The organism is Nocardia sp. NPDC004260, from assembly GCF_053603155.1.
This window is the reverse complement of record NZ_JBSGEZ010000006.1, coordinates 1-82,006: the sequence shown is the minus strand read 5'-3', so window position 1 is coordinate 82,006 and position 82,006 is coordinate 1. Positions and strand designations below refer to the sequence as shown.

The 82,006-nt window shown below is 69.2% G+C and carries 77 protein-coding genes, 1 pseudogene and 1 riboswitch; of the genes and pseudogenes, 44 read left to right on the top strand and 34 right to left on the bottom strand.

Features of this window, described 5'->3' with window-relative positions; all coding sequences use genetic code 11:
• The 4 genes and pseudogenes from ACWEO7_RS06000 to ACWEO7_RS05985 all read left to right on the top strand — a co-directional run.
• Window positions 1-670 (top strand): annotated as a pseudogene (locus ACWEO7_RS06000) (hypothetical protein); the annotation flags it as partial.
• 37 nt (window positions 671-707) lie between these two features.
• The gene (locus ACWEO7_RS05995) at window positions 708-2,570 is read left to right on the top strand and encodes a dynamin family protein (RefSeq protein ID WP_452421170.1); all 1,863 of its coding nucleotides are present in this window, start codon (window positions 708-710) and stop codon (window positions 2,568-2,570) included.
• On the top strand, window positions 2,567-4,120 hold the full coding sequence (locus ACWEO7_RS05990) for a dynamin family protein (RefSeq protein WP_452421169.1): 1,554 nt from the start codon (window positions 2,567-2,569) through the stop codon (window positions 4,118-4,120). The genes ACWEO7_RS05995 and ACWEO7_RS05990 overlap by 4 nt, the downstream gene beginning before the upstream one ends.
• Window positions 4,121-4,228: 108 nt before the next feature.
• The gene (locus tag ACWEO7_RS05985; protein WP_452421167.1) at window positions 4,229-4,873 is read left to right on the top strand and encodes an endonuclease; all 645 of its coding nucleotides are present in this window, start codon (window positions 4,229-4,231) and stop codon (window positions 4,871-4,873) included.
• 10 nt (window positions 4,874-4,883) lie between these two features.
• Here ACWEO7_RS05985 and ACWEO7_RS05980 read toward each other — a convergent pair whose 3' ends face one another.
• The 3 genes from ACWEO7_RS05980 to ACWEO7_RS05970 all read right to left on the bottom strand — a co-directional run bounded on the left by ACWEO7_RS05980 (window position 4,884) and on the right by ACWEO7_RS05970 (window position 8,190).
• A complete protein-coding gene (locus ACWEO7_RS05980) occupies window positions 4,884-6,047 on the bottom strand; it encodes a zinc-binding dehydrogenase (RefSeq protein ID WP_452421165.1) in 1,164 nt (387 codons plus the stop codon).
• A gap of 137 nt (window positions 6,048-6,184) precedes the next feature.
• Entirely contained in the window at window positions 6,185-6,481 is a 297-nt protein-coding gene (locus ACWEO7_RS05975) for a hypothetical protein (protein WP_452421163.1), read from the bottom strand.
• A 5-nt stretch (window positions 6,482-6,486) separates the two neighbouring features.
• Window positions 6,487-8,190, bottom strand: a complete 1,704-nt coding sequence (locus tag ACWEO7_RS05970) for an MFS transporter (protein ID WP_452421161.1) — start codon at window positions 8,188-8,190, stop codon at window positions 6,487-6,489.
• A 111-nt stretch (window positions 8,191-8,301) separates the two neighbouring features.
• Here ACWEO7_RS05970 and ACWEO7_RS05965 point away from each other — a divergent pair, with 111 nt between their 5' ends.
• The 6 genes from ACWEO7_RS05965 to ACWEO7_RS05940 all read left to right on the top strand — a co-directional run bounded on the left by ACWEO7_RS05965 (window position 8,302) and on the right by ACWEO7_RS05940 (window position 14,879).
• Window positions 8,302-8,772, top strand: a complete 471-nt coding sequence (locus ACWEO7_RS05965; protein ID WP_452421159.1) for a MarR family winged helix-turn-helix transcriptional regulator — start codon at window positions 8,302-8,304, stop codon at window positions 8,770-8,772.
• 309 nt (window positions 8,773-9,081) lie between these two features.
• Window positions 9,082-10,929 carry a molecular chaperone DnaK gene (gene dnaK, locus ACWEO7_RS05960; protein WP_355071493.1) on the top strand — a complete coding sequence of 616 codons (1,848 nt, stop codon included), beginning with the start codon at window positions 9,082-9,084 and terminating at the stop codon, window positions 10,927-10,929.
• Entirely contained in the window at window positions 10,926-11,576 is a 651-nt protein-coding gene (gene grpE / locus ACWEO7_RS05955) for a nucleotide exchange factor GrpE (protein ID WP_450015282.1), read from the top strand. Before dnaK ends, grpE begins: the two co-directional genes overlap by 4 nt.
• 24 nt (window positions 11,577-11,600) lie before the next feature.
• Window positions 11,601-12,761, top strand: a complete 1,161-nt coding sequence (dnaJ, locus tag ACWEO7_RS05950) for a molecular chaperone DnaJ (protein WP_450015284.1) — start codon at window positions 11,601-11,603, stop codon at window positions 12,759-12,761.
• On the top strand, window positions 12,761-13,180 hold the full coding sequence (locus ACWEO7_RS05945) for a heat shock protein transcriptional repressor HspR (RefSeq protein WP_355071498.1): 420 nt from the start codon (window positions 12,761-12,763) through the stop codon (window positions 13,178-13,180). Before dnaJ ends, ACWEO7_RS05945 begins: the two co-directional genes overlap by 1 nt.
• A gap of 529 nt (window positions 13,181-13,709) precedes the next feature.
• Window positions 13,710-14,879 (top strand): FAD-binding oxidoreductase, encoded by a 1,170-nt coding sequence (locus ACWEO7_RS05940; protein WP_452421157.1) that lies wholly within the window; start codon window positions 13,710-13,712, stop codon window positions 14,877-14,879.
• Between the two features lie 95 nt (window positions 14,880-14,974).
• On the opposite strand, the gene ACWEO7_RS05935 is transcribed toward ACWEO7_RS05940, so the two are convergent.
• The 4 genes from ACWEO7_RS05935 to ACWEO7_RS05920 all read right to left on the bottom strand — a co-directional run bounded on the left by ACWEO7_RS05935 (window position 14,975) and on the right by ACWEO7_RS05920 (window position 19,107).
• A complete protein-coding gene (locus ACWEO7_RS05935; protein WP_355072103.1) occupies window positions 14,975-15,736 on the bottom strand; it encodes an FAD-binding oxidoreductase in 762 nt (253 codons plus the stop codon).
• A gap of 28 nt (window positions 15,737-15,764) precedes the next feature.
• Window positions 15,765-16,922 carry an FAD-binding oxidoreductase gene (locus ACWEO7_RS05930; RefSeq protein ID WP_039802769.1) on the bottom strand — a complete coding sequence of 386 codons (1,158 nt, stop codon included), beginning with the start codon at window positions 16,920-16,922 and terminating at the stop codon, window positions 15,765-15,767.
• Between the two features lie 308 nt (window positions 16,923-17,230).
• Window positions 17,231-18,118, bottom strand: a complete 888-nt coding sequence (locus tag ACWEO7_RS05925; RefSeq protein WP_452421155.1) for an LLM class flavin-dependent oxidoreductase — start codon at window positions 18,116-18,118, stop codon at window positions 17,231-17,233.
• A 53-nt stretch (window positions 18,119-18,171) separates the two neighbouring features.
• A complete protein-coding gene (locus ACWEO7_RS05920) occupies window positions 18,172-19,107 on the bottom strand; it encodes an NADP-dependent oxidoreductase (RefSeq protein ID WP_452421153.1) in 936 nt (311 codons plus the stop codon).
• Window positions 19,108-19,445: 338 nt separating this feature from the next.
• Here ACWEO7_RS05920 and clpB point away from each other — a divergent pair, with 338 nt between their 5' ends.
• The 7 genes from clpB to ACWEO7_RS05885 all read left to right on the top strand — a co-directional run bounded on the left by clpB (window position 19,446) and on the right by ACWEO7_RS05885 (window position 27,151).
• A complete protein-coding gene (gene clpB, locus ACWEO7_RS05915; RefSeq protein WP_452421151.1) occupies window positions 19,446-22,001 on the top strand; it encodes an ATP-dependent chaperone ClpB in 2,556 nt (851 codons plus the stop codon).
• A 49-nt stretch (window positions 22,002-22,050) separates the two neighbouring features.
• Entirely contained in the window at window positions 22,051-22,851 is an 801-nt protein-coding gene (locus ACWEO7_RS05910; protein WP_452421150.1) for a DUF5666 domain-containing protein, read from the top strand.
• A gap of 80 nt (window positions 22,852-22,931) precedes the next feature.
• Window positions 22,932-23,924: a hypothetical protein gene (locus ACWEO7_RS05905; RefSeq protein ID WP_452421148.1), complete on the top strand. Its 993-nt coding sequence runs from the start codon at window positions 22,932-22,934 to the stop codon at window positions 23,922-23,924.
• Window positions 23,925-23,979: 55 nt separating this feature from the next.
• Window positions 23,980-24,783 (top strand): SDR family NAD(P)-dependent oxidoreductase, encoded by an 804-nt coding sequence (locus ACWEO7_RS05900; RefSeq protein ID WP_452421146.1) that lies wholly within the window; start codon window positions 23,980-23,982, stop codon window positions 24,781-24,783.
• Between the two features lies 1 nt (window position 24,784).
• Complete coding sequence (gene pyrE / locus ACWEO7_RS05895) at window positions 24,785-25,333, top strand: orotate phosphoribosyltransferase (protein WP_355071509.1); 549 nt, start codon at window positions 24,785-24,787, stop codon at window positions 25,331-25,333.
• Window positions 25,334-25,382: 49 nt separating this feature from the next.
• A complete protein-coding gene (locus ACWEO7_RS05890; protein WP_452421144.1) occupies window positions 25,383-26,441 on the top strand; it encodes a beta-ketoacyl-ACP synthase 3 in 1,059 nt (352 codons plus the stop codon).
• 2 nt (window positions 26,442-26,443) lie between these two features.
• Window positions 26,444-27,151, top strand: coding sequence for a lysoplasmalogenase family protein (locus ACWEO7_RS05885; protein WP_452421142.1), 708 nt, complete (start codon window positions 26,444-26,446; stop codon window positions 27,149-27,151).
• Here ACWEO7_RS05885 and ACWEO7_RS05880 read toward each other — a convergent pair.
• The 4 genes from ACWEO7_RS05880 to ACWEO7_RS05865 form a co-directional block, all read right to left on the bottom strand.
• Window positions 27,135-27,581: a hypothetical protein gene (locus ACWEO7_RS05880; protein WP_452421140.1), complete on the bottom strand. Its 447-nt coding sequence runs from the start codon at window positions 27,579-27,581 to the stop codon at window positions 27,135-27,137. The two genes, ACWEO7_RS05885 and ACWEO7_RS05880, sit on opposite strands and share 17 nt — an antisense overlap.
• A gap of 61 nt (window positions 27,582-27,642) precedes the next feature.
• On the bottom strand, window positions 27,643-28,221 hold the full coding sequence (locus tag ACWEO7_RS05875) for a Uma2 family endonuclease (protein WP_452421138.1): 579 nt from the start codon (window positions 28,219-28,221) through the stop codon (window positions 27,643-27,645).
• A gap of 74 nt (window positions 28,222-28,295) precedes the next feature.
• Window positions 28,296-28,949: a response regulator transcription factor gene (locus tag ACWEO7_RS05870; protein WP_355071518.1), complete on the bottom strand. Its 654-nt coding sequence runs from the start codon at window positions 28,947-28,949 to the stop codon at window positions 28,296-28,298.
• Complete coding sequence (locus tag ACWEO7_RS05865) at window positions 28,946-30,316, bottom strand: sensor histidine kinase (protein ID WP_452421136.1); 1,371 nt, start codon at window positions 30,314-30,316, stop codon at window positions 28,946-28,948. The genes ACWEO7_RS05870 and ACWEO7_RS05865 overlap by 4 nt, the downstream gene beginning before the upstream one ends.
• Before the next feature lie 91 nt (window positions 30,317-30,407).
• Between ACWEO7_RS05865 and ACWEO7_RS05860 the strand changes: the two genes are divergently transcribed.
• The 3 genes from ACWEO7_RS05860 (at window position 30,408) to ACWEO7_RS05850 (ending at window position 32,830) form a co-directional block, all read left to right on the top strand.
• Entirely contained in the window at window positions 30,408-30,743 is a 336-nt protein-coding gene (locus ACWEO7_RS05860) for a DUF4190 domain-containing protein (RefSeq protein WP_356962841.1), read from the top strand.
• 43 nt (window positions 30,744-30,786) lie between these two features.
• A complete protein-coding gene (locus tag ACWEO7_RS05855; RefSeq protein WP_450015308.1) occupies window positions 30,787-31,473 on the top strand; it encodes a TrmH family RNA methyltransferase in 687 nt (228 codons plus the stop codon).
• A gap of 271 nt (window positions 31,474-31,744) precedes the next feature.
• The gene (locus ACWEO7_RS05850; RefSeq protein WP_452421261.1) at window positions 31,745-32,830 is read left to right on the top strand and encodes a glycoside hydrolase family 76 protein; all 1,086 of its coding nucleotides are present in this window, start codon (window positions 31,745-31,747) and stop codon (window positions 32,828-32,830) included.
• 7 nt (window positions 32,831-32,837) lie between these two features.
• On the opposite strand, the gene ACWEO7_RS05845 is transcribed toward ACWEO7_RS05850, so the two are convergent.
• Window positions 32,838-33,536 carry a DedA family protein gene (locus ACWEO7_RS05845; protein WP_452421135.1) on the bottom strand — a complete coding sequence of 233 codons (699 nt, stop codon included), beginning with the start codon at window positions 33,534-33,536 and terminating at the stop codon, window positions 32,838-32,840.
• Between the two features lie 5 nt (window positions 33,537-33,541).
• Complete coding sequence (locus tag ACWEO7_RS05840; RefSeq protein WP_452421259.1) at window positions 33,542-34,198, bottom strand: DedA family protein; 657 nt, start codon at window positions 34,196-34,198, stop codon at window positions 33,542-33,544.
• A gap of 298 nt (window positions 34,199-34,496) precedes the next feature.
• On the opposite strand from ACWEO7_RS05840, the gene fbaA reads away from it, so the two are divergent.
• Together fbaA and ACWEO7_RS05830 are read left to right on the top strand one after the other, a co-directional pair.
• Window positions 34,497-35,531: a class II fructose-bisphosphate aldolase gene (gene fbaA / locus ACWEO7_RS05835; protein ID WP_450015312.1), complete on the top strand. Its 1,035-nt coding sequence runs from the start codon at window positions 34,497-34,499 to the stop codon at window positions 35,529-35,531.
• A gap of 31 nt (window positions 35,532-35,562) precedes the next feature.
• Window positions 35,563-36,681 carry a BTAD domain-containing putative transcriptional regulator gene (locus ACWEO7_RS05830; RefSeq protein WP_452421133.1) on the top strand — a complete coding sequence of 373 codons (1,119 nt, stop codon included), beginning with the start codon at window positions 35,563-35,565 and terminating at the stop codon, window positions 36,679-36,681.
• Here the strand turns inward: ACWEO7_RS05830 and ACWEO7_RS05825 are convergent.
• A complete protein-coding gene (locus ACWEO7_RS05825; protein WP_452421131.1) occupies window positions 36,678-37,004 on the bottom strand; it encodes an excalibur calcium-binding domain-containing protein in 327 nt (108 codons plus the stop codon). The genes ACWEO7_RS05830 and ACWEO7_RS05825 overlap by 4 nt on opposite strands.
• Window positions 37,005-37,038: 34 nt before the next feature.
• Window positions 37,039-37,179, bottom strand: a complete 141-nt coding sequence (locus ACWEO7_RS05820; protein WP_452421257.1) for an excalibur calcium-binding domain-containing protein — start codon at window positions 37,177-37,179, stop codon at window positions 37,039-37,041.
• A 174-nt stretch (window positions 37,180-37,353) separates the two neighbouring features.
• On the opposite strand from ACWEO7_RS05820, the gene ACWEO7_RS05815 reads away from it, so the two are divergent.
• Complete coding sequence (locus ACWEO7_RS05815; protein ID WP_452421129.1) at window positions 37,354-38,820, top strand: DUF4185 domain-containing protein; 1,467 nt, start codon at window positions 37,354-37,356, stop codon at window positions 38,818-38,820.
• Between the two features lie 10 nt (window positions 38,821-38,830).
• Here ACWEO7_RS05815 and ACWEO7_RS05810 read toward each other — a convergent pair whose 3' ends face one another.
• A complete protein-coding gene (locus ACWEO7_RS05810; RefSeq protein ID WP_452421128.1) occupies window positions 38,831-39,892 on the bottom strand; it encodes a fused (3R)-hydroxyacyl-ACP dehydratase subunits HadA/HadB in 1,062 nt (353 codons plus the stop codon).
• Window positions 39,893-39,990: 98 nt separating this feature from the next.
• Complete coding sequence (locus tag ACWEO7_RS05805; protein ID WP_452421126.1) at window positions 39,991-41,247, bottom strand: Rv0361 family membrane protein; 1,257 nt, start codon at window positions 41,245-41,247, stop codon at window positions 39,991-39,993.
• Between the two features lie 490 nt (window positions 41,248-41,737).
• Here ACWEO7_RS05805 and ACWEO7_RS05800 point away from each other — a divergent pair, with 490 nt between their 5' ends.
• The 3 genes from ACWEO7_RS05800 to ACWEO7_RS05790 all read left to right on the top strand — a co-directional run bounded on the left by ACWEO7_RS05800 (window position 41,738) and on the right by ACWEO7_RS05790 (window position 44,358).
• A complete protein-coding gene (locus tag ACWEO7_RS05800; protein ID WP_452421124.1) occupies window positions 41,738-42,520 on the top strand; it encodes a hypothetical protein in 783 nt (260 codons plus the stop codon).
• Between the two features lie 185 nt (window positions 42,521-42,705).
• Window positions 42,706-43,149, top strand: a complete 444-nt coding sequence (locus ACWEO7_RS05795) for a DUF3151 domain-containing protein (protein ID WP_450015326.1) — start codon at window positions 42,706-42,708, stop codon at window positions 43,147-43,149.
• Between the two features lie 72 nt (window positions 43,150-43,221).
• Window positions 43,222-44,358 carry an FUSC family protein gene (locus ACWEO7_RS05790; protein WP_452421255.1) on the top strand — a complete coding sequence of 379 codons (1,137 nt, stop codon included), beginning with the start codon at window positions 43,222-43,224 and terminating at the stop codon, window positions 44,356-44,358.
• A gap of 311 nt (window positions 44,359-44,669) precedes the next feature.
• On the opposite strand, the gene ACWEO7_RS05785 is transcribed toward ACWEO7_RS05790, so the two are convergent.
• Entirely contained in the window at window positions 44,670-45,446 is a 777-nt protein-coding gene (locus tag ACWEO7_RS05785; RefSeq protein ID WP_452421122.1) for a site-2 protease family protein, read from the bottom strand.
• On the bottom strand, window positions 45,443-46,102 hold the full coding sequence (locus ACWEO7_RS05780) for a hypothetical protein (RefSeq protein ID WP_452421121.1): 660 nt from the start codon (window positions 46,100-46,102) through the stop codon (window positions 45,443-45,445). Before ACWEO7_RS05780 ends, ACWEO7_RS05785 begins: the two co-directional genes overlap by 4 nt.
• A gap of 283 nt (window positions 46,103-46,385) precedes the next feature.
• On the opposite strand from ACWEO7_RS05780, the gene ACWEO7_RS05775 reads away from it, so the two are divergent.
• The 3 genes from ACWEO7_RS05775 (at window position 46,386) to ACWEO7_RS05765 (ending at window position 50,679) form a co-directional block, all read left to right on the top strand.
• Complete coding sequence (locus ACWEO7_RS05775; protein WP_450015332.1) at window positions 46,386-47,675, top strand: adenylosuccinate synthase; 1,290 nt, start codon at window positions 46,386-46,388, stop codon at window positions 47,673-47,675.
• Between the two features lie 116 nt (window positions 47,676-47,791).
• On the top strand, window positions 47,792-50,398 hold the full coding sequence (locus ACWEO7_RS05770; RefSeq protein ID WP_452421119.1) for a LuxR C-terminal-related transcriptional regulator: 2,607 nt from the start codon (window positions 47,792-47,794) through the stop codon (window positions 50,396-50,398).
• The gene (locus ACWEO7_RS05765) at window positions 50,395-50,679 is read left to right on the top strand and encodes a hypothetical protein (protein WP_452421117.1); all 285 of its coding nucleotides are present in this window, start codon (window positions 50,395-50,397) and stop codon (window positions 50,677-50,679) included. Before ACWEO7_RS05770 ends, ACWEO7_RS05765 begins: the two co-directional genes overlap by 4 nt.
• A gap of 290 nt (window positions 50,680-50,969) precedes the next feature.
• Here ACWEO7_RS05765 and ACWEO7_RS05760 read toward each other — a convergent pair whose 3' ends face one another.
• A complete protein-coding gene (locus ACWEO7_RS05760) occupies window positions 50,970-51,596 on the bottom strand; it encodes a methylated-DNA--[protein]-cysteine S-methyltransferase (RefSeq protein WP_452421115.1) in 627 nt (208 codons plus the stop codon).
• Between the two features lie 50 nt (window positions 51,597-51,646).
• Window positions 51,647-51,865 (bottom strand): hypothetical protein, encoded by a 219-nt coding sequence (locus ACWEO7_RS05755; RefSeq protein WP_452421113.1) that lies wholly within the window; start codon window positions 51,863-51,865, stop codon window positions 51,647-51,649.
• A 63-nt stretch (window positions 51,866-51,928) separates the two neighbouring features.
• Here ACWEO7_RS05755 and yczR point away from each other — a divergent pair, with 63 nt between their 5' ends.
• Window positions 51,929-53,434: a MocR-like transcription factor YczR gene (yczR, locus tag ACWEO7_RS05750; protein WP_452421111.1), complete on the top strand. Its 1,506-nt coding sequence runs from the start codon at window positions 51,929-51,931 to the stop codon at window positions 53,432-53,434.
• A 314-nt stretch (window positions 53,435-53,748) separates the two neighbouring features.
• On the opposite strand, the gene ACWEO7_RS05745 is transcribed toward yczR, so the two are convergent.
• Window positions 53,749-54,846, bottom strand: a complete 1,098-nt coding sequence (locus ACWEO7_RS05745) for a CaiB/BaiF CoA transferase family protein (RefSeq protein ID WP_452421110.1) — start codon at window positions 54,844-54,846, stop codon at window positions 53,749-53,751.
• 201 nt (window positions 54,847-55,047) lie between these two features.
• Here ACWEO7_RS05745 and ACWEO7_RS05740 point away from each other — a divergent pair, with 201 nt between their 5' ends.
• On the top strand, window positions 55,048-55,545 hold the full coding sequence (locus tag ACWEO7_RS05740; protein ID WP_452421108.1) for a DUF456 domain-containing protein: 498 nt from the start codon (window positions 55,048-55,050) through the stop codon (window positions 55,543-55,545).
• Between the two features lie 3 nt (window positions 55,546-55,548).
• On the opposite strand, the gene ACWEO7_RS05735 is transcribed toward ACWEO7_RS05740, so the two are convergent.
• Both ACWEO7_RS05735 and ACWEO7_RS05730 read right to left on the bottom strand, forming a co-directional pair.
• Window positions 55,549-56,424: an amidohydrolase family protein gene (locus ACWEO7_RS05735; RefSeq protein WP_452421106.1), complete on the bottom strand. Its 876-nt coding sequence runs from the start codon at window positions 56,422-56,424 to the stop codon at window positions 55,549-55,551.
• A gap of 84 nt (window positions 56,425-56,508) precedes the next feature.
• Window positions 56,509-57,972: an FAD-dependent oxidoreductase gene (locus ACWEO7_RS05730; protein ID WP_356962821.1), complete on the bottom strand. Its 1,464-nt coding sequence runs from the start codon at window positions 57,970-57,972 to the stop codon at window positions 56,509-56,511.
• Window positions 57,973-58,351: 379 nt separating this feature from the next.
• On the opposite strand from ACWEO7_RS05730, the gene ACWEO7_RS05725 reads away from it, so the two are divergent.
• The 3 genes from ACWEO7_RS05725 to ACWEO7_RS05715 all read left to right on the top strand — a co-directional run bounded on the left by ACWEO7_RS05725 (window position 58,352) and on the right by ACWEO7_RS05715 (window position 60,623).
• On the top strand, window positions 58,352-58,801 hold the full coding sequence (locus ACWEO7_RS05725) for an Rv0361 family membrane protein (RefSeq protein ID WP_452421104.1): 450 nt from the start codon (window positions 58,352-58,354) through the stop codon (window positions 58,799-58,801).
• Between the two features lie 63 nt (window positions 58,802-58,864).
• Window positions 58,865-58,981, top strand: a riboswitch (SAM riboswitch).
• Window positions 58,982-58,995: 14 nt separating this feature from the next.
• Window positions 58,996-59,412 carry a rhodanese-like domain-containing protein gene (locus tag ACWEO7_RS05720; protein WP_452421102.1) on the top strand — a complete coding sequence of 139 codons (417 nt, stop codon included), beginning with the start codon at window positions 58,996-58,998 and terminating at the stop codon, window positions 59,410-59,412.
• Window positions 59,409-60,623: an O-succinylhomoserine sulfhydrylase gene (locus ACWEO7_RS05715; RefSeq protein ID WP_452421100.1), complete on the top strand. Its 1,215-nt coding sequence runs from the start codon at window positions 59,409-59,411 to the stop codon at window positions 60,621-60,623. The genes ACWEO7_RS05720 and ACWEO7_RS05715 overlap by 4 nt, the downstream gene beginning before the upstream one ends.
• Before the next feature lie 11 nt (window positions 60,624-60,634).
• Here the strand turns inward: ACWEO7_RS05715 and ACWEO7_RS05710 are convergent, their stop codons facing one another.
• Together ACWEO7_RS05710 and ACWEO7_RS05705 are read right to left on the bottom strand one after the other, a co-directional pair.
• Window positions 60,635-62,137: a serine/threonine-protein kinase gene (locus ACWEO7_RS05710; RefSeq protein WP_452421098.1), complete on the bottom strand. Its 1,503-nt coding sequence runs from the start codon at window positions 62,135-62,137 to the stop codon at window positions 60,635-60,637.
• A 95-nt stretch (window positions 62,138-62,232) separates the two neighbouring features.
• Window positions 62,233-62,685: an RpiB/LacA/LacB family sugar-phosphate isomerase gene (locus ACWEO7_RS05705; protein ID WP_450015359.1), complete on the bottom strand. Its 453-nt coding sequence runs from the start codon at window positions 62,683-62,685 to the stop codon at window positions 62,233-62,235.
• 85 nt (window positions 62,686-62,770) lie between these two features.
• On the opposite strand from ACWEO7_RS05705, the gene ACWEO7_RS05700 reads away from it, so the two are divergent.
• Window positions 62,771-63,397, top strand: a complete 627-nt coding sequence (locus tag ACWEO7_RS05700) for a type 1 glutamine amidotransferase family protein (protein ID WP_452421096.1) — start codon at window positions 62,771-62,773, stop codon at window positions 63,395-63,397.
• Between the two features lie 51 nt (window positions 63,398-63,448).
• A complete protein-coding gene (locus ACWEO7_RS05695) occupies window positions 63,449-63,916 on the top strand; it encodes a MarR family winged helix-turn-helix transcriptional regulator (RefSeq protein WP_452421094.1) in 468 nt (155 codons plus the stop codon).
• Window positions 63,917-64,056: 140 nt separating this feature from the next.
• Here ACWEO7_RS05695 and ACWEO7_RS05690 read toward each other — a convergent pair whose 3' ends face one another.
• Window positions 64,057-64,815 (bottom strand): HAD-IIA family hydrolase, encoded by a 759-nt coding sequence (locus tag ACWEO7_RS05690; protein ID WP_450015565.1) that lies wholly within the window; start codon window positions 64,813-64,815, stop codon window positions 64,057-64,059.
• Window positions 64,816-65,034: 219 nt separating this feature from the next.
• Between ACWEO7_RS05690 and fgd the strand changes: the two genes are divergently transcribed.
• Window positions 65,035-66,045 carry a glucose-6-phosphate dehydrogenase (coenzyme-F420) gene (fgd, locus tag ACWEO7_RS05685; protein ID WP_452421092.1) on the top strand — a complete coding sequence of 337 codons (1,011 nt, stop codon included), beginning with the start codon at window positions 65,035-65,037 and terminating at the stop codon, window positions 66,043-66,045.
• Between the two features lie 70 nt (window positions 66,046-66,115).
• On the opposite strand, the gene ACWEO7_RS05680 is transcribed toward fgd, so the two are convergent.
• On the bottom strand, window positions 66,116-66,622 hold the full coding sequence (locus ACWEO7_RS05680; RefSeq protein ID WP_452421090.1) for a nitroreductase/quinone reductase family protein: 507 nt from the start codon (window positions 66,620-66,622) through the stop codon (window positions 66,116-66,118).
• A gap of 215 nt (window positions 66,623-66,837) precedes the next feature.
• On the opposite strand from ACWEO7_RS05680, the gene pta reads away from it, so the two are divergent.
• Window positions 66,838-68,910 (top strand): phosphate acetyltransferase, encoded by a 2,073-nt coding sequence (gene pta, locus ACWEO7_RS05675; protein WP_452421088.1) that lies wholly within the window; start codon window positions 66,838-66,840, stop codon window positions 68,908-68,910.
• Window positions 68,911-69,012: 102 nt separating this feature from the next.
• Window positions 69,013-70,218, top strand: coding sequence for an acetate kinase (locus tag ACWEO7_RS05670; protein WP_452421086.1), 1,206 nt, complete (start codon window positions 69,013-69,015; stop codon window positions 70,216-70,218).
• On the opposite strand, the gene ACWEO7_RS05665 is transcribed toward ACWEO7_RS05670, so the two are convergent.
• From ACWEO7_RS05665 to ACWEO7_RS05655, 3 genes are read right to left on the bottom strand one after another with little or no spacing between them, the layout of a single operon-like run.
• Window positions 70,215-73,049 (bottom strand): tetratricopeptide repeat protein, encoded by a 2,835-nt coding sequence (locus ACWEO7_RS05665; protein ID WP_452421084.1) that lies wholly within the window; start codon window positions 73,047-73,049, stop codon window positions 70,215-70,217. The genes ACWEO7_RS05670 and ACWEO7_RS05665 overlap by 4 nt on opposite strands.
• A gap of 7 nt (window positions 73,050-73,056) precedes the next feature.
• The gene (locus ACWEO7_RS05660) at window positions 73,057-74,040 is read right to left on the bottom strand and encodes a glutamate ABC transporter substrate-binding protein (RefSeq protein WP_452421083.1); all 984 of its coding nucleotides are present in this window, start codon (window positions 74,038-74,040) and stop codon (window positions 73,057-73,059) included.
• Window positions 74,037-75,401 (bottom strand): hypothetical protein, encoded by a 1,365-nt coding sequence (locus ACWEO7_RS05655; RefSeq protein WP_450015377.1) that lies wholly within the window; start codon window positions 75,399-75,401, stop codon window positions 74,037-74,039. The genes ACWEO7_RS05660 and ACWEO7_RS05655 overlap by 4 nt, the downstream gene beginning before the upstream one ends.
• A gap of 186 nt (window positions 75,402-75,587) precedes the next feature.
• Here ACWEO7_RS05655 and ACWEO7_RS05650 point away from each other — a divergent pair, with 186 nt between their 5' ends.
• A complete protein-coding gene (locus ACWEO7_RS05650) occupies window positions 75,588-76,280 on the top strand; it encodes an NUDIX hydrolase (RefSeq protein WP_452421253.1) in 693 nt (230 codons plus the stop codon).
• A gap of 9 nt (window positions 76,281-76,289) precedes the next feature.
• Here ACWEO7_RS05650 and thiE read toward each other — a convergent pair whose 3' ends face one another.
• Complete coding sequence (thiE, locus tag ACWEO7_RS05645) at window positions 76,290-76,988, bottom strand: thiamine phosphate synthase (protein ID WP_452421081.1); 699 nt, start codon at window positions 76,986-76,988, stop codon at window positions 76,290-76,292.
• A gap of 57 nt (window positions 76,989-77,045) precedes the next feature.
• On the opposite strand from thiE, the gene thiO reads away from it, so the two are divergent.
• From thiO to thiG, 3 genes are read left to right on the top strand one after another with little or no spacing between them, the layout of a single operon-like run.
• Entirely contained in the window at window positions 77,046-78,119 is a 1,074-nt protein-coding gene (gene thiO / locus ACWEO7_RS05640; protein ID WP_452421079.1) for a glycine oxidase ThiO, read from the top strand.
• Complete coding sequence (thiS, locus tag ACWEO7_RS05635) at window positions 78,116-78,334, top strand: sulfur carrier protein ThiS (protein WP_355071584.1); 219 nt, start codon at window positions 78,116-78,118, stop codon at window positions 78,332-78,334. The genes thiO and thiS overlap by 4 nt, the downstream gene beginning before the upstream one ends.
• Window positions 78,327-79,106 carry a thiazole synthase gene (thiG, locus tag ACWEO7_RS05630; protein ID WP_452421077.1) on the top strand — a complete coding sequence of 260 codons (780 nt, stop codon included), beginning with the start codon at window positions 78,327-78,329 and terminating at the stop codon, window positions 79,104-79,106. Before thiS ends, thiG begins: the two co-directional genes overlap by 8 nt.
• Window positions 79,107-79,498: 392 nt before the next feature.
• Here thiG and ACWEO7_RS05625 read toward each other — a convergent pair whose 3' ends face one another.
• Together ACWEO7_RS05625 and ACWEO7_RS05620 are read right to left on the bottom strand one after the other, a co-directional pair.
• The gene (locus ACWEO7_RS05625) at window positions 79,499-80,485 is read right to left on the bottom strand and encodes an aldo/keto reductase (RefSeq protein ID WP_452421076.1); all 987 of its coding nucleotides are present in this window, start codon (window positions 80,483-80,485) and stop codon (window positions 79,499-79,501) included.
• Between the two features lie 138 nt (window positions 80,486-80,623).
• A complete protein-coding gene (locus tag ACWEO7_RS05620; RefSeq protein ID WP_452421074.1) occupies window positions 80,624-81,076 on the bottom strand; it encodes a DUF6194 family protein in 453 nt (150 codons plus the stop codon).
• Window positions 81,077-81,160: 84 nt separating this feature from the next.
• Here ACWEO7_RS05620 and ACWEO7_RS05615 point away from each other — a divergent pair, with 84 nt between their 5' ends.
• Window positions 81,161-81,856 carry a MerR family transcriptional regulator gene (locus ACWEO7_RS05615; RefSeq protein WP_452421072.1) on the top strand — a complete coding sequence of 232 codons (696 nt, stop codon included), beginning with the start codon at window positions 81,161-81,163 and terminating at the stop codon, window positions 81,854-81,856.
• Window positions 81,857-82,006: the final 150 nt, after the last annotated feature.

Below are 82,006 nucleotides of genomic sequence, written 5' to 3'. Positions count from 1 at the left end.
TTCGGGTTTGGAGACCGGCTTGTCGACCGGTCTCGGCGCTGCGGGCAGCGCGGGCGCGGGTCTGTCGAGTGGTCTGGAAGGCGCGTCCAGCGCGGGAGCGCATCTCGGTTCGAGTCTGGACAGCGGCATCGGCGTCGGTTCGCACGCGGCCTCCGGTCTCTCCACGGGGATCGAGGGTGCGGCTGGTTCGGGTTTGGAGACCGGCTTGTCGACCGGTCTCGGCGCTGCGGGCAGCGCGGGCGCGGGTCTGTCGAGTGGTCTGGAAGGCGCGTCCAGCGCGGGAGCGCATCTCGGTTCGAGTCTGGACAGCGGTATCGGCGTCGGTTCGCACGCGGCCTCCGGCCTGTCCTCGGGTCTCGACGCAACGGGCGGCCTCAGCGGTGCGGCGCACTCGACCGTGGGCGGCGCGGCGGACGCGGGCGCCGGACTGGCGGGCTCGGCAGGCGGCGCGGCGCACGGTGCCGTCGACACGGGCGCCGGTCTCGGCGGCAGCGTCGGCTCGACCGCGCACACCTGGTCCTCGCTGGACGTGTCGAGCGCCTTCGGTTCGGGCTTGGACAGCACCGCGGGCGGCCATACCGACGCGGGCCTGTTCGGAGACACCCACACGGGCACGGAGTTGAGCGGTTCGGCGGGCGGCGAGCTGGGTGGCGATACATTCCTGCACTGACAGTTGCCCGGTAATACGGAAAGAGGTCCATGCCGCGATGGGGACACCCGTGCCGAACGCCACTCCACCGGCGGTACCGCTGCTGTCGGTACTCGGTGAAACCATCGCGGCGGCCCGTGCCGCGGGCCGCAACGATCTGGTCGGCCGCCTCGAAGTGGCGGCCGACCGGGTCCGCGACCCGCGGCGGCGCATCATCGTCGCAGGGCAGCTGGACCAGGGCAAGAGCCGTTTCGTCAACGCGCTGCTGAACCTGGACATCTGCCCGGTGGGCGACGACGCCACCACCGCGGTGCCGATGCTGCTCGCGCACGGTCCCGAGCCGCGCGCGGAGCTGGTCCTCGCTGCGCACGGCGACTCCAGCGGCGCGGAGACCAGGGTGGCGGTGCCGATCGCCGAGATCGGTGCGATCGATCAGCGCGCCCCGCTCGCGCAAGGACGTCGGATCGTGCGGCTCGAGGTCCAGATCCCCAACGCGTTGCTGGCCGACGGCATCGTGCTGATCGATACTCCCGGCGTCGGCGGGCACGGCAACGCCCACGCGGCGGGCGTGCTCGGAATGGTGCCCGCCGCGGACGCGGTCCTGGTGTTGTCGGACGCGTCGACCGAACTCACCGAGCCCGAGCTGGCGTTCCTGCGGCAGGTGCGGGAACTGTGCCCGACGGTGGCGCTGCTGCTCACCAAGACCGACCTGTACCCGCACTGGCGCCAGGTGCACGAGGCCGATCTGGGCCATCTCGCGCGGGCCCGCCTCGACGTGCCGATGATCCCGGTGTCGTCGCTGCTGCGCAGCCACGCGATGCGGTTGCAGGACGCGCAGCTGGGCGTCGAATCCGGCTTCGGCGTGCTGTACACCTTCCTGCGCGACCAGGTGGTGGCGCGCGATCAGCTCGCCACCCGCACCGCCGTGGCCCGCGACATCCGCTCCGCGGCAGAGCATCTCGCGCTGGCTCTGGGCAGTGAGCTGGTCGCGGTCCGCGATCCCGCCCAGGGCGCGGCGGCGGTGCGCGAGCTGCAATCCGCCCGTTCCGCGGCGGAGGAACTGCACCGCAGGACCGCCGCCTGGCAGCAGACGCTGGCCGACGGCATCACCGACCTGGCCGGTGACGTCGACCATGACCTGCGCGACCGTCTGCGCAATCTCGCGCGCACCACCGAGGAATGGATCGACGAGCACGATCCGGGCAGGCACTGGGACCGTATCGCCGAACACCTCACGGGCACCGTCGATACCGCGCTCGGCGACAATCTGCTGTGGACCCACGCGCGAGCGATTCAACTCGCCGAGCGCGTCGCGGACCACTTCTCCGAACTCGGCGCCGTCGATCTGCCGGACGTGCGCCCCGGCGCGGGCGCCGACACCGGCCGCGCCATCACCGGCACGCTCGCCGATCTGGAACCCGACATCGGTCTCGGCAGCAAACTGCTCGTCGGCATGCGCGGCTCCTACGGCGGCGTGCTCATGGTCGGGCTGGCCACCACCTTCGCCGGGCTCGCCATGCTCAACCCGATCTCGATCGGCGCCGGTTTGATCGTGGGCGGCAAGGCTTTCCGGGACGACAAGCAGGCCAGGCTGGCCAAGCGGCGCAACGAGGCGAAGGCGGCGGTGCGCCGGTTCGTCGACGATGTGGCGTTCCAGGCGGGCAAGGAGTCGAAGGATCGACTGCACCGCATCCACCGCGCGTTGCGCGACCACTACGCGGGCGTCGCCGAACGCAGCCTGCGCTCGATCGACGAGTCGCTGCGGGCCGCGCAGGAAGCGGCGTCCATGGTCGCCACCCGCCGCGCCGAACGCGGTGCGCAACTGGAACAGCAGCTGCGCGTGGTCGCCGAACTGCGCCGATACGCCGATGCCATGCAGAACGCACTACCGATGGGACCCGCCGGTACGGTAACCCCGTGAGACGTGATGGTGGCCCGGTGCCGGGAATCGTCGCCGAGGCGCATCGGCTGGTCGGGGCGGCGCAAGCGGCGCTCGCGGGCGAGCCGCGGCCTCGTGCCCTGCTGGCCGACTGCGCCCGCCGATTGGATCAGCCGCTGCGGGTAGCGCTCGCCGGTTCGATCAAGGCGGGCAAGTCCACACTGCTGAATTCGCTTGTCGGACAGGACATCGCCCCGACCGACGCGACCGAGTGCACCAGGGTGGTCACCTGGTATCGGTACGGCTCCACACCCAGCGTGACGGCGTACGCCCCCGACGGGGCCCGCGCGCATGTCGTGGTCCGCCGCGGCAGCGGGACGCACGGGCTGACCTTCGACTTGGACCGGCTCAACTGGAACGCCCCTGCTCCACGCGAGGTCGATCATCTCGAAGTCGAGTGGCCTGCCGCGACGCTCGCGCACACCACGATCATCGACACCCCCGGCACGTCGTCGCTGTCGCGCGAGGTGTCGCGGCGCACCGCGCGTCTGCTGACGCCCGGCGCGGACGACGAGCGGTCCGAGCAGAGCGTCGCCATCCCGGGCGCCGACGCGGTGGTCTACCTGCTGCGTCGGCTGGACGCGACGGACGTGCAGTTTCTCGAACGCGTGGGCGCCGGAACCGCCGTGGCCAATGGTGGACCGGGGGCGCCCGGCCCGCTCGGCATCGTCGGCGTGGTCTCGCGGGCCGATGAGATCGGGGCGGGCCGGATCGATGCGCTGCACTCGGCGCGTGACGTCGCCACGCGTTTCGCCGGGGAATTGGAACGGACGGGTCTGTGCCAGGCGGTGATCCCCGTCGCCGGCCTGCTCGCGTTCGCCGCGGCGACGCTGCGTCAGCAGGAGTTCGCGGCTTTCGAGGCGCTGGCGCGGGTCCCGGTCGACGAACTGAGCGCCGCGTTGCTCTCGGCGGACCGTTTCGCGCGCGCCGACGTGCCGCTGCCGGTGCCGCCGGAGCTGCGCGCGCAGCTGGCCGAGCGGTTCGGGTTGTTCGGCATCCGGATGGCGGTCACGCTGATCCGGCTCGGCGTGCGCGATTCGGCCACGCTGGCCGCCGAATTGACCAGCCGCAGCGGCGTGGACGAACTGCGCTCGGTGCTCGACGTGCAGTTCGGTCAGCGCGCCGATCAGCTCAAAGCGCATTCCGCGCTGACCGCGCTGGCCAGGGTGCTGACCGCCTATCGAGGCACCCCGGCCGATCGCCTGCTGCCCAGGGTGCGCACCCTGCTGGCGGATGTGCACGGTTTCGCCGAGCTGCGCCTGCTCGGCCGCCTGCGCACCGACGAACTGGCGCTGCCTGCGGACGATCTCGCCGAACTGCACCGCCTCATCGGCGGCTCCGGGATCGCGCCCCATCTGCGCCTGGGCCTCCCGTTCGACGCACCGCTCCCCGCGCAGCGGGCCCAAGCGATGGCCGCGGTCCGGAAATGGCGCGCGCGGGCACGTCACCCGCTCGCCGACCAGTTCACCGCCACGGCCTGCCTGACCGCCGCTCGCAGCGCGGAGGGCACCCTGAGCGTGCTGCCGGAATGATCCGCCCCGGCGGCGCGGTGACCTGCGGGGATGTCGTACCCACGCCGTGTAGGGCGGTGTAGTCGACGTGGGCCCGGGTATGCGCCCTGGTAGCGAGAGGAGGTAGCGATGAGCCAAGAGGACGTCGTACACGAACTGCTCGTCCGGGCGGGCACGGGATATGCCGAGGAAGCGGGTATCACGCTCGACGACAAACCGGCCGCACTGTTCCAGCTGCTCATGCTTTCCCAGCTGCTCAGTGCCCGCATCTCCGCCGAGATCGCGATCGGGGCCACCCGGGAGCTGCTCGGCAGCGGCTATCGGACGCCGCACCGGGTGGCGGACGCCGACTGGCAGGACCTGGTCGACGCGTTGGGGCGGGGAAACTATCGCCGCTACGACGAGAGCACCGCGACGAGGCTGGGCCACAACGCCACGCGGGTGCTCGACCGGTACCACGGCGATCTGCGCGAGCTGGCGAAGAAGGCGGACGACGACCCGCGGCGCGCGGCCGAACTGCTCCAGGAGTTCGACGGCATCGGCCCCACCGGCGCCGACATCTTCCTGCGCGAGGTCCAGGACACCTGGCCCTGGGTCCAGCCTCATTTCGACGAGCGAGCCCTGCGCGGCGCCAAGCGCGTCCGGTTGCCGGAGGATCCCGACCGGCTGGCCCGTCTTGCGCCGAACCACCACACCGCGGATCTCGCCGCGGCCTTGGTGCGGGTGACGCTGGACGAGAAGATCGCCGACGAGGTTCTCGCCGCCGCGCCCTGACCGAGCGCGCTCAGATCAGCGCGGTGCCCGCACCGCGCGGGTCGATCAGGATCTTCGCGTGCCGCTCCGGGTTGCCGAGGGCGGTGAAGGCGGCCGCGACGCCGTCCAGTCCGACGGTCCCGGTGATCAAGGGGCCCGGGTCGACCTTTCCCTCGGCGAGCATGTGCAAGGTGTCGCGGAACTCGCCGGGGTCGTAGCCGAGGACGAACCGCAGTTCGATCTCCTTGTTGATCGCCATGGCGGGATGGAAGCGGTCGGTCTCCATACAGACCCCGACCACCACCACACGCGAGAGGGGCGGCGCGGCCGTGAGGATCTGGTCGATGATTCCCGGTACGCCGACACATTCGAAGATGACCGGACCGGCCGGTCCCGCGTTCAATGTGTGAGCCAGCCGGAAGACGTACCACCACGGCAGGTTCGGTACCCGCCGCAGGCGATCCATGGCGTCGAATCCGAGTCCGAGGATGTCGGTGACGCCGTTGATCCGTCCCTTCTTCGGGGCGGCCGTCCAGGGCGATTCGGTCGCCGGATCGACCACGACGTCGGCGCCGCACGCCGTCGCCAGTTCCCGTCGGCGCGGCGAGAAGTCGCTGGCCACCACGGTGCGCACGCCCGCGGCTTTCAGCATGCTGATCACCGCGAGCCCGATCGGCCCGCAGCCGATGACGAACGCGGTCTGTCCTTTGCCCACCCGGCCCCGGCGCACGGCGTGCCAGGCCACGGCCATGGGCTCGGTCAACGCCGCGTGTTCGGCGGACAAGCCGTTGGGCACCGGCATGGTCATCGATTCCTGGACCACCACCTGTTCGGCGTAGCCGCCGGGCGCCGCGGTCGACAGTCCCACCAAGTGCGGTTGCCTGCCGTGCCGGACGATCGGCAGGGATACCACCGGCGTTCCCGTCTTCCACCTCTTCCGGCAGTCCGGCCCGTAATCGACCACCGTGCCGCTGAATTCGTGGCCGAGCACCACGCTCTGATCCGAACGCATGAAGTGCTCGTAGCCCGTGGCCACGGCCAGGTCGGCCAGTTCGTCGGCGTGGGTGCGGGCATGCAGATCCGAGCCGCAGATACCGCAGCGTGACACGTCGATCAGCAGTTGACCCGCACCGGGCCGGGGCGTGGGCAGTTCCGTGACCTCGAATTCGGCGGCGGTGACGACGGCGGCCCTCATGGCGACTCCTCGGATCGACGGCGCACGGTGGGCGCCTCGGCCGGGACGCCCCGCCGCCACCCTACTGCGGCAGGGCGCCCCTGTGGCTGCCTCGGACGTAGGGTCAACGGGCCGAGGCGCTTTCGGTTGCGCTTTCGTCAAGCGCCGCGCAGCCGCGGGTACACCTCCTGCTCGAGGTAGTCGGCGACGTCGCGGCCGTGGCGCCGGGCTTCGTGCACAGCGACACTGTGCCGTCCGGCAACCTCCTTCAGCGCGGGCCGCGACCTCTTCTCCACCCCGCCGCCGATCAGCAGATGGGCGAACTCTCCGGTGTCGAGCGCCGCGAGCGCCTCGTCGTCGGTGGTGACACCGCGCGCGGAGAACCCGGCGGCGCGGACCCGCTGGACGGCGGCGTCCACGGTGTTCCTGCTGCGGCCGATGATCAGAAGGTCCATTTCGCTCACACACCTACCGGTTCCGGGTCCGTCACATCGATTTCGATGTCGTGGTGTTCGAGCTTGGCACTGCGCGGCAGCGCGAGGAAGCCCAGGCAGACCAGCGCCAGGACGCCGATGCCGTACCAGAGGGTGCGCTCGAAAGTGTTCGCGAAGTTCACCGCGTTCGCCCGCATGCCCGCCGTCGTGAGCACCTGACCGACGCCGCTGGAGCCCGGCTCCGCGCTGGTCCGGCAGCTGTCCGGCACCACGGTCGGATCGACCTGCGCGGACCGATCCAGCACGCAGGCGCGGAAGTTCGCGAGGATCTCCTCCCGCGCCTGCTCGGGCACGCCTACCGCGGCGAGTTCGGCGCGAACCTCCGGCGCGACCGTGTCGACCCCGCGTGCCGAATCGTGGTCGAGCTGGGTGAAGAACACCACGCCCACGAGCGCGACGCCCAGAGCCGTGCCGAGTTGCTGCCCGGTATTGAGCAGACCGGACGCCGAGCCCGCTTCCCGCGCGGGCACCTGGCCGAGCAGCAAGTCGATGGTCGGCGCGACCACCATGCCGAATCCGGCACCGGTGACGATCAGCGGGAAGACCATCTGCCACGAAGCGATCTCCGCGCCGTAGTGGGTGGCCAGCCAGCCGTAGAGGCCGAAGCCCGCGGCGTTGACCAGGCCGCCGACGATCAGCACCCGCCTACCGAACCGCGGCGCGAGCACGCTCACCGAGACTCCGGCGCCGATCCCCGCGCCGACTGCGAAGAACACGGCGGTCAGCCCGGCTCGCATCGGCGTCCAGCCCAGTCCTGCCTGCATGAACAGCGTCCACACCAGGAAGAACCCGCCGAGTCCGATCCAGAACAGCAGCCAGCTGCCCAGCCCGATCGCGAACGGCCGCGACCGGAACAGCGTCAAGTCGACCAGGGGTGAGCCGACCGTCCGCGCCCGGTACCGCTCATAGGCGACGAACACCGCGCAGGTCGCGGCGGAGGCGGCCATCATGACGAATGTCCAAGCGGGCCAGTCGAGTCTGCGCCCCTCGGCCAGCGGGTAGACGAGCAGGAGCACCGCGCCGATGGCCAGGATCATGCCGACCACGTCCAGGCGCGGCGCGGCGGGCGAGCGGGACTCCTTCATCACCGCCGCGGCCGCGCCGAACGCGAGAATGCCCACCGGGACGTTGACCAGGAAGATCGGCCGCCACACCAGGTCGAACAGGTCCCACTGCACCAGCAGGCCGCCGAGCGAGAGACCGACCGCGGAGGCGGACCCGCCGACGCCGCTGTAGAGCGCGATGGCCCGCCCGCGCTCGTGCTCGGCGAAGGTGACCCGGATGATCGCCAGGATCTGCGGCACCATGAGCCCGGCCATCGCGCCCTGCACGAAGCGTGCGGCGATCAGCATGGCCGGATCCGTGCTCAGGCCGCAGGCCGCCGAGGCGAGCGTGAAGCCGGCCATGCCGATCAGGAAGATCCGTTTGCGGCCGAAGATGTCGCCGAGCCTGCCGCCGGTGATCAGCACGGCGGCGAAGGCGAGCACGTAGGCCGCGACGATCCATTCGATCTGCGAGTACGCGGCGTGCAGATCGGCCTGGATACTCGGCACAGCGACATTGACGATCGTGACGTCGAGCAAGTCCATGAATCCCGCGGCGAGTACGACCGCGAACGCGATCCAGCGGCGGGAATCGGTAGGGGGACGGGTAGTGCGGTCGGGTTCCATGAGGGGCCTCTTTCGAATGGAAGGGAAGTACCGACTCCCAAACTATGCACCTCAAGTGATTATCAATCAATATGGCAATCATAAAAGGTGCGTTAATGCTACGATCGGGGCGTGACCGAAGCCGATCCGACGCCGCTTTCCGACCATGTCGCCTTTCTCCTCGGCCAGCTCGGGTTCCACGCCGCGTACCGCTTCAGCGACGGGTTGGCCCCACTCGGTATCGGTCCCAGGCATTTCGGCACGCTGCGCGTGCTGCGCGAGCACGATGGCCAGTCGCAGCAGCAGCTGTGCGAGACCCTGGGCATCCACCGCAACGTGATGGTCGGGTTGGTCGACGAGCTGGAGAAGCGCGGCCTGGTCGAGCGCCGCAAGCATCCGGCTGACCGCCGGGCGCACGCCGTCTATCTGCTGCCCGCCGCGCATGATCTGCTGGCCCGGGCTCAACGTGTCGTCGATGGACTCGAGTCCGACCTGCTGCGCGAATTCGACGCGGCCGACCGCGCCACCTTGTTGCGGCTGTTGCAGCGGCTCGCGGCGGCGAACGGGCTGGAACCGGGCATTCATCCCGGACTCTCCCGCTGAACTCCTGCCCTTCGGGGCTTCCCTCGCCGCGCCGGAAGTGTGTGGCAGGCACGCATGTGCGTCACCGTCCGGGAATTAAACGCGCGAGTCGCCCGTTGAGCCTTTCGACAATATTGAGTGTCTACGACTCAAGTTTCGGTTGACTCCGAGGCTCCTGCGAGGCAGGATTGAGCCGACCACGCTCAGTGTTGCTGGGGCCGTGCTCCGTGAGGTGCTAGGGGCGAGGTCTCGCGGCGTCCCGTAGCGGGCGCCAAGGGCGGTTTCGCTCGGCACCTACACACATCGGTACGTCAATTAGGAGGAACCACTATGGCTCGTGCGGTCGGAATCGACCTCGGGACCACGAACTCGGTCGTCGCCGTTCTCGAAGGCGGTGAACCGGTTGTCGTCGCCAACTCGGAAGGATCGCGCACCACCCCGTCGATCGTCGCGTTCGCGAAGAACGGCGAGGTACTGGTCGGCCAGCCGGCGAAGAACCAGGCCGTCACCAACGTCGACCGCACCATTCGCTCGGTCAAGCGGCACATCGGCACCGACTGGTCGGTGGACATCGACGACAAGAAGTACACGCCGCAGGAGATCAGCGCGCGTGTGCTGATGAAGCTCAAGCGCGACGCGGAGTCCTACCTCGGTGAGGAGATCACCGACGCGGTCATCACCGTGCCCGCCTACTTCGAGGACGCCCAGCGGCAGGCCACGAAGGAAGCAGGCCAGATCGCGGGCCTGAACGTCCTGCGCATCGTCAACGAGCCCACCGCCGCGGCGCTCGCCTACGGCTTGGACAAGGGCGACAAGGAACAGACCATCCTGGTCTTCGACCTCGGTGGCGGCACCTTCGACGTCTCGCTGCTGGAAATCGGCGAGGGCGTCGTCGAGGTCCGTGCCACCTCCGGCGACAACCACCTCGGTGGTGACGACTGGGACGAGCGGGTCGTGCAGTGGCTGGTCGACAAGTTCAAGGCCAGCTCGGGCATCGACCTGACCAAGGACAAGATGGCCATGCAGCGGCTGCGTGAGGCCGCCGAGAAGGCCAAGATCGAGCTGAGCTCCTCGCAGAGCACCTCGATCAACCTGCCCTACATCACCGTCGACGCGGAGAAGAACCCGCTGTTCCTCGACGAGCAGCTGACTCGCGCCGAGTTCCAGAAGATCACCTCGGACCTGCTCGACCGCACCCGCGCGCCGTTCCAGTCCGTGATCAAGGACGCGGGCATCAAGGTGTCCGACATCGACCACGTGGTGCTCGTCGGCGGTTCCACCCGTATGCCCGCCGTCACCGACCTGGTGCGCGAGCTGACCGGTGGCAAGGAGCCCAACAAGGGCGTGAACCCGGACGAGGTCGTCGCCGTCGGCGCCGCCCTGCAGGCCGGTGTGCTCAAGGGTGAGGTCAAGGACGTCCTGCTGCTCGACGTGACCCCGCTGTCGCTGGGCATCGAGACCAAGGGCGGCGTGATGACCAAGCTCATCGAGCGCAACACCACCATCCCGACCAAGCGCTCGGAGACCTTCACCACGGCCGACGACAACCAGCCGTCGGTGCAGATCCAGGTGTTCCAGGGTGAGCGCGAGATCGCCTCGCACAACAAGCTGCTCGGCTCCTTCGAGCTGACCGGCATCCCGCCCGCCCCGCGCGGCGTGCCGCAGATCGAGGTCACCTTCGACATCGACGCCAACGGCATCGTGCACGTCACCGCGAAGGACAAGGGCACCGGCAAGGAGAACACGATCAAGATCCAGGACGGCTCCGGCCTGTCCAAGGAGGAGATCGATCGGATGGTCAAGGACGCCGAGGCGCACGCGGCCGAGGACAAGGCGCGTCGCGAGGAGGCGGAGACCCGCAACCAGGCCGAGTCGCTGGTCCACCAGACCGAGAAGTTCATCAAGGAGAACGAGGACAAGGTCCCCGCGGACGTCAAGACCAAGGTCGAGGCGGCCATCGCCGAGGCGAACGAGGCTCTGAAGGGCACCGACATCGCCGCGGTCAAGGCGGCCGTCGAGAAGCTGGCGACCGAGTCGCAGGCGCTCGGCCAGGCCATCTACGAGGCCTCCGCCGCGGACGCCGCCGCACAGGGCGACGGCGCGACCAGCGCCGCGTCGGATGACCAGGTCGTGGACGCCGAGGTCGTGGACGAGCCGGTCGACACGGAGAAGAAGTGACCGAGGGCAACTCCGAGAAGGAGCCGATCACCTTCGTCGACAACCGGAAGATCGATCCTGAGACCGGTGAAGTCAGGCAGCAGGCCGCGGACAACGGCGCCGCGGCCCCGCAGGTGAGCGAGGGCGTGGACATCGACAACGACGACGTCCTCGCCGACACCATCAGCGGCGAGCTCGCCGAGCGCACCGCCGACCTGCAGCGACTGACCGCCGAGTACGCCAACTACCGGCGCCGGGTCGAGCGCGACCGCAAGGCCGTCATCGACAACGCCAAGGCGTCGGTGGTCACCGAGTTGCTCGGCGTGCTCGACGATCTCGACCGCGCGCGGGCGCACGGTGACCTGGAATCGGGCCCGCTGCGGTCGGTGGCCGACAAGCTGTCGGCCGCGCTGCTCAAGCAGGGCCTCGAGGAGTTCGGTTCGGAGGGCGAGCCTTTCGACCCGACCCTGCACGAGGCCGTGCAGCACGAGGGCTCCGGCCACGACCCGGTGATCGGCATTGTGATGCGCAAAGGCTATCGCTTCGGCGATAGGGTGCTTCGGCACGCGCTCGTCGGGGTAACCGACGGCGTAGCCGATCTGACGGAAAACGCTGTTCAACCTACTGAAGAGGCATCGGATGTTGATGCCGGCGCGAACGATCAATAAGGACGCGAGAGGAGGAGATGCTCGGTGAGCCAACGGGAGTGGATCGAAAAGGACTTCTACAAGGAGCTGGGTATTTCCTCCGGCGCCTCGCAGGACGAGATCAAGAAGGCCTATCGCAAGCTCGCCAGGGACTTGCATCCGGACGCCAACCACGGTGACACCAAAGCCGAGGAGCGGTTCAAGGCCGTCAGCGAGGCGCACGCCGTGCTGTCGGATCCGGCCAAGCGCAAGGAGTACGACGACACCCGCAAGCTCTTCGCGGGTGGCGGCTACGGTCGCGGTGGCTTCGGCGGCGGCACCGGTGGTGGCTTCTCGCAGGAGTTCAACCTCGGGGACATCTTCGGCGGCGCCGCCGGTGCCGCCGACGGTGGCCTCGGCGACCTGCTCGGCGGTCTGTTCAACCGGGGCGGCACGCGGTCGGCGAGCCGCCCCAGGCGCGGGGCCGACGTGGAGACCGAGACGACGCTCGGTTTCCGGGAAGCGGCCCAGGGCGTCACGGTCCCGCTGCGGATGACCAGCCCCTCGCCGTGCACGACGTGTCACGGCAGCGGCGCCAAACCGGGCACGAGTCCGCGAGTCTGCCCGATCTGCAACGGGACCGGCATCGTCAGCCGCAACCAGGGCGCGTTCGGCTTCAGCGAGCCGTGCGACGAGTGCCGGGGCAGCGGGTCGATCATCGACGACCCGTGCCTCGACTGCCAGGGCAGCGGCATCCAGAACCGCACGCGCACCATCACGGTGCGGATTCCTCCCGGAGTCGGTGACGGTCAACGGATCCGGCTGGCCGGTCAGGGCGAGGCGGGACTGCGCGGGGCGCCCTCGGGCGACCTGTATGTCACCGTCCACGTCAGCCAGGACAAGGTCTTCGGCCGCAACGGCGACGACCTGACCCTGGTACTGCCGGTCAGTTACAGCGAATTGGTCCTCGGTACAACGGTTTCGGTACCCACTCTGGATGGCCGGGTCGGCGTCAAGGTGCCTCCGGGTACCGCCGACGGCCGCACCTTGCGGGTACGCGGCCGTGGCGTGCCCAAGCGCGGCGGCGGCGCGGGCGACCTACTGGTGACGGTGAAGGTCGCGATTCCGCAGAAGCTGGACAACGACGCCGTCGAGGCGCTGAAGCGCTACCAGGAGGCGGAACGGGCCGGCGGATTCGACCCACGTGCGGGATGGGCAGGTGCGTGATGTCCTCCGAACCGAAGAACGCGTCCGGCGGGTCGCGGGCCGAGTTCTTCATGATCTCGGTCGCGGCCCAGCTGGCCGGCATGCACGCGCAGACGCTGCGCACGTATGACCGTCTGGGACTGGTCACGCCGCAACGTACTTCGGGCGGTGGTCGGCGCTACTCGGCCCGGGACGTGGAGCTGCTGCGCGAGGTGCAGCGGCTTTCCCAGGACGAGGGCGTCAACCTGGCGGGCATCAAGCGCATCATCGAACTGACCAATCAGGTGGAGGAACTGCGCCAGCAGGTCGCGGAACTGTCGGCCGAGCTGGAGCGGACGCGGGCGGCGTACCGCCCGGATCTCGCTCCGCAGCAGCGCAGTACCGCGCTGGTCGTCTGGCAGCCGCGGCACCGTCGTGAGGACGGTCAGCGCAGACGATAACCGGCACGACGACGGCCCCGGCCTCGGTCGCACATCGCGATCCGGCGCCGGGGCCGTCGTCGTGCGCGGGCATTGTCACAAAGATTTGCTGAAGATAAACCAGAACATGTTCAGCGGAAGCGGTGCGGCATCGTATATTTCGTTGTCGCATCGACTGGACATTTCACCATAGATCAGTTTACGTAACTGGTTCGGCCTACCCGATTCGATCTACCTCGAGTGGGCGCCATGTTGCCCTGAAGTCGCTAGAACAGACCAATCGGGACGTAATTCCGCAAGAGGGCCTTACCAATTCGGTGTGCACGCGACTGATTTTGTGCCGAATCCCTGGTCTTACAGTCGGTTTCTCTGGCGTGTCGCCCTGGGGATCCTCGTTTAGACGAAATTGAGCGCGGTATGTTCCTTCGAAAGATTCCGTTGCTGGCAAACCTCGCCTACACTCCTTGCCATCGGCTGCTGTCGAGTGGCCCGCAGCACCTCACTCGTCGGCATGGTTCGTGAACGAGTGCGAAATGGGGTTGTGAGACCAATGGATTCACGCACTGTCGCTTTGATCAGAACTACGTTCAAGGCGGTTGCTGCGGAGGATGGGGGGCCGGAGAAACTGGCGAGATCGTTCTACGCGATCTTGTTCACCGACTACCCGCACGTCCGCGATTTCTTTCCCGCCGCGATGGACTCCCAGCGCGACCGCCTGGTCAAGGCGATCTCCTATGCGCTGGACCGGTTGGAGGAGCCCGACAAGCTGCTGCCCTTCCTGGCCCAGCTCGGCAGGGATCACCGCAAGTACGGCGTGCAGCCCGCGCACTACGCCGCCGTCGCCACCGCGCTGAAGAACGCCGTGAAGGTGTTCGCCGGCACCGAGATGTGGACCGACGAGGTGGACCGCGCCTGGGACGAGGGCCTGCAGATCATCTCCGACACCATGATCGGCGCGGCGGAGAAGGAGACCACGCCGTCGGTGTGGACCGGCACGGTGATCGAGCGCCGCGAGGTGCTGCGCAACCTGGTCGTCGTCCGGCTGCAACTGGATCAGCCGATGCGCTACGCCGCGGGCCAGTACTTGAGCGTGCAGGTTCCGTCGCGGCCGCGCATGTGGCGCTATCTCTCGCCCGCCGTACCGGCGAATGCCAACGGTGAGATCGAGTTCCACGTCCGCAGCGTGCTCGGCGGCTGGGTCAGCTCGGCCATCGTCGGCCAGACCGTCGTCGGCGACCAATGGCTGCTCGGCTCGCCACTCGGCGGCCTGGGTGTTCCGCGCAACGCCAAACGCAAGATGCTGATGGTCGGCTGCGGCACCGGGATCGCGCCGCTGCGCGCGCAGCTGATGTCGATGGCGATGCGGCGGTCCAATCCGAAGGTGCATCTGTTCGTCGGCGGCCACCATCCCTGCGACCTCTACGACCTGGAGACCCTGAGCAAGCTGGCGATGGCCAACCGCTGGCTCACGGTCACGCCGGTGAGCGAGCACGACGAAAACCCCTGGTGGTACGCGGAACCGGAGGAGCCGCGCACCACCTGGCCCGGCCTGGAACCCCGCGTCACCGGCCAGATCGGCAAGGTCGTCGCCAGTTTCGGCGCATGGTCCGACCGCGACCTGCAGATCGTCGGTTCACCCTCGATGGTGCAGACCACCAAGTTCCGCCTCATGGCAGCCGGAACCCTGGCCAAGAACATCCGTCACGACCCGTTGTATTAGTCCGGCGCCTGCGGCGCCGGGTGTTCGCGGCCCGGCTCCAAGGGTGTGCCATTGACCTGGCCGAGTAGTTCACTCGGCTCAGGTTCACGGTTCGGTCAGAGCCCCTCGAATTGGATTCGCTCCGGCGGAGTTCCGGTTTCGAGGAGGCGGTCGACCGTGGTTTGGACCATGGCCGGGGAGCCGCAGACGAGTACTTGGTGTTCGAGGAAGGCGCCGTGGGAGCCGAGGACTTCGGCGAGGGTGCCGTAGAGCAGGTCGTCGGGTGCGAAGCCGATGTCGACGCGGGACTGCTCGTACCAGTCGTCGACCCAGCTCGGATCCTCCGGGTTCTCCACCACCGGAATCACCGTGAGCCATGGCAATTCGGCGGCCAGCAGGTAGAGCATGTCCGAGGCGTACAGGTCGCGGGGGGAACGCCCCCCTACGAAGAGGTAGGTGGGCGGCGGCGACGGCTTGCGCGCCAGCTCGAGGATCTGAGCGCGCATGGGCGCCAATCCCGTACCGCCCGCGATCATCACCACCTCGTCGCCGTCGGGGTCGACCCAGAACCCGCCTGCCGGAGCGCCGATCCGCCACTCGTCGCCCGGCTGGGTGTCGGCGACGATCGCGGCGCTGCACCAGCCGCCAGGCACCGTGCGCACGTGGAACTCCAGTTTGCCGTCCAGGGACGGCGGCAGCGCGGGGGACAGCCTGCGGCGCACGCCGGGATGCTGCGGCACCCGCACTTCGACCGACTGTCCGGCGGCGAACGGCACGAACTCCCCGATCAGGCGGATCACCGCGAGATCGTGTCGCAGGCGATGATGGCCGACCACGGTCGAAGTCCACTCCGGCGCCTGATGACCATTGCCGAGCATGCTCGGATCCCCCAACGGGGCCTCCTTCTTACACAGGGTCGCAGCTGATGTTCTGCTCCGGCGTGCCGACCGCGATGAGCGCGCGCCGGGTGTCCGCGATCATCCGGGCCGAGCCGGCGATCTGGATCTGCCGGTCTTCCCACGCGCCGAAGCTCGCGACCACGGCGCCAAGGTTACCGATCAGGCGCCGGTGCATCCCGTACGGTGCGTCCTGCGGCGGATGCGGGTACCACCACGGGTTGGTCTTCTGCTCGCACACCGGAACGATGGTCAGCCACGGGTTGCTCTGCGAGAGCTGCCACATGTTCTCCACGTCGTACAGGTCGCACGGATAGCGGCCGCCGATGAAGAAGTGCACTCGCGGGTTGATGCCGCGCTGACCCATTTCGATCAGCTGGGCGCGCAGCGGGGCGATGCCGGTGCCCGCGCCGATCATGAGCACGTCGCGGCCGCTGTCCCGGTCGACGTGCAGTCCGCCGAGCGGGCCCGCGATCCGCCATCGGTCGCCCACCCTGGTCTCGTTGACGATCGCGGGGCTCACCCAGCCGCCGCGGATCTTGCGCACGTGGAACTCGATCTCGCCGTACGGGTTGGACGGGATGGCGGGGGAGAAATAGCGCCACATCTTCGGCCGCTGCGGAATGGTGACCGGCACGTACTGCCCGGCCTGGTAGGGCACCGGCCCATCGGATTGCAGCCGCACGATGGCCAGGTCCTCCAGCACGCGGCGATGGCCGACCACGGTGGCCTCCCACACCGGCTGCGACTTGTCGGAGTTGGCGCCGATGGCCATGGACGCGGAGATCAGGATGGTGATGTCGCGCCAGCCCTCCTCCAGGCTCCGATTCCACGCCGCGCCGTTGTAGACGCGGAACGCCGCCAGCAGCGCACGGCCCGCTATGTCGTAGTGCGCGGCCTCCACGCCGTACTTGCGATGGTCGCGAGCGAGTTGCTCCAGGAACTTCTGCGCGCGGTCCCAGTCCTCCAGGTGATCGAGGACGTACTGGATGGCCGTGGCGATCCGTTTGGCCTGCATCTCCATGGCGGGTGGGAACAATTCGCGCAACCGTGGGTTCTCGGCGAACAAATGTCCGTAGAACGCACTGACCAACCGCTCGGGTCCATTCGGCGACTCGATCACCGAACGAAAATTGGCGCGGACCAGCGCAGCCGAACGCGCATCCACGACGTGGAGCTTCCTTTCCCTCAGTTCTGCCCGGGGACATACCCGTTACCGGCGGTCTCCCGCCGACAAGTATCCCCGAAAATGCCGTGGTCGTGTGGGTATAAAGCGAACCTTCGCCTTCGCTGCGGCCATGCCCGGGCTGGAGACGGACTGCGTCCGGCCGCGCCCGTGAGTGCCGTGCGACCCGGGCAAACGGTAATCGGTGGGCAAACGGCGGATGCCGCTGACCCGTCGGGTACCGCCGCCGTGGGCCGGCCGGTCCGGATTTCCGCGTCGATGCGGGACCGGAGGATGCCGTTTCCGGCCGGTCAGGTTCCGGCGCCGGTACGCACCGCAGGCACGACCTGCTCGGTATAACGACGGATCTGCTCGACCGGTTCCCCCTCGGTCGGCCAGAAGACGAAACCGTCGATCCGCTGGTCACGGTGCAGGGCGAGCAGGTCGTCGACCCAGCGCTGGGGCGGGCCCTCCAGGAAGCCGCGATCGGACCCGTCCGCGGTGATGGTCCCCGATACGTTCAGCACCCGCCGCACCGTCAGCGGGTCCCGGCCCGCCGCCGCGGCGGCGGCATCGATCCGCTCGCCCGCTTCGGCGAGGAACTCCGGCGGCGCCCACGCGGCGGACGGCACCCAGCCGTCGGCGGCGCGTCCGGTGAGCTCGAGCATGCGCGGCCCGCGCGCACCGAGCCAGATGCCGGGCTCGTGTCGCGGGCGGGGGCCGGGATGCGCGCCCGCCAGGGAATAGTAAGCGCCGGGCACTCGGACCGATCGCTCGTCGCTCCACAAGGCGCGGATCACCGCGATCGCCTCGGCCAGGGCGCGGACCGCCTCGCCGCCGGTTCGGCGCGGCCCGCCCATCCCGGCGACGGCGTCCCAGAACGCGCCCGCGCCGAGACCGAGCTGGATCCGGCCGTCGCTGATGATGTCGAGCGAGGCCACCGACTTCGCGAGCAGCGCGGGGTGGCGCAGCGGCAGGTTCGCCACGTCGGGGAAGAAGGTGATCCGCTCGGTGCGCGCGACGAGAGCGGTGATCAGCGTCCAGGTGTCCAGGAAACGGCGCTGGTAGGGATGGTCCTGGATCCCGATCAGGTCGAGCCCGGATACGTCGGCGTACACGCTCGGCTCGGCGAGCCTGCGGAAGTCGTCGGCCTCCGGGATCAGGAACAGACCGAATTGAGGCGGTCGAGTCCTCGTCACACACCTCCTGGTGGTCTCGCGGGACGCCGACCCGGCGTGCGGGTCGGTATCGCTCAGATGGCGAGCACGGTCTTGCCGCGTGCGCCGGGCGCTCCGATGACCGCGGGTCCCTCCGCGAGCGGCACGGTCGCGTCGATCGGCACGACCACGTCACCGGCGGCGACGCGCTGGATCAGCCGGGCCAGCTCCGGCGCTTTCCCCTTGGATTCGATGTTGCCCCCTTTCAGCGACCGTGCGCGCAACGCGTCCTCGTCGGCGGCGAAGGTGGTGGAGTAGACCGTGCCGCCGTCGCGGACCAGCGTGGTCAGCTCCGCCAGCGCCTCGGGCGGGCTCACCAGATCGAACAGGACGTCGATGCCTTCCGGATGCGCGGCGGCGACCTGGTCGCGCACCGGTCCCACGGTGTAGTCCACCGTCTCGGCCGCGCCCAAGCGGGTCATCTGATCGGCGGAGTCGCCGCGTGCCGTGGCGATGACGTGCGCGCCGGCGATATTGGCCAGCTGCACCAAGAAGGAGCCGACGCCGCCGGTCGCGCCCACGATCAGCACGGTCTGGCCCGGCTGGATGTGGGTGGCGTCCACGAGATCCTGCGCGGTCACCCCGGCCGTCGGCAGCGCGGCGGCGGCGACGGTGGTCACGCCCGGCGGGATCGGTACCAGCGTGCCGCCCTCCGGGAGCACCGCGTACTCGGCGAAACTGCCGTGGCCCACCGGCGGTGTGAGGAACTTGCCGACCACCCGGTCGCCGATGGCGAACCGGCTGACGCCCGCGCCGATCGTGGCGACCGTGCCCGCCCCGTCGACTCCGAGGATCATCGGAAAGTCGTGCGGCAGTTTGCCTTCCAGGAGGCCGGAGGCCACCTTCCGGTCGAAGGGATTCACCCCGGCCGCCTGGAGTTGGACCCGCACGGATCCGGGGCCCGGCTCGGGCATCGGCATCTCGGCCAGTTCCGGCGTCGCTCCGAACTTCCGTACCACGATCGCGCGCATCCATTCGCTCCTCGAGTCGGGGTGAAGAGTGCTGCAACAACTGACGGCCGAGGTCATCGTAGGCATCCGAAGGTCGCCGACGTGCGGAATCATCGCATCGGCGGTGTCGCGGGGCGTCGCTTTCGCCGGTGCCGGGGCGTAGCGTTCGACACGATCCGGCGGCATCGGAGCGGCGCGGCGAAGAATTCGAAACTTGAGCGGAACAGACTCAATCTTTTGGACGTTGGTCGAGTAGGAACGGCGCCGAGCCGAAGGCGGAGCGGGACGAAGCGACGGCTTCGGCCGGGCGAAGACGCTCGGCGCCGTACGAATCGACTCGACTAGTAGGAAGGTGACCCGTGGATTCGTTCAATCCCACCACCAAGACCCAGGCCGCACTGACCGCCGCCCTGCAGGCGGCCTCCGCCGCGGGCAACCCGGAGATTCGTCCGGCGCACTTGCTGGTGGCGTTGCTGGACCAGACCGACGGCATCGCCGCGCCCTTGCTGAAGGCCGTCGGAACGGATCCGGCGGTCGTGCGCAACGAGGCACAGGCCATCGTGGACCGGCTGCCGCAGGCGACGGGCGCCACCACCACACCGCAGCTGGGCCGCGAGGCGCTCGCCGCGATCACCGCGGCGCAGCGCCTGGCCACCGAACTCGGTGACGAATACGTCTCCACCGAGCACGTGATGGTCGGTCTCGCCCAAGGCGACTCCGATGTCACGATGCTGCTCACCAAGTACGGCGCCACCGCCGACGCGCTGCGCGCGGCGTTCACCGCGGTGCGTGGCAGCGCCCGGGTGACCAGCCCCGATCCGGAGGGCAGCTATCAGGCGCTGGAGAAGTACTCCACCGACCTCACCGACGCCGCCCGCCACGGCAAGCTCGACCCGGTCATCGGCCGGGACACCGAGATCCGCCGGGTGGTACAGGTTTTGAGCCGTCGTACCAAGAACAACCCGGTGCTGATCGGCGAGCCGGGTGTCGGCAAGACGGCCATCGTCGAGGGGCTCGCCCAGCGCATCGTGGCGGGCGACGTCCCGGAGTCGCTGCGCGGCAAGTCCGTTGTGGCGCTCGACCTCGGCGCGATGGTCGCGGGCGCGAAGTACCGCGGCGAATTCGAGGAGCGGCTCAAGGCCGTGCTGGAGGACATCAAGAACAGCGCGGGCCAGATCATCACGTTCATCGACGAGCTGCACACCATCGTCGGCGCGGGCGCCACCGGTGAATCGGCGATGGACGCGGGCAACATGATCAAGCCGATGCTGGCCCGCGGCGAGCTGCGCTTGGTCGGCGCGACCACGCTGGAGGAATACCGCCAGCACATCGAGAAGGACGCCGCCCTGGAGCGGCGCTTCCAGCAGGTGCTGGTCGGCGAGCCGTCGGTGGAGGACACCATCGGCATCCTGCGCGGTATCAAGGATCGCTACGAGGTGCACCACGGCGTGCGCATCACCGACTCCGCGCTGGTCGCCGCGGCCACGCTGTCGGACCGCTACATCACCTCCCGGTTCCTGCCGGACAAGGCGATCGACCTGGTCGACGAGTCGGCCTCGCGGTTGCGCATGGAGATCGACTCCCGCCCGGTGGAGATCGACGAGGTGGAACGCGCGGTGCGCCGCCTGGAGATCGAGGAGGTCGCCCTCGCCAAGGAGACCGACGAGGCCTCCAAGCAGCGGCTGGAGAAGCTGCGCGCCGAACTCGCCGACGACCGGGAGAAGCTCAATCAGCTGACCACCCGGTGGCAGAACGAGAAGAACGCGATCGACCAGGTGCGCACGCTCAAGGAGGAACTGGAAGCGCTGCGCGGCGAATCCGAACGCGCCGAGCGCGACGGTGATCTGGGCAAGGCGGCCGAACTGCGCTACGGCCGGATACCCGCGTTGGAGAAGCAGCTCGCCCAGGCCGAGCAGTCCTCTGCCACCGCGGGCGACGGCGAGGTGATGCTCAAGGAGGAGGTCGGGCCGGACGACATCGCCGAGGTGGTGTCCTCGTGGACCGGTATTCCGGTGGGCCGGATGCTGGAAGGCGAGACCCAGAAGCTGCTGCGCATGGAGGAGGAGCTGGGTCGCCGCGTGGTCGGTCAGACCGAGGCGGTGCAGGCGGTGTCCGACGCGGTGCGCCGGGCGCGCGCGGGTGTCGCCGATCCGAATCGCCCCACCGGCTCGTTCATGTTCGTCGGCCCGACCGGCGTCGGCAAGACGGAGCTGGCGAAAGCGTTGGCGGACTTCCTGTTCGACGACGAGCGCGCCATGGTCCGCATCGACATGAGCGAGTACAGCGAGAAGCACTCGGTGGCCCGGCTGGTCGGCGCCCCGCCCGGCTACGTCGGTTACGACCAGGGCGGCCAGCTCACCGAGGCGGTGCGGCGCAGGCCCTACACGGTGGTGCTGTTCGACGAGATCGAGAAGGCGCACCCGGACGTGTTCGACATCCTGCTCCAGGTGCTCGACGAGGGCAGGCTCACCGACGGCCAAGGCCGCACGGTGGACTTCCGCAACACCATCCTCATCCTCACCTCGAACCTGGGTGCGGGTGGTGACCAGGAGTTCGTCATGAACGCGGTGCGTTCGGCCTTCAAGCCGGAGTTCCTCAACCGCCTCGACGACGTGGTCATGTTCCACGCGCTCGACGAGGAGCAGTTGGAGCAGATCGTCGACATCCAGCTCGATCAGCTGCAGAAGCGCCTGGCGCAGCGCAGGCTGAAGCTGGAGGTCAGCGATTCGGCGCGGTTCTGGCTCGCAGTGCGTGGTTACGACCCCTCCTATGGCGCTCGTCCGTTGCGCAGGCTGATCCAGCAGGCCATCGGCGATTCCCTCGCCAAGGAGTTGCTCGCGGGCGAGGTCACCGACGGCGACAGCGTCAAGGTGACTGTCAGCCCCGACGGGGACGGCCTGATCGTCGGAAGGTGATGAGCGAGCAAGCGGCCTCGCGCGTGCGGGGCCGCTTACCCTGGAAGCCATGACCAACCCGAACGATCCCTGGGGACAGCGGCCGGAGGATGCACCGACCGAACACCTGGGTCCGCCGGGCAAGTCCGGCTATGGGGGCCCGGCGCACACCACGGCGTACCCCGACGCGTACGGCGCCGGTGCTCCGTCGGAATATCCCCCGACGGAGCAATACGGATCCTGGGGCCCACCCGCGACGAACGCGACGCGCGAGTTCCCGGCCTACGACGCCCAGTGGGCCGCCTATCCGGACACCGCCCCGGGTGCGGCGGGGCCGCCCGGCGGCGCGATGCCGCCCGCTGGGGGAGTGCCGCAGGGGCCACCACCGCAGCCGCCGCGCCGCAACACCGGTCTGTGGATCGCCCTCGGCGTCGGCGTCGTGTTGCTGATCGGTGCGATCGGGGTGGTCTCGGGCGTGCTGCTGGGCGCAAGCGATTCCGGCTCGGCCGACACCGCGGCGGCACCGACGACGCGCGTCACCACGAGACCGGCGCCGGGCACCAGGAACGCCCAGCCGACCCCCCCGAGCGGGTTGCCCAGCGTGCCCGGCCTCGGCGATGCCGACGGGCTCGGCGCGACCATGGGCACCATCACCGCCAACGACGGGGGCACCCTGACGGTGAGTTCGGTGATGGGCAACACCATCACGGTGCGCACGGACGCCAAGACGCAGGTGATCGCCTTGTCGGGCACGAAAGTATCCGATCTCGCCACCGGTGAGCTGGTGCTGATCCAGGGCGACAAGGCCGCGGACGGATCGATCCAGGCGAAGGTCATCATCGGTACCTCGCTGCCCGGCGGCGGACGATGAGCCGCGCCGGGCGCGGACCGCGCGAAGCGCCGGGGGTAATGACGGACCATGTCCGGCCGGGACCATTAGGCTAGGCGTCGATGACGGCAATGTGGTTCGGGTTGGCGGCGATCGCGCTCGTGGGTGCGATCGTGCTGCTGTATTTCGATCGGCTCCAGCGTCAGCGGACCGGTCACGCGCGACAGGTGTGGGCGAAGTCGCAGGGCTATACCTATGTGTCCGTGGAACCCGCGCTGCCGTCCACGTGGCGGCGAGGCGCGCTGACCAAACTGGGCTATCTCTCCGCGGTCGACGTGGTCTCCGGCATCCGCAAGGGCGAGAAGTTCGTGCTGTTCGACTTGGAGGACTCCGCGACCCTGGTCGCGGTCCGCCGCCAGATCGGTTCGGACATCGACGTGGACATGCGGCTGAAGACGGCCGCGCCGCCCAAGGACCACGATCTGGAACTGCTCGGCGCCATCGGTGATCGCGTGGTGTTCGCGACCAACCCCGAAATCGCCAGGCACGCGGTCGATCAGCGCATGGTCGCGTTCATCGAGAATCTTCCGGACTCCGTACAGATGCTCTGGAGCGAGGGCAACTGGACGCTGGGCATGCTGCTGGTCGGCACCACCCCGAAGGACTGGGAAGCCGCGATCGACGCGGTGCTGCGCCTGTCCGGCCTGCTGCACGTGCTGCCGCCGGTCAGCGAGCCGCACTTCGACGACGGACCCGAGCCGGTCCGATCCCGGCCTCGCGAGCGTCAGCGGGGCGAGAACGTCCGGGGCCCCGAGGACGACGCGGGCGACCGTCCACGCCCCGACGCCGAGGGCGACGAGCGGTCCGATGACGACTCCCACGCCGGCGAGCGAGCCGAGGAGCGGGGATCGGAACCGGCGCGCCGCCCGTCGCTGGCCGTCGTGCCGAACACCCGCGCCCGCGTGCGCGAGGACGAGAAACCCCGGCCACATGAGGAACGCGACGAGCGCGCCGAGGGCCGGACCGACTCCGAGTCGCGGCAGCGGCCCGCCGACCCGCCCGGTGGACCGTTCCATCCCGGCTTCCGCCCCTACCAGGGACCCGTGCCGAAGTGACCGGCCGCGCGCCCACCGCGGTCGGACGCGAGCGACTGCGATCGATCGCGCCGTCATGACCGAGCATCCCCGGCTGCCCGGCGCCACCCGCCCGGTGGCTTTGATCACCGGACCGACCTCGGGTATCGGCCGCGGTTACGCGACCCGGCTGGCCTCCCTCGGCTACGACTTGGTGCTGGCCGCCAGGGACGAGCAGCGGCTCACCGCCCTCGCGACCGAGATGGAACACCGCTTCGGTACCCGCTCGGAGCTGCTCGTCGCCGACCTGGCCGGGGCCGAGGATCGCGAGCGGGTCGCGGCGCGGCTGGCCGACGGCGTCGAATTCCTGGTGAACAACGCCGGTTTCGCGCGGTCAGGGGAGTTCTGGACATTGCCGCCCGAGCAGTTGCAGGCGCAATTGGACGTCAACGTCACCTCTGTGGTGCGGCTCACCAGGGCCGCGCTGCCGCCGATGATCGCGGCGGCCAACGGCTGTGTCGTCAACGTGGCCAGCGTGGCGGGCCTGATTCCCGGACGAGGGTCGACGTACTCGGCGTCCAAGGCATACGTCGTATCCTTCACGGAAGGGTTGGCAGGCGGATTGGCCGGGACCGGAGTCCGGGTCCAAGCCCTGTGCCCGGGATTCGTCCGCACGGAATTCCACCAGCGGGCAGGCATCGAGATGCCCTCGCTGCCGAAAGCGTTGTGGCTGAGCGTCGACCAGGTAGTCGCCGGCTCACTGCGTGATCTGGAGAAGGGCCGGGTGCTCAGCGTGCCCGGTGTGCAGTACAAAGCGCTCACCACCGTCGCCGGAATGATCCCGCGAACCCTGGGGGCCCGGCTCAATCGCGGGCTGTTCAACGCACGCGGAAGGACTTGACATGATCGACGTGATTACCAACGACAGGGACCGGCTGGCCGCGCTGGTACGCGAGCTCGCCGTCGTGCACGGCCGGGTGACCCTGTCCTCGGGCAAAGAGGCCGACTACTACGTCGACCTGCGCCGCGCGACGCTGCACCACGGCGCGGGCCCGCTGATCGGCAAGCTGCTGCGCGAACTCGTCGCGGACTGGGACTTCGACGCCGTCGGCGGCCTGACCATGGGCGCCGACCCGGTGGCGCTGGCCGTGCTGCACGCGCCCGGCCGCCCGATCGACGCCTTCGTGGTGCGCAAGGCCGCGAAGTCGCACGGCATGCAGCGCCAGATCGAAGGCCCCGATGTCGTGGGCAAGCGGGTGCTGGTCGTCGAGGACACCACCACGACCGGCAATTCGCCCCTGACCGCGGTGCGCGCGTTGCGCGCTGCGGGCGCTACCGTGGTCGGCGTCGCCACCGTCGTCGACCGGGAAACCGGCGCCGACCAGGTGATTGCCGCGGAAGGTTTGGAGTACCGGTCGATCCTCGGCTTGAAGGATCTCGCCCTGGGATAGCCTGGACGAGGTGTAAGTCTTCGAAGGTGAAGGGTCGTGTGAGTCTCCAGTGGTGAGCATTGCAGTCAACAGGAGCCGCGAGAACGTCGCCATGCTCGGAATCGGCGCTTACCGACCCAAACGCCTGGTCAGCAACGCGGAGGTCTGCGAGGTCCTGGATTCCACCGACGAGTGGATCTTCGAGCGCACCGGCGTCCGCAACCGGCGCTGGATCAGCGGTGACGAGACGCTCCGGTCGATCGCGGCGGCGGCGGGCGAGCGCGCGATCGTCAACAGCGGCGTCGACCGGTCGAAGATCGGCGCCGTGATCCTGGCCACCTCCAGCTGGCTGACCCTCACCCCGCACGGCGCCCCGCAGGTGGCCTATGACATCGGCATGAACGGCGTCCCCGCCTTCGACCTGACCTCCGGCTGCGGCGGCTTCGGATACGGCCTCGGCGTGGCCGCCGACATGATCCGATCCGGTTCCGCCGAGTACGTCCTGCTCATCGGCGCCGAGACGATGACCGTCGGACTCGACCCCACCGACCGCGGCACCGCGATGATCTTCGGTGACGGCGCGGGCGCGGTCGTGGTCGGCCCCAGCGACGAGAACGGCATCTCGCCGACCGTGTGGGGCAGCGACGGCGAGAACGCCGCCGCGATCATGCAGGACATCGATTTCCTCGAGTACATGCAGCGCGCTCAGGCCATGCAGGGGCTCGACCCGGCGGTGGATCCGGTCGGCCGGATGTCACTGCGGATGGAGGGCCCCCGCGTCTTCCGCTGGGCCGCGGTCACCCTGCCGCGTGCGCTGTCCACCGCGCTCGAGGTCTCCGGCGTGGCGAAGGAGGACATCGAGGTCTTCGTCCCGCATCAGGCCAACGCCCGGATCAACGAGCTGATGAAGAAGAATCTCGGGCTGGCCGACGAGATCCCGATGGCCAACGACATCGAGAACACCGGAAACACCTCCGCCGCGTCCATTCCGCTCGCGATCGAGGAAATGCTGGTCACCGGCAAGGCCAAGGGCGGGCAGACGGCGTTGCTGCTCGGCTTCGGCGCGGGGCTGAGTTACGCGGGACAAGTCGTCACGCTGCCGCCCGCGCCCACCGAGCCGAGCTTCTGACCATGCGGCCGTTTCGAGCCGGATATCTCGCGGCGGCGGCGCTCACGGTCTACGGCGCCGTCACCGGGCGCGAGAAGGCGCAGTGGATCGCGAAGCCGCTGCTGATGCCGCTGCTCGCGGCGGACGTGGCCACCGAAGGCAGAGAGCTGCCGTCCACCGAGCGCACGGTGCTGATCGGGTCGCTGGGCGCGGCCACGGTCGGCGACATCCTGCTGATCGATCCGGACGACGACCGCAGGCTCATCGCGGGCGCCTCGTCGTTCGCGGTGATGCAGGCCGGATACTCCACGCTGTGGTGGCGGATGGGTGGCAGGCCCACCGCCGGGGTGGCCGTACCACGGGTGGCCGCCTGGCTGGGTGCGGCCGGGTTGCTGCGGAAGAAGGCCCCTTCGGTGGCCGCGCTGCTGACCGCGTACGGCGTCACGTTGGGTACCGCGGCCGTGCTCGCGTCGGACCCGACGCTGGCGCCCGCCACGAAAAACGTTGCGGGAGTGAATATTCCCGGCACCGATCCGCGTAGCCGCCTCGGCCTCGGAGCGTTGCTGTTCACCGTCTCGGACGGGCTGATCGTGCTGCGGCGGTTGTTCGCGCGCGGCGAGCGGACTCGGCGGGTGGCCGAAGGCGTGATCCTGGCGACCTACGCGGCCGCGCAGTACCTGCTCGCCGATCCGAAAGCGCACGTGAAGCCGGTGCTCACAGCACCAGAATGATGCGATCCCGGTTCGCCGGGTCGACGCGGATCGAAAGGATCTCGCCGACCGCGAGCCGGGGTTTGTCGGCCGGGGCGGCGTCGAAAACCACAGTGCCACGGTAACTCTCGGAGCCCGGCACGGTCAGTTCCAGATCCAGTTCGGTGAGCTCCGTGTAATGGTCGGTGCGCTCGAGCGGGTGCACGCCCTCGACGGTCGCCCAGCCTTCCAGCCCGTGCCGCCACAAGCGGCGATCCGCCTTGGACGGCCGTCCGGCGAGCATCATCCCGATGCCGACGCACGAACCGAACAACCCGACCAACGCCACGATCTGATACGGCACCGTCCCCGGCGGCGTCCGATGCACCACCCAGCCCAACCACAGCGCCAGCAGGATCAGATACCCGGCGGTCACCCCGAGCACCGTGCGCAGTATCCGCTCGTGATCCATACCAGCCTCCACCCCGAGTGCCAGACCTCCAGGATAGGCCCGGAACGGGCGGTGGAAAGCGCTATCGGCCCGCTCGGCCGCTGGTCAGCGCGGGGAGGTCGATTGTGATCGGGGTTCCGGCAATGTCGACTGTCACGGTGCCGGATTGTTCGGCGACGAGTTCGTAGTTGCGGCCGATGAGGTGGTAGGCGGAAAGGCTTGTGGGTTTGTCGAGGTCGATCAGCCAGTAGTACTCGATACCCGCCTCGGCATACTCGAAGAATTTCGTCACTCGATCGGTACGTCGTGAACCGGGCGACAGAATCTCCACGGCGAGCAGCACGTCGGCCGCGTCGTAGCGCGGCAGGTTGGCCTCGATACCAGCTTCGGGTACCACGAGAATGTTCGGAACTCGGATGGTCGGCACCGAGCCTGCGTCGATCACCACTTCGGTATCACCCAGCACGCCGTGGGTGTCGGGTAGTTGCGGTTCCAACTGCGGGCCCAGCCGCAAGACAGCGCGCTGATGTTGCGACACCGGCTTCGGTGACACGACCAGAACCCCCTCGACAAGCTCGTAATTTCGGCTGCTGTCCTCCGGCAGCGCAATCCAGTCCTCCAGGGTCAGCAGATGATCAGGCCAGTTCACGTCGACGGTCATCGCTTCCTCCCCTCCCCGCACGGATACCGCGTTGGGGCCAGTCTGGCATAACGTGCCGACAAACCACAGCGCCGTCAGCCCTTGAGTCGCAATACCGCCAGGACGCGGCGGTGGTGGGTGTCGGAGGGCGGTAGGTCGAGCTTGAGGAAGATGTTGCCGATGTGCTTTTCCACCGCGCGTTCGGTGACGGTCAGCGCGGCGGCGATGGCGCTGTTGGACAGGCCTTGGGCCATCAGCTCGAGCACCTCGCGTTCGCGCGGGGTGAGGCGGGCCAGCGCATCCTGCTGACGTGAGGCGCCCATCAATTGACTCACCACCTCCGGATCGAGCGCGGTTCCTCCGGTGGCCACGCGGTGCAGCGCGTCCACGAAGTCACGGACGTCGGCGACCCGGTCCTTGAGCAGATAGCCGACGCCGCTCGCGCCACCGGCCAGCAATTCCGTGGCATAGCGGGTCTCGACCCACTGGGAGAACACCAGTACGCCGGTCATCGGGTATTTGCGGCGCAATTCGATGGCGGCCAGCAGCCCCTCGTCGGTGTAGCTGGGCGGCATCCGCACGTCCACTACGACGACATCGGGATTGTGTGTCCCGACCACGTCGGCGAGAGTGGTCGCGTCGCCGACCATGGCGACCACCTCGTGGCCGCGTTCGGTCAGCAGCCCGGCGAGCCCGTCGCGCAGGATGGCGCTGTCCTCGGCGATCACGAGGCGTAGTCCGTCACTCATCGTGACCCCGCCAGCGGCAGCAGAATCGTCACCACCGTCGGCCCACCGGCCGGGCTGTGCACGGTCAGCGTCCCGTCCACGGTGCGGGCCCGCGCCGCGAGGCCGGACAACCCACTGCCCGCGCCGAGCGCGCCGTCGACGGGCGTCATCACGCCGCCGATGCCGTTGTCCCGCACCGTTACCGCGATCGTCCCGCCGTCACCCGGCAGCGCCGAGACCCACGCGCTGGTGGCCCGCGCGTGCCGCACCACGTTCGTCAGCAATTCGGCCACCGAGAAATACGCGATCGCTTCGATGGCCGGAGTGGGCCGTTCGGGCAGACGCACCCGCAGCTCCACCGGCACCGAGCAGCGCGCAGCCAGCGTCTCCAGCGCCGGTCCGAGCCCCAATTCCAGTGCGGGTGGGTGGATTCCGCGCACCAGTTCGCGCAGTTCGGTCAGCGCCTCCTTGGAACCCGCACGCGCCTCGGCGATGAGGTCGCTGGGATCGCCGCCCGCGGCCAGCCGATCCTCCGCACGGCCCAGCGCCATCGCGATGGTGACCAGTCTGGCCTGGGTGCCGTCGTGCAGGTCGCGTTCCAGTCTGCGCAGCGTGGCCGCGGAGTCCTCGACGGCGGTCCGCCTGCTCTCCTGCAACTCGGTCACGCGGCGATCGCGAGTCGTCGCGCCGAGCAGCGCGATGGTCAACAGCCCGTGCAACCAGCAGACGCCGCGCAGCAGCCAGGGCAGCGCCAGGCAGCCGAGCACGCCCACCAGCGCGAACGCCAGCACTTTCGGCCAGCTGTCGAGGTAGAGATCGCCGAACTGGACCATCGACCGGTGTTCGACACCGTTCTGGTCGACATTCGTCGGGTGGATCAGCGCCCATGGGATCGGGGAGAGCGCGGTGAACATGGTCATCGCCACCGCGACGAGCACCAGGTAACCCACCGCGACGCCGAGCACCGCCTGCGCGAGCAAGAACAATGCCGCTCGCCATGCCGCCCGATCGGTGAAGGCGCTGCGGAAGAATCCGATCAGGCCGGACGCGGGTGCGAACGGCGGGGGCGGCGCGACGACGATGCCGAGCAGATCTTTGGCCAGGGCGCGGTAGATCCGGCCCCACAGGCGTCCGCCGAGCAGCACGCCTGCCAGCACTGGCAGGCCGATGACGGTGATCGCGAGATACAGCCCGCCGCCGAAGCCGAGGAACAGGTAGGCGACGGCCAGGCAGCCCAGCACGAAAACGGTGAGAACGTAGACGAGTTCCTTCCAGAACCGGGCGCGCACGGGTGCGAGCAGGACCGCTCGAAGGACATGCTCTTCCGGTTCCGGCGCACCGGCCGGCGCGTCGAGCACGAGGGTCGGTTCGGTGTGTGTCTCGGTCATGGAATCCATGGTGGTCGCGGCGATTCCGGGGGTCGATGGAGCCGACCGCGAAAAAGTGGTGTAGGCAGCCACACCTACTACGATCCTGCTGATGAGCTACCCGCCGCAGCCGCCGCCGTACGGCTATCCAGCCTATGGGGCCTACGGAGCACCGGACCACCCGCAATCCACCACGATCTTGATCCTGGGCATCCTGAGCCTCGTGCTGTGTCAGTTCATCGGACCTTTCGCGTGGGTGATGGGCAAGCGGGCGCTCAACGAGATCGACGCGTCCGGTGGAACCATCGGTGGCCGGGGGAATGTCAACGCGGGATACATCTGCGGCATCATCGCGACCGGGTTGCTGTGCGTGAGCCTGCTGTTCCTGCTGTTGATGTTGGTGCTCGCCCTGGTCGGCGTGTTCGCGGGGAGCTCGTCCGGCTACTGAGCCACGCGTAACGGGCGCGGTGCCCGGAATTAGCATCGTGGGGGTGAGTCACCCAGCGCCGGACGCGGCGGAGCAGGACCTACCCGGCCCGACGGAGTGGGGCGAGCACCCCAACGGCGTCGGTCCGTGGGCGAGCGAGCACGCCGAGCCGCCGCCGGATGATCCGCGCCTCGATCCCGAACTGCTGGCCGGTGGCGACCGCCGCAACGTGGTCGACGCCTACCGCTACTGGAGCCGCGAGGCCATCGTGGCCGACATCGACCGGCGCAGGCACCCGTTCCACGTCGCGATCGAGAATTTCGGGCACGACGCGAACATCGGCACGGTGGTCCGGACGGCGAACGCCTTCGCCGCCGCGGCCGTGCACATCGTCGGGCGTCGGCGCTGGAATCGCCGGGGCGCCATGGTCACCGATCGCTACCAGCACATCCGCCACCACGCCGACATCGGCGAACTGCTGGCGTTCAGCGAGCGCGCGGGCCTGACCGTGGTCGCCGTCGACAACGTGCCGGGTTCGGTGCCGCTGGAGACGGTCACGCTGCCGCGCGCGTGCCTGCTGCTGTTCGGCCAGGAAGGCCCCGGTGTCACCGACCACGCCAAGCAGGCCGCCGTGATGACGGTGTCGATCGCGCAGTTCGGCTCGACCCGCAGCATCAACGCGGGCGTGGCCGCCGGAATCGCCATGCACGCCTGGATCCGGCAACACGCCGATCCGGCGAACGCATGGTGAGCGCCGGACCCGCGCTCGATCGTCTGAGCTGGCGATCTTCGCCCCCGGAAGCCCACCGGCACGATTGCACATCGCTTTCGTAACAAATCGGGCGCATAAATGCGTTCTGGCCTGGCACCATTGACCCATGACCTCGCGGAGCGACGATATCGAGGTGCCGAGCGTGGAGCACGCCGAGACGGGCTCCGCGGCACCGCGTCCGCCGACCGGCCGGGCACCGGCGGGCCGGGAGGCCGTCGCGCCGGCGACGCTGTGGTCCGAACGGGCCGATATGGCCGAATCATCGATCATCTCCCGGCATCTGCGCGCGCTGTGGGCGCTCCCAGGCACCGAACTCGGTGTGGTCGGCTGGCCGGCGACCAAGCGCGAGCGAATCTTCGGCGCGTGGCACTACTGGTGGCAGGCGCATCTGATCGAGTGCGCCACCGACGCCGCGAACCGGGCGCCGACTCCGCTGCGCCGCAGGCGAATCGCCGCGCTGGCGCGCTCGCACCGCATCCGCAACATCACCGGCTGGACCAACCGCTACTACGACGACATGGCCTGGCTGGCCATCGCGCTGGAACGCGCCGAGCGCACCCAGGGCGCCGACGTGCGCAGTGCACTGGTCGCGCTGGAGAAGCAGCTGCACGACGGCTGGCAGCCGGAGGTCGGCGGCGGCCTGCCCTGGCGCATCGGCTCGGACTACTTCAACGCTCCCGCGAACGGTCCCGCCGCGATCGCGCTGTTGCGCCTCGGGCGCGTCCAACGCGCTCAGGAGATGTCCGACTGGCTGGACGCGACCCTGCGCGATCCGGAGACCGGGTTGATCCTGGACGGCATTCACCTACCATCCGGCGAGATCGAGCGTCCCGTGTTCAGCTACTGCCAGGGTGTGGCGCTCGGCCTGGAGACCGAGCTCGCCGTGCAGACCGGCGAGCCCAGACACACCGAACGCGTGCACCGGCTGCTGGCGGCCGTCGAGGAACACATGACCACCGACGATGTGGTCGACGGTGGTGGCGGCGGCGACGGCGGCCTGTTCAACGGCATCCTGGCCCGCTACCTGGCGCTGGTCGCGGTGATGCTGCCGGGCGAGGACGCCCAGCAGGTCGCCGACCGCCGCGCGGCCGCCGCTATCGTCACCGCGTCCGCCGAGGCGGCGTGGGCGAACCGGCTCCAAGTCGAGGGCGAGCCACTGTTCGGGCACGACTGGAGCAAGCCCGCGCGACTGCCCGGCGGCAGCGCGGGAGCTGGTTACCTCACCTCCGGTGGCTCGGTCACCTCGTCGAAAGTGCCGGGACGCGACATGTCGGTGCAGTTGTCCGGCTGGCTGCTCATGGAGGCGGCCTACCAGGTCAGCGCCGCTGGGCTGTGACCGAGGATCAGCCCTCGGGCTCCAGCACGGCGCTCTGAGCCGTTTCCAGCGCGAAGTCCTCGGCGGGCTGCGACATCTCCTGCCGGTAGTGCCGCACGCCGAGCGCCGTCCCGATGATCAGGCCCACCACCAGCGTGCCGATCACGATCGGCATCAGCCATTCCACGCGCTGCAGGAAGCTGCCCGCGTAGTAGCCGATGAGCAGCAGCACCGGCGCCCAGACGATCGCGCCGATCGTGCTGGCGACTGTGAACTTGCGGTGGTCCATCCGCGCGGCGCCCGCCACCGAGGGGCACAGGGTGCGCACCCACGGGATCCACCGGGCGACCAGCACCGCGACGAAGCCGTGCCGATGCAGCAGCTCCGCGACGCGTTGCAGGTTGCGGACGTTGATGTATCTGCCGTTCTTCCTGGCCACCAGGTGTCGTCCGGTGCGGTGCCCGATGACGTAGCCGACCTGATTGCCCGCGATGGCCGCGACCATCGCGCCCACCGACAGCGCCCAGACGTGTGTCTCACCCGAGGCGTGCGACGCCATCACGATGCCCGCGGTGATGAGCATCGAGTCACCGGGCAAGAACAGCCCGAGGATCACCGCGCACTCTAGGAAAACGAAGGTCAGCACTACCGTCCAGATGAGCGCGGGGCCCGCCGACAGCAGCGGATCGAAACTGCCCACGGCTAGGGGCGACGATTCCGTCGTCACCGGCTTCAGCGGGTGGACTCGCTGGTCGAGGCGGGCTGCTTCGCCTCGACCAGCTCTCGAGCCTGCGCATTGCGGCCGAGCAACTTCTTCGCCACCGCGCTGATGCCGGGCAGGATCGATACGAAGACGATGAGCAAGAAGATCGCCTCGACGTGGTCCCGGATGAACGCGACGTTGCCCAGGAAGTAGCCGAGCACCGTGATACCGCCGCCCCACAGCAGCGCGCCGACGATGTCGAACGCGACGAACTTGCGGTAGTCCATCTTGGAGACACCGGCCAGCACCGGCATGAAGGTGCGCACGATCGGCACGAAGCGGGCCAGGATGATCGTCTTCGGCCCGTGCTTTTCGAAGAACTCGTGCGTTTGCGTCACGTAGTGCTTCTTGAAGAAACGGGTGTCCTCTTTGTGGAACAGCGCGGGCCCGATCGCCCGGCCGATCCAATACGCGCACTGGTCTCCCGCGAACGCGACCAGGACGACGGCGGGCACCAGCACCCAGATCGACACCGGCGGGTTCGGCTGCGCGGCGAGCAGGCCGCCGGTGAACAGCAGCGAGTCGCCGGGCAGGATCGGGAACAGCAAGCCGGTCTCGATGAAGACGATGACCAGGATGGCCGGCAGCACCGCGTCCTTCAGCCACGTCTCCGTGAGCAGGTGCATCGGGTCGAGCAACTCGGTCAACGCGAGGTTACTCGTCACCGATTCTGTCGCTGCCTGCAGAATCACGTGGCCTCCTGTCCCGATACGGCTGGCCTGCATCGCTTGCCACCGCGTCGGAAGCTGCCAGCGCAAATTACCGGCCCCACAGTACCGGTTCCACCTGAAAAAGCTCGTGCTGTGCGCAAAATTACCGGTGCGTCAACTGCGCACTCCCTCCCTGCATACCAGGCGAAACACGGCTGCCTTAGGGTGAAGGCTGACAAAATAGGTCTTTGCCGCACAACACGGAGGTCTTACAGTGCCCATCGCGACTCCGGAGGTCTACGCCGAGATGCTCGGTCGGGCCAAAGCCAATTCCTTCGCATTCCCGGCCATCAACTGCACGTCGTCGGAGACGATCAACGCGGCCATCAAGGGTTTCGCGGACGCGGGCAGCGACGGCATCATCCAGTTCTCCACCGGCGGCGCGGAATTCGCCTCCGGCCAGGGTGTGAAGGACATGGTCACGGGCGCGGTGGCGCTGGCCGAGTTCGCGCACGTGGTCGCGGCCAAATACGACGTGACCATCGCGCTGCACACCGACCACTGCCCGAAGGACAAACTGGACACTTTCGTCCGTCCACTGCTGGCGATCTCCCAGGAGCGGGTCAACGCCGGCCAGAACCCGCTGTTCCAATCGCACATGTGGGACGGTTCCGCGATTCCGATCGACGAGAACCTCGAGATCGCCAAGGAGCTGTTGAAGGCCACCCACGCGGCGAACATCATTCTCGAAGTCGAGATCGGTGTCGTCGGCGGTGAGGAGGACGGCGTCGAGGCCGAGATCAACGAGAAGCTCTACACCTCGCCGGAGGACTTCCAGAAGACCATCAATGCCCTCGGCGCGGGCGAGAACGGCAAGTACCTGCTCGCGGCCACCTTCGGCAACGTGCACGGCGTGTACAAGCCGGGCAACGTGGTGCTCAAGCCCGAGGTGCTCGCCGAGGGCCAGCGCGTCGCGGCGGCCAAGCTCGGCCTCGGCGCCGACGCGCATCCGTTCGACTTCGTCTTCCACGGCGGTTCCGGCTCGCTGAAGTCCGAGATCGAGGACGCGCTGCGCTTCGGCGTAGTGAAGATGAACGTCGACACCGACACCCAGTACGCGTTCACCCGGCCGGTCGCCGGGCACATGTTCGCCAACTACGACGGCGTGCTGAAGATCGACGGCGAAGTGGGCAACAAGAAGGCCTACGACCCGCGCAGCTACCTGAAGAAGGCCGAGGCGTCGATGTCGGCGCGTGTGGTGGAGGCGTGCAACGACCTGCACTCGGCCGGACGCTCGATCAGCGCCTGACCCTGATACACCCGTCAGGGGCTTGGTGCACATGAGTTTGGATGTGCGCGTGCTCGGGCCCGTGCGGCTGCTCGTCGGTGGTGAACCGGTGGCCGTCGGCGGGCCCAAACCGCGAGCTCTGCTCGCCGCGCTCACGGTGAATCGGCGGCGCGCGGTGTCGTCGGCCGCGCTCGCCGATCTGGTGTGGAACGAGGAACCGCCCGACGCCTATGCCGCCAGCCTGCAGGTCTTCGTCTCCAACATCCGCAAGGCCCTGCGTAATTCCGGGGTGGACCCGGCGACGGTGCTGCGCACCGAGTCGTCGGGCTATCGGTTGGAGATCGACGAGACCGCGTGCGACCTGGGACGTTTCGAAGCGGCGCGGGAGGCGGGCACCCGTGCCGCCGAGGCGGGTGATCACGCCGGGGCGGCGCAGCTGTTCGGCTCCGCGCTGCGCGAGTGGAGCGGCCGGGCGCTGGCCGATCTGGCCGGATTGCAGTTCGCCGACGGGTTCGCCACCGCCATGGACGAGGAGCGGTTACTGGCCGCGGCGGCCCGGATCGACGCCGAGATCGCCTGCGGGCGAGCGTCCTCGGTGATCGGCGAGCTGGTGGCGATGACCAACGAGCACCCGTTGCGCGAACCGCTGTGGGGCCAGTTGATCACCGCGCTGTATCTGTCCGGACGGCAGGCGGACGCGCTGGAGGCATGCCGGAAGGTGCGCGGCGTGCTCGCCGACGAGCTCGGCATCGACCCGGGGCCGGTGCTGATCGACCTGGAGCAGCGCGTGCTGCGGCAGGAGCCGCTGAGCACGGTCGAACTCCGGCAGGTCGAGCGCCTGGCCGCGGCGATGACCGAGACGGTCACCGAGGTGCCGCGTGCGGTGCGCAGCGGTCAGCTGCGGATGCCGGACGGTCGGGTGGTGGCGATCGCGCAGGGCGGCCTGCGTATCGGGCGGATGACCGACAACGACTTGGTGCTGGAGGACCCGCGGGCCAGCCGCTACCACGCGCACATCATGCCTAGTCGCTCCGGTCTGCTCATCAAGGATCTGCATTCGGCCAACGGCGTCTACGTCAACGACGACGCGATCGACAGCGGCGTGCTGCTCGCCGACGGCGACCTGATCCGGATCGGCGCGACGATCCTGACCTTCCAGGCGCTGCACTAGTCGCAGGCGATCCCGTCGCCGTCCCGGTCCAGCTGGGCGTTGAAGCCGGGCTGTCCGCGGTACAGCGGCCCGGCGCCCTCGGCGCGCACTTGGTCGCAGTCGGTGTAGATCTTCGGCGACCGCTCGGCGGGTTCCTCGGGTCGCTCGCTGTCTCCCTTCGGCCCGGCCCGGTTGTGCGGGATCGGATGGTCGTCGTGCGGTCCGGCGATCGCGACGGCCGGGGGCGGGACGGCGGACGCCGCCGACGGCACGAGCGCGCACGCTCCGGCCGCCAGCAGCGCCGCCCCGATCGCGGATGCGACGCGGAGAACTGACTTGGTCACGTCTCCATCCTGCTCCAGGATCGTCCGGTGCGCCTCACTCGCAAGCGATTCCGTCGTTGTCCCGGTCCAGGTGGGGGGCGTAACCCGGCTGTCCACGCCGCAGTGGGGCCTTACCGGCGTTGCGGACCTCCGTGCAGTTCTTGTAGTAGGGACTCGGGGGCGCTTGCGGCGGCAGGTTGTTCGGCGGCGGGGGATTGTTCGGAGCCGGTGGATTGCTCGGCTGCGGCGGAGTTTGCGGCGCCGCCGGGCGTGTCGTTCTGACGGCCTTCGAAAGGCGAACGGGGTAGGGTCGTTCCGCTGGTTCGTCTTCGCAAGATTCGTGTCCGCAGTGGATTTCGAGGGGTTTGCTATGGCGATGCGAATGCTCGCAGCGGTCGGTGCGATCGTGGTCGGCGCGGGAATGCTCGTCTACGCCGACGGGCCTGCCGCCGCCGCGCCCGAAGCGGCGGGCCCTCTCGTGGGGGTGGGTCCGTGCGCGACCGACCCGGTGGCGACCCATGAGCCTTTGGTGCCGAAAACGCTGGAGGTGCCGATTCCCTATCCGGTGATCACCGTGCTCCCGCCACAGCTGCCGGAATCCGCGCCGAAGCGAACGCGGATGGAGCTCCCGCCGGATCCTTGCGCGAATCCCTGCCCGGACCTCACCGATCTGCCCGGCGCACCACCGAGTCTCGCCGGACAGCTCGGGATCCCCGAAATCCTGCTCAATCCCAAACCGTTCCACTTCGCGATCCCCGGCCCCGGCCCGGAGCCCGGCCAGGTGCCCCCGCCACCCGCGCCGGTGCGGCCGCCGGTCGAGCCCGCGGCGCAGTCACCGGCTCGCCCCGCGCCGCGGGTCGGTCCAGCTCGCGAGGTGGCGAAGCTGACCGGCGCGAACTCGGTGAACCGCACCGACAAACGCTGGCAGGTGGACGGCACCGACCTCGGCATCATGTGGGAGAGCGCACCGGGCGAGATCGCGACCGCGTTCGGCGACACCGTCGGGCGCGGCTTCCATCCGCCCGGCGGCATGGGGCTGGATTGGCGCAGCAACGTCCTCGCCTTCAGCACCGATCGCGATCTCGCCGACGGGATGACCTTCGACCGGATGGTGACCGACGACCGCTGCCACGCGGCCGAGGTGCTCTCCAGCCGCAAACTCGACAACGTCGAGGTCACCACCATTCCCACCTCGGGTTTCGCGCTGGGCGAGCGACAGTATCTGAGCTACATGTCCATTCGGACCTGGAACAGCCTGCCCGGCACGTTCTTCACCAACTACGGCGGCATCGCCTACTCCGACGATCACGGCCAGACCTGGACGAAGGACCCGCACGCGCGCTGGGACAACATCTTCGGGCTGGCGAGTTTCCAGGTGAGCGCGATGGTGCCGCACGGGGGTCACGTCTACATGTTCGGCACGCCCAATACCCGCCTCGGCGCGGTGGGCCTGGCCAGGGTGCCCGAGGACCAGCTGCTCAACACCACCGCCTACCAGTATTGGCGGGATGGCGCCTGGACTCCCGTCGGTGGTTCCGGCTCGGCCACGCCGATCGTGGACGGCCCCGTCGGTGAACTGTCGGTCCGCTACGACGCCGCCCGCGAGGTCTGGCAGATGAGCTATCTGGACACGACGAAGGCGGCGCTGGTCGTCCGCGAGGCGGACACACCGCAGGGCGTGTGGTCGGAGAGCACGCCGACGGTGTCGGCGCTGAGCTATCCGGAGCTGTACGGCGGGTTCATCCACCCGTGGTCTTCGGGCCCGGATCTCTACTTCACGATGTCGACCTGGAGTGACTACAACGTGTATCTGATGCACTCGGTTGTCGGCGAGTGAGCTGCTCGGGTCAGCGGAGCCGGACCTCGGCGAGCGCGCGACCGAACAATTTGCGTCCGTCGGAGGAGCCGCCGAGCAGGATGGTCGCGGTGCGCGCGGCGGCGTCCAGCGACTTGATCCGGCCGGTGAACTCCACCGTGCCCGCCGTGTCGGCGGGGACCGGAACGAAGCCGGAGAAGCGCACGCTGAACTTCTGGATCGCGGTGGGATCGCCCAGCCACGAGGTGAGGTAGTCACCCGCCAAGCCCATGGTCAGCATGCCGTGCGCGACCACGGTCGGCAGCCCGGCCAGCTGTGCGGCGTGGTCGCTGAAGTGGATCGGATTGGCGTCGCCGGACACGCCCGCGTAGTTCGCCAGGTCGCCGCGGGTCAGCTGGAACGCGCGGTCGGGCAGCTGATCGCCAGGAGCGAGTTCGTCGAAGGCGGGCAGCGTGTGTACGGGCGTTGACTCGTGCTCGACCGGCTCCACCAACGGGCTGACGCCGAGCGACACGAGCACCTCGTCGTGCGAGCGGTCGGCACTCGGGAGGTCGACCGGGCGCCCGTGCATCATGATGTTCTCGACGATGTCGTCGAGCGTGGCGTCGACCTCTGCTCCGCGGCGCGCGACGATCGTGGTCGACCCGACGATGGCGACCTCGCCGTGCTGGTTGCTCAGCGTGAAGCGCACCAAGATGAAGTCGTTGTCGCCGAACTGGCGGATCGATTCGATGACGATCTCGCTGCGCACCCGGTCGCCGGCCAGGAGCGGCCGGTAGATCTCGAAGACCTGATCGGTCTGCAGGAACTGGGAGAGGTCGTACTCGGTGAGCACCGTGTCGAGCAGCGCCCTGGTCCCGGTCATCCCGATCACCGAGGCGAAGGTCGGCGGCGCGATGAGCCCGGGATACCCGAGCGCGCGTGCGTCGGCTTCGTGCTGATGCGCCGCGTGGTGGTTCTGTACCGCGCGGGCGAATTCCCGGACCTTCTCCCGGCCGACCTCGTAGTGGTCACGCACCCGGAATCGCTGTCCGATCGGCGTCACCGGGACGACATCGATATCCCACCGCGCCATTGTCTGCTCCCTGCTCATGATCCGGGCCATGCTACTGCCGCACCGGACCATTGACCAGGTGAGTGTGACGTGCGTGACCGGCATCGATGCGTGTCGGCTATCACGCTGCCGGGTGGTTACTGGCTGCTGGAGGGCGGATCGCAGACCTTCCATCCGTCGTCGGTGCGCTGCAGGTCGAAGGTGCGCGCGGACCGCTTCGCCGGGTCGGCCTCGGTGTACACCGTGGCCTGCGCGATGGCGGTGGAGTCGGTGATGCGGATGGCGTCGATGCTGTCCACCACCGGGATGTTCTTGCGTTCCATCGACAACTTGTGCACGCCGGCGAACTGGTCGCTCGGAATGCCCTGATAGAAGTCGTGTAGCGGACCGCAGGTGGTGGAGCGAAGCGCGTCCAGATCGCCGCTCTTCAGCGCGTCGGTGTAGCTGGTTATGGCGCTGCGCACCTGAGCCTCGGGGGAGTCGTCGCCGGACATCGTGACAAGCGACACGATCACCGCGATGAGCGCGATCACCGCCACGGCCGCCGCGCCGAGCACGATCAGCCGTCGATCGGGCCGAGTGGGACCGGTGGCGGTCGCACCGGCGGTCTGCGAAGCAGGGGGGATCCGTTGCGGCGGCGCGACGGGCCGGGTCTGCGTCGCCGGCGGACCCCCCATCGACTGCGCGGGCACGGTCTGCTGGACGTCCGCGGGGGACGGTGCGGTCGCCACCTGTCGCGGTCTGCCGCCGGGACGCTGCGGCGACGGGCGGGTGTCTTCGACGCCCGGTCCGTGCTGCGGCGGCGCGGCAGGGCCGTGCGGGCCGGGCTGCTTGGGACCGGGAGCCGGACGCGGCGTGCTCGGCGGCTTGGTGACCGGTACCGGGCCCGCCGGTGGAGTGACCACGCGATCGGTGCCCGGCCTGCCGCCGTCGCCGGGGCGCTGGATGGGCAACGCGACGGTCTGCGCGTCGTCCAGGCCGACCACCGGCATCGCCATCGTCACGTCATCCGAACCGGGCGGGTTCTGCGCCCCGGCCGGGGCGGATTCGCCGGTCCGCTCCGGCGCGGGAGCCGGTCCGGCCGACGGCTGCGGCTTGCGTATCACGACCGTCGCGGATTCGCCGCCCCCGGGGATCGCCGCGGTCTCGGCCTCGGCGGCCGGCTTGCCACCGGGCGGAGTGGAGGCACCGGCGGTCGCGGGTGGCGCGCCCGGGGTCGTCTCGGCCGTCGCCGCGTTCTTCGAGGCGGCCGCGGCGGCCGCCGGTCCTGCCTTCGCGCCGGAGGCGGGTGCCTTGTCCGTCGCTGGTCGATCCGGCCGCGCCGCTGTGTCTTTCGATGCGGACCCACTCGCGGGGGCCGCACCGGACGGAAGCTGATCCCGTTTGATCACCACGGTGCGCGACTGATCCGGAGCGGAACCAGGCTTCGAGGCGCTACCGCCGGTCTCCGGCGCGGACTCGCGCTCGGGCGCGGCCGTTTCCGCATCGGTGCCCGATGCTGGGCGTGGGCTGGATGTGCCTGGCCCGGAGGGTGCCGGTGCGCCGCCGACCTTCCCTGCCGGGCTGTTGGCCGGTGCGGGACGAGCTGTGCCTCTGGTGCCGGGCGCATTCGATGCGGCGGCCGGGCCGGAGGGTGCTGGTGTGCTGCCGGTTTTCCCCGGGGTGTTCGCCGGTCCAGAAGGGGCTGTGCCTCTGGTGCCGGGCGCATTCGATGCGGCGGCCGGGCCGGAGGGCGTTGGTGTGCTGCCGGTTTTCCCTGGGGTGTTCGCCGGTCCAGAAGGGGCAGTGCCTTTGGTGCCGGGCGGGTTCGATGCCGCCGGGCCATTGGATGCTGGTGTGCCGCCGATTTTCCCTGCCGGGGTGTTCGCCGGTCCGGAAGGAGCTGTGGCTTTGGTGCCGGGTGCGTTCGATGCGGCCGGGCCGGAGGGTTGCGGTGTGTTCCGGCTGGCTGCGACTTGCCCCGCAGGTGGTTTCGCGGCTGGTTGCCCCGCCGTGGACGGCGCGGAAGAAGCAGGGGGGTTCGGCTTACCAGCAGCCTTCGCCGCGCTCGAGGGACCGGCGGCAGGTGTGCTTTTGGCGCTGGTCCCACTGGCCGCGTCGGATCCAGCCGAGGTCCCGGCCGCCTGGGGGTTCGTGGGTGCGGGCCGGTTGGCGGCATTCGCCTGGTTGCCCGGGGCCGCGGTCTTCGGGGCGCCGGACGCTCCGGACTGCGTCGAAACCTGTGGCGCGGGACCCGCCTGTGCGGAGCCGCCCGATTCGGAAGCCGCTGGATTCGTAGCCGGTGAGTTCGTACCGCTCGCTGGACCGTTGGCCGGTTTCGTGCCTGCCGTGTTCGCGTCCTTCTTGGGGACCGGAGCGCCACCGGGCGCCTGTTTCGGTTGGCCAGGAGCTGGACTACCGGTGCCCGCGTCCGCCTTCGATCTCGCCGCGGAAACATCCGAGGCGGCTGCTGCGGCGCCGCCGGACGGCGTCGCACCCGGTCGCTGCGCCTTGGCGATGCGCTCGGTGGGGGCAGCCGAGGAAGCGGAACCGGCCTTGCCCGAGGCGGGGATACGTTCGGTGGCGGCCTCGGGGCGTGCGTCGGCCCCGGCAGCGTCGGCCGGTCCGGCGCTGTCTCGCGCCGTGCTCTTCTCGTCGTTCGGGTCGGACACGCACACCCCTCGCTAAGCGGAACTGTTTGAACTCGACGGCCAGCCTAATGGGCGCGGCCCGGCGAGGTCCGGCATCAGCCCACGTCGAGCGGAACGAATGCCGACCCGCCACCTGACCTCCGTGTTCGGCCTACGCCGTGACGCGCGGAGGCGAGGCGGTCGCCTGTGAAGCAAACCGTCGTGCGGTGCACAATGAACCGCATGACCTCGTTCGGTGACCTGCTCGGACCGCAACCGGTATTGCTACCAGAAATCTCCGACGCCGAGGACGCGCTCCTCGACGGCGCCGATCCGGTGCGGGTGGCGGCCGAGCACCCGGCCGCATCGATCGCCTGGGCGCACCTCGCCGAGGCGGCGCTGTCTCGTGGCGAAGCCCAGGACGAGGCGGTCAACCACGACATCGTGGCCGCGTACGCGTTCGCCCGCACCGGCTACCACCGCGGCCTCGATCTACTGCGCCGCAACGGCTGGAAGGGCTTCGGTCCCGTGCCGTGGAGCCACGAACCCAATCGCGGCTTCCTGCGCAGCGTCGGCGCGCTGGCCCGCGCCGCCAAGGTGATCGGCGAGACCGACGAGTACGCTCGCTGCCTCGACCTGCTGGAAGACTGCGACCCCCAGGCGGCCGCGGAGCTGGGCCTCGACTGAGTCGTAGTGATCGGAGCAACGCGTAGCGATTCGATGGTAGGTAGCGGCCGGGTTACGGGCGCGTTCGACCCGATGTCCCGGTTCGGCGTGGCCCGCGCGAGCGGCATGGGGAGACTGCGCACCTCGTGGGCGCGGCTGCGCCGGTCGGCGCTGCCGATCATCCAGTGTTCGGTCGGCGCCGCGCTGGCCTGGTTCCTCGCGCATCACGTCATCGGCCACGCGCTGCCGTTCTTCGCGCCGACGGCCGCCGTGGTGTCGATGGGCATCTCCTTCGGCGCGCGACTGCGTCGCTCGGTGGAACTGGTGGTCGGGGTCGCGGTCGGCATCGGCATCGGCGATCTGTTCATCTCCCACGCGGGCACCGGCATATGGCAGATCGCGCTGGTGGTCGCGGTCGCCATGGCCGCGGCGGTGTTCCTGGACGGCGGTCCCGTCATCACCGTGCAGGCGGCGAGCTCCGCCGTGCTGGTCGCCACGTTGCTGCCGCCCTCGGCGGGCGGCGGTCTCTCCCGCATGATCGACGCCTTGGTCGGCGGTCTGGTCGGCGTGGTGGTGGTCGCCGCGATCCCCCTGCATCCCGTGCGCAGGGCGCGGACGCTCGCCGGGGACATCCTCGCCGTGATGGGCAGATCGATCACCGAATGCGCCGACGGACTGCTCGAACAGGATCCGGAGAAGGTGCACCGCGCGCTCACCGCGATGCGCGCCACTCAGCCGCAGATCGACTCCTTGCGCGCCACCCTGGAAGGCGGCCGCGAGATCAGCCGGATCTCGCCGTTGTACTGGAACTCCCGTCCCCGGCTCGAACGCATCAGGGCCTCGGCGGATCCGCTGGACAACGCCATCCGCAACACCCGAGTCCTATTGCGGCGCTCGCTGACTCTGGTGCGCGACGACGAAATCCTCAACCCCGGTTTGATCGACGAGGTGGAGCGCCTTGGCCAGGCCGTCGACGTGGTGCGCCGGATGATGCTGGCCGACCCCGGCGACCAACCCGACCGCGCCGAGGCGGCCCGCGTACTGCGCTCGGTCGCGAAGGGCGCGCGCCCGGAACTGGTAGCCGGCGCGGGCCTTTCGGCGCACGTCGTGTTCGCGCAGGTGCGTTCGACGCTGGTAGACCTGATGCAGGTGTGCGGCGTGCAACGTATCTCGGCGATTGCCCTGCTGCCGCCGACGGTCAAGAACCCCTACGTGCGGCCCGAGGCCTGAAGCCCTACTACTCAGCGGTATTCGGACATTGTTGCCGGCCACCGTGGTCCGAACCCGGTGCGGCGCGCCGGAAGTTCGATCTTCGGGTAGTCCGCTACTCGGGTTCCGCGCGTCGTCCCGCCGTAGTTTTGCGATGTGACCGCGAGTCGCGGGGTATCGCGGTCGACCACTTCGCACGTGGACGAAAGGACCTTCCGGCCAAGGGGTGTGGCAGCCGGAAGGGGGGCGGATCGGAAGCGGCGAAGAAGCGGGGCCGCCCGGCAACCCGACCGGGCGGTCCCGCGCCCACGTGTACGGCGAGTCGCCGGAGATCAGGTCCAGAACCGAGTCAGGTAGCCGCCGTAGCGCGACCAATTCGACGGAACCCCGGACAGTTCGAACAGCGCGTACACCGCGTCGAAGAACACCTGATTGATCGCGGGCGTGAACAGCAGCGCGAACAGGATGAGCATGCCGAACGGCTTGAACTGGTCGAGCGAGCGCCGGGTCTGATAGCTCAGCGACGGCTCGACGATGCCGTAGCCGTCCAGTCCGGGCAGCGGGATCAGATTCAGCAGAGTCGCCGTGATCTGCAGAAAGGCAAGGAAACTGACGCCGAACCAGAACGCGGGATGAGTGGCCGAGCTGCCCCAGATCCGGACGGTCGCCAGCAGCAACACCGCGCACAACGCGTTCACGGCGGGCCCCGCGCCGCTGATGATCCGCTGCGTGCGCGGCGCGACATTGTGCGTGTGCACGTAGACCGCGCCGCCGGGCAAGCCGATCCCGCCGAGCGCGATGAACACCATCGGCAACACGATCGACAGCAGCGGATGGCTGTACTTCAGCGGGTTGAGCGTCAGATAGCCGCGCAACTCCACTTCGCGATCACCCGCGCGCCACGCCGAGTACGCGTGCGCGAACTCGTGCAGGCACAGCGAGACCACCCAACCGAAGACCACGAGGACGAACACACCGGCCTTGGCTCTGGTGGAGTCCAGCGGGGCGTCCCAGGCCAGCGCGCCGCCGACCGCGGTCACGACCACCACGAGCAGGAACACCGGGCTCGGCCGGACCCCACGCGCTCGGCGGTTGGTCGGGAAACTCATCGAACCAGCAGCCAGGGTTCGTGATGGCGGTAGAAGCTCGAGCGCGGCACCGGGCGATCGGTGCGGACGCCGTCCCTGGTCACGATGGCGCCTGGCGTGCCGAGTTGCGCCGCTCGCCCCTCGACCCAGCGCCGTTTGCGGAACCTTCGCCGCACGGCCGCCCGCACGCCGGGCGGTTCGAGGCACGGCGAGACGAGCATGGCCGTCACGTCACCGGAGAACAGCAGGGTGTCGTCGACATAAGCCTCACCCTCGAGCCGCTCGCCGCCGATGCCGGTGATCACCGCCCGGCCCGCGAGCACCTTGCCGGTGTCGTCGCGAACCAGTGGCGTCTCGACGGCGCGGCCTTCGATGGCGCGCTTGGCGGCGGCGTTGCCGGTGCCGGTCTGGTAGGCGCGTGCGGCGTAGGTCTTCTCGACCGGCACGTATCCGATCTCCACGTGCAGGCGCTCGGTGCGCATCAGATGGGTGAGCACCGCGGCCAGCGCGGCGTCCTCACCCAGCACGATCAGGCGCGGCAGGCTGTCGGCGGCCAGCACGGGAAGCAACTCGTCGATCACGGCGGGATCCGGGATGGCGGCCGTCTGGGTGGTCGGCAGCGCCGCGAGCGCGATCGGTACGGGGGCGCCGTCGCAGCGGAGAACATGGGTACTCAAGCTGCCGTACACCCTCCTCGGTTCGAGCCGACACCGTCGGGCCCCTCGCCATTGGCGGGCGAACCCGAGCCGCGGCTCGCCCGTGCCCGCCGCGCTGCCGCTCGGCGTGCCGTGCAACCTTAGCCCTGCCCGGCCGGGACCACACGGTTGTCGAGCCTACGACGAGATGCGCTGCGATGCCGCCGGGGACGGGTCGGCTAGACTGTGCTTCCGGCCACCGCCTCAGTACGGCAGGTAGCTGCAACACACCAGTGTTGCCTGTCGAACCGTAGGAGACACGACCATGCCGGCAATCGTCCTGATCGGCGCCCAGTGGGGCGACGAGGGGAAGGGCAAAGCAACCGATCTGCTCGGTGGTCGGGTGAACTGGGTGGTCCGGTACCAGGGCGGCAACAACGCGGGTCACACCGTGGTGCTGCCCAACGGCGACAACTTCGCCCTGCACCTGATCCCCTCCGGCATCCTGACCCCGGGCGTGACGAATGTCATCGGCAACGGTGTGGTCGTGGATCCCGGCGTGCTCCTGGACGAGCTGGCGGGGCTGGAGCAGCGGGGCGTCGACACCTCCGGGCTGCTGCTCTCGGCCGACGCGCACTTGATCATGCCGTACCACGTGGCCATCGATAAGGTCACCGAACGCTTCCTCGGCAACAAGAAGATCGGCACCACCGGCCGCGGGATCGGGCCGTGCTACCAGGACAAGGTGGCCCGCGTCGGCGTGCGCGTCGCGGACGTGCTGGACGAGAAGATCCTCACTCAGAAGGTCGAGGCGGCGCTCGAGTTCAAGAATCAGGTGCTGGTCAAGATCTACAACCGCCGCGCGCTGGATCCACAGCAGGTGGTGGACGAGGTGCTGACCCAGGCGGACAGCTTCAAGCACCGGATCGCCGACACCAGGCTGAAGCTGAACCTGGCGCTCGAGCGTGGCGAGACGGTGCTGCTGGAGGGTTCGCAGGGCACCTTGCTCGACGTCGACCACGGCACCTACCCGTACGTCACGTCGTCGAACCCGACCTCGGGCGGCGCGGCGGTCGGCGCGGGCATCGGACCCAACAAGATCAACACGGTGCTCGGCATCCTGAAGTCCTACACCACCCGGGTCGGTTCCGGACCGTTCCCGACCGAGCTGTTCGACGAGTTCGGCGCCTACCTGGCCAAGACCGGCGGCGAGGTCGGCGTCACCACCGGGCGCGCCCGCCGCTGCGGCTGGTTCGACGCGGTGATCGCGCGCTACGCCACCCGGGTCAACGGCATCACCGACTACTTCCTCACCAAACTGGACGTTCTTTCCAGTCTCGAGACGGTGCCGATCTGCGTCGCCTATGAGATCGACGGCGAGCGGGTCGAGCAAATGCCGACCACGCAGACCGAATTCCATCACGCGAAGCCGATTTTCGAGCAAATGCCCGGTTGGTGGGAGGACATTTCCGGCGCGCGCACCTTCGAGGAGCTGCCCGCCAACGCCCAGGCGTACGTGTTGCGTTTGGAGGAGCTGTCCGGCGCCAGGATTTCTTGCATCGGCGTGGGTCCCGGGCGGGATCAGACCATCGTCCGGCACGACGTACTCGGCTAGAACCTGTTCGAATTCCGCGTGTGCCAGCGGAAATTCGGCAAGATCACCAGAAATTCGCCATATCTATCGTGCTCGCTCGGCTTCGATCATGATCGGTGAAGAACTACAGTTAGAGCATGGCTCGGAACTGGCCGATGATCGAGCGCGAGAGCGAATTCGAGGCGATCCGTGCGGCGCTGACCGGTCCGGAGCACGTCGGCGTGGTACTGACCGGTGACGCGGGGGTGGGCAAGACCACCCTTGCCCGGCATGCCACCTCCGCGATCGGCGGCAATGTCCGCTGGGTGGCGGGCACCGAGTCGGCGCGCAGCATTCCGCTGGGGGTGTTCGCGCATATGGTCGGCGTCTATACGGCGCACGATCCGGTCACGTTCATGTCGGCGGCGCGCGAGGCGTTGCTCGCCGACGGGGACACGGTGATCGGGGTCGATGACGCGCATCTGCTGGATCAGCTCTCCGCCACGCTGCTGCTGCAACTGGCCATCGACAAAGCCGCCCACATCGTCGTCACCGTGCGCAGCGGAGTCCCGGTGCCGGACGCGGTCACCTCGTTGTGGAAAGACGGCCATCTGACGCGCATCGACCTGCGCCCGTTCACCCAGCGCCAGAGCGTCGAACTGGTGGAATCGATGCTCGGTGGGCAACTCGAGGGGTTCACCGCCAATCTGATGTGGGAGTCCTCCGCCGGAAACGCGTTGTTCCTGCGGCATTTGGTCGAGGGTGCGCTGGAGGCGGGCACGCTGCGTCAGGTAAACGGCGTGTGGCAACTGCGTGGGCGCGCGGCGGTGACCTCGGAGCTGGCCGCGCTGCTGGAGGACCGCGTCGAGCAGTTGCCCGAGCCGGTGCTGCGGGTGCTGGAACTGCTGACTTTCTGCGAACCGATCGATCTCGACGTCCTCGCCGAATTGGCGGGCGAGGACGCGGTGGAAGCCGCCGAAACGCGCGGGGTGATCCGGGTGGTGGAGAATTCCCAAGATCTGATCGTGCGCTACAACCACCCGCTGTTCGGTGAGGTGATCCGCCGCAGGCTCGGCATCGCCTCGGCGCGGCGTTTGCGCGGCAGGTTGTATTCGTCGCTCAAGGACCGCCGGATAAACTCCGCCGCCGACCGCATCCGCCTGGCCGAATTGGCGCTGGACAGTGATAAATCCGCGGATCTGGAATTGTTCGAGGCGGCGGCGGCCGACGCGATCGGATTGGCGAATCTGCCGCTGGGCGAGCGCTTCGCCCGCGCCGCGGTGGAGCGGCGCGGCGGCGTGGAGGCCGCCGACCTGCTGGCGCGCGCCCTGCTGTGGCAGGGGCACCGGATCGAGGCCGAGCGCACCCTCGCCAGCTTCGACCCCGACCAACTCGACGAGGTGCAGCTGGCGCGCTGGGGCAGCACCAGGGTGGCGAACCTGTTGTGGGCCATGGGCGATGCCGATCGCGCCGACGAGGTGCTGAAGCTGGTGCGCGCGAAGGTGCGGCAGCCGAAGATCGCGGCCATCTTCACCGGCCTGGCGTCGGCGAGTCTGGTCAACGAGAACCGGGTCGACGACGCGATCGCCGAGGCGGAGACGGTGATGTCCGCCGACGGCGCACCGCCGTGGGCGGTGTGGTGGGCGTCGTTCGGCGGCGGCCTGGCGTCGGCGTTGATGGGCAAGGGGGAGGCGGCCAGGCAGTACGCGGCCCGCGGGCACGAGGTGGAAGCGCACATCGACGGGCTCAACCGCTTCATGTCCACGCACGCCGAGGTGCTCGCCCTGACCTTCGCCGGCGATCTCGAGGCCGCGCGGCGCTGCGCCGGGGCATTCGTCGGCTTCTCCTCCCCGGGCCAGTATCTGGCCTGGGGCATGTCGAAGATCCTGCAAGGCACCGTCGATGTGGCGCAGGGCCGGTTCCTGGACGGCATCGAGAATCTGGAACAGGCACTGGCCGCATTGGCCGCGGAGGGCGCGGCCGCATGGATGTTCCCCGCGCGAATCCGTCTGGCGGAGGCGTATTCAGCGCTCGGGCGGGCCGGCGACGCCTCCGAGTCGATCGCGCACGCCACCGCGCGGGGCGGCAGGCACAGTGCCGTTTACGAACCGCAGCTGGAAGTGGCGCGCGCTTGGCTGGCCGCCGCCGAAGGAACCGTCTCGCCTGCCATCCGCATCGCGGTGGGGGCCGCCGACGCGGCCGCACGCTCGCATCAGCACGCCATCGAGGCCATGGCGCTGCACACCGCGGCCCGCTTCGGCGACCATTCCGTCTCCGGACGACTGGCGGAACTGGCCGAGCGAGTGGAAGGACGGCTGGTACAGGCGCAGGCTCGGCACGCGGTGGCGCTCGCCGACCACGACGGACCCGGGCTGGACTCGGTCGCCGCCGAATTCGAGCGCATCGGCGCGCTGTTGTCGGCCGCCGACGCCGCGGCGCAGGCCGCCTCGGCCCACGAGCGAGCTGGGGATCGGCGCAAGTTGCTGGAGTCCGCCGCCACCGCCAACCGGCTCGCCGCCGCCTGCGGTGGAGCGAGCACCCCCGCGCTGCGGCAGGCCGCGCAACCCTTGCCCTTGACCGCGCGGGAACGGGAGATCGCCAACCTCGTCGCCGCGGGCCTGTCCAACCGGCAGATCGCCGACCGGCTCACCGTCTCGGTGCGCACCGTCGAAGGCCATCTCTACCGGGCCTGCATCAAGATGGACGTCACCGATCGCGAGTCCTTGGGCGCGCTGATGCGCGGCGAGTCCGGGAGCGGAAAATGACGCTGCGAGCAGCCGCGGTGATCGCTGCCACGGCGGCGGGTCTGGTCTTGGCCGCCGGGTGCTCGGACGGACAGCCGCAACCGGTCACCAGTTCCGCGCGTCCGTCGGCGACGGTGGCGACGAAGACCGAGACACCGCAGGAGCGCAACGCCCGGATCAGGCAGAAATTGATCGAACTCGGCTGCTCGACGAACGTCTGCATCCAGACGTACTTCGGCTGCGAGGACGGCTACATCACCGGGGACGCGTGCGAATTCTTCCGCACGCATCCCTTGCGCTGAGCCGCCGCGTACTACCCGGCGGGCTGCTCGGCGCCGGTGAGGAACGAACTTGCGACGGGGGCGAGGAGCCCGATGTTCGGCCTGTGATCACGGTCGATCGGTGCTGCTCGGCGAGTGCCGCGGCCAACTCGACCATCTTGGGGAATTTCCGGAAACCGAAGGCGCCGCCGATCAAGATCAGGGATGCCTCGCTCGTAGGACGATGCGAACTGAGCGAATTCATCGGCCCGTTGGCGTATCCATGACTCCGAGACCAGGGCCTGGGCGCCGCACCGGTCGGGCGTGGTCGCTCAGAACAAGGTGGGCTCGCCGAATCCCGGTGTGCGCTCGATGGTCAGTAGACGCTGTTTGGTGTCGATGCCGCCGGGGGCGGAGAAGCCGTGCAGGGCGTGGTCGGCAGCGAGTACACGGTGGCAGGGGATGATCAACGGGATCGGGTTGCGGCCCAAGGCCTGGCCGACCGCCTGGGCGCCGCCTGGCGCGCCCACGCGATGGGCGACCTGGCCGTAGCTGAGGGTGTGGCCTGGGTCGATGGCGCGTGTGACGGTGTAGACGGCGCGGTGGAACTCCGGAATCCCACTGGTGTCAACGGCGATCCACCGCAGGTCGTCGAGTTCCCCCGTAAGGTGCGCGCGGATGCCCGCGATCGCCTCGGCAATGGCTTCGGTGGGTGGTTGCTCGTGAAGCTTCTCGCCCGCGCGAGCGCGGGTGATGCGCGCTCGGGTGGCCGCGGGGTTCGCCTCCGGAAGTTGGAATCGGATCACCCCTGCGCTGCTCCAGGCGATCGCGCAGCAGCCGATCGCGGTATCGAACAGCGTCGCCGCGACCGGGCCGTACGGTGTGGGACGGCCGGAGGCCACGGGCTCGGTGGCTTCGTTCGCCGGAGGATCGGTGGCGAGGCGAGTGGCGTCACTCATGAGCCAAGTCTGCACCGCGGGACCGACAAGTTCGCAATTAGCAGTCCAGTTTAGCGGGACTGGCCTTGGTCCGGTGCGTCGCCACGGCCGTAGATCGCGGCGAGATCGGAGTATCGCCGCTGGTGGTCGTAGTACGAGAGGGGTTGGTCGGACATCGGGGTACCGGGGTGGAAGCGTTCGAGGCGGAAGGTGCGCGTGTCGCGTTCCGGCGCGAATCGGTAGATCAGGGAGCCGAGCAAGGCGGCCAGGAGCAGGGTGGCGAGCATCATGTCCGTCAGGGTGCGCGCCACTGGCCTTGCCAATAAATATCCAATCGTCTGATACTGGACCGTATGGCGACAAGAGTGATCGGCGCGGGTAGCCTGGCTCGCGATCTGGGCCATTGGCGGCACGCGCACGACGGCGATCCGGATTCGGCCGGGCGGCGCTCCAGTCGCCCGGCCTACTTGGCGCTCGCCGAAGGAATCCGGCTGCTGATCCACGACGGGCGCGCGCCGCTGGGTGTCGCCTTGCCCAGCGAACGGGATCTCGCCGGCACCCTCGGGGTCAGTCGCACCACCATCACCTCCACCTACGCGCTGTTGCGCGAGCACGGCTACCTGATCAGCCGCCAGGGCTCGCGCAGTACGGTGGCCCTGCCCCGCGACGTGCAGCATGACGGCGTCAAGCCGGCGCGGAGCATCCTGGCCATGATGGGCTCGCCCGAATTGCCCACCGTCGACATGACCTATGCCGCCATGGCCGCCCCGCTGGAGATGCAGGATGCGTATTCGGCTGCCCTGGAGGGCATTCCCGCCTACCTCGGCACGCACGGCATGGACCCGGTCGGTGTGCTGGCACTCCGTGAGGCGATCGCCCGCCGCTATACCGCGCGCGGGCTGCCGACCGAGCCCGATCAGATTCTGGTCACCCTCGGCGCTCAGCACGGCCTGCGCCTGCTGCTGAACGTGCTCACCGCGCCCGCGGCCCGCGTGCTCATCGACCACCCGACCTACCCGAACGCCATCGAGGCGATCCGCGACGTCGGCGCCCGGCCGGTGCCGGTGCCGCTGCGCCCGGAAGACCCGGCGGGCGGCTGGGATCTCGACGGCGTCCGCAGTGCCGCGCGGCAGACCGCGGCCAGCCTGGCCTATCTGGTGCCGGACTACAACAACCCGACCGGCCTGCTGCTCGACGCCGACGGTCGCGCCGAACTGGCCGCCATCGCCAGGGACACCAGGATGACCATCGTGATCGACGAGTCCATGGCGGATCTCGGGCTCGGTGCGGACAACCCGCCGCCGCCGGTCGCCGCTTTCGCCAAAGGATCCGAGATCGTGACCATCGGCTCGGCCTCGAAATCGTTCTGGGGCGGTCTGCGCGTCGGCTGGATCCGGACCAACCAGGCGCTGATCACCAAGCTGCTCGGCATCCGCTCCACGGTCGACCTCGGCACCCCCGTCATGGACCAGTTGGCCACCGTGCACCTGCTCGAGCACGCGGAGGTGATCCTCGACCGGCGCCGGGATCAATTGCGTTCGCAGCGTGCCGCGCTGCTCGACGCGCTCGCCGAGGAACTGCCGGACTGGCGTGTCACCGTCGGCGCGGGCGGCATGTCGGTGTGGGCGCAGCTGCCGACCTCGGTTTCCACGGCGCTGGCGGCCACGGCTCCCAACCATGGCGTATTGCTGGCCGCCGGGCCACGATTCGGCGTGCAAGGCGCGTTCGAACGGTTCCTGCGGCTGCCGTTCACCCACCAGGAACCCGAATTGCGTTTGGCGGTCAAGGCCATCGCGTCCGCCTATGTGGCGCTCACGCCACGCGCCGCCGACCCGTTGACGCCGTTGACCTGCTACTGAGGCGATCTCGTCGCTGGGGAGAACCTCCGCCGACGGTATGTCCCCTCCGAGCACCGCCGAGCACGATCGGCCGGCCACCCCTCGGGGCTGGCCCTCGTCGTGCTCGGGCGGTGTGCAGAAGCTCGCACGGCGCGGAGGCCTCCAGCTCGAGCGGCGGTCAAGGAGCGGACCGGACGAGGTTCGCGATTCTCGAAAGCCACCTGCTCGCGGACAGTATGGCAGGCCCGGTACCGAACTGTCGAACCGGTTGGTATGTTACAAGTTTCAATTACCAGCCGCGAAGCGGGGTGGCGCCATGCCACCCCGCTCGGCGCTCAGTCGGCCCAGACCGTCTCGATCGGGGTGGCGGTGGTGGGCGGCGGGGTCGGAATCCCGTTCGGAGTGCGGGAGAATCGCGGCGCGGGGGCGTGCTGGGTGATGTCGTCGAGCTCCAGCAGCGAGCCGCGGGCCGCGATGTGCTCGTTTCGCGTCGCCTCGTCGAATGTCAGCACGGGAGAGGCGCACGCGTCGGTGCCGGCGAAGATCTCGGCCCATTCGTCCCGGGTCCTGGTCCGGAAACGTTCGGCGAAAAGCTTTTTCAGCGTTTCCTGACCGGCGGGGTCGAGCTGGAAGGGCAGGCCGTCCGCCTCGATCTCCAGTCCGGCGAGCAACTGGGCGTAGAACTGCGGTTCGATCGCGCCGACCGCCATGTACTTGCCGTCGGAGGTTTCGTAGGTGTCGTAGAACGACATTCCGGTGTCGAGCAGGTTCACGCCACGCTCATCGGACCAGGCGCCCGCGCCGCGCATACCCCAGATCATGTGCGAAAGGGCAAGGGCGCCATCGACCATGGCCGCATCGATCACCTGGCCCTTGCCGGACTGCTGCCGCTCGACCAGTGCGGCGAGGATGCCGAACACCAGGAACATCGAGCCGCCGCCGAAATCGCCCACCATGTTCAGCGGCGGGACCGGGCGTTCGCCCTTACGGCCGATGGCGTGCAGCACGCCGGTGATGGAGATGTAGTTGATGTCGTGTCCGGCGCGATCGGCCAGCGGGCCCTCCTGACCCCAGCCGGTCATCCGTCCGTAGACCAGGCGCGGGTTGCGGGCGAGCGCGTCGTCCGGGCCGATGCCGAGCCGTTCGGTGACGCCGGGGCGGAAGCCCTCGATCAGCACATCCGCCTTCTCGACGAGGCCGAGGACCTTCTCGATGTCGGCGGGGTCCTTGAGGTTGGCCTCGACGATGGTCCGGCCGCGCAGCTGCGGACGGTCGAACCCGCCCGGCAGCTGGCCCGCACGCTGCACCCGCACCACGTCGGCGCCCAGATCGGCGAGCAGCAGCGCGGCGTGCGGACCGGGACCGATCCCGGCCAGCTCGATGACCTTGATGCCCGCGAGCGGGCCCTGCTTGGCGGTGGATGGAGTGCTCACGCCCTACCTCGGTTCGTCGTTGATCCAGCGCACCGGCGGCCCGGCGCGTCCTCCCGAACACGGCCGGGAGGGATGTATTGACAGTATGACAATAACGTCGGGGCCGGAGCCGGGGCATACCCGGACGACGGATGGACGACGGATGGACGACGGGTTCGACGACGAGTCGCCCGTTCGGCCGCCCGGTCCTAGGCTGCACGTGTGCAAACGCTGTCTGATCAGGGGTGGTACAACCTTCTCGCCGGTCTCGCGATTCTGGTCGGTCTGGGCGGCATCGTCGTGCCGATCCTGCCGGGCGTCATCCTGATCTTCGCGGCCATCGCCGTCTGGGCCTTTCTCACCGGGGGCACAACGGCCTGGGCGGTTTTCGCGATCAGCACGGTGCTGCTGGTGCTGTCCGGCGTCGTCAAATACACCTGGCCGGGACGCAGGATGAAAGACGCGGGAGTGTCCAACCGCGCGGTCCTGCTCGGCGCGCTACTCGGCGTCATCGGCTTCTTCGTGATTCCGGTGATCGGCCTGTTCGTGGGCTTCGTTCTCGGCGTTTATCTTTGGGAACTCCAGCGGCTGCGCGTCAACCGGGAGGCGTGGCAGGCGACCGTGCACGCGTTGAAGGGCGTCGGACTGTCCATTCTGATCGAACTCTTCGGCGCGTTGCTTGCCACCGGTGTGTGGCTCGCCGGTGTGTTCGCCGTCTGAGCGCTATCTATCGATGGCGGGGAACGGGATCGTATCGCCCGCGCGGCTTCCCGGGAGTTCGTCGCGGCGCAGCCGGAGGGTCGGCGGTTCGGGCCGGTACAGCGGCAGCGTGGGGGCCGGCTCCTCGCGGACGACGCGCTCGCGGGCCGGGAGCCGATAGAACGCGCGCGCGTTGTCCTCCAGCACCGCGTACATGTCGGTGCCGACCACGTCGCAGAGCAGATCCACGTCCGAGTCCCGGAACGGACGTCCGGCCCGGGTACCGGGCAGATCGGTGCCGAACATGAGGGCTTCCGGATTCACCGCGTGCACGCGGCGCAGCGTGTCGGCGACGTTCATCGCGACCCGGCCGAAACCGGTCGCCTTGACCTTGGCTCCGCGGTCGACCAGATCCAGCAGGAATGGCAGCCCTTCGGCGGACATGCCCAGATGGTCGACCGACAGCGCGGGCAGCTTGGAGATGACCGGTTGCAACGAGGCCAGCATCGTGCCGTCGATGTAGACCTCGACGTGCCAGCCGGCCAGCTCGTACGCGCGCAGCGCCTGCAACGTCATTCCGGCGATGTCGGTGGCCGCGCGCTTGAGGTTGAAACGCAGTGCGCGCACACCGATCCCGTCCAGTTCGAGGATCTCCTCGTCGGAGGCGTCCAGATCGAGCCGGGTGACGCCGACCCAGCCCTCGCCGAGCTCGGCGAGGGCGGCCTTCAGGTAGGTCTGGTCCGTGCCCTGGAACGACCCGCTGACCACGGCGCCGCCGCTGACGTCGTAGCGCGCCATGCGCTTCCGGTAATCGGCGATGGTGAACGGGTCGGGCAGGTAGCCCTCGTTCTCGGCCAGCGGAAACCGCGGGTCGAAAATGTGCAGGTGGGCATCGAACACTTGTACAGAATGCCTCAGGGTCGGATTTTCCGCTGCCATAGCAGGGGTGTCGCGATGGCAGCGGAGGCGGTCACTGCGGGGTGATCAGACCTTGTGGGGTTCGCTAGCGCGCAGCATGTCCTCGCGTTCGACGACCTTGACGCGCTCGCGGCCCTCCGGCTCACCGAGGGAGCGTTCGTGCGCGTCGAGGCGGTACCAACCGGCCCAGGTGGTGAACGGGATGCCCTTGCCTTCGAGGAATTCGATGACGGCCTCGGGGTCGGGCCGCTCGGCCGGGGTGAAGCCGGGAGCGTCGTCCAGCAGGCAGGCGATGGTCTCGTTGGCGTCGCCCTTGGTGTGGCCGATCAGGCCGACCGGGCCGCGCTTGATCCAGCCGGTGACGTAGGTGGCGGGCAGGTAGCGCGCGGCGCCGTCGGCGTTCTCGTCGACGAGCACGCGGCCCGCTTCGTTCGGCACGGTGCCCGCCTGGTCGTCGAACGGCAGGTTGGTCAAGTTCTGCGACAGGTAGCCGACGGCGCGGTACACCGCCTGCACGTCCCAGTCCTTGAACACGCCGGTGCCCTTGACGTTGCCGGTGCCGTCGAGCTCGGTGCGCTCGGTGCGCAGGCCGACGACCTTGCCGTTCTCGCCGAGGATTTCGGCGGGGGATTCGAAGAAGTGCAGGAACAGCTTGTGCGGCCGGTCGCCCGCGTCGCGGATGGCCCACTGCTCGAGCGTGTTGGCGACCATGTCGACCTGCTTGGAGTGACGGCGCGCGGCTTCGGAGCCTTCGTCGTAGTCGATGTCCTCGGGGTCGACGATGACCTCGATCGTGGGCGAATGGTCGAGCTCGCGCAGTTCCAGCGGGGTGAACTTGGCCTGCGCGGGACCGCGGCGGCCGAAGACGTGCACCTCGACGGCCTTGTTGGCCACCAGGCCCTTGTAGACGTTCGGCGGGATCTCGGTCGGCAGCAGTTCGTCGCCGGTCTTGGCCAGCACGCGGGCGACATCGAGGGCGACGTTGCCGACGCCAAGGACGGCGACCTTTTCCGCCTCCAGCGGCCAGGTGCGGGGGACGTCGGGGTGGCCGTCGTACCAGGAGACGAAGTCGGCGGCGCCGTAGGAGCCGTCGAGGTCGATGCCGGGGATCGGCAGGGCGCGGTCGGCGTTGGCGCCGGTGGAGAAGATCACCGCGTCGTAGAAGGCCCGCAGGTCGTCGAGGGTGATGTCGGTGCCGTAGTCGATGTTGCCGAGCAGGCGCACCTGCGGCTTGTCGAGGACCTTGTGCAGGGCGGTGATGATGCCCTTGATGCGGGGGTGATCGGGTGCGACGCCGTAGCGGATCAGGCCGAACGGCGCGGGCATGCGCTCGTAGAGGTCGATCGACACCTCGGCATCGGACTTCATCAAGGCGTCGGCGGCGTAGATCCCGGCCGGTCCGGCGCCCACGATCGCGATGCGGAGCGGGCGGGTCTTCGCGGTGTGCGCGTCAGGCCCGGAGGAGGAAGCCTGCGTCACCACGGAGGGCTCGCGGACACCGCCATCCTCTACTGCACTCTGTTCGGTCATCTCTTTACGCGCACCTTTATGGTCGAAACAATTAATGACGTCGGGCTTAGCTTAGGCTAAGTTGACGCACCGGCTCGGTCGCACCCGTCCGGTGCGGACGCCGGCGTTGCCGGCTCGTGGCTGCACGGTGCTCCGTTCGCCGCGGCGTAGAGCTGCCGATTCGCTATGACAGCAGGCCGCCGTCCCGCGATTCTATCGGGATGGCCGACGCCGCCCCGCGTCGGTGCGTGAACTCGACGGATGCCATCGACAGCCACGATTGCCGCTTACCCGCTCGCGCGCGGTCTATCGTCGCCGCGCGCCCCGGAGTCGGCGCCGCGCTGGTGTTCTGCCCGGGGCCGAGCGCTCGATACCGGCGCCGACCAGGGATCATCGAGCCATGACCGAACAGCAGCCGACCGCGGGCGAGGACGAGATCATCCGGGTCGATCAGACCGATAAACGCTCGGTGGTCCCGTTCGTCGCCGCCGCGGTGGTCGCGGCGATCGTGCTGATCGCGATCGTGCTCGGTGGTGTGCTGTCGCCCGCTGAGAAAAATGTCACAGACGCCGACCGCATCACGGCGGCCGTTCGCAATTTCGTGGACGGCTCCAACCGCAGCGACGCCGTGCCGCCGCCCGGCACCGCGTGCCAGGGCTTCGACGCCGCCCACTCACCGCTGGCGGGCCAGGACGGCGCCGGAAAGCCCGTCGAGATCACGAAAATCGACTCACCGATGGTGGACGGCGACCGGGGCAAGGCGACCGTCACCACGAAGGTGGGCGGGCAGGAGAAGACGACGACCTGGATTCTCACCAGGTCCGGCGACAAGTGGCTGGTATGCACGTGAGCGTTCGCGCAGGGTGCGACACGGTTTGACACGGTGACCCGGGTCGGTGCAATCTCAGTCGAAGGTCATGAGAACCAGTGTCAAGCCCCGGCATTGCTGGTCGGCAACCCTCCTCCGCGGTGGGGTGCTCCGGGTGACGACCTGGCGGCGCCCTGGTCCCGGGCGCGGCAAGTGCGGATTCGCAGGAGGTGCACATGAGTTATGCCGGTGACATCACCCCTCAGCAGGCTTGGGAGCTGCTGCGGGACAATCCCGAAGCCGTCTTGGTGGACGTGCGGACGGAAGCGGAATGGAGGTTCGTCGGAGTCCCCGACACGAGTCCGATCGAACGGCCGACCGTGCTGATCGAGTGGGTCGATTCCACGGGGGCGCGCAACGAGGCGTTCGTCGAGCAGCTGAAGCAAGCGCTCGACGGCCATGATCCCGAGGCTCCCGTCGTCTTCCTCTGTCGCTCCGGTCAGCGTTCGGTGGGCGCGGCGATCGCCGCCACCTCGGCGGGCTACCGCACCTCCTACAACGTGCTCGAGGGCTTCGAAGGCCCGCTCGACGAATCCGGGCATCGCGGCGGCTCCGGCTGGCGTGCCCTCGGATTGCCCTGGCGGCAGTCGTGATCACCGGCGGCGCCTTCGACAAGCCGCTGCCCGAGAGCGTCGGCCCCGCGACGCTCGGCGTGCGCGGCGGGCTGCGGCGCTCCGGTTTCGAGGAGACCGCCGAGGCGCTCTACCTCACCTCCGGCTTCGTCTACGAGAGCGCGGAGGCCGCCGAGGCCGCGTTCACCGGCGAGGTCGAACATTTCGTCTACTCCCGCTACGGCAACCCGACGGTGGCCATGTTCGAGGAGCGGATGCGCCTGCTCGACGGCGCCGAGGCGTGCTTCGCGACCGCGAGCGGCATGTCCGCGGTGTTCACCGCGCTGGGCGCGCTGCTGGGCGCGGGCGACCGGCTCGTCGCCGCGCGCAGCCTGTTCGGCTCGTGCTTCGTGGTGTGCAACGAGATCCTGCCGCGCTGGGGCGTGGAGACCGTCTTCGTCGACGGCGAGGATCTCGACCAGTGGGAACAGGCGCTGTCCGTGCCCACCCAGGCGGTCTTCTTCGAGACGCCCGCCAATCCGATGCAGACGTTGGTCGACGTGCGCCGCGTGAGCGAGCTGGCCCACGCGGCGGGCGCGAAGGTCGTGCTGGACAACGTGTTCGCCACTCCGCTGCTGCAACGCGGCTTCGAACTCGGCGCCGACGTGGTGGTCTACTCGGGCACCAAGCACATCGATGGCCAAGGCCGTGTGCTGGGCGGCGCCATTCTCGGCGACAAGGACTACATCGACGGCCCGGTCAAGACGCTGATGCGCCACACCGGCCCCGCGCTGAGCCCGTTCAACGCGTGGACGCTGCTCAAAGGCTTGGAGACGATGCCGCTGCGGGTGCGCCATTCGTCGGAGTCCGCGCTGCGCATCGCCCGCTTCCTGGAGAGCAACCCGGCCGTCAGCTGGGTGCGATACCCGTTCCTGGATTCGCATCCGCAGTCCGCGCTGGCCGCAACCCAGATGAGCGGCGGCGGCACCGTGGTCACCTTCGAGTTGAACGCGCCCGAGAACGAGGCGAAGAAGCGCGCGTTCGAAGTCCTGAACCGGTTGCGCATCGTCGACATCTCCAACAACCTCGGTGACGCCAAGTCCCTGATCACCCACCCCGCGACCACGACCCACCGCGCCATGGGCCCCGAAGGCCGGGCCACCATCGGCCTGTCCGACGGCGTCGTCCGCATCTCGGTGGGTCTGGAGGACGTGGAAGACCTGCTCCAGGATCTCGACCAAGCCCTCGCCTGAGCAGGGATCGGTCACATCGGCACGGTGACGCCGGGTGAAGACGGTGCACCGTGCAGGATCAAGTGGCTGGGAACGTCGTCTTTCTTGTCGTTCTTCTTGCCGTTCTTGTTCTTGCCCGGCAGGTCGAAGGCCAGCCGGATCGTCACGGCGCGGCCGGGCGCGATGCGTGCGAAGTCGTCGCCGGGCTGGTTGAGTCCGGCGGTGGCCGCCGCGTCGGGTGCGACGGAGCGGCCCGCGGTGGTGATCAGCCGTTGACCGGTGACGTCGAGGACTTGGTCGCGGTCGGACACGTTGGTGACCGTCAGTGTGACGATCGTTCGGGAACCGCCGCCGGAGCCCACATCTGTCACGGTGAAAGCGAAGTTTCCGTCGCGCACGGCAGTACCCCGATTCGCGGGTTGTCCGCCGGTCGGGGGCAGCGGAGTATCGGTCGGCGTAGCGGCTTCGCGGGTCGTCGGACCTGCGACGGGCGCGGACCCTATGTTGCCTCCCAGCAGCCACAACGCCGCCGCGACGACGAGCGCCGCCCCCGCGGCGACGGGTATCCATCGGCGCTTTCGCCGACGATCGAGCTGCCCGGTCGGAGCGGGTGAACGTACCCCGGGCGTCGGCTGCGCCGGAGTGGCGGCGGTCATGACGCGAGTTCGCGGGCGGGCGGCCGGTGCCGCGAGAGGCGGGGCCGGTCGCGCAATCGTGGACCGGGCCAGAGCGGCCGACGCCGCCGCGGCGAATTGCCCCGCGCTGCCATAGCGTGCGTCCGGCTCTTTGGCCATTCCCCGGGCGATGACATCGTCGAGCGCGGCCGGGACGCCGTGGGCCGCCCGCGAGGCGCGCGGCGGCTCGGCCATCAGATGCGCGCGCATCTGTTGTGCCGGATCGCCCGCGCCGTAGGGCGGTTGTCCGGTGAGGGCCTCATAGAGCACACAGGCCAGCGAATAGACATCGGACCTGGCATCGACCGTGCCGGTGAATCGCTCCGGCGCCATGTACCCCAGCGTGCCGACCACCAGCCCGGTAGCGGTGAGCGCGGTGCCGTCGGCAGCGCGGGCGATACCGAAATCGATCAGATATACGAAACCGCTGGTGTGCAGAAGGATGTTGCCCGGCTTCACATCGCGGTGCACGAGTCCGGCCGCGTGCGCGGCGTCCAGCGCCTCGGCGGCCTGGGCGACGACGTCGACGGCCCGATCCGGCGGCAGCGCGCCAGATCGCAGCCGGGTGCCCAGGTCGACGCCATCGATGTAGGCCATCTCCAAGAACAGATGGCCGTCGACCTCGCCGAACGCGTGGATGGGCACGATGTGCGGGTCGCGCGCCCGAGCTCCCAGCCGCGCCTCCCGCTCGAAGCGCTGCCGATAGAGCGAATCCGCGGTATACGCCGCGGACAGCACCTTGAGCGCCACGGCGCGGCCCTCGGGGTCGTGTGCCAACCACACCTCACCCATGCCGCCACGGCCCAGCAAGCGTTCGAGCGAGTAGTTCCCGAATGTGCCACCGGCGCTCTGCACGGACATGCCTCGACCGTATCGCCGGGTTTCGTGGCCATCGCGGGTGGGAGGGCGTCCCCTTTCGTGCTGTCGACGCCGCACGTTACGCGAAGAAGGCTTCGTCAGGCATCGGCGGTGCGCTCGATGTCGGTGAGATGGGCGATGTTGGCCCGGTCGTCCGGGGACGAGCTCGGTTCGGTGGTGAACCAGGAGTCGAGGATCTCCCGTAGCTCGGCGCTGGAAGTCGAGCGCAGGCTCAAGGCAAGCACATTGGCGTCGTTCCAGGTGCGGGCGCCCGCCGCGGTCGAGGCGTCCGCGCAGAGTGCGGCGCGGACCCCGGCGACCTTGTTGGCCGCGATGGAGGCGCCCGTGCCGGTCCAGCAGCAGACGACGGCCTGGTCGGCGTGGCCGGAGGCGACATCGCGGGCGGCCGCTTCGCTGGCCCACGCCCAGTCGTCGCGTTCCTCGTCGGACAGCGCGCCGTGCAATACGAGTTGGTGGCCGCGCTTGCCCAGTTCGTCGACCAGTTCCGCGGCCACTCCGACCAGCTCGTCCGCCGCCACCGAAATTCGCATGGGTTCAGCGTAGTTGCCGATTCGCGGGCAGTGCCGGCGATCGTCCTCTTTGACAGCATGCTGTCAAATATGACAGCATGCTGTCATGATGAAGACCGTGCACATGGCCGTTTACGACACGCTCGCCGACTGGGAGGTGGGCGCGGCGACGGCGCATATCAACAAGCCGAGCTGGCACCGGGAACCGGGAACCTGGCAGGTGAAGACGGTCGGCCTGACCGTGGAGCCGATCACGACGATGGGCGGCATGCGCATCGTGCCGGACGTTGTGCTCGCCGAGCTGACCCCCGCGGACAGCGCGATGTTGATCCTGCCGGGGGCGGACACCTGGGAGGGGCCGCAACTGGATCCGTTCGCGCACAAGGCACGCGAGTTCGTGGACGCCGGTGTTCCGGTCGCCGCGATGTGCGGTGCGACGTTCGGCTTGGCCAAGACGGGCCTGCTCGACACCCGCGAGCACACCAGCAACGTCGCCGAATACCTTCGCTACAGCGGGTATTCGGGCGCGCACCACTACGTCGACGAACCGGCCGTCACCGACGGTGACGTCATCACCGCCGGGGCGAGCGCGCCGTTCGAGTTCGCGCGCGAGGTGCTCGGCAGGCTCGGCGTGTACGAGCCGCATGTGCTGGATGGCTGGTACGCGTTGTACGCGCACTCCGATCCGGCCGGATGGGCGGTGCTGGCGGAATACGACGCGCAGCACGCGTAAGCGAGAATCGTCCGGGGGTACGGATCGCCGAGAGGCCTCGGGAGGTGAAGCATGAACGCTGATCAGGAGCTGTTCGCCGCGGCGGCGATCACGTCGTTCCGCCTGAACGGTCAATTCCTCGCGATCGCCGAGGAGATGGCGCGACCGGCAGGTCTCACCGCCGCCTGGTGGCAGGTGCTCGGCGCGGTCTTGCGAGCGCCGTTGCCCGTAGCGGGGATCGCCAGGGAAATGGGCATCACCCGCCAGAGCGTGCAGCGCATCGCGGATCTATTGGTGGGCAAGGGCCTTGCCGAATACCGTCCCAATCCCGCACACCGCCGGGCGAAACTCGTCGCGATCACCGACGCGGGACTGGCCGCGGTCCGTCGGATCGACCCGCAGCACGCGGTGATGGCGCGGCGATTCGCCGAAGAACTCGGCCGCGAGCAACTCGCGCTGACCGTCGAGGTGCTCGCCAGATTGTCCGCCGCGGTGGACGCGATCACCGCGGATGACCACCCCGGCGACCATCCGGAATAGCGTTCGGCCGCAGCGCAGGTCGCGGTCGTGTGTCGGAACGCGGGTACGAACCGGAAGGGCCGCCGTCTCCTCGTACGAGGCAGTGGTGAGCGGCGGGTGTCCGTGTCGGGGCGTCATGGACTGGTCGGCGGACGCGTGGGTCAGGCCTCGAACGGCGACCTGGTCTTGCCGATCAGATCGGCGACGGAGTCCACCACCATCGTCGGGCGGTAGGGGTAGGCCTCGAAGGACGCGCGGGTGGAGATGCCCGAGGTGACCAGGATGGTGCGCATGCCCGCTTCCAGGCCGGAGATGACGTCGGTGTCCATCCGGTCGCCGATCATCACCGTCGACTGGGAATGTGCGCCGATGCGGCGCAGCGCGGAGCGCATCATCAGCGGGTTCGGCTTGCCGACGTAGTACGGGTCGCGTCCGGTGGCGCGGGTGATCAGCGCGGCCACCGAGCCGGTCGCGGGCAGCGAGCCATCGCGGGACGGGCCGGTCGGGTCGGGGTTGGTCGCGATGAAACGGGCGCCTCGCTCGACCAGCCGGATCGCGGTGGTGATGGCCTCGAAAGAATACGTGCGGGTCTCGCCGAGGACGACGTAGTCCGGGTCGCTGTCGGTCAGCACGTAGCCGATCTCGTGCAGTGCGGTGGTGAGGCCGGATTCACCCACCACGTAAGCGGTGCCGTTGGGGCGCTGTTCGTTCAGGAAGGTGGCGGTGGCCAGCGCGGAGGTCCAGATCGCTTCTTCCGGGATGTCGAGCCCGGTGTGCCGCAGTCGCGCCTGTAGATCGCGCGGCGTGCGGATCGAATTGTTCGTCAACACCAGGAACGGTGTCTCGTTGGCGCGCAGTTCGGCGAGGAACTTGTCGGCGCCCGGAATGAGATGGTCCTCGTGCACCAGCACGCCGTCCATATCGGTCAAGTAGGACAGGATCGGCTCGTCGTCTGCGCTCACGCGGCCATTATCCGCTATCGCCGCGCGGCGGCCACCGCAGAAACATTTCGCCCCCGCCGCGGTGTTCTCCGCTGTGAAGATCATCCGCGTCGGGCCGTCGGCGCGGAGGGCGGCAGCGTTGACTACTGTCGATGACGGATCGCGATGGCGGCGAAACGAAACGCGAGGAGCGTGCAGATGAGCGGACTCAAGCTCGGATACAAGGCATCGGCGGAGCAGTTCGGTCCCCGTGAACTCGTCGAGATCGCGGTGCTGGCCGAGCAACACGGCTTGGACAGCGCCACCGTGAGCGACCATTTCCAGCCCTGGCGGCACAAGGGGGGACACGCGCCCTTCTCGCTGGCCTGGCTGGCCGCGGTCGGTGAGCGCACCCAGCGCATCCAGCTCGGCACGTCGGTACTCACCCCGACGTTCCGCTACAACCCCGCGGTGATCGCGCAGGCATTCGCCACCCTGGGTTGCCTGTACCCCGATCGCGTGATGCTCGGTGTCGGCACCGGTGAGGCGCTCAACGAGATCGCCACCGGATACACCGGCGAATGGCCGGAGTTCAAGGAGCGTTTCGCGCGCCTGCGCGAGGCGGTCGACCTGATGCGCGCCCTGTGGACCGGCGACCGCGTCGACTTCGACGGCGAGTACTACAAGACCGTCGGGGCCTCCATCTACGACGTGCCCAAGGGCGGTGTCCCGATCTACGTCGCCGCGGGCGGCCCGCTGGTCGCGCGGTACGCCGGTCGCGCGGGCGATGGCTTCATCTGTACCTCGGGCAAGGGGATGGACCTCTACACCGAGAAGTTGATGCCCGCTGTCGCCGAGGGCGCGGCGAAGGCAGGCCGCAGCGTCGACGACATCGATCGGATGATCGAGATCAAGCTCTCCTACGACACCGATCCGGAACTGGCCAGGGAGAACACCCGGTTCTGGGCTCCGCTGTCGCTCACCCCGGAGCAGAAGCACAGCATCACCGACCCGATCGAGATGGAGGCCGCCGCCGACGCGCTGCCCATCGAGCAGATCGCCAAGCGCTGGATCGTCGCCAGCGACCCAGACGAGGCCGTCGCCCAGATCAAGCCCTACGTCGACGCGGGCCTCAACCACCTGGTCTTCCACGCCCCCGGCCACGACCAGCGCCGCTTCCTCGACCTCTTCCAGCGCGACCTGGCCCCCCGCCTCCGCGCCCTGGCCTGACCGTGCACGGGTGGCACACCACGGAGAGGGCTTCCTCGGCCGATGCCGCAGTGGTGTGCCCCTCGCGAAGTCACGCCCGGCGGAGGGCGAAGATGCGCAGGTCGCGGGTGGTGCGGGAGCGGTAGGCGGCGTAGGCGCCGGTGATGTCGACGAAGCGTTGGAAGATCGCGTCTTTGTCGGGAGTCTCGACGGGGGTGGCGGTCACCTGGATGCGTTCGCCCGCGATCGCCACCGTCGCGGTGGGGTCGGCCAGGAGGTTCGCGGTCCAGGCCGGATGGTGCGCTCGGCCGAAGTTGCTGCCGATCACGTAGAGCGTGTCGCCGTCGTGCACGTACAGCAGCGGCTGGGTGCGCGGTTGGCCGGACTTGCGTCCGATCGTCGTCAGCAGGATGACCGGCGCGCCGATCGGGCCGAGCGCGGTGTACTTGGCATGGGTGCGCTCCAGGACCGCCCGGTCCAGCGGCGTGAGGGCCCGGACGACTCGGGAGCCGGGCTTGGTGGCCGCGAATCTGCTTGCCGCGCGCGCGAATAGGTTGGTCCGCGAACCCCACTGCCGGTCCGGAAATTGCTCAGCCATGCCCGGACTATAGCGGCCCGGGATACCGGCTTCGGCGGCTTCGCGCCCGGACGTATCGGACTTCGCCGAGCAGGCCGCTGACGTCAACGTGGGCCACGCCACCACCTGCTGCCGTCGACCACCGGGTCCACTCTGTGGTCGCGCTCTGTTGGCCGGTGGGTGACGATCGTCGCGCGGCGGGTTCCGGTTGCCGCTGGTTCACTAAGCTCTGGGACATGGCCGACAACGCTCCATCCGCCGTGTACATCGCCTCTCCCGAAGGCGACACCGGTAAGTCGACGGTGGCCCTCGGGGTATTGCAGACGCTGTGCGCGACGGCCGCGCGGGTCGGGGTGTTCCGGCCGATCACACGCTCGACCACCGAACCCGACTACATCCTCGAACTGCTGCTCGAGCACAGCACGGCGGACATCGACTACGCGCAGGCGATCGGCACCACCTACGAGCAGGTGCACGCCGATCCGGACGCGGCGATCAGCGAGATCGTGCTGCGCTTCCACGAGGTCGCCAAAGTGTGCGACGCGGTGGTGGTGGTCGGCAGCGACTACACCGACGTGGCCAGCCCCAGCGAGCTGCGCTTCAACGCCAGGATCGCGGTCAATCTGGGCGCACCCGTGTTGCTGGTGGTCCGCGGCGCCGGGCGCACTCCGGACGAGGTGAAGCAGTTGGCCGAACTGTGCGCGTCGGAGCTGGCGCACGAGCACGCGCAACTCGTCGCCATCATCGCCAACCGCTGCGACCCGCAGCGGCTGGACGAGGTGAGTGCGGCGCTCGGCGGGTTCGACGTCCCGTCCTGGACACTGCCCGAGGTCCCCTTGCTGATCGCCCCCACCATGGCCGAGCTGTGTGCCGCCATCGACGGCGAGATGTACAGCGGCGATCCGGAATTGCTGCACCGCGAGGCGCTGAAGGTCATGGTCGGCGGCATGACCGCCGAGCACATCCTGGAACGGCTGACCGAGGGCGTGGTGGTGATCGCGCCGGGCGATCGGTCCGACGTACTGCTGAGCGTCGTGAACGCGCACGAGGCCGAGGGCTTTCCGTCGCTGTCGGGCATCATCATGAACGGCGGCCTGCTGCCGCATCCCGCGGTGGCGCGGCTCATGACCGGCCTGAAACCCAAGTTGCCGATCCTCACCACCGAGCTCGGCACCTACGACACGGCGGGCGCCGCGTACCGCAGCCGCGGCCGCATGTCCGCGGGCAACCCGCGCAAGGTGAACACCGCTCTGGCTCTGATGGAGGAGCACGTGGACGCCGCGGAGCTGTTGCGGCGCATCGACGTTCCGCACAGTCCGGTGGTCACGCCGCAGATGTTCGAATACCAGCTCATCGAGCGCGCGCGAGCCGATCGCAAACGCATCGTGCTGCCGGAGGGCGACGACGACCGTATCCTGCGCGCGGCCGGGCGGGTGTTGCAGCGCAAGATCGCCGATCTGGTCATCCTCGGCGACGAGACGGCGGTGCGCGCCCGCGCCGCCGAGCTCGGGGTGGACATCTCCGCCGCGCAGGTGCTCGACCCACGCAACTCCGGCTACCTGGACGAGTTCGCCGCCGAATACGCCGAACTGCGCAAACACAAGGGCATCACGCTGGAGCGCGCCCGCGAAACCGTCGCCGACATCTCGTATTTCGGCACCATGATGGTGTACAAGGGGATCGCCGACGGCATGGTCTCCGGCGCGGCGCATACCACGGCGCACACCGTCCGCCCGTCGCTGGAGATCATCAAAACGGTGGAAGGCGTCTCCACCGTCTCCAGCGTGTTCCTGATGTGCCTGGCCGACCGGGTGCTCGCGTACGGCGATTGCGCGGTCGTGCCGGATCCGACCGCGGAGCAGCTGGCCGATATCGCGATCTCGTCCGCGGCGACCGCCGACCGCTTCGGCATCGAGCCCCGGGTCGCGATGCTGTCGTACTCCACCGGCGAATCCGGTAGCGGGGCGGACGTGGACAAGGTGCGCGTCGCGACGAAGCTGGCGCGCGAGCGCGCACCGAAGTTGCCGGTGGAGGGGCCGATCCAATACGACGCCGCGATCGAACCGACCGTCGCCGACGCCAAGCTGCCCGATTCGGAAGTCGCCGGGCGCGCCACGGTGTTCGTGTTTCCCGACCTCAATACCGGCAACAATACCTACAAGGCGGTGCAGCGCAGCGCGGGCGCGATCGCGATCGGCCCGGTGCTGCAAGGTCTGCGCAAGCCGGTCAACGATCTGTCGCGCGGCGCGCTGGTGGCCGACATCGTCAACACCGTGGCGATCACCGCCATCCAGGCGCAGGACAGTTGATGCGTGCGTTCGCCGTCGCGGCGCGGGCGCGGCGCGGAACAAGCGCGTGGTGATCGTGGTTGCCGAGCGAGTGCGACGCGACCGCGGGACACAGGAGGCGTGATGAGCAAGACGGCCGAGGGCATGGTGCTGGTGATCAATTCCGGCTCCTCGTCCATCAAATACCAGCTGGTGGATTTGGATTCGGACGTGGTCGCGGCCTCGGGCGTGGTCGAGCGGATCGGCGAGGAGGAAAGTTCGATCGAGCATCGCGCCGACGGCGAGACCACCGAGCGCCGCGAGCGGATCGCCGACCACGCCGCCGGGCTGCGACTGATCTTCGACACGTTCGCCGCGACGGGCCACGACTTGGTACGCGAAGGCGTGCGGGCGGTCGGGCACCGGGTGGTGCACGGCGGCGAGGTGTTCTACCGGCCCACCCTGATCGACGACAACGTGGTGGCCGCGATCAGCGAACTAGCCGCGCTGGCGCCGCTGCACAATCCGGCCAACGTCGCCGGGATCGAGAGCGCGCGGGCGCTGTTGCCGGGCGTGCCGCAGGTCGCGGTGTTCGACACGGCGTTCTTCCACGGCTTGCCCGCCGCCGCGAAAACCTACGCCATCGACGCCAAAGTGGCGGCCGCGCACGGCATTCGGAAGTACGGCTTCCACGGCACCTCGCACGAATACGTGTCCGGCTGCGCGGCCGAGTTCCTCGGGCGTGACCCCGCCGAGCTGAACCAGATCGTCTTCCACCTCGGCAACGGCGCGTCGGCCTCGGCCATCCGCGGCGGTCGTCCGATCGATACCAGCATGGGCCTCACTCCGCTGGAAGGCCTGGTGATGGGCACCAGGTCCGGTGATCTCGATCCCGGCATCGTGGCGCATCTGGCGCGGTCGGCGCACCTGGACATCGATGCGATCGACACGCTGCTCAACTGGGATTCCGGGATCAAGGGCCTGTCCGGCGTGAACGACTTCCGCGAACTGCGCCGTCTCATCGACGGCGGGGACGAGGCCGCGCGGCTGGCCTACGACGTGTACATCCATCGGCTGCGGCGTTACCTCGGCGCGTACCTGATCGACCTCGGCGGCGTCGACGCGATCACCTTCACCGCAGGAGTCGGCGAGAACAGCCCACAGGTGCGCGCCGACGCCCTGGCCGGTCTCGGCGCGTTCGGCATCGAGGTGGATCCTGCGGCCAACACCGCGGAAAACCGTGCCGCGCGGCGTATCTCCCCGCCCGGCGCACCGGTCGCGGTGCTCGTGGTGCCGACCAACGAGGAACTGGCCATCGCCCGCGCCGCGCGGCACGTGGTCGACGGCTAGATCCAGGTCTTCGCGCGAATGAGGTTGGCCAGGTCGACGAGCGCGTAGCGATGCCTGCGGTTGGGCGCTCCGCGAGCCAGCGAGCGCAGGGCCGTCTCGGCGCCGGCGCGGAGTTCGCGTTCGGTGAACGGCGCGCCGAACAGTGTGGCATCGGGGCGCTTCGGCGTGTTGCCCGCCTGAAGCCACGCGAGGGCCGCGCCGAGTACCAGCACCCGCATCTGCACCGCGCGACTCTCGCCCGCGGGCAGGCTCAGCATCCGAGACGCCGAGATGTGCAGGGTGGCCTCGTCGAGATCGGCTATCGGCGCGGTGGTGAGCATCAGCAGCACCGCCGTCATCCGCGCGGTGGTGAAATGCCGTGACGCGGCGGGCACGGCGTCCAGCGCCTGCACGGCCTCGGCCACCCGCTCGCCCGCCGCCAGCTGCCTGGCCAGCCCGAAGGCGGCGCTCACCACGGTGCGGTCGGTGCGCCAGACGGTCGCGTAAGCCTGCTCGGCATAGCTGCGCCACTGTTCGGGATCCGGCGAATCCCAATGCTGGAGTATGAGTTCGGCCGTCGCGGCGAGCGCCAGCTGGGGGGCGAGTTCGCCGGGGAGCACACGGAAGACCTCGTCGAAGTTGGTGAAGGCGCGCTCGTACTCCCGGTCGAGCAATTCGGCCATGCCCCGAAACCAGCTCACCCGCCACTCCCGTTCGGGCAGCCGCGCCAGCAAGTCCAGCACCGTGGCGGACTCGCGCAGATCGAGCCGCACGCGCGCCTCGGCGAGGGTGAGTTCCAGTTCGAGCGTCTCCGGGGCGTTGCCGGGATCGGCCTCGGCTCGCTCACGTGCGTGCCGCAGCGCCTCCAGCGCGTGGGCGGGCTCGGGATGCACGGCGGCCGAGAGCAGGGGCGCCGACGGGTCGGCCGGATCCAGCAGCGGAATCGGCAACGCCGCCACCACATCCGGGGCGTCGAGCAGGCTGCTGCGGGGGCGGCCGTCGGTGTAGGCGTCGGTTTGACTGATCAATTCCTCGGTGCCGAAACTGGACCGCGGCGGCGTGAAGACGGTGGACAACTGCGGGTGTTCGGTCTCGGTCTCCAGCGCGAGGATCTCCCGCAGCACGCCCGACATCTGGGCGGACATCGCACGGGCGGAGGGAAAGCGGCGCCGCGGGTCCGGGTCGGTGGCGCACAGCAGCAGACGATGGAAACACTGGTAGCGAGCCAGCACCGGCTGGTCGGCGGGGTCGGGCAGGCCGTCGAGGTACCGTCCGTGCTCCGAAGGCATGTTCAAGGTGAGCACGGCCAGCGTGCGCCCCACGGTGTAGACATCGGAGGCGACGGTCGGGCCCGTACGCGCGATCTCCGGCGCCTGGAACCCTCTGGTGCCGTATAGGTTCCCGTACGCTTCGATGGTGGCGACGGCCCCGAGATCGATCAGTTTGACCTGGTCGTCGGTGACCATCACGTTGTCGGGCTTGAGGTCGTTGTAGGTCAGGCCGGTCGAGTGCAGGTAGTCCAGCGCGGGCAGGATCTCCAGCAGGTAGGCGATCGCCTCGGTGACCGGCATGCGCTTCGGGCGTTCGTAGGAGTCGAGGATGTCGCGCAGCGACCGGCCGCCCACGTACTCCATGACGATGTAGCCGACGGGGGTGCCGTCCGCGCCGGCATGCTCGACGAAGTTGTAGATCTTGACGATGCTGGGGTGCGCCACCTCGGCGAGGAATTGGCGTTCGGCCATGGCGACCGCCTGCGCTTCGGCGTCACCGGCGTGCAGCAGGCCCTTCAGCACGACCCAGCGGTCGCTGACATTGCGGTCGATCGCCAGATAGATCCAGCCGAGTCCGCCGTGCGCGATGCAGCCCTGGATCTCGTACTGTCCCGCCACCATGTCGCCCGGGTACAGCGTGGGACGGAAGTCGAAGGGCGCCTCGCAGGTCGCGCAGGTGCCCGCCGTGGTCGCGGGCCGGGTCGCCGTCGCCCGGCCGACCGGTTTGCCGCAGCGCCAGCAGAATCGCCTGCCTTCGGAGACCACCGCGTTGGTGAGCACGGCGTCGCGGGGATCCGCGGGCGTCACCGTCGGTATCGGCACCAGCCCGGCGCCGAGCCGCCGCACCGCGGGCCGGGTGCGCGCGGTGCGCACGCTGCGTCCGGAGGTGCGCTGCGGAGCCGACGCGGGTTCGGAATCCGTGCGTCGCGTCTGATCCGATGTCGCCGCGTACGCCGCCGTGCCCTGGGTTCCGTCCGGTTCCGGTGTCTCCCGCCCTTCGGCGGGGTCGCGTAGCCACGCGGCCGTGCTCGATGTCGTTTCCGCGCGGTTCACCTGCGATCGGGTCGCGTCCGAATCCGCCTCTTCCGCCGACTGTTCCGCATCCGCGGGCGATGGTTCGCGTTCCGTGTCCGGTGGGTTGTCCCGCGTGGGCGGGTCATGTTGCTCCGCGCCGGTGCGGTCCGGTGTGTCGTCGGTGGGCGAGGCCGATTCCTCTGCGTCGCGCACGGCAGGGTTCCGTGGGGTCCGCGCGTCTTCGGGGGGATCAATGTCCTCGACGCGGTTCAATGCGACTGTGCCGAACGAGGTCGCCGTACGACCGATCGGCGTATACGTGGTGTGCTCGATTTCTTCGGCCGCAACCGTTTCCGGCTCGCCCGCACCCGCGCGCCGCCCCGTTCCCGTGGCATGAGCCCCCAGTTGCCGCGGGTCCGCGTGGTCTCCACGCGACGGTTTCGCCGCCGCCGCGTTCTGCTGCCGCCCGGCCGACGCGCTGGATCCACCGTCGAACACAGCGGCCGGGCCGGGCCCTACCGCGGCGTTCTCGTCCGGGTCGGGCTCGGGGGCCTGCCGTGTGCTCATCGACCCGTCAGTCCTGATACGTAGGGGCGGGTGGAGCGGGTACGGGGCCGAGGACGGTGAGATATTTCTGGTACAGCCCGACCCAAGTGCCGTCGTTACGGATACGTTCCAGTGTGCCGTTGACGAAGCGGACCAGGTCGTCGTTGCCCTTGGTGATGCCGATGCCGTACGGCTCCTCGCTGATGCTGCCGCCGACCAGCTCGGTGTACGGGTCCTGCGCGGCCAGGCCGGCGAGCACGGCGTCGTCGGTGCTCACCGCGTCGACCTGGCGCTGTTGCAGCACAACCAGACAGTCGGCCCAGCTCGGCACGGTGAGGATGGTCGCGGCGGGCTGGTCGCGGCGCATGTGCTCCAGCGACGTGGTGCCCGAGACGATGCACACCCGTCGGCCCGCCAGATCGGCCAGGCCGCGGATCCCGGAGTTCTTCACCGCGAGCACCCGTTGGTTGGCGCGCAGATAGACGGTGGAGAACGTGACCTTCTCGCGGCGCTCGCAGTTGATCGTCATGGTCTTGGCGACCAGGTCGACGGTGCGGTTCTGCAACGCCGTCTCCCGCTCGGCGGAGCCGAGGCTGCGGAACTCGATCAGATCCGGGCTGCCGAGCAGATCGCGGGCCACTTCCCTGGCGATGTCGGCGTCGAAACCGACGATGGCGCCGGAGATGGGGTCACGGTAGCTGAACAGGTTGCTGCCGGTGTCCAATCCGACGAGCAGCCTGCCGCGCGCCCGGATCGCGTCGATCGCCGAGCCGCGCGCGGCCGCGCCCGCTCCGGTCGGACGCAGGCTCGCGGTCGGGTCTCCACACCGCGACGTGCCCGGCGACGGCGGGACCGGCGAATCGGTGAGCACCGGTACGGCCTTGGCGGGCAACGGGGGATCGGTGTACTTCGGCGTCTTGCCCGACACCGGCGCGCCGGAATCGCTCGCACAGCCGCTCGCCAGCGTCACGACGACGAGAGTGGCCACCAGAATGCCGCGCGCGGATCTCATCGGTACTCCCGAAGCCGGGGCCAGATGCCCAGTCCGACATAGCCTGCCGCCAGTATGCCGAGCACCATCGCGCCCGCGCCCAGGAAGTCCAGGATGCGGGCCGCCTGGGAGATCCTCTCGCGTAGCGTGTCCCTGGTGGCGGCGATGCCTTGCTCCAGCGAACGGTCCAGCGCCTCCACCTGCACGGTGACGTCCGCCGAGCCGGGTCCGGTCGCCACCACGGCCGCGCTGTTGAAATCGCCCTTCGCCAGCGCGTCGTTCATGCGCTGGTGCGCCACCCGCCAGCGCGCCAGGGCAGGCACGGCATTGCGCATCTCGTTCGCCGCGGGCGCGGAGCCGGGATACTTGCCGATCAGATCGGCCAGCCGTTCGATGTCCGCGTCGTAGGTGCGGTCGTAGTCGCCGGTCGCGTCGCGGCGCACCAATTTCAAGGTCTCCGCGGCGCGGGCCTGCTGCACCAGGATGCGGCTCTCGGTCAACCGGGACGAGGGCACCGCGCCGTCGTCGCGAGCGCTGATCATCGCCGCCGCCGACACCGAGCCCGCGATCACCGTCCACGCGAGCAGGATCAGCATGGCCACCGACGCGAGCACCAGGCCCGGGTTGAGCACCCGCCGCCAGCGTCGCGCCAGATCGCGCTGGACCCAGACCAGCACGCCGAGGGTGAGCAGCAGCAGGCCGATCGCGGACCACGGCGGGCGCACGTGGTTGCGCTGCGCGGCGGTCACCGCCGCCGAGCGATGATTGTGCAGTTCCTCGGCCATCGGCAGCAGCGTCGTCTGCATCTGGTTGGAGGCCTCGCTCAAATACGCGGCGCCGACCGGATATCCGCTGCGATTGTTCGTCCGTGCGGTTTCCACCAGACCGGAGTACACCGGCAGGCCGGTGACTATGCCGGTGCGCAGCCGCGCATCCGGATCGGCCGCCGCGTCGGATTGGGTGACCAATTCCGCGGACGCTTCGCCCAGTGCCTGCGTGTAGCGATCCCGCACCGCCTGCGGCTCCAGCCCGCCGGAGATGAAGGCGGTGCTCGCCGCGGCGTCCGCGATCGACAGCGAAGTGTAGAGCCGGAGCGCGGAGTGCGCGTCCGGTTCGGTGTCGCGCAGCAACACATCAAGGCCCTGCTGTCGGTCACCGACCGTCCCGGCGGTCACCGAGCCCGCGGCCAGGCACAACCCGATGAGCAGCAGCCCGAGCGCGATCAGCCGTCCCGGTGAGGAATTGGCGAACGAACGCAGATTGGTCAGGTCGAGACGTTCGCGCACCACCGCGACGCTCAGGCCGCCCGGATCGTCCCCACCGGCGGGCTCGGGCGCGGACGACGGCCGGAGTTCGGCCGTCGTCGGCTCGGAGCTAGCCATGTCCACCTCCCCAGTTTGGGCCGCGTACGCGGATTTCTCGACGGCTGGACCGGATATCCGATCGATCCGTGCGTGTTGGTGCGGAGTTTATTGTGGTCGTACGGGCGCCGCGGCGTGTGAAACACCCCCGATTGGGAGGAGACGGCGGTGAGGCGCTGCCCGCGGCTGGACGAGGATGGGTACGACATGCGTGGTGACGGTGACGGTTGGTCGCATGGCCCGGACGGATTGCGGCACTGGGGGCGCTTCGGCGCCGCCGGACTGCTGCTGCGCGCTCCGCTGGCCGAAGGCGGTTCGGCGGTGCTGCTGCAACACCGCGCGCCGTGGAGTCATCAAGGCGGGACCTGGGCGTTGCCCGGCGGTGCGCGGGACAGTCACGAGACGCCCGTGCACGCGGCGGTCCGCGAGGCGTGGGAAGAGGCGGGCATCGATCCGGCCGACGTCCGGGTGCGCGGCGAGCGGGTGACGGCGTCGGCCCTGAGCGGCTGGACCTACACCACGGTCGTCGCCGACGCGGTGATGACGCTGCCGACCACCGGCAATCGCGAGAGCACCGAATTGGCCTGGGTCCCCGAGGACGACGTCGACGCCCGCCCGCTGCATCCCGGTTTCGCCGCGTCCTGGCCCACTCTGCGCGCCGCACCGGCGCGCGTGCTGCTCGCCGAACTCGGCGACGATCGAGCCGTCGCCGCCGCCCTGCCGCGCACGCTCGACCTCGCCCACCTCGGTTTCGTTTGGCTGCATTCGGATCCGGCCGGGCCGGGCGACTACGCCAGGATCGTCGACGAGCCGGGTGTGCAGGCCGCGGAGCCCGCGTCGAACGGGAACACGGCGGTGGAGACCGCGCTTTCGTTCACCCGCGGACAGGTGCTTTCCTGACCGCGGCGCTCACGCGTTCGCCAGTAGCGCCGTTTTCAGCTCGCGCGCCGCGGCTTCCGGATCGCGTGCCTCGGTGATCGCGCGCACCACGACGACCCGCTTCGCCCCGGCTTCCAGCACTTGCGCCAGGTTCTCGCCGTTGATCCCGCCGATCGCGAACCAGGGCCGGGTGGGATGGGCGTCCGCGGTGGAGCGAACCAGCTCGGGGCCCGCCGCCTGCCTGCCGGGTTTGGTCGGGGTCGCCCAGATGGGGCCGGTGCAGAAGTAATCGATGTGCTCATCGATCGCGGCGAGCCCGGCCTGCGCGCGATTGTGCGTGGATCGTCCGATCACCACGTCGGGCCCGAGGATTCGGCGGGCGTACCAGGGCGGCAGGTCGGCTTGGCCGAGGTGCAGCACGTCGGCGGTGGCGGCGAGGGCGATGTCGGCGCGATCGTTCACCGCGACCAGCCCGCCGTGCCTGCGTGCGGCGGCCTTGAGTTCGGCCAGCGCGCCGAGCTCGGCCCTGGCCTCCAGCGGGCCGAACTCGGCCTCGCCCGGTGATCCTTTGTCCCTGAGCTGGATGATGTCGACTCCGCCTGCGAACGCGGCCTCGGCGAACTTGGCCAGATCGCCCTTCTCCCGGCGAGCGTCGGTGCACAGGTACAGCCGCGCGTTCGTCAGACGCTCCCGCGGCGAGGCGGGTCGATTGGGGTGGGAGGGTTGCACGCCTTCGACCGTAGCCGCGCTACCGTGGGGATGCGAAACAGGAGGCAGGTGGATCGGATGCGGACTCTGGCCGTCGTCGGTGGCGGCGCCGTCGGGCTCGCCGTGGCCTGGCGGGCCGCCGAGGCCGGTTGGTCGGCCACCCTGTTCGATCCGGCTGTCGCCACCGGGGCCTCCTGGGTGGCCGGGGGCATGCTCGCACCGCTGTCGGAAGGCTGGCCCGGCGAGGATCGGGTGCTCGAATTCGGCGCCGCGTCGCTGGCCCGCTGGCCGGAATTCGCCGCCCGGCTGGCGGACGCGACCGGCGTCTCGGTTTTCGTTGCGGACGAGACCATGACCGTCGCGCTGGACGCGGCCGACGCGGCCGACCTGCGCACCGTGGCCGATTGGGTCGGCGGACGCGGGCACGAGCTGCGCCTGCTGGACCGCGCCGGAGTGCGTGAGCGGGAACCCGGCCTGGCCAGGACGGTGCGCGCCGCGCTGCTCGCACCCGCCGAACCCGCGATCGACAACCGCAAGCTGGTCGCCGCGCTGCGGCAAGCCGCCGAGGCGGCCGGCGTCGTGGTGCGCGCCGAGTCCGTAGACTCGCTGACGGAACTTCCGCACGATCAAGTCGTGCTCGCCGCGGGAGCCGCGTCGGCGGCATTGTGGCCGGAGCTGCCGGTTCGCCCGGTCAAGGGCGAGATCCTGCGCCTGCGGCAACGGCCCGGCGTCGCGCCCGCGCCGCGCCGGGTGATCCGAGCCAGAGTGCACGGGCGCGCGGTCTACCTGGTGCCGCGCGCCGACGGAATCGTCGTCGGCGCCACGCAGTACGAGGCGGGTTTCGACACCGCGGTCACCGTCGCGGGCGTCCGCGACCTGATCGCCGACGCGGAGGCGGTGTTCCCCGGCATCGGCGAATACGAACTCGCCGAAGCGAGCGCCGGTTCCCGGCCGGGCAGCCCGGACAATCTGCCGTTGATCGGCTGGCTCACCGACCGGATCATCGCGGCCACCGGGCACGGCCGCAACGGCATGCTCACCCTGCCGCTCACGGTGGACGCGGTGGCGAGCCTGCTCGGCGGGGCAATGCTGCCCGAAGCGGAAGTAGCCGACCCGCAACGCTTTTCGACGACTGTAGGAGGAATTCGATGACGCTGTCATCCGTCCCCATCGGTGTCACGGTGAACGGCGACGAGCACGAGTTCGCCGAGCCGCTGACCGTGCGCGAGTTGTTGGAGCGCCTCGGACTGCCGTGCCGGGGTGTCGCGCTCGCGGTGGACGGAGCCGTGTTCCCCAAGTCGCGCTGGGACGAACCGGTCGGGCGCGGCTGGCAGATCGAGGTGCTGACGGCGGTTCAAGGTGGCTGAGGCTGCGACGGCATCCGCACACGCTCCACTGCGCATCGCGGACCGGGAGTTCGGTTCCCGCCTGATCATGGGCACCGGCGGCGCGGAGAACCTCGCCGTGCTGGAGGAGGCGCTGATCGCCTCCGGCACCGAGTTGACCACCGTGGCCATGCGGCGCATCGACGCCGCGGGCGGTACCGGCGTACTCGACCTGTTGAAACGACTGAACATCGCGCCGCTGCCGAACACGGCCGGTTGCCGCACCGCGGCCGAGGCCGTGCTCACCGCGCAGCTGGCGCGGGAGGCACTGGACACCAACTGGGTGAAGCTCGAGGTGGTCGCCGACGAGCGCACCCTGCTGCCGGACCCCGTCGAACTGCTCACCGCCGCGGAACAACTCGTCGACGACGGCTTCGTCGTGTTGCCCTACACCAACGACGATCCGATCCTGGCCCGCCGTCTGGAGGAGACGGGCTGCGTGGCGGTGATGCCGCTGGGCGCGCCCATCGGTACCGGCCTCGGCATCGGCAACCCGCACAACATCGAGATGATCGTCGCCGAAGCGAAGGTGCCGGTCATCCTGGACGCGGGCATCGGCACCGCGAGCGACGCCGCCCTCGCCATGGAACTCGGCTGCTCCGCGGTGTTGCTGGCCACCGCCGTCACCAGGGCGAAGCGCCCCGAGTTGATGGCCGCGGCGATGGCGGACGCGGTGCGCGCGGGATACACCGCGCGCTTGGCCGGGCGCATCCCGAAGCGCTTCTGGGCTCAGGCATCGTCCCCGGGGCTGTGAGGCGTCGGGCTCGAGTCCAGAGGCTCGGGATGTCGATCACGGCTTTCGGATTTCCTGAACAGGTGGCGACACCACGCATGTGGCGACACCACTCGGCGGACGAGCCCGGTCAGCGGCGCTGGGGAGCGGCGGTCTCCGCCATACGAGGGCGAGGGTAGCCACGTCGGAGGTGCCGCGATCATTTGGCGGGACGCTGGTCACCCTGGGGCTCAGCGAATGACGAAAAGGGATTCGCGTCAAGCCGTATCGCGTGCTCGGCCCTCACTCCGTCGGCGACTGATGGCGGGCCAGTCGCCCCCGGACCCAGCCGTTGACGGAAGCGGGTCTCGCCACGTCGTAGCAGGTGCCTGCCATCACTCGGTGTGCGAGTCCGGGCGCGCTGGGTTCGGGCCTCAGCCGTTGACGAAGGTGAGGTTCGTCGCGTCGTAACGGTCGCCAGCCACTTGCTCCGGCGGGGCGGCGGCCTCGATGGCGGCGAGGTCGTCGGCGGACAGCTCGATGGTCAGCGCTGCGAGGTTCTCCGCCAGGTATCGCTGCCGTCGGGTGCCGGGGATCGGCACCACATCATCGCCCCGATGCTGTACCCAGGCCAACGCGAGTTGGCCGGCGGTGACGCCCTTCGCCGCGGCCAGCTCGTTCAGCTCGGCGACGATCGCCAGGTTCCGTTCGAGGTTGCCGTCGGCGAAGCGAGGCTGACTGCGCCGCACGTCGTTGTCCGCCAGACCTTCCACCGAGTCGTACCGTCCGGTCAGGAATCCACGCCCGAGCGGCGAGAAGGGGACCACGCCGATGCCGAGCTCACGGCAGACCGGGACGATCTCCGCCTCCAAATCGCGGGTCCACAACGACCACTCGCTCTGCAACGCGGCGATCGGATGCACCGCGTGCGCGCGCCGAATGGTGTCCGCGCCCGCCTCCGACAGCCCGAGGTGCCTGACCTTCCCGGCCCGTACCAGTTCGGCCATCGCGCCGACGGTCTCCTCGATCGGCACCTGCGGGTCCACCCGGTGCAGGTAGTAGAGGTCGATGTGGTCGACGCCGAGCCTGCGCAGCGATGCCTCGCATGCCTGTCGCACGTAGGCCGCGTCGCCGCGGATGTGCGTGGGCTCGCCCAAGCGGTTGGCGAAGCCGAATTTCGTGGCGAGCACCACCTCGTCTCGCCGCCCTGCGACGGCCCGCCCGATCAGCTCCTCGTTGTGCCCCGCGCCGTAGAAGTCGGCGGTGTCCAACAAGGTGACCCCCAGGTCGAGGGCATGGTGCAGCGTCGCGATCGACTGCTCGTCGTCCGCGGCGCCGTAGCCGTGACTCATACCCATGCACCCCAGGCCCTGCGCGGAAACGGTCAGCCCACCGAGCTGCCGGGTCGGGACCTCGTTCATGCTGCTACCTCCTGCACTCGAATTCGTCGGCCCCGACGCTAGGTGCTGGAGCGCGCTCCATGTCAACCATTCCCGCGAGTGGCACATGGTCGAGAGTCTTCTCGCGCTTCGCCGCAACCATGTGCCACTCGCTTCTCCTCAGGCGCGGGTGGCGCGGCGTTCGTAGCGAGTGCGGGCTCGTTGGTAGGCCGTTCGGAGGAGTTCTCGGGTGGGGGTGCTGGTTCGGGGGCCGGGGTTGATGACCGCTAGCCAACCGGCGGAGGCGTAGACGGGGTGGGGGAGGAGCGTGTCCGTCGCGCTCGGGTCTTGGTGGGTCGATTGGGCCGTCCACTGGATGAAGACCTCTTTCCCGGCGGCGATGTTGACGCGGAATGCCTCTGGGCGGTCCAGGCCGGAACTCTCGTCGCCGGGGTAGTTCTTCGTGACGATCGTGGCGAAGGGCTGGGTCGCCTTCGGTACTACGCCGTCCGGTGAGTAGTAGAAGAACGTATCGCCCCAGCTGATCTCCGGTGAGCCGTCACCGGGGCCAGGGCGCAAGGTGAGGACTCCGTCGAGGGCGGAGACGAAGCCGATGATCTCGTCGATGGTCATGCATTCCAGCGTTTCATTAAGGTGCTTGTGGAGACTTCGAGCAGGAGACGCATGGCAAATGGCGTGACAAGTCGCAACTCCGCAATGCGTACGGCCGATGTGGCGCTGCGGGCCGGGTACTCCGTGCAGCAGATCCGCAACCTCGAACGCGACGGTGTGCTGCCGACGGCGATACGCACTGCGACCGGCTACCGCAGGTACGGCGAGGTGCATGTGCGTTCCGCACTCGCTTATCGGGCGCTGGCGGCCGGCGTCGGCCCCGTCGAGGCCAAGCGCATCGTTCGTGCCGTCCACGAGGGACCGTTTCCCCAGGTGCTCGCCTTGCTCGACGCGGCACACGCCCGGCTGGACCGGGAACGCACCGATCTGACACTCGCCGAACGGGCGGCGGAGGTGATCGCCGCCGAGCCGATCGCCGACGTGCGCCCTTCGGATGCGATGGGCGTCGCCGAACTCGCCGCCGCGCTGGGCGTGCGCCCGTCGACACTGCGACACTGGGACGCGGAGGGACTCGTGGTCCCGGATCGCGTGACCGCACAGGGCACGCGAAGGTATTCGCCCGCCCAAGTCCGGGATGCCCGCATCGTGCACCAGCTGCGCCGGGCCGGGTATCGCGTCGACACGCTGAAGACCTTGATGCCCGACCTACCGCGCGGCCACCGATCCGAGGATGTCGAGGCGGCGCTGGCGGCGCGAAACGCGAGCATCACGGCCCGCTCCCATGCCCTGCTCGACGCTTCGGCCGCGCTCAGTGCCGTATTCGCGCTCACAAACCCCTAGCTTGAGTTTTAACCTCTGAGCTGGGTTTTTATCCTGTTCGGCGGGGTCGTGGCCCGGGGGGTTTGGATGGCTTCTGGTTGCTGGGTGTTTTGATGTGCACGTCGTAGCGGGGTGCTGGACGCTGGTTGCGGTGGCCGGCTGGTCGACCGG

Coding starts and splice junctions, on each gene's coding strand:
- ACWEO7_RS05995 (WP_452421170.1), top strand. CDS start 708: ATGGGGACACCCGTGCCGAACGCCACTCCACCGGCGGTACCGCTGCTG.
- ACWEO7_RS05985 (WP_452421167.1), top strand. CDS start 4,229: ATGAGCCAAGAGGACGTCGTACACGAACTGCTCGTCCGGGCGGGCACG.
- ACWEO7_RS05980 (WP_452421165.1), bottom strand. CDS start 6,047: ATGAGGGCCGCCGTCGTCACCGCCGCCGAATTCGAGGTCACGGAACTG.
- ACWEO7_RS05975 (WP_452421163.1), bottom strand. CDS start 6,481: ATGGACCTTCTGATCATCGGCCGCAGCAGGAACACCGTGGACGCCGCC.
- ACWEO7_RS05970 (WP_452421161.1), bottom strand. CDS start 8,190: ATGGAACCCGACCGCACTACCCGTCCCCCTACCGATTCCCGCCGCTGG.
- dnaK (WP_355071493.1), top strand. CDS start 9,082: ATGGCTCGTGCGGTCGGAATCGACCTCGGGACCACGAACTCGGTCGTC.
- ACWEO7_RS05945 (WP_355071498.1), top strand. CDS start 12,761: ATGTCCTCCGAACCGAAGAACGCGTCCGGCGGGTCGCGGGCCGAGTTC.
- ACWEO7_RS05940 (WP_452421157.1), top strand. CDS start 13,710: ATGGATTCACGCACTGTCGCTTTGATCAGAACTACGTTCAAGGCGGTT.
- ACWEO7_RS05935 (WP_355072103.1), bottom strand. CDS start 15,736: ATGCTCGGCAATGGTCATCAGGCGCCGGAGTGGACTTCGACCGTGGTC.
- ACWEO7_RS05920 (WP_452421153.1), bottom strand. CDS start 19,107: ATGCGCGCGATCGTGGTACGGAAGTTCGGAGCGACGCCGGAACTGGCC.
- ACWEO7_RS05910 (WP_452421150.1), top strand. CDS start 22,051: ATGACCAACCCGAACGATCCCTGGGGACAGCGGCCGGAGGATGCACCG.
- ACWEO7_RS05905 (WP_452421148.1), top strand. CDS start 22,932: ATGACGGCAATGTGGTTCGGGTTGGCGGCGATCGCGCTCGTGGGTGCG.
- ACWEO7_RS05900 (WP_452421146.1), top strand. CDS start 23,980: ATGACCGAGCATCCCCGGCTGCCCGGCGCCACCCGCCCGGTGGCTTTG.
- pyrE (WP_355071509.1), top strand. CDS start 24,785: ATGATCGACGTGATTACCAACGACAGGGACCGGCTGGCCGCGCTGGTA.
- ACWEO7_RS05885 (WP_452421142.1), top strand. CDS start 26,444: ATGCGGCCGTTTCGAGCCGGATATCTCGCGGCGGCGGCGCTCACGGTC.
- ACWEO7_RS05880 (WP_452421140.1), bottom strand. CDS start 27,581: ATGGATCACGAGCGGATACTGCGCACGGTGCTCGGGGTGACCGCCGGG.
- ACWEO7_RS05875 (WP_452421138.1), bottom strand. CDS start 28,221: ATGACCGTCGACGTGAACTGGCCTGATCATCTGCTGACCCTGGAGGAC.
- ACWEO7_RS05870 (WP_355071518.1), bottom strand. CDS start 28,949: ATGAGTGACGGACTACGCCTCGTGATCGCCGAGGACAGCGCCATCCTG.
- ACWEO7_RS05865 (WP_452421136.1), bottom strand. CDS start 30,316: ATGACCGAGACACACACCGAACCGACCCTCGTGCTCGACGCGCCGGCC.
- ACWEO7_RS05860 (WP_356962841.1), top strand. CDS start 30,408: ATGAGCTACCCGCCGCAGCCGCCGCCGTACGGCTATCCAGCCTATGGG.
- ACWEO7_RS05850 (WP_452421261.1), top strand. CDS start 31,745: ATGGCCGAATCATCGATCATCTCCCGGCATCTGCGCGCGCTGTGGGCG.
- ACWEO7_RS05840 (WP_452421259.1), bottom strand. CDS start 34,198: ATGCACCTGCTCACGGAGACGTGGCTGAAGGACGCGGTGCTGCCGGCC.
- ACWEO7_RS05830 (WP_452421133.1), top strand. CDS start 35,563: ATGAGTTTGGATGTGCGCGTGCTCGGGCCCGTGCGGCTGCTCGTCGGT.
- ACWEO7_RS05815 (WP_452421129.1), top strand. CDS start 37,354: ATGGCGATGCGAATGCTCGCAGCGGTCGGTGCGATCGTGGTCGGCGCG.
- ACWEO7_RS05810 (WP_452421128.1), bottom strand. CDS start 39,892: ATGAGCAGGGAGCAGACAATGGCGCGGTGGGATATCGATGTCGTCCCG.
- ACWEO7_RS05795 (WP_450015326.1), top strand. CDS start 42,706: ATGACCTCGTTCGGTGACCTGCTCGGACCGCAACCGGTATTGCTACCA.
- ACWEO7_RS05790 (WP_452421255.1), top strand. CDS start 43,222: ATGTCCCGGTTCGGCGTGGCCCGCGCGAGCGGCATGGGGAGACTGCGC.
- ACWEO7_RS05785 (WP_452421122.1), bottom strand. CDS start 45,446: ATGAGTTTCCCGACCAACCGCCGAGCGCGTGGGGTCCGGCCGAGCCCG.
- ACWEO7_RS05775 (WP_450015332.1), top strand. CDS start 46,386: ATGCCGGCAATCGTCCTGATCGGCGCCCAGTGGGGCGACGAGGGGAAG.
- ACWEO7_RS05770 (WP_452421119.1), top strand. CDS start 47,792: ATGGCTCGGAACTGGCCGATGATCGAGCGCGAGAGCGAATTCGAGGCG.
- ACWEO7_RS05765 (WP_452421117.1), top strand. CDS start 50,395: ATGACGCTGCGAGCAGCCGCGGTGATCGCTGCCACGGCGGCGGGTCTG.
- ACWEO7_RS05760 (WP_452421115.1), bottom strand. CDS start 51,596: ATGAGTGACGCCACTCGCCTCGCCACCGATCCTCCGGCGAACGAAGCC.
- ACWEO7_RS05755 (WP_452421113.1), bottom strand. CDS start 51,865: ATGATGCTCGCCACCCTGCTCCTGGCCGCCTTGCTCGGCTCCCTGATC.
- yczR (WP_452421111.1), top strand. CDS start 51,929: ATGGCGACAAGAGTGATCGGCGCGGGTAGCCTGGCTCGCGATCTGGGC.
- ACWEO7_RS05730 (WP_356962821.1), bottom strand. CDS start 57,972: ATGACCGAACAGAGTGCAGTAGAGGATGGCGGTGTCCGCGAGCCCTCC.
- ACWEO7_RS05725 (WP_452421104.1), top strand. CDS start 58,352: ATGACCGAACAGCAGCCGACCGCGGGCGAGGACGAGATCATCCGGGTC.
- ACWEO7_RS05720 (WP_452421102.1), top strand. CDS start 58,996: ATGAGTTATGCCGGTGACATCACCCCTCAGCAGGCTTGGGAGCTGCTG.
- ACWEO7_RS05710 (WP_452421098.1), bottom strand. CDS start 62,137: ATGTCCGTGCAGAGCGCCGGTGGCACATTCGGGAACTACTCGCTCGAA.
- ACWEO7_RS05705 (WP_450015359.1), bottom strand. CDS start 62,685: ATGCGAATTTCGGTGGCGGCGGACGAGCTGGTCGGAGTGGCCGCGGAA.
- ACWEO7_RS05700 (WP_452421096.1), top strand. CDS start 62,771: ATGATGAAGACCGTGCACATGGCCGTTTACGACACGCTCGCCGACTGG.
- ACWEO7_RS05695 (WP_452421094.1), top strand. CDS start 63,449: ATGAACGCTGATCAGGAGCTGTTCGCCGCGGCGGCGATCACGTCGTTC.
- ACWEO7_RS05690 (WP_450015565.1), bottom strand. CDS start 64,815: ATGGACGGCGTGCTGGTGCACGAGGACCATCTCATTCCGGGCGCCGAC.
- fgd (WP_452421092.1), top strand. CDS start 65,035: ATGAGCGGACTCAAGCTCGGATACAAGGCATCGGCGGAGCAGTTCGGT.
- ACWEO7_RS05680 (WP_452421090.1), bottom strand. CDS start 66,622: ATGGCTGAGCAATTTCCGGACCGGCAGTGGGGTTCGCGGACCAACCTA.
- pta (WP_452421088.1), top strand. CDS start 66,838: ATGGCCGACAACGCTCCATCCGCCGTGTACATCGCCTCTCCCGAAGGC.
- ACWEO7_RS05670 (WP_452421086.1), top strand. CDS start 69,013: ATGAGCAAGACGGCCGAGGGCATGGTGCTGGTGATCAATTCCGGCTCC.
- ACWEO7_RS05665 (WP_452421084.1), bottom strand. CDS start 73,049: ATGAGCACACGGCAGGCCCCCGAGCCCGACCCGGACGAGAACGCCGCG.
- ACWEO7_RS05660 (WP_452421083.1), bottom strand. CDS start 74,040: ATGAGATCCGCGCGCGGCATTCTGGTGGCCACTCTCGTCGTCGTGACG.
- ACWEO7_RS05655 (WP_450015377.1), bottom strand. CDS start 75,401: ATGGCTAGCTCCGAGCCGACGACGGCCGAACTCCGGCCGTCGTCCGCG.
- ACWEO7_RS05650 (WP_452421253.1), top strand. CDS start 75,588: ATGCGTGGTGACGGTGACGGTTGGTCGCATGGCCCGGACGGATTGCGG.
- thiO (WP_452421079.1), top strand. CDS start 77,046: ATGCGGACTCTGGCCGTCGTCGGTGGCGGCGCCGTCGGGCTCGCCGTG.
- thiS (WP_355071584.1), top strand. CDS start 78,116: ATGACGCTGTCATCCGTCCCCATCGGTGTCACGGTGAACGGCGACGAG.
- ACWEO7_RS05625 (WP_452421076.1), bottom strand. CDS start 80,485: ATGAACGAGGTCCCGACCCGGCAGCTCGGTGGGCTGACCGTTTCCGCG.
- ACWEO7_RS05620 (WP_452421074.1), bottom strand. CDS start 81,076: ATGACCATCGACGAGATCATCGGCTTCGTCTCCGCCCTCGACGGAGTC.
- ACWEO7_RS05615 (WP_452421072.1), top strand. CDS start 81,161: ATGCGTACGGCCGATGTGGCGCTGCGGGCCGGGTACTCCGTGCAGCAG.